Origin of the sequence: Olsenella uli DSM 7084 (assembly GCF_000143845.1) — a bacterium.
Lineage (GTDB): Bacteria > Actinomycetota > Coriobacteriia > Coriobacteriales > Atopobiaceae > Olsenella > Olsenella uli.
In genome coordinates, this window is sequence record NC_014363.1 from 288,358 (window position 1) to 399,478 (window position 111,121).

Sequence of the window (111,121 nt, forward strand, 5' to 3'; positions counted from 1 at the left end):
TTTGGGAACGACCGATGAGGTCCGTGGGGACGAGAGCCTCGAGCAGGTGTTCCTCGAGCTCGCGAGGGAGGCGCGCAATGGCTAGCTTCGCGCCTCTGCTCAGGGTCCAGGCGCTCGGTGCGTTCGGTGTGGGCCGTCTGATGAACGAGCGCGATCCCAAGGCACGGAGGAGGCTCGTGCTCGCCGCCGTGGGCATCGGCCTGCTCGTCGTGTATACCGTGGTATACATGTGGATGGTCGGGCAGACGCTCGTCTTGATTGGTGCTGCGGGGGCGCTGCCCTGCCTCGCCGTTACGACGGTAGGTGTGGGTTGCGTGTTCTCCACGTTCGTCAAGGCGAACGGGCTCCTGTTCAGGTTCAGGGACTTCGACCTTGTCGTCTCTATGCCCACGCCCCTGTGGGCCGTGGTCGTCTCGCGTGTCGCCCCGCTCTACAGCATGGGCCTTGCGTGCTCTCTCGTCCTGGGTGCGCCGCTCGTGTCTGCGTACCTGCTTGCGGTTGGCGTCACACCTGCAGGCCTCGTCGTCTCCGTCCTGGCCCTGCTATTGGCTCCGGCAGTCCCCATGGCGCTCGCCCTCGTCGTCTCGTTCTGTGTGGCCTGGGCGGCGTCGCGCACGCCCTTTGCCGACCGTGCGCTCGGCATCGTCGGTGTGCTTGCCATGGTCGCCATCGTGGTGGGGGTCATGCTCGTCACGGGAGGCGCGGGCACGTCCGGCCAAGGGGGCCTCGATGCCCTTGCCGTGATGGGCGGGCAGATGAGAGGGGCCGTGTCGGCGTTGTGGCCACCCTCCGCATGGGCGGCGGACGCGATAGGGGGGAGCATGCCCGCGCTCGCGCTGTACGTGGGCGTCTCGACGGCGTCCGGCGTTGCCGTGGTCGCGGTGCTTTCGCGCTTTCTGGTACCCATGAACTCCTTGCTCTGTGCCGGGGGCCTGCGTAAGGCGGGGAGTGCGCCCACGAGGGCGGGCGCCCCCCGAGGCCCCCTGGTCGCGCTGGTCCGCAAGGAGTTCAGGCTGTGGCTTGGGACTCCGATATACCTCATGAACACCGCACCCGGTCCCATTCTCGCCCTTGTCATCGCCATCGCGACGACCGCGGTCGGACCCGATGCCATCGCGTCTGCGATGAACATTCCGGGGGCGGGCCGAGACACGGTCGCCACCCTGATGGCGGAGGTGCTCTCCTGGGCTCTGGCGTTCTGCATGGCGATGACGTCGCTCACCGCCGCATCGACCTCGCTCGAGGGGAGCGCACGTTGGATCGCGCAGACCGCGCCGGTGCCCTCCTCCACGATAGTCGGTGCCAAGCTGGCACTGAGCCTGCTCGTCACGGGACCTGTTTCCGTGATTGCCGGGGCGATTGCCGCCGTGGGGGTCGCGAGGACACCGCTCGATGCCATCCTGTGCGTCATCGCCCCGCTGGCGATGGGGGCCCTGTCCTCGTGCCTGGGCGCCCTCCTGGACGCGCGGCGTCCCAACTACGACTGGACGAGCGAATACGAGCCGGTCAAGCGCTCGGCGAGCGTTGGCATCTGCGTCGGCGTGGGCTTCCTTGCGACGTTCGCCGGGTTTGCGGCGACGTCGCTCACAGGTGGTGTAGGCACTGCGGCGGGCGTGGCCGTCGCACTGGTGGTCCTCACGGCGTCCGCGCTTGTCGCGAGGGCCGCGGTGCACATCCCGCTCCAGGACCGGTGAGGGGCGGGCGCGAGCGGTATAGTCATGCCAGGGCAGGTGGGACCTAACACGTAGGGGGCCAGCGGTGATCCTCCGCATTGACCAGACGGACCAGACACCCGTCTACCAGCAGATCCGCGACCAGATCGTGGCGGCCATCGCACGGGGGGAGCTCTCTGTCGCCGATCGGCTCCCCAGCGTGCGTACGCTCGCGGGCGACCTCGGCGTGAACCTCCATACCGTGAACAAGGCGTATGCCGTGCTGAGGGACGAGGGGTACCTCCTCATGCGCGGCCGCTCAGGGGCGGTCGTGGCGGACTTCGGACAGACCGCGACGCCCGAACGCATGGCGGCAAACTCGGAGCGGCTCGCGACAGGTCTCCGCCAGCTTGCCTTGGAGCACCGTGCCCAGGGCGGGGCCGAGGAGACGTTCCTGGAGGCCGCGCGCACCCAGGCCAGTCGCGTGTTCGCAGAGTTTGCCACAGAGTCTTCGCCTGAGGAGGCATGATCGTGATCGCTGTCGCCACTATTGGCATGCTGGCGTTGCTGACGCTCGTCGTCGGCCTCCTGCTCGCCTTCACCCCGTATCTCATGCGCCGCAACGAGTGCTTTGCCGTGACGGTGCCCGCCTCCGCCCAGAGGGACCCACGCCTCGTCGCCCTCAAGAGGCGCTATGCCATGGTGATGCTCGCCCTGGCGGCGGCGGCGACCGTCGCTTCCCTGGCGGCCGGTGTGCTGATGGTCTCTGGCCAGGATGTGATCGGTACGGTGCTCATGTGTGCCGCCCTGTTCGTCCCTGTGGTCATGTCGTTCGTGCTCATGCTGCGTAACCGTTGCAAGGTGAGCGCGCTCAAGCTCTCCGAGGGCTGGGGGGTGAGGAGCCATCAGGCGGTCGCCAGCGTCGCCGAGAAGGATTTGCCGGGTGCGATTCCCCTCGCATGGGATCTCGTCTACGTCCCTGTCATCCTGGGGACGGCCTGCCTGGGGCTCGTGCTCTATCCCGGCATGCCCGAGCAGTTGCCGATGCATGCCGACTTCGCGGGGAACGTCAGTCGCTACGTGCCGAAGACGCTCGGCAGCGCCATCGGGTTTCCCATCGCCTTCGAGGCGTTCATGGCGGCGTGCCTCGTCTTTGCCCACTGGACGATCCTGCGTTCGAAGCGTCCGGCCGACCCTGGCGCGCCCGCCACGTCCGCCCTGGCATACGGGCTCTTCGCCCGCGCGCAGAGCGCGCTCCTGCTTGTCACGGGGGTGCTCCTGAGTGGGGGCTCCGGACTCCTGTTCCTGCTCTCATCGGCGGGGCTCATCGGGCTTGGGCAGGCGGGGCTTGTCATCATGATGCTCTGCGTCCCCCTTGTCATAGGTGGCGTGGTGCTCTCGGTCGTCTATGGCCAGGCGGGCTCGCGCGTGTTCGGGAGGATGCGGGACGACGACGGGCTCCTGGCAGATGACGACGAGCACTGGAAGCTCGGCGTGCTCTACTTCAACCCAGGGGACGCGAGCGTCTTCCTGCCCAAGCGCTTCGGCGTCGGCTGGACCCTGAACCTCGCACGACCGAGTGCCTGGGCGATTGTCGTGGGAGCTGTCGTCCTCACCGTGGCCTTCGTCGTGCTCGTGGCCAACCTGGCAGGGTAACCAAAGGGAACCATGGCTGGTCTTCGTAGGGCAAGCTCCCACTCCGGGCGTAACGATCGTGCTCCAGCCATCCATCGCCAGCTGGCTCCCTCGTCCTTGTCTATGTAAGCAGCTTTCGATAGGCGGTCTCGTCCACGTCGGTGAATACGTTGAAGACGACGGCCATTTCGGCACCATGCCTGTCGAGCCATGCTTGCACGGTTTGCACGGCGATCTCGGCGGCCCCTTGCTGCGGGAAGGCGAACTCGCCGGTGCTGATGCAGCAGAGGGCGATGGACCTCAGGCCATGCCCGGCGGCAAGGTCGAGGCAGCTGCGATAGCACGAGGCGAGCTGCCTGCGCTGCAGATCGCTAGGGTGGCCGTTCGCGATGGGACCGACGGTGTGGATGACGCGTGCGGCCGGTAGGTTGTAGGCGCCCGTGAGCTTCGCCTGGCCGGTGGGCTCCTCATGGCCCTGCTCTGCCATGATGCGTGCGCACTCCAGGCGCAGCTGCACGCCCGCGAAGGTGTGGATGGCGTTGTCGATGCAGTGGTGGCCCGGGATCCAGCAGCCGAGCATCTGGCTGTTGGCAGCGTTGACGATGGCATCGGCGGCAAGCGTGGTGATGTCGCCGCGCCACAGCCGCATGCGAGGATCGACGGAGCTCGTCCTGGCGTCATCGATCGAGGCTATGCCTGTCTCGGATATCAGCCCTTCGAGCAGCTCGTCCTGCAGGGCAAGCCACCCGTCCCCGGCGGGAATGGGAGGCCTGGTGTTCACCAGCGCGCGAAACTCGTTCCAGAGCTCCTCGGACGTCTGCAGGCTCGTGACCCTTCTCCTGGCGGAGGCAGGTTCGGTGCCACCCTCGGCGTACAGGCCGAAGACCAGCTCTTTCAGCAGATGGCGCTTGTGTTCCCGCTCCATGTCAAACCTCCTTGCCGCGTTGTGCCTCAAGGGCTGCGCTCAATGTGGCATCGATGTCCGCGTCTAGCAGTATAGAGCGGCCGCGGATTTCATCAGGGGCGTACGTCTCCCCGTAGTTTGCGCAGACGTACGTCGCATCCGGGTTTGCGTACGTACGCCTCCAGAACGGGTATTTGACGATGACAGGCGTGTTCATCCCCACACCGAGCTCGAGATAGACCACCCTGCCCCGTTCGTGGGCGTGCAGGAACTCCCGGTATCGTGTGGCGGCGGCATGCCAGCCGGTATCTTCCACGAACGTGGAGTCGGCGCGCAGGTTCATGGCCATGGGCCTGCCGCACACGGGGCAGTGGGGCACGAGTTCGCTCGGTACCCTCATGCCCTGCTGTTCGACGACCATGCGCCTGACCGTCCCGAAGTTGTCATAGGTCTTGTCGTGGCAGGGCACGCTGCACTGCCAGAGGCCAAAGTCGCCCTGCGTGTAGAACAGGCGCTCCTTGGGGATGCCGGCGAGCTGGAACTGGTGGTCGACGTTGGTGGTGAGCACGAAGAGGTCCTTGCCCCCGAGCAGGCGCAGGAGCTTGCCGTATGTGTCCTTGGGTGCGGCCTCGTAGCGGTTGCACCAGACGTAGCGGCTCCAGTACGCCCAGTGCTCCTCGGGTGTGGGGTAGGGATAGAAGCCCGCCGAGTACATGTCGGCGAAACCGTACCTTTCGATGAAATCAGGGAAGAGTCGCTCGAAGCGCTCGCCGGAGTACGTGAGGCCTGCGGCGGTCGACATCCCCGCTCCCGCTCCCACTACGACCGCATCGGCGCTCGCGATGGCCTCGACGAGTCGGGTGACGTTCCTTGAAGGCGTCTTTTCTGTCATAGGGTCCTCCTTAGGGGAGCGAGATGCCGTCGCGTGCAGGCAGACGTGGCCCCGCAGTTGGCCTCGACAATCCCAGACCCCTTGGATGCTGCGGTTTCCTCCACCGCTGTGGTGGATTCCGGCACTTGTGTGTTGACGGGACATACGATAAGCTGACTGATGTTTTTAGGAAAGTAGGCACTACGAAGTGCAGTAGGTACCTTACGGAAACTAATGTGTTCAACTGCGATTCATGATTTGGATGCCTCATGGGAACAAGACTCGAGGACCTGCCAGCATGCCCGGTGGAAACCACCCTCACCCTCATCGGGAGCAAGTGGCAAGTCCTGATCCTGCGCGACCTCACCGTGAACGGCACCATGCGCTTCAAGGAGCTACAACGCTCCATCGGCAGGATCTCGCAGAAGGTCCTCACCTCGAACCTCCGCGCGATGGAAGGATCGGGCCTCGTTCATCGGGAGGTCTTTGCGGAGGTGCCACCGCGCGTGGAGTATTCCCTCACCGAACTTGGTCAGACGCTCGCGCCCGTGCTTGACGCCCTGAGGCAATGGGGCGAAAGCTACAGGGAGCGGCTGCGGAAAGAGTAGCTGTTGCAACGTAGGGCTGGGCTTTAGGCAGCAGGAGGAGACGCACCTCATGGAGAACGTCATCTACAACGAGCTCGTGACGCGTGGCTAGGCGGTCGACGTCGGCGTCTCCGAGAAGGACGGTGACGGGAAGGCCCGCCGGAAGAGGGCGGAGATAGACTTCGTCGCCACGAGGGCGCCGGACCAGATCTACGTTCAGTCGGCCCTCTCGATGGAAAGCCCCGAGAAGGCTGTCGCCGAGCTGCGCCCGCTTCTGGCCGTGCGTGATTTCTTCCGCATGGCGGTCATCAGCGAGACCACCATGCCACCCTGGATTAACGAATCCGGGGTGATCAGCATGGGGATATACGACTTCCTGCTGGACGAGACTCTGCTCTCATAGGATGCCGATTGCACGGCGTGCCCGTTTCCCGGAACCCGAGCGCCGACGCCTACGGACCTCGCGGCTACCGTCAATGCTTCTCGACCGCAACTCGACTTACAATTCGTTCGAGTTGCGGCTGCCCAGATACCTTTGGCGAGCCCAGCTCGCGTCGTCCACGAAGGGACGGCGCGTGAAGCTCGCCGCGTCGCCGGCCTTCGCGATCGTAGGCGTCGCCGGGGGCATCGGGGCCATCGAGACCTTCAACCAGGCCGGCAAAACGGCTGCGTCGCGGAGCGCGGCACGCATGCGGAGCTCGTCTCGCACGACGGCCCCTACCGGAATTTCGTCGAAACCCGGTCGCGCATCGAGGGTTGGCGGATTGCGAAGTGGCGAGGGAGGGGAGAGCTGTACGGGCCTGCCCTGCGCGCATGGTTGACCCCCCTTGTGCGCGCCGTTGTCTTTCCCGTGAACTTAAAATAAAATGAAAAACTGCTTTGGTAAAAGACGGGGAGGGGTCTCATGCCACAACGCTCAAGGTGCAGTTCACATGATTGTCGTGCGTCGCACGGCGCACGGCTGGGCACCCGCGCACTCGCAAGCGCCGTCGCCGCGCTCGTACTTGCGCTCTCGTCGATTGCCGCTGTGCCGGCGCAGGCCGAGGAGCCCATTCCAGATGAGTACAAGGCCCAGGTCGAGGGTAACTACTGGTCGGAGCTCTGCTGGTATACCGATGAGTCCGGACTGCATCGCGTCATGCCCACCTACCTTGTCGACTACTTCCAGAACAGCAGGCTCAAGTGGTCGGATGACGTTGCGCATGAGTATTACGTACCCGGCTTCCCCGACGCGGGCATCATCGCGGACAAGACGGCGGAAGATGAGCTTAGGGAGCTTGTAACGCAATACTGGGCGGTCTATTCGATGGACCTCCCCCATGCGGAGCCGAGCGATCCGGCGCTCAACCACTGGCAGGGCGGCAAGCAGTGGAATCCCTATGACTTCAACTACGAGACGGACGTGCTGACCGTCGATTCAACGGACTACAACGTCCGCGGCGACATCCAAGAGCGTGGGGAATCGAGCACCGCCGTCGTGAAGCACGAGGTGGGCGATACCGTGAACCTCGACCTTCAGCTCGACCTCGACGTGTTCAAGCGGGTGCGCAACACCGCGCTTCTGGCGGTCATCAACTCGGAGTTCCCGGCATATTACACGATGCTCAACGACCTGCCCGAGAACGGCCTTGCGAGCTCGGACGGCGCGTTTGCCTTCGTGCTCGACCTGCCCGAGGGCCTCGAGGCCACCGATTCGACCACCTACAAGCTTACGGGCATCGACGGTTTCGATTTGAGCGTCTCGAAAGAGAAGGGCGGCAAGAGGCTCGTGGTGAAGGCGCGCCTCAAGCCTCACGGGGAATACGAGCCCCTGAAGGACCTATACGCACGCATCCAGGGCGTGCGGTCCGCGACCCTGAGCATCGATGGCCTCAAGGTGACCGACCAGGTGGCGCGCAATCAGGACAGCACGGTGGTCGCCTACGCGTACGGCGCGCACGAGGTCGTGAGCTCCTCGAGCAACGATGCGATCATCAACAAGGATACGTCCGCGCAATACGATAACAAGCATTGGTACGCCCGCATCCCCATGCTCTTCGCCGCGAAGCAGAACGATGCCGGGCGCGACGTGGCCGCTCCGGCCGACAAGCCCAATCTCATGACCTACAGCTTCAGGGTGGATGCTCCCGGAACCTGCACCGTGACCTTCGTGAACGATGGCGATACCTACGCCTCCGTCAAGGCCGAGCGAGGCAAGACGATCGACGGCGATGCCCTGACGGACGAATCCATGCCCGCGAACCCCTCCAAGGACGGATGCGTCTTCAAAGGTTGGAACACCGCGCAGGACGGCACGGGCGATGCGTTCGACGGCTCGACCGTGGTCAACGGTGACATGACGGTCTATGCCGACTACGTCAAGAAGCCGGTGCCGCAGCCGGGACCTCCGTCGCAGCCGAAGGCACCGGCAGCTACGCCAAAGGCGAAGGTGCGCCGTGCTCTGCCGCAGACCGGAGATCCCGCTCTTCCCGTTGCTCCCGTCGCCGTGGGAGTCGCAGCTGTTGGCACTCTGCTTGTCGGTGCAGCGCTGCGGTGTCGCGCACATTAGCGTGCGGCGTCTCGCGGCGCCCTCGCACAGACCCAAGTCGGGTGCGGCTGGCAGGATGCCAGCCGCACCTTTTGCATGTCATGAGACGACATGCCTGCGTCAGCGCTTCAGCGTCTTGAGGTAGGCCTTCTGCTCGTCGGTGACCCTACGGCTTTCGCGCGCCTTCTGGATCGTCTTGTTGTGGACCCAGGGTGCGAGGCTGCCACGCTGCAGGTAGGGGACAGTCGCGTCCCACTGCTTCGCGAGCGCCGTCGCGAAGAACCAGGCGATCATCATGTTGACGTAGTACTCCTCCGAGTGGACGGATGCGGGAACCTCCAGGAGATCGGCCTCGAAGTTGTCGTCCAGGAAGTGCGTCATCAGCATCTCCAGGCCAAAGCGACAGGTGTAGGTCTCCCTCGAGGAGGACCAGCCCCGTATCTTGTCGAGAAGGTCCGCCTTGTGCCCCTTGAATGCCTTCGGGGACATGACATCGCAGACGGCCCAGTTGTCCACGTGGGGAAGGAACAAGTCCACTGCGGCAATGCAGGTCTCGTAGTCCCTCATCTCGGAGACCAGCAGGGCATGAAGGACGTCCTCGTCGTAGTAGTCGTGCGGCAGCCTGGTCAGGAACTCGGTCGCCTCCAAACCATCGGAAAGCGACTTGGCAAGCCTTCGCGCATCGGGCACGCGGACGCCGATGAACCTCTCGGTCGGCACGTTCGGGGTCAGCTTCGCCTGGAAGGCGGCGTACTTGGGATCCCGCAGCTCGAAGAGCCTGTCTCGTATGGGCATGGCGCGTCTCCCTTCGGCGTTATGGCAGGGTGGCTACAGTAGCACTCCCGCCGCCACCAGCGCCACGCAGAGCGCAAGCGCGGCGGCGTCTCGCGCCGCCATGGGGTAGCGCTTGAAGCTGCTCTCGCGCGTGCGCAGGTAGAAGCCTCGCTGCTCGGCTGCGAGTGCCGTGGCGTCCGTCTTCCCCACGGAGCCCACCAACAGGGGCACGCACAGCGGCAGCATCAGCCTGAGCTTGCCGATGGGGTTCTTGGTGTCGTACTCGACCCCGCGTGCCGTCTGCGCCTCCACGATCGCGTTCATCTCCTGGCCGAACACGGGCACGAAGCGCAGTGCCGTGGTGAACGTGAACGCGTAGCGGTAGGGGACGTGCAGCACCTCCACGCACGCGTTCGCGAGATCGTTCAGCCTCGTCACGCCCAGCATGAGGATGAGCGGCAGAGCCACACCCAGGAGGCGCAGGCAGGCCTTGCCTCCCGTGACGAACCCCTCCGTGGTCGCCCACGCGAAGACCGTCCCACCGCCGCGCACGAAGACGGTCTGCAGCAGCAGCATCACCACGGCGAGCGGGACCACCAGCTTGAGCAGCGAGACGAGCTTGCCCATGGAGCGGGAGTAGGCGCCCAGCGCGAACGTGAGGGCGAGAAGCCCCACGAGCATGGGGTAGGTGTCCGCCAAGAACGTCGCGACGATGATGGCCGCGGCGATGCCCAGCTTGGTCACGGGGTTCAGCCGGTGCAGAAGCGTGTCTCCGGGGACGTAGTCGATGACGTTGACCACGGCGGACCATCTCCTTGGTTCCTTGGTGGGGTCGGCGATGCCGAGGGCCTGCCCGATCCGACGGGACGGTGACCGGACGGGACAGGCCGAACGGGACAGTCGAGGAGGGCGGACTATCTCTTGAGAGCCTTGCGGACGGGGGCGTAGAGTGCCTGGACGAGGATGGCATTGAAGACGCCGGTGGCAAGGATCACAGGGAGCATGGCCGCAGCGAGTTCCTGGGCGGCTCCGATCATCGCGATCTTGATGATCATGAAGATGACGCCGGAGACCACCGTGGTGACAAGGGTCCCAAGCGCGGGGACGAACTTCTCGGCGCTGCCGCGCATGCCGGCGCTCACGATGAGGGCCATGAGCATCGCGGCTGCGCCCTCGGCCGCGAAGTCGACGAAGGGCGATGTGGTGGTGATCTGGATCACTGCCGCAGAGATGAGGCCAATGACCAGGGCCTGGGTGACGTTGGGACGGATGACCAGAATGGTGAGGCAGAAGGCCGAGATGATGAACTCGGGGCTGATCATGCCACCGGAGATGCTCGAGATGGCCTTGCCTACCGTGAAGTTGAGGATGAACCCGGCCGCGAGGAGGACGGCGAGGAGGACGAGGGCGCGGACGTCGAGCTTGCCGCGGTCGGGGGAGGTGACGGTGCGGGCCTGCTGGGAGCTGGTGTTCTCGGACATGGTCTGGTTCCTTTCGTCTGGCTCACTGTGCCGTATGTGATGGGATGCGCACTGCCTGCTTGGGATGGGGCGCACGAGCACAAAGAAGAGGCTCCCGGCCAAACCGGGAGCCTCTTTACCTCGCGAAGATATGGCGCGAGAGACTCACGATCGACCGACCGCTTGCGAATCGCGCCACCACCAGTTCATGGACGTGCCTGCGTTGGCTGTGACGATGCGGTTCATCTCTGGCGCTCCTCTCGAATGATTTGTCGTGTGACGGTCTACACTTGTGTTGTGGAGGACTATACGTCCGCTGCCGCCCTCGCCGCAAGGCTCGTTGTGTAAACGCTTGGTAACGAGGGCCTGAAGGCATGGGGCAAGATCGACCATGAGGGGGTCGCGTGTGGCAACGAGGCGCGTCACCGCCTGCGGCAGCTGGTAGGGGGTGACGCCCGCGTCCACCACCGCGACGCCAAGTCGCCCGCAAGAAAGGACCCGCCATGCGCATTACTCATATCTACCACAGTGGCTTTGCCGTCGAGCTCGCCTGCTGCACACTGCTCTTCGACTGGTACACAGGCGAGCTCCCCAGGCTCCGCTACGACCTGCCGCTCGTCACGCTCGTCTCGCACGAGCACTCCGACCACTACGGACGCTGCATCTGGTCGCTGCGCGAGCAGTTCCCCAACGTGCGCTACGTGCTGGACGAGGACGTTGCGGCAGACGCCCCGGCCGATGCCCGCGTGACCGCCGTCGAGCCGCACGAGTCCTACGAGCTGCAGCTCGATGGCATGGGCAGCCTGCCCGACGCTGCCGGCGCTACCGTCCCGCTCTCCGTCGAGACCCTGGAGTCCAACGACGAGGGTGTGGCATTTCTCGTCCGTGCCTGTGGCACCTCGGCCTTCTTCTCGGGCGACCTCAACTCGTGGCAGTGGGCACGCCCGGCCGAGCAGAACGCGGCGTCCGAGAAGTTCTTCCGCACGGAGCTCTCGCGCATCGTCCCTGGCCCCGTTGACCTTGCCTTTGTCCCGCTCGACCCACGCCTTGAGGACCCGGCCGCTGGCATTGCCGCCCTTATGGACGTGGTTGGCGCCCGCGCGCTCTTCCCCATGCACTACTGGGATGCCAGCGCGGCCGCTCGCGCCCTCATGTCAGACGCTCGCCTTGCACCGTACTTGGGCATAACGCACTTTGAGGACGTCTGCGAGCTGCCAGACCCGGTCACACCCTCGGCCTGACGCCGCCCTAGGGGGCCGTCCCTCAAATCCTCCGGACACCCTCCCAGACCCACATGATGAGCGGAGCGGGAATGACCTTGCCGGCGATCCGCATGAGAAGGCCGGTGACGCAGCAGGTGGCAACGGGGTAGTTTGCGGCGTTCACGAGCATCGACCAGCGCACCACACGACGTGCTCCCAGCATGGGGAAGGGGTGGCGCACGGTCTGGCCGTTGGCCGTCCGGCGCGCGACGTCGATGAACTCGGTCTTCACCCAAAGCGGGCACACGGCGGTCACGTGGATGCCCCGCCCCCGCAGCTCAAAGCGGAGCGCTCGCGTGTAGCTTCTCACGAACGCCTTGCTTGCCGCGTACACGTTGAGCCCCGGAAGCGGCTGGAACGAGGCGCTGGACGCAACCTGGACGATGCGCCCGCCGTCTCGCATGTGCGCAAGCGCTACCTGCGTCACGTCCACCAGCGCACGGCAGTTGAGGTCGACCATGGAGTCGGCCTCGGCAAGCGTCATGTCCGCATACGTGCCAAACTTGCCAAAGCCTGCCGCGTTCACAAGGAGCCCCACCTCGAGGGAGGGGTCGTCGCACGCCTCCTCGTCGAGAATCGCCTGGAGCGTCGTTGCCGCAGACCCCTCCGTGAGGTCCAGGGGTAGCGCGCGCACGGGGGTCGAGAGCTCCTTGGCAAGCGCGTGGAGCCGCTCCTCTCGGCGCGCGATGGCCCAGATCTGGTCGAAGCTGCCATGGGCGTCCGCCCAGCGTGCGTACTCGCGGCCCAGCCCGCTCGAGGCCCCGGTTATGAGAGCTATGCGCATGCGACCTCCTTCCAATGGATCCAGCAAGCCACGTGCGCCATGATAGCGCCCACGCGCGCAGGGTTTGCTCCCATCCTGCCCTGCGTCCCAAATCCCCCCACGATGCTTGCCGCGTGCCTGGTCATCGGGTGACCCCACACGGCATCTGCATGAGGCGACCCCCGGCCGAGTCGCGGTTGGCCGGGGGTCGGGGGTGGGTGGTCCCCAAGGAGAGATGGAAGGAACGGGAGAGCTGGGGCCAGGGGGAGCGGCACCGAGAAGGGATGCGCTAGCCCACCTGGCTGGTGTTGCCCTGGATGGTCTTGATGGCGTCGACGGCCTCGGAGACCTCGCACTTGGCGAGGATGGCCTTGCCGAGCTCGCTGCCCATGTCGATGGTGATGGTGCCGTCATCGTTGACGGTCACGCCAAAGGTGATGGAGTTGCCGGAGAGCTCGTCGGTGATGGTGATGAGCCTCTCGCCGTTCTGGTCGGTCGCGGTTGCTGCGCCCATGAAGCTCACGTGGGCCATCTTCTCGGCGTTGAGGAAGAAGATGCCTGTCTTGGACCCGTCGCCGTTGCCCACGTAGTAGACGGTCTCGCCGCTTTCGGCGACGCCCATGTAGGCCTCGGTGATCTCTGAGGTGGCGATGGAGTAGGTCTTGCCGGAGCTGCCGCTCGTCGAGTTGTCGGAGGTGGTCGAATTCTGGCTCGTGGTGGTGTCGTCGGTCCTCTGCTCGGTGGAGGTCGACTCGGTGGCGACGGCGTCGGAGTCCTCGTCGGCGCCGGAGCCGCCACAGGCCGTGAGGGCGACAGGGGAGGCGAGGAGGACGAGGGCGAGGCCGACGGTGACGATGCGGTTCCTGTTGAGCATGGTGGTTCCTCTCTGCGTGCCATGGTTTCCTGTGGAGCTGTCGTGCTGCTGAAAGGAATCCTATGGGACCGCTGGTGCCCGTACATCATCCCAAAGTATTAGGGGCCGAGCCGAGAAGCGAGGGGCACACCAGGGTAGCGGGCCCTCAGGGCTGCCCCCATCTCGCATTGTCACACCAGGTGGAGACGGCGGGCTTCACTGGCAGCCTGGGCGCGCCTGCTCACGCCGAGCTTGGTGAGGATGTGGCTCACATGGGTCTTCACCGTAGGCAGCTTGATGCCCAGAAGCTCGCCGATCTCAGCGTTGCTCTTGTCCTGGCAGATGAGACGCAGCACCTGGCCCTCCGTCTTGGTGAGGGGCTCTGCCGGTCCCGAGGGCGACGACATGAAGTTGGGGTAGTGCGACGCCTGGGCGCGGGCACCCCTCACAAGACGCGCCAGCTGGTCTTCGTCCACGCCCATCTCCTTGGCGTGCCTTCGGGCCTCAGTGAGCAGCGGCAGCACGGCTGCGCCGTACAGCGTGATGGTGCGCACGTACCCATAGCGCTTTGCCTGGTCAAGCGCATCGGCAATCCATCGTCTCCAGTCGTCCTTGCCGCTGCGCCATGCGGCAATGGCCGCGAGCACGTCGTAGTGGATGCAGTCGATGACCCTGTCGCGGGACTTCACGTACTCGCTGAGCGTGGACATGAGCCGAAGCGCCTCGTCGTAGCGCGATTCCGAGATGTACACCTGGCTTACGGTCTTGTAGATGTAGCGGTTCAGGAAGTCGAGCGGCTTGGAGAAGTCCGGTGCGCTCTCCTCGAGCCACGCATGAGCGCGCTCGGTCTGCCCCAGGCGCAGCCAGGCGTGGCAGCGCAGCGCATCGAGGTTCGCAACGATCCTTTTGCGCTCGGGAATCTCGCTCTGGGCGAAGTGGCGCCTGTGGAGGTCGAGAAGCGCCAGCGCCTGACGCGCATCCCCGCAGTACATGAGGTTCCTGCACTGGATGCCAATGGCAGCAAACTCGATGGAGGGGTCACCGTTGCGCCTGATCTTGGGGAGGACGGCGTTCACCCGCGCAACGTAGGGGGTAACGTCCTCGCCCTTTTCGAACTTGCTCTCGCAGAGGGCGACCTCGATGCAGCCCACGGCGAGCCTCCCCAAGGCGCGCTCGACGAGCTTGCCGATGAGGACGCAGGTCTTCTCGTCTGTGGGGACCCAAGGGCTGAGATCGCGTCCGCCGTTGATGATGCTGGGCATGGCGCTCGTCATGGAGGGCGTGAGTTCTGGGTCGTCGCTGGCGTTCACCTTCGCGAGGGCCCCCACGGCATCCGTGAGGCTTATCAGGCGACGATGGGGGAGCGCCAGGTCGAGATAGGCGAGGTTGGCGTTGGCAACATGCCTTTCGTCTCGCGTGCGCTCCGGTGCGCTTGCGTAGTCCTTAAGCTCGGTGTACCAGCGCTCCGACCCAACGGCGTCCATGAGCATTGAGTCGAGCAAGCTCATGGTGCGCATGAGCCTGGGAGAGGCGCATATCATGCCTTCGGGAAGGTCGTGGTAGTAGTGCTCGAGCTCGCAATAGGTTCCGCTGCCGGGGTTAAGCCGTGCGTGCTCGTCTAGGATCGCAAGCATGCGCGCACCGTTCTTGGCGCGCGAGCACAGATCGAGCGCGTTTATGTAGTTGCCCTGGGCTACGTAGTAGTCTACGGCACGCTCGACCATGGGCGAGCGTGCGGCATCCTCGTAACGGCGCATGAGCTCCCACTGACAGAAGGCGCGCATGCCTGGGTTCACGTTCCAGCCTTGGCTGTCGCGCGTGACAAAGCATGTGGTGTGTTGGAGCGCGTCGAGGAGCATCTCGCCGTCGGCTTCGCCGAGCACGCTTGTGAGAAGGGACTCGTCAATCCTGTCGAAGAGCGGTATGAGCAGCATGAGCCCCTGGACCTTTGGGTCGAAGCGTCGGTTGAACTCGGACTCGAAGTAGCGCATGGCCTCGTCGGTGAGGTCCTCCTCCCACGCGTCCTCGCCGTGCAGGATGTGCGCGAGGGCGAGCGAGACCGCCAGGGGATAACGGGACGTGACGGCGGCGATGCGCTCGACCAGCCGGGGTGTGGGAGCAAGGCCGTTGGCCACCAGGAGGCGCGCTATGTCCGTGTCGGTGAAGTAGAGGTCATCGTTCGTGACGATGAGCAGGTCACCCTTGGCGAAGAAGGGCGTAAGCCATCCGGGCATGGGCGCGCGAGAGATGAAGACGAAGCGCGTGTCGCCGCATTGCGCGACCACGGACGCGAGCGCCGCGCCCTGGGAGACGGAGACGGCATCGTGGATGTTGTCCACGAGGACGGCGTCATGCCCCCGTGCCGTCTCGACGGTGACGGCAACGCCGACGTCGGTCGTCTCGGCGTTGACCTCCAGCACGTCAAGGCCTTGGAGCACGCGGTGGGCAAACTCGGTCTTGCCAAAGCCGAGGGGGGCGCAGATGAACGCGAGGCGGGTGCAGCTCCATTGCGCCCAGAGGTACTCGTCAAGCTCTAGGGGAATCTTGTTCAGCATGGGCGCTCACCGTTCCTGGAGGGCATGCGACGCGGTGACCGGCAGTGTTGGTGACGCCATCTGGACCCTCCGAATCTCCCAAGACGCATGAGACGCCCGGCCACGGATAGCTATCATGGTAGTCGTAAAGACGACTGAGCGCAGACGCAAAGCGCCCTGTGGGCGCCCCCAAGCGGGGGCACCCGGAAGGGGCGCTTCTACAGGTTAAGTGCCTCTAGCTCGGAGGCCGTGGCCTCGACGAGCTTCTCGATCTTCTTGACGTTGCCGCCAAGGACGGAGCCAAAGGAGAAGAGCCCGCCGGTCACGGTATCGAAGGCGGCATTGACGAGCTGGTCGCCGACGCCCACCATCTGGTTCTTCTGGATCAAGATCTTGTTCTTGCCCTGAACCATCACCCACACCTGGTTCTGGCGGTCGAGCGGCGGGAACACGATTACGTCCGCAAAGCCGTTCTTCACGAGCTCGGGCTTGCCTGCGGTGAACTTCTCGTCCTTGATGCGGTCGAACAGCTCCTTCTCGTTCGCGAAGCTCTGGCTGGTCCTAACGGTCTTGAGCTTGAATCCAAATGCCATGTTGGGACTCCTGTTCGTGCGAGATCTTTAGGCGCACACGGTGCCGCCCCGATTGAGCGCAGTGTGCGGGCTTGTTCGGCGAATGTCCTCATGCCAAAGTATGAGCCTCCTTTTGCCGTGGGTGTCTATCCGCTGGCAGGCGGTCTCATACCTTGGAATGAGGTTGCCATTGCGGGGTCTTCCTAGAATCTGCGCAACGTACCAAACAGCCCCGTTCCAGCGCGTGAAAGGATGTCCCATGGAAGCGATCTCGATGAGGTGCCCCAACTGCATGGGCGACGTCATCCCCTTTGACAACGGCGCCTTTGGCCGCTGCGCCAGCTGCGACAGCGTCTTCAGGCTCAGGGATGGCGAGACTGCGGGCGCCGCCACGGCTGACTTCGAGGACGGCGCTGACGACACTGACGACGCCTTCGACTTCGAGTCCTTCTTCCAGAACGCCTACGACGAGTACGTAGACGACGAGTCCGACCTCTCCGACGCCTACTTTGGCGACCGTCTGGACAGCAACCGCTCCAAGATCGACGCCGCAGTGAGGCGCTTTGACATCGATGACGACGATGCCGAGGAGGTCTACTGCGTGGTCGACACGACGATCTTTGGCAGCTGCAAGGTGGGCTTCGCCGTTACCGTATCTGGCCTCTACATGGTTGACGAGGACGGCGATTCCGCCTTCCTCGACTGGGACGACTTCGATGACTGCCGCATCGAGCGCGACGGCGGCAAGCTCATCATTGGTGGACACCCCTTCATCATGTCCACCGACGAGGCCAGGATCGTCGCCCGCGTGATGCGCGACCTCCAGGATTAGCACGGACGCCGGCAGGAAGGGAGAGGTATCACATGGCACTCATCAAGGCGGCACTTGGGGCCCTCACCGGCAACCTCGCCGACCAGTGGAAAGAGATGATCTACTGCGAGGCCCTTGACGCCGATGTCCTGTGCGTCAGGGGCCAGAAGCGTACGGGTGCACGCAGCACCAACACCAAGGGCGACGACAGCATCATCTCCAACGGATCGATCGTGGTCGTGAACTCCGGCCAGTGCATGGTCATCGTCGAGCAGGGCAAGGTCGTGGACTTCTGCGCCGAGCCGGGCGAGTACACCTACGACTCAAAGGCGGCGCCCTCCGTCTTCACGGGAGGCCTTGGCGCAGGGCTTCTCGACACGTTCAAAAACATTGGCAGGCGCTTCACGTTTGGCGGAGACACCGGACTTGACCAGCGCGTCTATTACTTCAACACCAAAGAGGTCATGGGCAATCGCTATGGCACCCCCACGCCCGTGCCCTTCCGCGTGGTCGACAACAACATAGGCCTCGACATGGACGTCTCCGTGCGCTGCAACGGCGAGTTCTCCTTCAAGGTCGCAGATCCCCTGCTCTTCTACAAGAACGTCTGCGGCAACGTGGAGGAGCCCTTCACGCGCAACATGATTGCCCCCCAGCTCCGAAGCGAGCTTCTCACGGCCCTACAGCCAGCCTTCGCGCGCATCTCCGCGATGGGCGTGCGCTATTCTGCCATCCCGGCGCACACCGAGGAGGTCTCGGCCGCGCTCTCGGACATCCTCTCCAAGAAGTGGCGCGAGGTCCGCGGCATCCAGATCGTGGCCTTTGGCGTGAACGCCATGGCAGCAGACCCGGAAGACGAGAAGGCCATCAAGGAGCTCCAGCGCACGGCGGTCATGCGAGACCCCCGCATGGCGGCGGCGAACCTCGCCTCTGCGCAGGGCGACGCCATGCGCGCTGCCGCCGGAAACGCTGCCGGTGCCTTCGTGGGCCTTGCCGGCATGAACATGGCCCAGATGGCAGGCGGCGTGAACGCCCAGGACCTCTTCCAGATGGGCGGACAGGGCGGATACCCCGATGGGCGTCCGGGCGGCCACCCGCAGGGCGGTTGGGGCACGCTGGGTGGAGGCTGCCCTGGAGCCCCCGACGGCTATCCCGGCGCATCGCAGCCCGGCGCGGAGCCGGCTGGTGCCGCAGCGCTTGAGGCGGACTCCGCCATGGCGCACGCGGCCGCTGTCCCAACGGCCGATGCCTCCGTCCCGCCGACCGAGCCTGCGCCAGAGCCTCCAGAGGCAGCTGCCGGCGGCACCTGGGCCTGCCCTACCTGCGGGACAGCCAACCGGGGCAAGTTCTGCCCCGAGTGCGGCACGCCCAAGCCCAAGCCCCGCTATCGCTGCGACAAGTGCGGCTGGGTGCCCGAGGACCAGACGCGTCCACCCAAGTTCTGCCCCGAGTGCGGCGACCGCTTTGACGAGGGCGACGTCGAGCGGTAGTGCCCGGGTTCTTCTCGGCCCATGCGGGTCGTGGGGGGCGCCCTTGCCTGGCGTGCGTCTTGTCACGGCAGGATACCGCTCATACTTCGGGATGACGCCAGTGGGGGTGGGCCGGGAGAGAATCGCCAAGGAGAGGAACTCTTTCGTCGGAACCCCTTGGATTGGAGCGGTCATGAAAGGTCATACGCCTGGGCCGCGCTGGCGAGCGACCCTCGTTGGTGCGGCACTCGCACTTGCGCTGGCGGCTATCCCCGGCACCGCCTGGGCAGTCACCACGTACTCTCCGGACAACCAGCTCACGAAGGAGGACTACGCGGCCCTGGGCCTCGCGATAGACGACTCGGTGCCCGACAACGCGGTTGGCATGGCTCCCTACGATGCGTCGTCTGAGGGCGCAACCACCACGCTCTTCTCCCATAGCGGCGTCTACGTGGCGGCCAACGGGGCAAACGCCAACAACTACACGCTGCGCAGCAAGCTCAACACCATGAGACAGTTCTACACCAAGGAAGTGAAGCCCGTATCGCCCTTCTCGCCCAAGGTCGTGCCGGCAGATCCCAAGACCTTTACGAACGTGTACGACAAATACGGAGGCATGCACGGTGCATACCCCTTCTATAAGCTCTCCAACAAGAAGCCGGACACCTACTACGGCGGCATTAAGACGTCCCCGCTGAGCGACAACACGAACGACGTCCTCAAGGATGCCACCAACAATGGCTTTGACGGCATCTATGCCACCAGCGTCGCATACGACCAGGGAAGCGGTTACAAGGACCACATCGCTGAGCTGCGCGTCTATGGGGACAATGCTTCGATGACGACGGAAGGGGGCGTCAAGATAGCGGGCGGCTTTGCCGTCAAGCTCTACGAGCTCGACGCCTCGGGCAGGCGCAGTGAGGTGGCAAGCCTCTCCCCCTCCATCGACTCGGCGGCCATAGACGAGGTCGTCGCCAAGTTCCCCCGCCTCAAGGACGCCTATCGCTCGTTCACCTACCTCGACAACGGCTATCTGCAGGAGAACGATGCGATGTTCGAGGTCCAGGCGGGAGATGTCGACAACGATGGGGTGGACGAGATCTTCGCCTATGTTGGCATTCATCACGATGTCGACGGCGTGCGGCAGGCCTGCATAGACATGTGGGACCTTCAGGGCGGCGAGTGGGTCCATAGCGAGGTGTGGGTGGACTGCGGCCAGGCGTCCCACTACGTCACCCCGTCAGGTGCCGGCCATGGAGACTGCAGCTGGCATGCCCCTGTAGTGACGATGGTCACAGGCAACTTGGACCGTGCGGGCGGAGACGAGCTTGCCGTCACCACCTCCGCGCCGTCGAACCACCAGAAGCCGAGCGACGTGGCGCGCTGCCACATCTACACCTGGGATTCCGAGAACGGCACGCTCACAGGAGTACCCGCCCTGGACGAGGAGGTGGGTGTCCCCTACATCCCCCTCTCCACGCCAGATGGCAGCGCCGCCATGGTCTCTGCGGGCTGTGCCTTTGGGACCTTTGCGACGGGCAATGGCACGACCGCCGACGCCTTCGTGATTGCGGGCTGGGACTGCGACGGCGCCTCGACGGGAAGCTACCACAACTTCAGCTATGCGTTCGTGTACTTCGACCAGCCTTCCGGCAGGTACGTGGTCAGGGGCTACGATGCGGACAGCAGGCGTCGCGCCCTTGGCCGGGACGCAAAGCGCATCATGGACTCCGCCATGGAGCATCTTGGCGATGATGAGCGCTACTTCCCCACGCTGGCTCCCTTTGCCGTTGCCTGCGCCCGCCTGCAGGGCCTTGACCAGATCTCCAGCGGGGGCATCGAGAACGACGCCGTGCTTCTGGGCGGGGACGTGTACGACTTCATGCTCTTCTCTCCCTCTGCCGCCTCCACCGAGCCCATTGGCAGCATGAGCCTCACGTCCGCCCAAGCAAACCAGAGGGGACACAAAAAGGGCAAGGACCAGGTCTGGATCGGAGACGTGCGCGTGGGTGCCGTCACGGGCGACAGCAACTACAAGGAGAGCTTCCTTGCGGTCACCGGTGTGCGCAGGGACGACGACCCAGGTGACGACGACGACTACTACTGGATGGACATCTCGCACTTCACGGCGCAGTTCTCCAAGAGCAAGTTCACGGGATACCAGACCGGCGAGGAGGGCGTCATCTGCGAGGGCGTCCGCGTGAACGACACCTACGGCACCTGGGTGAGCCTGTGCCTTCCCAACGTTGACCACAAGGGTGTACAGGTGCGCTTCAAGGCCATGGACAAGTTCTATACGGCTCCGCAGCTCCTTGCCGTAATCGAGGACTCCCCCTACTTCCAGGACCTCCAGGACGCCTACGGCTACCTCAACTACGGGGGAACCAACTTTGGCCAGGACAGCAGCAGCACCACTGGCACGGGCGTATCGGTGGAGGGTGCCGCGGGCGGCTTCATGGAGGGCACGGCCAACTTCCTCTTCGCAGCGAAGATGCGCGGCGAGCTGCAGGCCACGGTCAGCTACGACCACGAGAGCGCGAGCACGCTCTCATACGGCGCCACCTTCGAGGCGCACGCCGGCGAGGGCAACAAGGCAGTGGTCTACACCGTCCCCTTGATCTACTACCACTACGAGTACAGAGACCCGTCGGTGGACGACGACTGGCACGATACGGTGTCGTCCGTGTACCTGAAGCCCACGATCGCCATGGTGGGCGAGGAGATCTGGGATGCATCCTGCAAGAAGCTCGGCATGCCGAGACTGACAAGAACGCAGACCGAGAAGGGAATCCTGGGCAACGTCACGGGAGACCCCTCAAGCTATACCCTCGACGCGCTCACGGTGCTGCCTGGCAGCACGACAGCGTTTAGCAGCAACACGACGACAACCGTCACGAACAGCTCGGGCAGCACCGTCTCGCAGAAGATCTCGGTCGAGGAGGAGAAAAGCTCGTCGATCGGTGGTGGCGTTGCTCTGGCGTACGAGAGCGGCTGGGGCGTGGGCTTCCTGGGTAACGAGGGCCTTGCGGGCGTGTGCTTCGACGCCTCGGCGGGAGGGTCGCACATAACGTCCAATGCCACGGGCTTCGATTTCGAGGGCCTCGTGGACAACGTTCCCGAAAAGGCGGAGGGGCGTTCCTTCGATTGGCAGCTCCGGGTATGCAAGAGCGACGAGAAGATGCCGGATGACGGGACGAAGCCCTCGGACAACCAGTACTGGATCGTGGGCTATGCGGTGAGCAACGTGACCACGGACGGGGTGGGTGCCGTAAGCGGGCTTGCCGTGACGGGCACCACCGACCACTCCGTGACGCTCTCCTGGAACCCCACGCTCAAGGATGACAGCCCATACCAGTATGGAGTCGTCATGGTCGCCCAGGACGGCACGGGCGGCACCATGCACCTCGTGGACCAGGGAGCCACAAGCTATACGTGGGAAGGCCTTGTCGCCAACACGACGTACCAGTTCTACGTCGTGCCCGCCTCGGGCACCGATGAGCAAAGCGCGACGGAGGAGGGCGTGAAGTCGCCCACCGTAAGCGCCAAGGTGCTTCCGTCCGGGCATACCTTCGAGCTTGACGGCGCGAACGTCGTTGGCGCGGCGGACGCATCCTCGCGCAAGGCCACCGTTGCCGTAGGCGGGGAGCTCAAGCTTCAGGAAACGGCCCTCTACCAGCAGCCCAGTACCGACCCCAACAACACGGACGGATATGAATCGGTTGAGCCCACCTTCCATTGGTATCGCCTGAGCCCCTACAACAACACCGGCAAGGACGGTCAGGAATGGACCTTCGTGGGCAAGGGGCTAGACGTCACCTACAGGAGGGATAGGGAGACTGCCTTGTCCGAAGACAGCTTCGAGGAAGGCCCGACGCTCGCGCCGGCAGGCACGTCCTACACCTCCACGCTCACCATCCCCTCCGTTTCGGCAGAGGATGATGGCTCGATGTGGCGCTGCGACGTCTACGTGTCCGACGTGGTGGTCTACTCGCAGGTGGTCACCTTGGACGTCACGCACACGATCGTGAACTCCACGAGCAGCAGCTTCGAGGAAAAGGGCTCCGCGAGAATCCTCCCGGGACTGCTCTCCATCTTCAGGAGAGCCAACCACTCGGAGATCGTCACCATACCTGATGCCAAGCCGGATCCCGATGACGCAGGAGGCGAGGGGCAGGACGCCTCGCAGGACGACGCAAAGCAAGAGAGGGATGGAACGGGAGGTGGCAGCGAATCCGCTTCGAGGCAGCCTTCTGCTGGGGCGTCTGGCACGCCCAACACGGGCGACGCTATGCCGAGCCCAACCTCCCTCGCCCTCCTTGGCGCAGCCGGTGTGACGTCCCTTTTGTGCGCTCTGCTCCTCACAAGGCGCCGAAGCGGGTGACGGCCTTCTCCGCCACTCATGCGGCCCCTGGCTTTCGCTGGGGCCGCATCCGTTTGCGGAGCCTCGCGTTTGCAGCGACTCATACTTCGGCATGACGCAGCGAGCGGTGCCGCCCCTTAGCATGTCATGCCAGATGGGGGCTCGACGCCTTGAGCCCGGGGACACAGACCAAGGGAGCTTCAATGGATCGGAACAGCACCAACAAACCCGCTGGCAGCAGCATCCTTCGCGTGGCATCGATCATCTTGATCGTCTACGCCGTCATCACCCTCGTCTCGGGCCTGTTCATGATGATGGGCGTCTACATGGTTGCCGCTGACGCAGACGTCAACATTGCAACCGGCATTGCGGCCATCGTGGGCATCGTGGCCTTCCTTGGCGGTCTCCTCAACCTCTTCGTGGGCGTGGTGGGCTTCAGGGCCTCCAAGCGCAACGACAGGAACACACTGGCCCTTGTGCTGGGCGTCATCAGCGTGGTCTTTGGCATCTACGGCATCACCACCGCCATCGGCACCGGTGACGCGGGCTCCATCGCAAACGCCGTGGCAGGCATCATCCTGCCGGCGCTGTACCTCTATGGTGTCATCGAGACCAGAAGGCGCGTCGCCTAGCGTCGATGCCCAGTTGCGCACCCGCGGGGTCGCTCGCCTACGGTTACCCTCCGCTCCCGCATGGGGGCTAGCCGTTCCATCGTCCGTGCGGCGATAATCGGGGGAGTAAGGTCAGGACGGGGGAGAAGGGCCGGTTCCAAGGGGGAGTGTCCGATGGAGACGAGGCCGTACGTTTCGTGGGAGCTCATGAACTCGTTCCTCACCGATGCGTTCAAGGGGTATGGCGTGCCCGAAAGGGATGCTGCCATCTGTGCGGACGTGTTGCTCGAGAGCGACCGTCGCGGCATCGAGAGCCATGGCTGCAACCGCTTCAAGCCCATCTACATCGACCGCATCAAGCGCGGCACGCTCCTGCCCAAGACCAACCTCGAGGTCGTGAGGGAGACCCCCACCACCGTGGTGGCGGACGCACACGACGGCATGGGCATGGTCGCCTCGCACCGCGTGATGGAGATGCTCATCGGGAAGGCCAAGGACAGCGGCATGGCGGGCGGTGCCATCCGCAACTCCACGCACTATGGCATCGCGGGCTACTGGGCGACGATGGCGAGCAAGGAGGGAATGATCGGGCTCACGGGCACCAACGCACGTCCCTCGATAGCCCCGACCTTCGGCGTGGAGAACATGATGGGCACCAACCCGCTCACGTTCGCGCTCCCCACCGACGAGGAGTTCCCGTTCTGCATCGACTGTGCCACATCCATCGTGCAGCGTGGCAAGATCGAGTACTATGCACGAGAGGGAAGGCCCACGCCGGCAGGCATGGTCGTGGCCGAGGACGGCTCCACCGTCACGGACTCCCAGCAGATCTTGGGAATGCTGGTGGATGGCACGGCGGCGCTCGCGCCTCTGGGCGGCGGTCCCGGTGACGAGATGTGCGGCTACAAGGGCTATGGCTACGCCGCGACGGTCGAGATCCTCTCGGCCGCGCTTGCGGGCGGCCAGTTCATGAAGGCGCTCACGGGCGTGGCGCCCGACGGCTCGTCGCAGATGTACCACCTCGGGCACTTCTTCTTCGTGGTGGACCCGGACGCGTTCTGCGGGCGGGAGACCTTCCGCAAGATCGCGGGCGACATCTGCCGTGAGCTGCGTGCCTCGAACAGGGCTCCCGGTTACGAGCGTATCTTTACGGCAGGCGAGAAGGAATACCTTGCGTGGCTGGACCGCAAGGACAGGGGCGTGCCTGTCGGTGAGGCGGTGCAGAGGGAGTTCGTCCAGGTGCGAGACGAGCTGGGACTTCCGTATCGCTTCCCGTTCGAGAAGTAGGCGGCAAACCGAGGGGCAGCCAGCATGTGGCCCCCAGGCGTTCTGCGGACGCCTGGGGGCCGAGGCCCCAAGCCCAGGATCGGGCACCACGACGATCTAGCGCAGCCTGCCAGGCTCATTCCCGCAGTTCCAGCCCTTCTCCGGCGTGAACGACGTATGTCTCGAACTCCACGTCCGGCATGCATGTCACCAGGTCGTCTCGGATCCGTCCGAGCGCCTCCAGGCGATACCCGACGGACGTGTTGGCGTTGCCTTGGATGATGAAGATCGCGTTCCCCGTCTCGTCGTCGAACTTGTAGCGCTCGCCGTCGCGGACGTCGAGCCAGGCCATGATCCCCTCTGCGTCACGGTAGACGTAGTCCGTCTTGGCCACGTGCTTCTCCGTGGAGAGAATCGGGAGGAAGACGCCCTCCTCCTTGCTGACGGTGAACTCTATCCGCTCGTGAACCTTGTCGAGGTCGTGCCCGCCTATCGCCAGCAGAGAGCGCAGCGACTCCACGTTGTAGATGTCGATGATGCTGTTGATGTGCGGGATGGAACCGCGATGCTGGATGTTGCGTATGAGCGCGGGGACGGTGGGCGGGTTTCTCTTGGCGCTGCGCCCCACGCTCTGCAGCAGATCCCTGTAGCCCTGGACTACCGGGTGGTCGAGGACCTCGCTCATGTCGCAGCCCAGCGCCCAGTCCTCCATCTCCCTCTGCTTCTTCAGGAACGCATCGGGCAGGGGGGCCTTCGGGTCCACGTTTCTTGCCGTCCCGACCACAATGCTTTTGATTCCGAGCCCCGCAATGCTCTCGTTGGCTAACAGTCTCACGGCAGCTCCCTTCGCCGACGCTTCTCAATGAGCGCCATTCGGTCTTGGGACGGCGGATGTGAGGTAATGGTATCCCAAAATACTTCGAGGCTCAGGACTGTCAGGACCTGGATGGACTGGCAGACGTTTGGTCTTGTGGTCGAGAACAGCTAACCTGCCTGATCCTGGGTCGTCTGTTGGGCTGGGAGGCCCTTGCGGAGCATGGCGGCGTAGGCATCCGGATCGCCCATTATCCGCTCGCAGTGTCCGAAGCCGGTCCATACCCTGAGGGTCGCGTTGGGGTATAGCCGGGGGATCACCTTCCGAGCACGGCTGAGGTCGAAGTCCCTCTCGCCATATGCGAAGGTGCACCGGCGTTGGACGTCAGGCGAGAGGGCGGGTGGTTCCACGTTGCCACAGTCATGCACGATGTTGCGAATGCTCAGCTCGCTCATGGCGATGAGGCTCTCGGCCATGGGTCGTGCCGCCTGGGGGCCATAGAGCTCGCCCATCTTGCGGATGGCGAGCTGGGGGTTGGCGGCTGCCCTTCTGTGCTTGCTCAGGAACATTCGTCTCACCACGGCTTCCTTCGCGCGTGCCCCGACGAACATGCTCGTGCCCTCAAAGAAGAGGCGGTCGAATGTGAGGTCCGGGTACTTGAGGAGCTCGAGGAGGACGATGCCGCCAAGTGAGGCGCCAAAGCCGAGGGAGAGGTGCGTCTGCCCGTGCCCAATGAGCCAATCGCGGATCTGGTTGGCCTCCATGGCGGCCGAACGATATTCCGTGGAGGTTGCCTCTCCATGGGAGGAGAGGTCGGGAATCAGATAGTGGAGGTTGTTGCCCATCCTATCGGCTACGATGAGTCGCATGCCCTCCGCCGAGGAGAGCATGGGATGGATGAGCAGCGCCGTGGGAGCCTCGCTGCTGCTAGAAGGCGCGTATTCGTGCATCTTCATGGCGTCTCCGACCTCGTTTCCGTAGGGGTTTCTGTTTGGCTTGCCGTCATGTCCCCCACCGCCTGCAGACCTCATTCCAGTTGCCCATCCGAGCGAGGAGAGCGTCCCAAGCGGGCATGGGGAAGTCTGGGGCGAGCCCTCGTATCCGCTCGAATCCCACCTCGAGGTCACGCATCTCGTCCGGGGCATGCCTGCAGTGGTCGTCCACGCAGAGCGTCCCTATCTTTGTGCGAGCCACGATCCATACGACGGCAAGCCACATGCGGGTCTTGAGCCCTCCGTCGAGGAGCCCCTCGTTGCCTTCGGGTGCGACGGGGTGGCCGAGCCGTGCGAGGAGCGCATAGCCCTCACCCTGGGCGGCTACCATTTGGCGGAGCAGCTCGTGCGATGCCGCGCGTAGGTCGCAACCGCAGAGGTAGGAGACAAAGCACATTGGCAGCACTGCAGCGGCGTGATAGAGGAGCCAATCCTCGAAATCATGGGTCCAGTTGGGTCGATACCCGCCCGTGAACACACGGGCAAGAAGGTTCTTGTCGGAAGCCGTGGGCTCGCCATGGAGCGGTGCAACGTCGAGCCCCGTGGCACCCCATCGTACGCATTCGACATGGTCCGCCTTGCGGATGCCGGCGGTGCTTTGGAAGCCAAAGAGCACGCGCCTGGCATGTCCGTGCGACCTGAGCCGGTCGGCAAGCTCCTGGGCGCGCAGGTTGTTGCCGACAAGCACGAGCAGGTCCGCATCGATGCCCTCGAGCTGGTCGAGGGCGGCTATCTGCTGGTCCTGCCGCATGACGGAGAAGGCCACATCGAAGCGCTCGCCCTGGGGGATGCCATCGACCACATATGGGTGGTCGATGGTGGTCTTGTGCTGCACATGGTGGTGGATTACGAGTCCCCTGTCGCGGATGGTGTCACCCCACCGTCCCCGTGCGACCACGGTGACGGCGTTTCCCGCATCGCAGGCCGCGTGCGCCAGGTAACTCCCTATGACACCGATGCCGACAACGAGGACGTCCATGGGCACGCTCTCCCCAGCGAGGCGTATGCTTAATGCAGTAACATAAGGTTAACACTGATGGGATTGAAGGGGGAAGGTCATGGCGAGGGGCGAGTCCAGTCACCTTCCCTATGCGGGCGTCGGACCCCTCTACGTTGCCGCCATCATTGTGTTGACGGCAATGGGCGTGGCACTGAGCCAGCTTGGCCTCATCCCCCATACGGGCTGGCCGGTCCCGGTCGTTTTGCGTGTCGCTCTGGGCATCGTGCTGATTGCGCTTGGAATCGTGGTATGGCTCGCGGCGGTCCTCGGTGCGGGCATAGACGAAGGGATCCGCGAGAACCGCCTGGTGACCACGGGCATCTACGCGTGGGTGCGAAACCCGATCTACGTGGCCTTTGGCATGGCGTGTACGGGAGCGATCGTGATGGCGGGCAACGTCTGGCTGCTCGTCCTGCCCCTCCTGTTCTGGGCGCTCCTCACGGCGCTCATGCGGCATACCGAGGAACGTTGGCTCCTGGACCTCCATGGCAGCGAGTATCGTGCGTACTGCAAGTGCGTCAACCGCTGCATCCCCTGGCCACCATGCTGGCGCTAGGCCTGTCTGCCAAAGGTGCGCGTGAGGCTCCGTCAGCTCGGTCGCTTGGCCTATGCTGTGCCTCCCGCCTCCACCGCCCCTCTTCTCGCAGGCGATTCCGTCGGGGCGGGGTGATGGGCCATCGCCCCGCCCCGGTTACGCGTGCCTTGCGCTACAGGTTGGCCTCCAACGCCCTCACGAGGAACTCCGTCCCGCCATCCCCGGCTGCGGCGTCGTAGTAGTCTCTGAAGCGTGGGTCATCCAGGTATCCACGCACCAGCGCCAGGTGCGTCTCGCGGTCGTAGGCCTCGCCCCAGTGGATGCGTATCCAGCGCTCGTGCATGCGAGCGAGCTCCGCGGCCTCATCCCCCTTGGGGTCGTCCGACGCCATGGCAAGGCGCAGCTGCACCTTGATGGCCTCCTCGAGCAGGTCCTTCGCGTCCCATTCGTCGCGCGTGAGCGACATGATGCGCTCGTTGGTCGCATCGATGGCCGCGTTACCGTAGCGCTCGCGCGCTTCGATTCCGTACGTGCCCTCGAACTCCTTTAGGCTTTGGGCCTTGATGGCCCCGAATCTCTTCTCGTCGTCCATGTTCTCGATCCCTTCGATTGCCGCGATGGCTGTTTCCGTGCGGGCTATCGCGTCCGTCAGCGACTTCTCCTGCGCGCGCAGGGTCTTGAGGTGCGACTCGAGGGTATCCCGCAGGTTTGCCTGCGAGTCCTTGAGCAGGCGACGGATGGTCGTGAGGGGAAGGCTGCAGGCGCGCATCGCGAGTATCTGCGACAGGCGCCTGACGTCGCGGGGGCCATAGGTGCGGTACCCGTTCTCCGCTCGAGTGGGCTCAAGGAGCCCCATGTCCTCGTAATGGCGGAGCGTGCGTGCACTCACGCCCGCCATCCGGGCCAACTGCCCCACGCTGTAGTGCCTTCCCGCTGGCCTCGACTCGTCCATGTCACACCCCCAAGGACATCATGGGGCTTTGCGTAACGAGAAGGTCAACGAGGCTTTACGCGACGAGAAGGCCAAGGGGACGTCTGGACGTTGCTATGGGCGAGTGGTATAGGCGTGACCATGCGACCTCTACTGACAGCCTTAGGTTTTCTGATCTCCACCCCGAAGGCGTCTTGGGATGGGGCCGACGTGCTGCTTGGCCGAGGGGCCTGCCTGCCAGAGGTCTCTCACGCCTCCCAGATGTCCCGCTCCTCTCGGCTGGGAACCTGTCCCTTGGTGGCCTTCCTCCCTGCCCTGAACCCAAGGGCCAGGAAGACGATCCCGGACACCACGAAGAGGAAGCCAAACACGGCTGGGATCCAGAACGAGACGGGGCCCTCATGCCTGAGGAACGCCTGCATCAGGAACATGATGCCGAGCATGATCTGCGAGAAACCGATCGCATAGAGGTGGGAGCTCCTCTTCTTGGCCTGCCGCTCGACGTCCTGTCGGTCGGTGTAGAGCGCGAAGGGCTCGCCCGACGCCTTCTTTCGCAGGTACACCCTGTCGGCGTACTCGGCGACTACGGAGGCGCCGGTCTGCTCGAGGAAGTCGAGGTAATCGCGCCTCCTCTCCTTCTCGGAGTATTGCGGGATGTCGACCTTGTATTGGAACGCCGCGGGGGACACGTCCTCGAACTCGTAGGTCCCGTTGCTGTAGGAGAGTAGCATCATGCCCTGTGCGCCCTGCTCGTTCAGCCACTTCTCCTCTTCGTTGATGTCGAGGAAGGCCTTCTTGACCCTAGTCTTCATGACAACTCCCCCTTCAGCTTGCGTGCGTTTTCCAGCAGCTCTTCCAGTCTCTTGACGTCGCGCTCGAAGACCCGCCGTCCCTCGTCGGTGATGACGTACTCCTTCTTCCTGCCGTCCATCCGCCCTTCGAGCGGCGTGACCCAGCCCTTCTTCTGCAGGGTCTCCAGCGCTCCGTACAGCGTTCCGGCCCCAGGGCTCACACGATGGTCGGTCATCTCGCCTATGTCCTTCATCAGGGCGTATCCGTGGGCTGGATGGTGAAGCCTCAGCAGGATGTAGAAGACCGTCTCCGTTAGCGCTCCCTGGTTTGCCGAACCTCCCATGCCGACCTCCTTTCCGAGCGTGCGTTTCTCCCTACTCCGTACGTGCCGTCACTACTACTTTCTCCGATATATCGTTAAACGTAATATAACGACATCCGTAATAGTCGTCAAGGACCTTTTTGAAAAAAATAGCCAGCGTTCTCAGGTTGCGCACCGTTTTACTTGCTCAAGAGGTAGGTGAGAGAAGGAGCTCGGGCGCTTTGTGGGGAACATCGATGCGGTCGCTGCGGTGTGTGGGTCATCTCGTGGTGAGGAGGGCGATCTCCCGCATGTGCGTTAGCAAGTCCACCATTGCCGTCACCGTCGTGCTGCTGATCCTGGGTGCCATTGCCTGGATACCAATCGTGCTTGGGCTTGGGGCCTTGGCCGCGGTGGCGTGTCTCACCATATGGGTGCTCGTCGCGAGCCTCTGGCTGGCAGATGTCTCTCCGATGGGTTAGGCACTTCTTCTCGAAGGCTCGCGCAGACGGAGCAACGTCTGGGGGTTGCGGTCACCCCTTGGGATATGGACAAGGGGGTGGAAGTCGTTTGCCGTTCTCGGCGGTGCGATCATTGGGGTAGGCCTTGTGGCGGTTGCCACATCCGACAGCTTCCCGCGGAAAGCCGTCGGTTTCCGAGAAGTTCCAGGTAGGCGTGTTGCAGGTCTAGCAGCTTTCTGCGGGGAGTCGTTGGCTTCCCTGCCTGCTGTAGGGTGACGCGGTGAGCGTCGGACCCGTCGCTCCTGGCGGGTTCGGCCCTGTTGCTGACGGCTTGCCTACAACTCTCGACGAGCATACAGCTGCACCGTAATCAGCATGCTGACGAGGTGCAGCACGAGCGCAATCACGACCACTCCCACAACGAGCGGAAGGACGGATCCGCCACCTTCGATCATCGCGACGATATCGGCCATGGCGGCGGACAGCGGACCGTCGTTGCCGACGAGCGTGCCACCGCCCACAAACAAGAGGCATAGCACCACGGGGACCAGGCGCACCGCGCGGGTGAGTCCGGACCTCATGCCCAGGGGGAACATCACGTCCACCATGACAAGGACCGCCGCGACACTGAGTGCCGGTACGGCCCATATGGTCTTGTGGGTCTCCTCCGTGAGGACGAGCGGGGCAAGGTACGAGTCTGCTCCCAGCGTGGAGGCGACGGCAGAGAGAGCGCATGCGACGGCGGCACCGAGTAGGGCTGACAGGATGGCGACGGCGAGCGATGCCAGGTAGCGTCCCACCACCACGTTCTGGCGGCTTATGGGTAAGGTGAGGCGAAAGCCCTGCCATCCGTTCGCCTCATCGTAGGCAAGCGTCGAGAAGACGTAGGACATGAGGGTCATTGCCGGGACCGCTCCTCCTGTGGCGACGGATTGGGTCGCAACGGAGACAAAGACGCTCACCAGGGTCGAGACTGCCAAGAGCTGGGCGAGAAGGCGTCCCGTTGCCGTCAGCTCCGCTTGGATCGTGGTCCTCATAGAGCCTCTCCCTTCAGGGTGAGTAACATGTACTCGTCGAGAGATGCGCGTTCGCAAGTGACGGTGGGAAGGGCGTCGTGCAATAGCTTGCGGTCGGGCACCAGCACGTCAGAGCTATATCCGTTTCTGAGGATTCGCAAGACTCCCTGCCCGAACAGGCCGGCCCGCATGATCCTCTCGACGTCTTCCGACTTGCAGCGGGCGATGCCAGACGTGTCGCAGATGTCTTCCAGGGTCTTCTCGAACACCTTGCGCCCGCCGTCGATGCATACCACAATGTCGGCCAGCTTCTCCAGGTCGGTCGTGATGTGGCTGGACATGAGGATGCCCCGTCCCTCGTGGGACATGTGGTCGCGCAAGAGGTCAAGCACTTCGTCGCGGGCCAGGGGGTCCAGACCGGACGTGGCTTCGTCGAGTAGCAGCAGGTCAGGTTCGTGGGCGAGGGCGAATGCCAGTTGCAGCCTCATCCCCATGCCGCGGGAGAGCCTCCTGACCTTCTTCGTCGCCGAGATGCCAGCGTCTCTCAGCAACGTGTCGAAGCGACCCTGTCGCCAGCTGCCAAACGCGCGACGCCCCAGCCTGCCGACGTCTGCAGCCGTCATCTCCGCAGGAAACGGACAGCTGTCCAGGACGACCCCGATGCGTCGCTTGACTTCCACGCAGGGCCCGTCGTCGTCGGCCCTCCCAAACAGCTCGATGTGTCCGGCATCAGGGAAGATCAGGCCGAGAACGGCCTTCATCGTGGTGCTCTTGCCCGCGCCGTTTTTGCCGATAAGGCCGACCACGTGACCGTCTGGTACGCTGAGCTCCATCTTTTGAAGGGAGAAGTCCCCATAGGACTTCGTGAGTCCCTGTATCTTGAGCAGATCTGGCATGAGTCGCTCCTTACGCTCCGTGGACGGATTTACGGGCAGGCGTCGCTACATATCGGCTTCGGCAAGCGTGTCGAGCATCTCGTGCAGATCGGTCACGGTGATCCCTGCCGCACTCGCATCTGCCAGGGCCTGTTCGAGCAGGCCCTCCACCTCACGAAGCCTCTCCTCGCGCAGCAGCTCGAGGTTGCCGCGCGCGACGAAGCTGCCCCGACCCTGGACCGTCTCGATGAAGCCGAGGGACTCGAGGTCAGAGTAGGCGCGTTTGGTGGTGATGACGCTCACGTGGAGGTCTCCCGCAAGCGCCCTGATCGAAGGCAACTGCTGGCCCGCGGCAAGGTCGCCCGAGAGGATGGCTTCCTTCACCTGGGAAGATATCTGCTCGTAGATGGGTCGTTCGCTTGTGTTCGATATGACGATGTCCACCCGTCGCCCCTCTCCCGCGACCTGTGACTGGCATCCCAGCCATTACCATGGTGCAGCTTGGCAGCCGTACCTTTCCTGTATAATTGTATATATATGATAGATACAGTATATATACACTAAGCACGGTCGTCAACGGTGAACGCCACGCGTCACTCACTTCTGCCATATGTCCAGTCCTTGCGCAATCATGTGTCCCATTCGATGTGGCCGCCAGTCCTGTTCGGCGTGAGCATGGGTCTTTCCCGGTGTAATCACGGACCCCGTGTGTAACAAAATCGGCGGTTATGTGTGGTTTCCAAGGCCTTGAACCGGACGCCTTTCCCTATGGGCAGATTCTTCATAAAATGATATATAGATATAACTGCGTATATATGTTTTGATTCGGACGAGTAGCATGCTCTGTCGGTCCGTCTCGAGTGTGTGGCGACAAAAAGTAGAGAGAAAACCACACATAACCGCCGATTTTGTTACATGCAGTGATTCTGGGTCCGCTTGGGCCCAGAATCACGACCCGCCTAGCCCAGACCCACGTCAAGGGCCATCATCACGGTGAAGCCGAGCGCAAAGGCTATGACGCCCCAGTTGGAGTGCTCCCCCTCGCTCATCTCGGGGATGAGTTCCTCCACGACAACGTACATCATGGCACCGGCAGCGAAGCTCAGCAGGTGGGGGAGGGCGGCCGTCACCTGGCTGGCAGCGGCGATGGTGATGACGGCCCCGATGGGCTCGACGATGCCCGACGCAAAGCCGCCTAGGAACGCCCGCGACTTGCTGTCACCCCCGGCGCGCAGCGGCATCGAGATGATGGCTCCCTCGGGGAAGTTCTGGATTGCGATGCCCAGCGAGAGAGCGAAGGCACCCGCTGCGGTGAGAGCCCGGCTTCCCGCCAGGAGGCCCGCATACGCCACGCCCACGGCCATCCCCTCGGGGATGTTGTGGAGCGTGACGGCCAGTACCATGAGGGAGTTGCGGGTAAGCCCGCTGCGTGGCCCCTCCGCCTTGGAGGCGCCCAGGTGCAGGTGGGGGATGACGCTGTCGAGCACCAGCAAGAACGCGATCCCCACCCAGAATCCCACGAACGCCGGGACCCAGGCCATGCGTCCCATGCCCCCGCTGCTCTCTATGGCAGGAATGATGAGCGACCAGATGGATGCTGCGACCATGACGCCGGCGGCAAAGCCCGTGAGGATGCGGCTGACCGTCCTGCTGAGATTGCCTCGCATGAGGAAGACCATCGCCGCGCCTGCCGTGGTACCAAAGAGCGGCAGGCCCAGACCCACGAAGAGGTTCGAGAGGGAATCCGAGACGTCCATGTAACGCTCCTTGTATCCAAGCCGTGGCGGCCTCTGGGGGAATGCTTGGGGGCCGGCGTCTCAACCCCCTCAGAATCGCCCGAGGCTATGAGCCACACTAATCTAGCCATCGCACAGGTTCCTGATACCCGCTGGATGCCTTTCGAGCCGTGCGGCATTACGACAGCGAGAAAAGGCAAAAGAAGCGAGAAGAAAGAGGCGGCCATCCCGTAGGGCGACTGCCCGGATGGCCGCTCGTCGTTGCACGGGGGCATATGGGTACGCTCATGGCACCCGTTGCCCCTGTGCGACGCGTGACGCCATGCGCTACTTGTGGTAGTCGAAGAAGCCCTTGCCGGCGTTGACGCCCGTCTCGCCTGCGTCGATCTTGGCCTTGAGCTTGGATGCGATCTTGCCCTGGACGGTCTCGGGGTCCTTGGAGCGCGGGTCCATGATTACGATGTTGTAGGCGGTGGTCAGCCCGACGACGTCGAGGATGCGGAACGGACCGGCAGGTGCGCCTGTGCCCAGCTGCCAGGTCTTGTCGATGGTCTCGGGGTCGGCGACGCCGTTTGCCCAGAGTGCCTCGGCGGCGTTCAGGAAGGGCACGAGCATGGAGTTGAGGATGTAGCCCGGCTGCTCCTTGTGCAGGCACAGGGGCACCATGCCGATGGCCTCGGCGAACTCGACGACCTGGTCGTAGTACGCCTGTCCGGTGCCGGCGTGGCCCATGACCTCGCCGGTGTTGTTGCGCCAGATCTCGTTGGCGAAGTGGAGGGCCAGGTACTTCTCGGGACGGCCGGTGGCCTCGGCGAAGGCGCTGGGAAGCATGGTGGAGGAGTTGGTGGCGATGACGGTCCTCTCGGGGAGGTGCTTGGCGAGCTCCTGGTAGAAGGCGATCTTCTGTGCCGGGTCCTCGGCGATGGACTCGATCACCAGATCGGCGTCTGCGGCCTCGTCGTAGCTGGTGGTGAGCTTGAGGCTGGCGTAGGCGCGCTCGACCTGCTCCTTGAGGGCGTCGATGCCGGCGTCGTCGGGACGCTCCGGCCCGAAGCCGCGTGCCCAGGCCGCTGGGTTGGTCTTCGCGGCCTCAAGGGTCTGCAGGTAGATGGTGCGCAAGCGCTCGAACTTGGGCTTGGCTCGTCCGATGGAGGCGTCGCTTCTCAGCCAGACGGTGACGTCGAAGCCCCGAAACGCGCTCTGGAACGCGATCTGGCTGCCGAGCACGCCACCGCCCGCAACGGTTACCTTCTTGAAGTCCATGGACCAATCCCTTCTCGTCGCGACGCCCTACGCCCCGATGGGCGAAGGGCGCCTTTTCGTATACGCACGCTTGTGAGGGGAGTGTTCCCATATTTCCCATGGGCAATCGGTGGTTGCGACAAATTTCAGGCCATGGGCCAAGGTGGCGCTTCGACGGGGTCGCGCTGGGTACAAGGGGAGGGTCATCGACGATCTGGATGGGGATCCGTCACGTGATTCCCGAAGGGGGAGAGCAGCATGGATCTTGTGACGATCGTTCTGGCCACGCTTGTGGCCGTGGAGTTCCTCTACATCATGTACCTTGAGGCCTTTGCAACCACATCCGAGAAGACCGCGCAGGTCTTTGGCATGCCCGTCGAGGAGCTGGGCCGTGACTCCGTCAGGACGCTCTTCAAGAACCAGGGTATCTACAATGGCCTTGTGGCGGTCATGGTGCTGGTGTCCGTCTACCTGTTTGCCAGCCTTCCCGTCATCATCATGCTCATGTGCTTCATCATCCTGGTGGCGCTCTATGGAAGCCTGACCAGCAACCCCCGTATCATCCTCATGCAAGGTGGCCTCGCCATCCTGACGCTCCTGAGCGCCATCTGGACCTTGTTGGTGTAGGTGCCCACCGACCAGTGGGAGGCCTGGTCGGGAAAGGCGTACTGCCTTTGCCGTCGTGTGCCCGCCATGGACCGCCCGTGGAGGGCCTGGCGTCCGATGCCCGTCGGTTGACACCCGTGGGTCCCTCCCTATACTGATAAAACGAAATTTGAATTCAATTTCATTCTGATGGGAGATTCTCGTCCTGGCGAGTGGCTTTTGTTGCGGTGAGTGATCTCGGGACGATTTCGTTTCGGCGGGCGGTCCCGTCCTGCCGGGTATGTGCATGGGAAGGAGCGACGTGGTGGCAAGAGGGAGCTACAACACGCGCCAGCGCAAGGCCGTCCAGGCCTTCCTGCAGGATCATGCCAGTCGCTACCTCAGCGTCGATGATATCTATGCCATGTTGCGCGAGCAGGGCGTCGAGGTGGGTCGCACGACGGTCTACCGCACGCTCGAGGCCTTCGTCGGCGAAGGCCTCGTCTCCAAGGCGACCATGCCGGACGGGGGCGAGTCGCGCTATCGCCTGGTCGAGCCGGGCCACGAGGAGGCCGGTCGGCTCGTCTGCCTGGACTGTGGGCGTGTCATATCCATCGATTGCGCCGCTTTTCAGGAGTTCTCCCGTCACGTGCGCTCCGACCACGACTTCGACGTCGACCTTGCGCGTACGGTGCTCTACGGCCGCTGCTCCGCATGTCGTACGGGGGTCGCCCGATGATGGCCCCCTTTCATGTCGCAACGGATTGCACCGAAACGGCCCGTATCGCCGCGTCTCGCTCTACCGCAGGCCGTGCCGCCATGTCCGTGCGCTCCGCCACAACGCGTACGGCTGCCGTTCGGGGTGCCTTGCTGGCGGTGCTCTCGCCCGTGGCGCTGGGGGTACGTCTGGACATCTAGGCCATCCTGCTCCGGCCGACGACCAGGCGATCACGACCCGTCAGACATATTCACGTCACTTTAGGAGGACCTATGCGCTCCAGCATTCTCGGCAACATCAACCTTTCCTGCACCAGGCGCGGCATGCTGGGCCTTTCCGCTCTCGCCGCGGGCTCCATCCTGGCAGGCTGTTCCGCCGCTGGTATGAAGGGCGGTTCGTCAGATGCTTCCGGCGACGCCAAGCTGAAGGTCTCCGCAAGCTTCTATCCCATGTACGACTTCGCCCAGAAGGTGGGCGGGGACCGCGTGGACGTGACCTGCCTCGTGCCGGCGGGAACCGAGCCCCATGACTGGGAGCCCTCGACGTCCGACATCCGTGCGATCTCCGAGACGGACGTGCTCGTCTACAGCGGTGCAGGCATGGAGCATTGGGTGAGCGACGTCCTCGACGGCATCTCCAACGACAAGCTCGTGACCGTCGAGGCCAGTGACGGTGTCAAGCTGCGGGAGCTTTCCGCGGAGGCCCAGGCCGAGGAGGCGGAGGAGCACGCTCACGAGGGCCATGACCACGATCACGGCCACGGCGAGGATGCCTCGGCCACCGACCCGCACGTGTGGCTCGCCCCCCTCAACGCCAAGACCCAGCTTGGCAACATCCGTGACGCCCTCGTGAAGGCCGACCCGGATGGCAAGGAGACCTACGACGCCAACTTCGAGAAGTGGGCGGCGGAGCTCGAGACCCTGGACTCCGAGTTCTCGAACGGCCTTACCGACCTGCCCAACAAGACCATTGTCGTCTCGCACGAGGCCTTTGGCTACCTCTGCGACGCCTATGGCCTCACGCAGATGCCCATCGAGGGCATCGAGGCCGACAGCGAGCCTGATGCCCAGCAGATGGCAAAGATCGTCGAGTTCGTGCAGGCGAACAACGTCAAGACGATCTTCAGCGAGGAGCTGGTGAGCCCTAAGGTCGCCCAGGCCATCGCCGACGCCTCCGGCGCGTCCGTCGAGGAGCTCAACCCCCTCGAGGGGCTCTCCGACGAGGAGCTTGCCGCAGGCGAGGACTATCTCTCCGTCATGCGTTCCAACCTCGATGCGTTGAAGAAGGCACTCTCCTAATGACCGTTGGCACCTCTCAGGGAACCCACGCACCCATGTCCGGCACGTCTGTCACAGACGTGCCCGCATCCGACGTGTCCCCATCCCGCGTCCCTCCCGTCACGCTCGAGGGCGTCCACTTCTCCTATCGAGGCGAAGAGGTGCTGAGAGGTGCGGACCTTACGGTGGGCGCGGGTGAGATCTGCGCCCTCGTGGGCGATAACGGTGCCGGTAAGTCCACGATCGCGCGTCTCGTCGTGGGGGAGCTTCGGCCCTCCCGTGGCGGGGTGCGCCTCTTTGGCCGAGACCCGCTGCATTTCCGGGACTGGAAGAGGGTCGGCTATGTTCCACAGCTCCCGTCCGAGGCGGTCTCCCGCTTCCCGGCCAGCGTGTTCGAGCTGGTCGATGCCAGCCAGTGCCGGTCGCCTCGTGTGGGCTTGGCGTCGCGGCGCACGCGCAGGCGGCGCAGCATCGAGATGCTGGGTCGCGTGGGCATGGCAGACTTCGGCAGGCGGCTCATCCGCGAGCTCTCGGGTGGTCAGCTGCAGCGCGTTCGCCTGGCATGCGCACTCGTGAATGACCCACGGCTGCTCATCTTGGACGAACCCACCACGGGCCTGGACAGCGTGAGCCGCTCCGCGTTCTATAGCCTCGTCGCCGAGGCACATGTCTCGCACGGCCTTGCCATCCTGCTCGTCACCCACGACCTTGATGCGCTCCCAGAGCTTGACTGCAGCGTGGTCGAGGTCGTGGACGGGCTCGCGCGCAAGAGGGGGGAGTAGGCGGATGCTGGAGTACGTGTTCATGCAGAGGGGACTGCTGGTGGGATCCCTTTTGGGCATCGCTGTCCCCCTGGTGGGCGTCACCATCGTCCTCAAGCGCCTCTCGATGATCGGGGACGCGCTCTCGCATACCTCGCTCGCCGGCGTGGCCGGGGGCCTCGTGGCAGGGGCGAGTCCCGTGGCGGGTGCCATCGTGGCCTGCGTGGGCGGCGCCCTCTGCATCGAGGGCATACGGCGCAAGTTCAAGGATCAGTCCGAGCTTGCCGTCGCCGTGGTCATGGCGACGGGCATCGGTCTGGCGGGCGTGCTCTCGGGCTTCGTCCCCAACGCCTCGAGCTTCAACAGCTTCATGTTCGGTAGCATCCTCACCGTGACGGAGGGCGAGGTCCTCTCCATTGTGGTGGTCAGCGTGGTCTCCGTTGCCCTGTGCGTCACCCTGCGTCGCGAGCTCTTCCTCATGTCCTTCGACGAGAGGCACGCACGTGTGGTCGGGGTGCCGGTGGGCGCCGCGAACTTCGTCTTTGTCATGGTCGTGGCGCTGGTGGTTGCCGTCGCGTCGCGCACCGTGGGCTCGCTCATCGTGTCGTCCATGATGGTGGTTCCGGTGGCCTGTGCCCTTCAGCTCGCGCGCAGCTGGCGCCAGACCTGCATCATTGCGTGCTCCATCGGGGTCCTCACCACCGTCTCGGGCCTGGTGGTCTCGTACTACCTTGGTCTCAAGCCAGGCGGCACCATCGTTCTCGCGGCCGTCGCCCTGCTCCTTCTGGTGCTTTCCGCCAAGAAGCTGGCCGCGACCTTGCGACGCTGATGCCGGCGGCACCGCTTGTCCCACATAACGCTACCATAGGTGCTTTCGCGTACATCGCCTCCCCCAATATATGTAACGTGTAGGCCGGTCGGGGCTTGCATATCTATTGAGATTAGAGATAATGTCTCATACAAGGAGAGTCTCGTGGTTCGCATGGGCTGCGGCCATTGATGATCACAGAGGTGAAGACCAGGTCGTATAGGCATACTTGCGTTCGTTTGTCTGCCCCATGGCCAATGGGGTTCGGAGGAATCGGCAGGGTATCCAGATGAGGGTCACCAGTAATAAAAAGAAGCTTGGTTTTGAAATCCTTCGGGGGGGGGCGCTCTCTGTCCTCCTGACCGTCGCTATGCTCGCGGTTGCCACCGTTGCGTGGGCTGCAGGTAGTTCAACAGATCTGAAGGACTTCATAACTGCGGTCGACGTCACGGGTGGCACGCTTAACCAGGACGGGAGCATTACGGTCAAGCCCGGCACGGAGCTGACTTTGGGACTCTCGTTTGAGGAGACGTCTGGTCTGCAGTTCGACAACGGATCCCTCACGTACGACCTGCCGAGCGGCTTCGACTTTGCTGCGCAAAGCGGGACGTTCCCCATGTCCATCACCGATGGCGGTGGCACCACGACCATGAACGTGCCCTATGCCATCTCTGACGGCAGGCTTACGGTCACGTGGCCGACGGACGATCCGACTGCCTACCAGAAGCTTGTCGATGCGGCGAACGCCAAGTTCAACATCTCCATAAAAGGCACGGTGACGGATGCGAACGGAGACGTTCACTTCGGCGGCGACGTGACCAAGAAGTTCAACCTCGACGATTCCCATGATGTGTCCATAGCCAAGTCGGGCTACGTGGGCGATGACGGCAAGATCCACTACACCGTCACGGTGCATTCGACGGGAGTGAACAAGAACGTCCACGTGACGGATTCGATTTCGGGCACGGCGCTCACTTACGACAGCGACTCGCTCGCCATCTCGGGCATCAGCTCCTCGTATACGGGCGGCACGTCGGGCAACGGCTTCGACATCACGATTCCCATCATGAGGAATGGTGAGACGGCGACCATCACCTATACCGCCACCATCGACTATTCCAAGATCACGGACAACGGGACCGCCGGTCAGACGGGGAACAAGGTTACGGTCGAGACGCCCGACACTCCGGGCAAGACGGAATCGAAGGATTTCGCCAACCAGATCTCGATCTCGACCATCAGCAAGACCGGAACGGCTGCGACCTCGCCGACGACCTCCAACGGCAGGACGTATCGCAGCGTCACATGGAACATCGACGCCAACAAGGAACGTCGCGTGTCACTGGCAGGCAAGAGCATCAGCGACCAGATTGCCCCTGAGTCCCAGGGCATCATGAGGTACTCGGGCGCGGGCATCAGGATCGACGTGTACGACGAGAGCGGCAGCTTCAAGGAGACGCGCACCCTCACCTGGGCGCAGCTCGGTGTGGGCGACCTGTCCTCCGCGACCTCGTGGAGGTACGACGTCCCCTCGACCGACGGCAAGTACGAGTACAAGGTCTCCTACACCACCGACGTCGACATCACGGACACCTTGCAGTCTCAGACGGTCAAGAACAACGCGACCGAAGTCACGCCCAACGGCGACAAAAGCACGGACGGTCAGGCGACGGTCAATCCCGCCTTCAACGTTGACGTCAAGAAGAAGGCCACCAAGGTCTCTGGGACCGAGGTGACGTGGCAGTTCCACGTCACCGTCCCAAAGGACGGCTACACGAAGCTCGAAGCCACCGACATCCTGCCGAACACCTACCTGAACGGCCAGACCGTCTATGACTCGCTGGTTGACGGTTCCATTCAGGTCGACGGGCTGGCAAGTGGTGAGTCGTACAGCGTCGATGCCAGCGAGACCGGCAAGGTCAGGTTCGTCTTCTACAAAGACGCCGCGAAGACGCAGCCGGGGGCCATTGGCACGGGCTCCGAGCGCACGATAACGGTCACTCTCAAGACAAGGTTCAACGAGGACTGGATCGACGCCGTCAACAACGGTACGGCGCAGGACTATCAGAAGACGCACACCAACAACGTCAGGGTCACGGCAAATGACGTGTCCAAGGACGCATCGGCCAGCGTGAACCCGGGCTTGAGCCATGGAATAACGAAGGGCGGCGATCAATCGGGGACGCGCCATGTCGGCGAATGGGACAGCGGCATCGACCTGCCGGTGTACAGGTACGAGGTCGTGCTCACCGGGGTCTCAAGCGACAGCTTCACGATCACCGACAGCTTCGATACCTCCATCCTGGAGTACTACGCGTCCGACGCACACGACGCAGCCCATATCTATGGGGGCACGCAATACGGGTAGTATGACGGCAACGTCACCTTCACCACCACGCCCACGAGCACGGGGATGACCATCAACGTATCTTCGCTGCCCAAGACCAGTAGTGGAAGCTACTACAGCCACTACAAGCTGGTCTACTACCTGACGGTAAAGGATGCAGACGCCCTGAAGGCGCTCAGGCAGAGGGCCACGGACAACAACGGCAAGACCACCATCGACAACACGGTCAACTGGGATGGCAACGAGGGCAAGAGGAGCATCGACTACAGCTACGACTTCCTGGGCAAGAACCTGACCAAGTGGCCCAACCCCAGCAGCAACGACCGTACGGCGAGCTATACCATCACGCTCAACCCCGCGGGCACGGACATCAACCCCGACGGTGACACGCTCACCCTGAAGGACACGATGACCAACCAGGTCCTCGACGTGAGCTCGATCAAGGCCACTCCCAGCGAAGGCGTGACCTACGATTACGACGTCGCCACCAAGACGCTCACGGTCACGTTCCCCGATGCCACTCCGGTGACGCTCACCTACAACGCGACGGTCATCGGCACGGGCAACGTCCAGTACTCCAACACGGCGTCGCTTTCCGGCCAGAGCAAGACGACTACCCAGACGGGGAACTTCAGCTCGAGCGGCAGCGGCAGCGCCTCCATCCCCTCGATCAAGCTGCTCAAGTATGCCAAGGGCGATCTGACCAAGAAGCTCGAGGGTGCCACCTTCGCGCTGTACAACGCAGACGCCAACGGAGATATCGACAGGAACAACCCAGTGAGGGACAAGGACGGCAGCAACGTCACCTTCACCTCCAACAGCCAGGGCATCGTGGACATCAAAGGCGGTCAGACCACGGTCGGATGGACGATCGAGGAGGGCAAGACCTACTACCTCGTCGAGACGCAATCTCCTGACGGCTACAAGCTCGATCCCACGCCCATCAAATTCACCGTCACCGACAGTCCGACGGAGGACGACCAGTACATAAGCGGCTTTACCTTGCAGGTGGCGAACGAAGAGGGCAGCAACGGCTTCGTCCTCCCCGACACGGGCGGTACGGGCACGGTCCTCTCTCGTATGGCATCACTCGTGTTGCTGGCAGGCGCGGCATTTGGGCTCAGGAGGCTTCGCAGGGGCATGTGAGCGCGGACGCATACGGCCGATGGGCCCATGACGAGGATGCCGCCCAAGGATGTCACTGCTGGACAGGTGGTCAAGCCGGTACAGGACAAGCACGACGTACCAAGAAAGGAAAGGCAATGGTAAGAAAAAGCGGGCTTTTGAAGGGGGCACTTGCCCTGCTTGCAGTTTTCCTGCTGGCAGTCGCACTGGTTCCCGCGGCAGCGTTCGCCGACACGACGACTCCCCACACCATCACGGTAAGCGAGCCCTCGGGCCAGGTCGATACGCACTCCTACGAGGCCTACCAGGTCTTCACGGGCACATATGACAGCGCCAGCAAGCAGCTTCAGGGCATCACCTGGGGCTCCGGCGTCGATGGCGACGCCCTGCTCGCCGCGCTGAAGGCCGACGCCATCATCGGCTCCAAGTTCGCCAGCGCGACCGACGCCGTGACCGCGGCTGCAGCCATGAGCGGCATCATCGACAAGTCGGTTGATGCCGAGGCCCTGGCCAAGGTCGTCGCGGCCCACCTGTCCTCGACGAAGGTCACCTCCGCCAACGGCAAGATCGACGTCGTCGGCGACGGCTACTACCTCATCAAGGATGCCTCTGCATCGCTGACCAGCGACACCTACTCCAAGTACATCCTGCAGGTCGTGGGAGACACCGAGGTGACCGCCAAGGACACCACCACGACCTCCAAGAAGGAGGTCAAGGACACCAACGACACCACCGGGGTGACCTCCGATTGGCAGAACACCGCCGACTACGACATCGGTGACGCCGTGCCCTTCAAGCTGACCGGCACCGTGGCCTCCGACTACGCCGACTATCCCGCACCGTACTACTTCGCGTTCCACGACAAGTACGTGAAGACCCAGCTCGGCGATCCCCAGAACGTGGTCGTGAAGATTGACGGTACCGAGGTCGACTCCAGCAAGTACACGGTCTCCACCACATCCGAGGGCTTCGACGTGGTATTCAGCGACCTCAAGCAGACCGCCGCTCAGGCTGGCTCCACCATCACGGTCGAGTACACCTCCGAGCTGCTCACCGGTGCCAACGTCGGCTCTGCGGGCAACGTCAACGCCAGCAACATCGAGTTCTCTAACGACTCCAACAACGACCAGCACCATGGCAGGACGCCCGACGACACCGTTATCGTCTTCACCTACAAGGTGGTTGTGAACAAGGCCAACGAGGCCAGCCAGCCACTGGCGGGCGCCGAGTTCACGCTGACCAAGACGATGAAGGACGGCTCCACCAAGACCATCGCCGTCACCACGGCACAGGCGGGCACCCAGTTCAACTTCACTGGTCTCGATGACGGCGAGTACACCCTCACGGAGACCAAGACCCCTGAGGGCTACAACACCCTCGACCCGATCAAGTTCACCGTCACCTCCGTCAAGGATGACGCGGGCAAGACGCTGGTCAGCATCAATGGCGTCACCACTACGGGAGAGATCGATCTGGGCACTGCCACCCAGAAGGCGAGCGTAGACACGACCGCTGGCACTATCACCACCACCGTGGTCAACAAGTCCGGCTCCACGCTTCCCTCCACAGGCGGCATGGGCACCACCGTTCTCTACGGCCTTGGTGCGCTGCTGGTCGTCGGCGCGGGTGTTGGCCTGTACATCAGCCGTCGCAAGGGTCACGAGGAGGCCTAGCCTCAGCACAGGCCGATAACTCTTCTTGTCACGTATGAAACGGCGCTCCCCTCGGCGCATCAGCCGAGGGGAGCGATGAGGTAAAGCACCCGATGAAGAGGCATCTCTCCACAATCCTGCTGGCCTTCGCTCTTTTGGTTGGCATGGGACTTCTGGTTTATCCGAGTGCCAGCGACTGGTGGAACTCCTTTCATCAGTCCCAGGCGATTGCGGGCTACATACGTCAGGTGGAGAGCAACCCCGACGAGGAGAACCAGGCAATCTGGGACGCCGCCGTGGCATACAACCAGGGCTTGGATACGAGCGACGGGCGCTTTGTCCTGAGCAGCGAAGAAAAGGAGGTGTACGAGGGGATGCTGGACGTCACCGGCACGGGGATTATGGGCTATGTCTCGATTCCCAAGATCAGCGTCAGCCTGCCTATCTATCACGGGACTGACGATACGGTGCTCCAGATCGCCATAGGGCACATACCGGGTTCTTCGTTGCCGGTCGGTGGTGAGGGCACACATACGGTCATCTCGGGTCATCGCGGACTCCCTTCGGCACGCCTCTTCACGGACATAGATCAGCTGGCCGAGGGAGACCATTTCGTCCTCCACGTCCTTGGCAGAACCCTCACCTACGAGATCGACCAGATCCTCACGGTTCCCCCTGATGATCTGGACGCCCTCGGCATCGAGGGGAGACAGGACCTATGCACCTTGGTGACCTGTACCCCCTATGGGGTGAACACGCATCGGCTTCTGGTGCGCGGCCACAGGGTCCCCAATGACCCCGAGCCCAGCGATGGGGACGTACGTACGATCGGCTGCCTGCCGTTCGTAGGAGCATTCGCGGGCGCGGGACTCGTGATCCTCGTGACCACGGGCCTGGCCCGCCGCAAGAGAGGGAAGCCGCATGATGGACCGCGACACGCACGCAGGATGGGTCGGAGGTAAGAACATGTTCACTTCCAGGCGCAAGGTTGGGCCGGGCGGTCACGTCGCCCACGCCGTCGTCGCCGTCCTGTGCGCGATGGCGATCGTGCTGACGTTGGGCATGCCCGCCCGTGCCGCAGCGGCCGAGGCTTCCATAGTGGTGGAGAACTGCCCTGTGGACGGTCGGACGGTCACGGCATACCGTGTCGCGGACATGGACTCGTCGTACAGCTCGTGGAGTGCCGTCGCGGCGCTCTCCGGCCTTGCCGGGGAGACGGGCATCGACCTTTCGGCGCTTGGCGAGGGAACGACCGCCGCAGAGCTGCAGTCCGTTGCCCAGACCCTCGTGGGATACGTATCGGCCAACCCAAATGGCTTCGGCTCGGCGACTGCCACCGTCCGCGACGGGAAGGCAGCACTGACGAAGCTCGAGCCGGGACTCTATCTGGTGACCATCGAGAACGTGACCTCGGGTGGCGTCAGCTATGTCTTCGAGCCCCACCTGGTTGCGGCTCCCGGCTGGGACGGGGGAACCTTCAGCTTTGACCGCATCGTGCAGGCAAAGTACATCAAGGAACCCGCAAAGGAGTTTGCCAACCACGTCACGAAGGTCTGGTCTGGGGACTCGGGGTCCGTCAGACCCAAGTCAGTCATCGTGGACATCTATGACGGGAGCCAGCTCTACAGGACCGTCGAGCTTCATGAGGGCAATGGTTGGTCCTTCTCGTGGGATGGCGAGGGTGACTGGTCGGTCAAGGAGCGTATGGATGGTATGGGCCCCTACACCAGTCGCATCGCGTCGTCAGTCAAGACGGATGGCGCACGCATGGACACCTCGATCACGGTCACCAACTCTTACGTGGGCCCCCCGGCTCCCGGCAGGCTTGCCCAGACAGGCGATGGCACCGATCCCCTTCCCGCCCTGGGGCTGCTTGTGGCAGCAGGCGTGCTCGTTGCCGTCGGCGTTCGCGTCAGGCGCTAGCACCCCGCCAAGCCTCGCCCTGTCTCGAAACTGTATCCGATGGTAAACTTTCCCTGACCATCCCCGCCTCTGGACGAGGGTGGGATGGTCGTGCAGGGACGGTAAGGCAGGCAAGCAGCAGAGAGAGGGTGTTGTCCCATGAAGGGCTATGCAATGCTCAAGATTGGCGAGTCTGGTTGGATCGAGAAGGACGTGCCCAAGTGTGGTCCGCTCGATGCCATCGTCAAGCCGCTCGCAGTCGCCATCTGCACCTCGGATGTCCACACGCTGTGGGAGGGTGCAATCGGTGATCGCCACGACATGATCCTCGGCCACGAGGCCTCCGGCGAGGTCGTCGAGGTCGGCTCCGAGGTCAAGGACTTCAAGCCCGGCGACCGCGTCCTCGTCCCCGCCATCACACCCGACTGGAACTCCCTCGAGGCCCAGGCTGGCTACTCCATGCACTCCGGCGGAATGTTGGCCGGCTGGAAGTTCTCCAACTTCAAGGACGGCGTCTTCTCCGAGTTCTTCCATGTCAACGACGCGGACGGCAACCTCGCGCACATGCCCGAGGGCATGGATCCCGCCGACGCCTGCATCCTGTCCGACATGGTCCCCACCGGATTCCATGCCGTCGAGCTCGCTGACGTCCAGTTCGGCGACACCGTCCTCGTCGTGGGCATCGGTCCCGTGGGCCTCATGAGCGTCGCCGGCGCGGCCCTGCGCGGCGCCTCGCGCATCATCGCCGTCGGCACCCGTCCCGTCTGCGTCGAGGCGGCCAAGGGCTACGGTGCCACGGACTTCATCTCCTACAAGGACGGCCCCATCGACGAGCAGGTCATGGAGCTCACCGGTGGCAAGGGCGTGGACCGGGTCTGCATGGCCGGTGGCGGGGTGGAGACCTTCGAGCCCGCCGTCAAGTGCCTCAAGCCCGGCGGCAAGATCGGCAACGTCAACTACCTGGGTTCGGGTGACTACGTCAACATCCCGCGTGTCGAGTGGGGCGTCGGCATGGGTCACAAGGACATCCGCGGCGGCCTCATGCCGGGAGGGCGTCTGCGCATGGAGAAGCTCTCCAGCCTGGTCACGGCTGGCAAGCTCGACCTGCATCCCGAGGTCACGCATCTCTTCCACGGGTGGGATCGTATCGAGGAGGCGCTGTTCCTCATGAGGGACAAGCCCGCCGACCTCATCAAACCGGTCGTTGCCATCGACTAGCATCGCGCACTGGTTGGTGGTGCATGCCGTTTGGCTCCGCACCCCGTCTGGCGCATGCACGACTGCTCGGGGCCGCCGTCTCTGGACGGCGGCTCCTCTGGATGTCCATGTGTTGCGCGAGGCCAATCGGGGCCGGCGGGTCGCAAGGGGCTGTGGATACGCGATCCGGTAGGGGGCAGCATGAAGGTTCTTGTCGTCTCGGGGTTTCTGGGCGCGGGCAAGACGACGTTCATACAGGAGCTCATCCGCAGGACGGGCCAGGATGCCGTCATATACGAGAACGAGTACGGCGAGGCGGACGTCGACGCCCGGCGCCTGCGCTCGGGCTCCGACCTCAAGGTGTGGGAGTCCGTCGAGAACTGCATCTGCTGCTCTGGCAAGCAGGACTTCGCCACGTCGGTCCTCACGATCTCCAACATGCTCGATCCCGAGTATCTCATCGTGGAGCCCACGGGCGTGGCACGTCTCAGCCGCGTCATGGAGAACCTCGCACAGGTCGCCTGGGAGCGCATCGAGCTTCTGGCGCCCGTCACCATCGTGGACGCCGGCGCCTGGGAGGCGCAGCGCAGGAACGCCCCCGAGGTCTTTGACGATCAGGCGAGAAGCGCTGCGACCATCGTGGCCTCGAAGGCCGGGGCCGTAGGCGCAGCCGAGGCTGTGGCGCGGCTTGCGGCGGAGCTCAATCCGGGCGCGGAGCTCGTGACCGGCGCCTGGCGCAAGCTGCCAGACGAGTGGTGGTCGTCCCTCCTGGCGCGCGCCATCGGCGGCGGTACGGCTATGGATGGCGTGGCGGAGGATGGCCTTAGCCGCGATGCCGGGGCGAACGCGTCGGACGAGCTCGAGACCATGGCGCTGGACCATGTGAGTCTCCCCACCCCAGGGCATCTGCTGTGGATTTTGGACGCGCTCTCGGCGGGCGTGTTCGGCCGGCTCGACCGGGCGAAGGGCGCCCTGTCCTGCGGAGGCCAGTGGGTCCGCTTCGACCTGGTGGAGCGGGCCTGGGCGGTTACGGGCGCCGAGGAGGCCGAGGGGGCCCGCTGCGTCTTCATCGGGCGTGACCTCTATCGCAATGGCCTGCGCGAGGTGTTTGTCCCCGCGCTCTGGCGCGACGAAGCCGAGACTTTTCATCATCACGACCATGGCTACGACCATCATGACCACGCCTGCGATCACACCATGGAACGCCGTCGGTGACACGGGGCTGCCTCCGAGCCTGGCCTTGACTGCTGTGGGGGAGACACCTCCACAGGCTACTTTTGTGGGCAACGAGCGCGGGTAGGCCCGTCTCCGAGGTGCTGCATACCTCCCTGTAGCCTTCAAGACGGCGTCAGGACATGTCGCTTACCAGAAGAGAAGCGTGGAAGAGCCGGATCTTGGGAAAGTTCGGGTCACCAAGGGATGTGCCGCGAGGTGACGAAGGACGCTGGCGAGGGCTTTGTTGGGTACACCATGTCTCGAGCGACACGCTGCCCCTCGAGCAAAAAACTGGATGTAACAAAACTGACAGGTATGTGTGGTTTGACCGACGCTTGCGGCGCTCTCAGCAATAGAAAACAACTCTTTTTGTTGTAAATGCAACGAAAAGACCGCTCTTATAACTTCGTAGGGGCCCATTCGTCTCCGTGAGGCCATCGCAAGAGTGTCCGAACTACACATACCTGTCAGTTTTGTTACATCCAGCTTCCAACGCGGCGCTATGGTGCCTTCTCCCCCATGCCGCAACGACGGCATCCCCTGGCACGTGGGCAAATAAGCGCGCAAAGAGGGGTTGCAGCGCAATCGTGCTGCAACCCCCGTTTCGGCCGGCCCCTCTCCTTGGTTGACCTGCGGCTACATGCCCTGTAACTACATGCCAACCATTGGTCTGACCTGACCGACACGTCGGCCAACGCGTGCGTGGACCAACGGGCCCACCAGCATCCGGACCAGCAGCTCGACCAGCGGGCCTGCCGGCCGGGCTGCTCGCTTACATCCTGTCGTGGCAGGTGCGGGCGATGACGTCGAGCTGCTGCTCGCGCGTGAGGTCGATGAACTTCACGGCATAGCCGGAGACGCGGATGGTGAAGTTGGCGTACTCGGGCTTCTCGGGGTGCTCCATGGCGTCCTTGAGCTTCTCGACGCCAAATACGTTGACGTTGAGGTGGTGGGCACCGGCGGCAAAGTAGCCGTCCATGACGTTGACCAGGTTGGCCTTGCGCTGGTCGAGGTCGTTGCCCAGGGCGCTGGGGTTGATGGTCTGGGTGTTGGAGATGCCGTCGAGCGCATACTCGTAGGGGAGCTTGGCCACGGAGTTGAGGCTGGCGAGAAGGCCGTTCTGCTCGGCCCCGTAGGCGGGGTTGGCACCTGGTGCGAAGGGGGTGTACGCCTTGCGGCCGTCGGGCGTGGCAGCGGTGGCCTTGCCATAGACCACGTTGGAGGTGATCGTCAGGATCGAGGTGGTGGGCTCGGAGTCGCGATAGGTGTGGTGCTTCCTGATCTTGCCCATGAAGGTCTTGAGCAGCCACACGGCGATGTCGTCGGCGCGGTCGTCATCGTTGCCGTAGCGCGGGAAGTCGCCCTCGGTCTCGAAGTCCACGATCATGCCGTCCTCGTCGCGCACGCACCTGACCGTGGCGTACTTGATTGCGGAGAGCGAGTCGACGACGTGGGAGAAGCCGGCGATGCCCGTGGCGAAGGTGCGGCGGACGTCGGTGTCGATCAGGGCCATCTCGGCGGCCTCGTAGTAGTACTTGTCGTGCATGTACTGGATGAGGTTGAGGATGTTGACGTAGAGGCCCGCCAGCCAGTCCATCATGAGGTCGAACTTGTGCATGACCTCGCCATAGTCCAAGAGCTCTGAGGTGATGGGCGCGATCTCGGGGCCGACCTGCATGTTCTTGCCGGTCTTCTTGTCGCGGAACTTGACGTCCTTGCCGCCGTTCATCGAGTACAGCAGGCACTTCGCGAGGTTGGCACGAGCCCCGAAGAACTGCATCTCCTTGCCGGTCTGCGTTGCGGAGACGCAGCAGCAGATGCTGTAGTCGTCGCCCCAGACGGGTCGCATGACGTCGTCGTTCTCGTACTGGACGGACGAGGTGTTGATGGAGACCTTGGCCGCGTACTGACGGAAGGCCACGGGCAGGCGATTGGAGTAGAGGACGGTCAGGTTGGGTTCGGGTGCCGGTCCCATGTTCTCGAGGGTGTGCAGGAATCGGAAGTCGTTCTTGGTCACCATGTGACGCCCGTCCATGCCAAGGCCGGCCATCTCGAGGGTCGCCCAGACGGGGTCTCCGGAGAACAGCTCGTTGTAGCTGGGGATGCGGGCGAACTTGACCATGCGGAACTTGAGGACGATGTGGTCGACGAGCTCCTGGGCCTCCTGCTCGCTGAGGATGCCGGCGGCAAGGTCGCGCTCGATGTAGATGTCCAGGAACGTGGAGATGCGCCCTACGGACATGGCGGCACCGTTTTGGGTCTTGATGGCCGCGAGGTAGCCGAAGTAGAGCCACTGGAAGGCCTCGCGGGCGTTGGTGGCCGGTCGGGAGATGTCGTAGCCGTAGATCTGGGCCATGTCCTTGATGCCACGGAGCGCACGGATCTGCTCTGCAATCTCCTCGCGCAGACGGATGATGTCATCGGTCATGGTGCCATCGCCGCAGTCGAGAAGGTCCTGCTGCTTCTTGGCGATCAGGAAGTCGATGCCGTAGAGCGCGACGCGACGGTAGTCGCCGACGATGCGGCCGCGGCCGTAGGTGTCGGGCAGGCCCGTCACGATGTGGGAGTGGCGGGCGGCGCGCATCTCGGGGGTGTAAGCGTCGAAGACGGCCTGGTTGTGGGTCTTGTGATACTCGTTGAAGATCTTGTCGTACTTGTCATCGACGTGGTAGCCGTAGTTCTCGGCCGCCTGCTGTGCCATCTTGATGCCACCGTAGGGCATGAAGGCACGCTTGAGGGGCTTGTCGGTCTGGAGGCCCACGACCCTCTCGAGGTCCTTGAGTTCGGGGTCGATGTAGCCGGGACCATAGGCGGTCAGGCCGCTCACGACCTCGGTCTCGCAGTCGAGGACGCCCCCCTTGGCGCGCTCTTCGGCCTGGAGCTGCTGGACCTTGCCCCATAGCCGATCAGTCGCGTCGGTTGGGCCGGCGAGGAAGGACTCGTCGCCGTCGTAGGCGCTGTAGTTCCTCTGGATGAAGTCGCGGACGTTGACGTCATCCACCCAGTGGCCACCAGTAAAGCCGCCCCACTCTTCACGCAGTTGCATCTAAGCCTCCTTGGCCTCGTTGTCGAGCGGAACGTCCTGCTCTCCTCGCAGGATGCGCTCCGCATTGATCACTCTCTCGTGGCTGGGGGGTTGCACTCCCCCCAGCGTGTAGGGGATGTTCAGCTGCTCCCACTTGTAGGCGCCCAGGCTGTGGTAGGGCAGCACCTCGATTCGCTCGACGTTGTCGAGCGTCTCTATGAACCCTCGGGTCCGGCGCAGGTACCCGTCGTTGTCGGTGATGCCGGGAACGAGCACGTGCCTGATCCAGACGGGGACCCTGGCCTCCGAGAGGTAGCGCAGGCAATCCAGGATGTTCTCGTTGCCATGGCCGGTGAGGGATCGGTGCTCCTGGGCGTCGATGTGCTTGATGTCCGCCAGGACGAGATCCGTGACCCCCATGAGCTGGACAAAGGTGTCGAAGAAGGGCGACGTGCGGGTGAAGGGGGCAAGCGAGCTGTCCAGGCAGGTGTTGACGTGGCGCTCGTGCGCCTTGGTGAAGAGCTCCAGCACGAACTCGGCCTGCAGCAGCGCCTCGCCACCGCTCACGGTGATGCCGCCCTGGGGGCCCCAGTAGCCGCGGTAGCGCTCCGCCTTGTCGAGAAGGTCGTCCGCGCTCGTCTCGCTGCCCTTGTCCAGGGGCCAGGTGTCGACGTTGTGGCAGTAGCGGCAGCGCATGGGACAGCCCTGCAGGAAGATGAGGAAGCGCACGCCAGGGCCGTCGGCCGAGCCAAACGATTCTGTCGAGTGAACTCTGCCCAGCATCTGCAACGCCCCCTCGCCAGCGAGAAACTGCAGTACAGGAGGAAATCTACCTGCTGGTCGTGGGACGTTCCTTGATTACAGTCAAGTAAAAAGGGAATCGTGAAAATTGACGGGACCAAAAGGGCGCATGCGATGACGTCGTGGGCCATACCGCGTGGGCCATACCGGGCCATGGCTCCCTGCGAGCGCGGGCGCTGGGGCTACTCCGGGTGCTCCGAGATCTCCTTGAGGGCGACGCGGTCGACCACCTGCAGGCGGCCGCGCCCCAGACGGCGGACGACGCCCTCGTGCTCGAAGGCGCTGATGTTGCGCGAGACGGTCTCGGGCCTGAGGCCGACGGAGCTGGCGATGTCCTCGAGCTTGAGGTTGATCTCGGAGCCGATGCAGCGTGCGTCGCGATGCAGCAGGTACTCGGCCAGGCGACGCCGCGGGTCCCTGATGCCCAGTATCATGACCTTCTCCTCCGCATCGACCAGCTCGGTTCCGATCATGCGGATGATGCCCATGGCGACGTCGGGGTGGCTGGCAAGCAGCGCCTCGAAGTCGGTCCGGTGGATGCTGCATAGGTCTACCTTGCTGAGGCAGCCCACGGAGTAGTGGTAGACGTTGTCCTCTATGAACATGCCATGCCAGATCGCCTGCCCGTCGTGCAGGACGTCCAGGACGTACTCCTCGCCGTCCGAGTCCGTGCGGAAGGTCTTTATCCTGCCCGAGCGGACGATGAGGATGGACTCGATGGGGTCGCCCTCGTGCACCAGTATGCTTCCCCGGGGGTGCGACGAGTGGCGTGCGCTTGCGAGAAGCTCACGCTTCGCCTCGGCCGGCAGGCCCGCGAACATGCGAATGTTATCCATGCAGGCCGCACCCTTGTCGTGCCGGGCGCATGGAGTTCCCTTGGACTGGGCAGTTCCCCTGGACGTCATGGGCATCGTTCCTCCCGGACGACGTGTCGCGCGACTCGCGTGCCTCCCGGCCCCCTGTGACTGGCAACACCGCGCTTTGGTGACGCTGCGTCTGATTCTATCCGTTTGGCCGTGCAGGGGTCGGCGCATGTGCGCCGCCTGCGGGGGCGGGCAGCCCAGGGGGGCGTGACCCCATGCGTCCCCCGTATAATCAGGACGGCTTTCTTCCGACGGGGGTGCTTCCATGGGAAAGAGGGGCGTAGACGCCGTCCTTGCCAAGAGGGCTTCGGACCGGCAACGTGCCAGCTCACTGGCGTGTGGGCTCGGGGTGCCGGTCTGTCTGGATCCGGACGAGCTGGGACCAGAGACGACCCTGCTCGTCGTCGGTGCCGAGGGCCTCTCCCTGGAGTGGGATGGCATGGTGCTGAGGGGTGACTTCTCTCGCATGGCGCGTCGGCTGAGGCCATCTGGGCTCTCCCACGAGCTTCTGGTGAGGGCCGCCCGCGTAAGAGGGCACAGGCAAGTCGCCCCCTCGCGGGGGGAGACGCCCGAGCCGAGTTCGCGCATCGGTGCCGGCTCCAGGGTGCCATGGGCGATTGACGCCACCGCCGGCATGGGCGAGGACTCCCTGCTGCTTGCTGCGGCGGGCTTCAGCGTCGACCTCTACGAGCGCGATCCCGTGATAGCCGCGCTGTTGCGCGACGCCCTCGAACGGGCGGCAGAAGACCCGCTCCTTGCGGGCGCGATAGGTCGCATGAGGCTGCACGAGGAGGACAGCGTTCCCGTTCTGGAAGGGCTCGCGTGTACGGGCCCCTCGGTCGGGCGCGGGCCGGGCGGACCGACCCTTTCCCCACCGGACGTCGTGTTCTTGGACCCCATGTTCCCCACGCGGCAGAAGAGCGCCTCGGCCAAGAAGAAGCTCCGGATGATCCAGCGGCTGGAGGAGCCGTGCGATGCGGAGGGACGCCTGGTAGGCGCCGCACTTGCCGCCGGTCCGCGCAAGGTGGTCGTCAAGCGGCCGCTCAAGGGCCCCTGCCTGGGTGGCGTCAAGCCGGCGTACGCCCTTGCCGGCAAGGCGGTCAGGTACGACTGCCTAATACCTGCATCTATGAGATACGATTTGCATAATATATAATCAAAATAGAAAATATGAACATAACGTCAGACTTTGCGCCATATGCGAGAAAGGCCTCTGGAAGGGGTTTGGGAGCTTGGTCACCCTGCTTTCCAGGGTCGTGCCCAAAGCAATGCTGTCAAAGTTAAAAGTTGGTACGGCACATCTCCTCCCCCGATGTCGGGATGTTGGTGGGAAGACGGCCACCGGATCGGTCCAGCTGTCTCGAAGCACTCCCTCTATATATCCTAGAGAAATACCATATTCAATATACTGAATTATATACTCGTTCTTTGCGATCCCTGAAAGAAATTGTGACCTACAAGACGAGCGAAGGGGCGGAAAAACGACGCTCGCGCACCGGAACCCTACCGTTCGCCAGAACGGGCGCTGCCCGACACTCGGCCCTGTTGCCCTCACATAACGAGAGCCTTTCACCATTCCATCTCAGTGGTGCGCAGTGTACAGATGCTGTTCGGAGTGGAGGGTGACGAAATGGAAGAAGCGTCGGCGATTGGCGTTGCGAGGCGGAAGAAGAGGGAGCTCGACGCGAGCTTCTTCAAGAAGGGCATCCTGGTCGCCCTGTTCTCCAGCCTGATGTATGGCTTCTACACGGCCTTCATCACCGCAGGGGAGAGCTCCTCCCTATGGCTCGGCTGGCTCCAGGCCATCAGCCCCACCGCCTTCCTGGCGGTGTTCATCCTCCCGACGGTCGCCAGTGCCATCAACGACTCCTGCAGTGCGCTCTGGGCCCTTGGCATCACCGCCAAGCAGGGGAAGCTTGCCGACTTCGGTCGCACCGTCAACACCAAGCCGGGGGTGATCCTCATCCTCAGCGCCCTCGTCGGCGGCCCCATCGCGACGGTCGCCTACATCATCGCGCTCTCCCAGGCAGGCACCATCGTCGTTCCCATTGCGGCCCTCAATCCCGCCATCGGTTCGATTCTCTCGCGCATCCTCTACAAGCAGGAGCTCGGTCCCCGCAAGATCGCCGGTATCGCGATCTGCGTGGTTGCGGGCCTCATGATCGGCTCGGCGAGCCTCACGGGGGACTCCTCCTCCAACATCGTCCTGGGTCTCGTGCTCGCGTTCGTCGCGGCCCTCGGCTGGGGGGCGGAGGGCTGCATCGCCGGCTACGCCTCCTGCATGATCGACACCCAGATCGGGATCACCATCCGCCAGTGCGTCTCGGGCATCGTGGAGCTCCTCGTGGTCCTGCCCGTCCTCTCCCTCGTGGGTGGCGTCTCCCTGCAGCAGACCTTTGGCTACGTGGGCGCTGCGATCACCGACCTGCCCACCATCGTCTGCTTCGCCGTCGCGGGCTTCTCTGCCTACAAGTCCTTCGCAAGCTGGTACCGCGGCAACTCGATGTGCGGCACCGCCCTCGGCATGGCCTGCAACGGCACCTACACCTTCGTTGCGCCGCTCGTGACCTGGATCATCGTCGGCCTGGTCATGGGTGTGGACGGCTATGCGCTCGCGCCCATCGCCTGGGTGGCCGCGATCGTGATGATCGTCGGCATCCTCGTCATAGCGGTTGACCCCAAGGAGCTCTTCGGAAAGAAGGAGGCCGAGAATGCGTCCGCTTAACTACGCAATGCTCAAGTACTTCACCACCGCAGGCGAGGCCTGCGTGGATGACGTCATGACGGCCCTCAAGGGCGACTACTCCTCGTTCTCGGCCTTCAAGCGCGACAAGATGCAGGAGGCGCTCATGACGGCCGAGAAGAACGGTCTCATCGCAGAGTCGCGAGTCGACCTTGACTCCAACGGGGACCTGCGCGTGTTCTACAGCGCCACCCCCGAGCAGCGAGACACCATCAATTCGTACATCCAGTAGGAGGCGGGCCATGCGCTATAGGGGTGAGGAGGCCATCGGCCTCATCGAGACGATCGGGATGGTTCCGGCGATCTATGCGGCGGACGCGATGCTCAAGGCTGGTGACACGGAACTCGTCAGCTACGAGAACGTTGGCTCCACCTTGGTCACGATCGTCGTCAAGGGCGACGTCGCGGCATGCGAGGCCGCAGTCAAGGCCGGCAGGGAGGCTGCCTCGAGCATCGGGAAGCTCACGGCCTCGAACGTCATGAAGCGCCCGGTTCCGCCCATCGGCGACGTCGTCTCCGTCCATGACGTCGACTTCAACTAGGAGGTTGTCCTATGGCAAGCGAGGGTATGAACGCGCTTGGCGCAATCGAGACCTTTGGGCTCGTCTGGGTGCTTGAGGCGGGCGACGCCATGTGCAAGGCAGGTGACGTCGAGCTGATCGGCTACGAGAACACCGCCTCCGGCTACATCTCGATCCTCGTCCAGGGCGACGTCGCGGCATGCGAGGCCGCAGTCAAGGCCGGCGTCAAGGCAGTCGAGGAGCTTGGGGCCGAGGTGTACAGCTCGGTCGTCATTCCCAGGCCCCACCCAAGTCTCAAGAAGATCACCGAGAAGTACACCGTCGAGAAGCTCCTGCCCTACTAGGGAGGCATCCGATGTCTCTCATCGATAACGACCTCCTCTCGATTCAGGAGGCACGGATCCTTCTGGAGCATGCTGCCGAGTCCGTGGAGGTCCTCGAGGGGCTGCCGGCGGCGCTGGTCGATGACTTCCTCTGCCACCTGGGCGAGCGACTTGTTCCCATGGTCGGGGAGTACGCGCAGGAGGCCTATGCCGAGAGCGACTACTGCTCGCCCGAGGACGAGGCAACGCTCACCAGGTGGGTCCTCACGGACCTGTTGGATGACGTTCGCGCCCAGACCCCGGTGCAGAGGATCATCCGCTCGCGCAACGGCTCGGCGGAGGTCTGCCTGCCCAAGGGGGTCGTCGTGTCGCTGCTCCCGGACTGGCTTGCGGTTCCCACGATGCTGAGCCAGCTCTTCATGGCGGCGCATTCCAAGAGCCCGATCGTCTTCTCCGCGAGCGCCCGCATCCATGCCACGTGCGAGAGGGTCATGGCGGACGTGCTCGAGGTGGCCGAGTTCTGCCACTACCCCTGCGAGGCGCTGGGGTTCCTCAGCATCTTCTGTCCCGAGGGGGAGGAGTGGGTCTGCTCGCAGCCATGCGTGCGCGTGGTGATCGACTCCCGCGAGGAGTCCGGTGGCCACGACTTCGATGCCGCCGGCAGAGACGTGTACCACGCCACGCTCGGCAACAACCCCGTGTTCGTAGAGTCCTCGGCGGACCTGGCGGCCTGTGCGGACGAAATCGTTCGCGGCAAGTCGTTCTGCTACGGCATGCTTCCCGGGGCGGAGCAGAGCATCGTGGTCGAGAGGGACGTGGACGAGGACTTCCAGTCCGAGCTTCGCCGCCGTGGGTGCTACTTCCTCTCCGACGAGCAGGCGGACCGACTGGTCGACGCGCTCTTCATGCCGGATGGCACCCCCTACCGCGAGCTGATTGCGAAGAGCGCCTTCGACCTTGCCAGGCGCGCGGACATCACGGTGCCCGAGAGCACCAAGGTGCTCGTGGTCGAGAAGCCCTACGTGAGCGAGTACAGCTTCTTCTCGAAGGCCAAGTTTGGCCCCGTGCTCTCGTATTACGTGGAGGACAGCTGGCGTACGGCATGCGAGAAGTGCATCGAGCTGATCCTGAACAGCGGCCACGGCAACGCGCTCTCGATCTTCTCGAAGGACCCCGAGGTGATACGGCAGTTCATCCTCAAGAAGCCCGTGGGAAGGGTGCTCGTGAACGTGAGCACCGGACTCGGCTGCATAGGTTGCCACAGCGACCTCCCCAAGACCCTGACGGTGACCGGCTGGGACTGTGCCACCACCTCTGAGCTGGGTGTCACCTATGGGGACTTCGTGCGCAGGCGTCAGGTGGGAGTCGGGACGGGGCCTCTCTCGCACGAGCTTCTCGAGAGGGCGAGCTCGTGCGATCACACGCCGGTCACGGTGAGGATACGCATCCCAGACCCGGGAGGACCGCATGACGAGGGTCTGATGGGATCCGCGGAAGCAGGCAAGGAACCGGAGAGTTCGGAGAGTTGGTTCTCCGGTGTAGTCAAGGCAATGCGCAACGATTCTGAAGAGGAGTGAGAATGGATATCAAGGAGTTTGCGAAGGAGTTGTCCGAGGCGACCAAGGACATGTCCGACGAGCAGCGCGCCACTGTCCGCCAGATGTTCGAGAAGGTGGCCAACCAGCTCGACGCCCCTCTTGGCGAGGCTCCCGCGCACGGAGCTGGCAGCGAGCCCTACGACGTCCCCGAAGGCCCGACCGACCGTCAGGTCCGTCTGAAGGAGAACTTCCTCAAGCAGGTGCCGAGCATCACCATGTACCGGGCCCGTGCGGTCACCGAGATCATGAAGGCCAACCCCGGCATGCCGCGGATCGAGCTGCGCGCGAAGGCGTTCCGTCGCTGCTGCGAGACGGCGCCGCTGGTCATCCAGGACGACGAGCTCGTCGTCGGCGCCCCCTGCGGCGCCCCCCGCGCCGGCGCGTTCTCGCCCGACCTCGCTTGGCGCTGGCTGCGCGACGAGCTCGACACCATCGGCGAGCGCCCGCAGGATCCCTTCTACATCTCCGAGGAGGACAAGCAGTACTGCCGCGACGTGCTGTTCCCGTTCTGGGAGGGCAAGTCCCAGGACGAGGTCTGCGAGGACCAGTACCGCGAGGCAGGCGTCTGGACGCTCTCGGGCGAGTCGTTCGTCTCCGACTGCTCCTACCACGCCATGAGCGGCGGCGGCGACTCCAACCCCGGCTACGACGTCATCCTCATGAGGAAGGGCATGCTCGACATCCAGGAGGAGGCCAAGCAGCACCTGGCCCAGCTCGACTACGCGAACCCGGACGACCTCGATAGGATCTACTTCTACAAGAGCGTGCTCGATACCACCGAGGGCGTCATGATCTACGCGAAGCGCATGAGCGACTACGCCGCCAAGCTCGCTGGGGAGTGCCACGACGCCAGGCGCAAGGCCGAGCTCGAGCAGATCTCCAAGATCCTCGCGTACGTCCCCGCCCACAGGCCCCGCACGTTCTGGGAGGCCGTGCAGTCCGTCTTCGTCATCGAGAGCCTCCTCCCGGTCGAGGAGAACCAGACGGGCATGTCGATCGGTCGCGTCGACCAGTACATGTACCCCTTCTACAAGGCCGACATCGAGGCCGGTCGCATCACGCCGTACCAGGCCTTCGACATCGCAGGCTGCATGCTCATCAAGATGAGCGAGATGATGTGGGTCACCTCACGTGGCCAGTCCGAGTTCTTCGCCGGGTACCAGCCCTTCGTCAACATGACGCTCGGCGGTGTCACCCGTCAGGGCCACGATGCGACCAACGAGCTCACCTACCTGCTCATGGATGCAGTTCGTCACGTCAAGGTCTACCAGCCCTCCGTCGCCTGCCGCATCAACAACAAGTCTCCCGAGAAGTACATGCGCAAGATCGTGGACATCGTCCGCTCGGGCATGGGCTTCCCCGCCTGCCACTTCGACGACTCGCACATCAAGATGATGCTTGCCAAGGGCGTGAGCGTCGAGGACTCCCGCGACTACTGCATGATGGGCTGCGTCGAGCCGCAGAAGTCCGGCCGCCTGTACCAGTGGACCTCGACCTCCTACACCCAGTGGCCGATCTGCATCGAGCTCACGCTCAACCACGGCGTCCCCCTGTGGTTCGGCAAGCAGGTCACTCCCGATCTGGGCGATCCCTCGCAGTACAAGACCTACGAGGAGTTCGATGAGGCCGTCAAGAAGACCATCTACTACGTGACCAAGTGGACCGACGTCGCCACCGTCATCTCCCAGCGCGTCGCCCGCGACGTCGCCCCCAAGCCCCTTATGTCCATCATGTTCGAGGGATGCATGGAGAGCGGCAAGGACGTCTCTGCTGGCGGCGCGATGTACAACTACGGCCCCGGCGTCGTCTGGACTGGCCTGGCAACCTATGCCGACTCGATGGCTGCCATCAAGAAGCTCGTCTTCGAGGACCACAAGTACACGCTCACCCAGCTCTTCGATGCGATGAAGGCCGATTTCGAGGGCTTCGAGCAGCTGCGGAAGGACTGCCTCGACGCCCCGAAGTACGGCAACGACGACGACTTCGCCGACAGCATCGCTGCTGACATCGTCGACTACACGGAGCACATCCACCTGGACTTCAAGACCCTGTATTCGCACATGTCCACCGGCACCCTCTCGATCTCGAACAACACTCCGTTCGGCGAGATGACCGGCGCAAGCGCGAACGGGCGCAAGGCCTGGACCCCGCTCTCCGATGGCATCAGCCCCACCCAGGGCGCCGACTTCCGAGGTCCCACCGCCATCATCAAGTCGGTCTCCAAGCTGTCCAACGACTCCATGAACATCGGCATGGTCCACAACTTCAAGCTCATGAGCGGCCTGCTCGACACGCCCGAGGGCGAGAACGGCCTCGTCACGCTCCTGCGCACCGCCTCGATGTTCGGCAACGGCGAGATGCAGTTCAACTATCTCGACAACAAGACGCTCATCGATGCCCAGGAGCATCCCGAGAGGCATCGCGACCTCGTCGTCCGCGTCGCAGGGTACTCGGCGTTCTTCAACGAGCTCTGCAAGGACGTCCAGGACGAGATCATCAGCCGCACGATGCTCGAGAAGTTCTAGGTAGGGTTCACAAGGCCATCGGGGTGCCACGTCGTGGCAGGTCACAGGAAGGGAGAGGTTGCAATGAGCCACGAGCAGAGCAGCGTGGAACGCAAGGTACGCATCTTCAACCTTCAGAAGTACAACATGTACGACGGCCCCGGCGTGCGCTCCATGGCCTTCCTCAAGGGATGTCCCCTGCGTTGCAAGTGGTGCTCGAACCCCGAGAGCCAGCAGCGCGGGCATGAGGTCATGTTCAAGCGTGCCAACTGCGTCGACTGCGGGGCTTGCGTGGCGGCGTGTCCCGTCAACGTCCACAAGATGATCGATGGCAGGCATGTCGTTGACCGCAGCATCCCGTGCATCGGGTGTCGCAAGTGCGAGAAGGCCTGCATGTACCACGCCCTGGAGGTGATGGGGGACGACCGTACGATCGATGACGTCATTGCCTTCTTTGACGAGGACGCGGACTTCTACCGCATGTCTGGCGGAGGCATCACCCTCTCTGGGGGAGAGGTGCTCGCCCAGCCGGAGGCGGCCCTGTCCATCCTTATGGCCGCGAAGGCACGCGGCTACCACACCGCGATAGAGACCTGCGGCTATGCGAGTGCGCCGACGATCATGAAGGTCGCCCGCTACGTCGACCTGTTCCTGTTTGACATCAAGCAGATGGACCCTGTGAAGCACAAGTACTGGACGGGCGTGAACAACGAGCAGATTCTCTCCAACGTGCGGGAGCTCCTTGAGAACGGATACAACGTCCGCGTCCGCATGCCCCTGCTCAAGGGGGTGAACGACTCCAAGGAGGAGATCGACGCGGTGATCGCGTTCTTCAAGCCCTACCGCTACCAGAAGAACTTCGACGGGGTTGACCTGCTCCCGTACCACAAGCTGGGCGTCGGCAAGTATGCGTCGCTCGACCTCGACTACGAGATCAAGGATGACCCGTCGCTGGACGACGGCGAACTCAACCGCATCGAGGGATGGATCAAGGGTGCCGACTTCAAGGTCAATCTCGTCAGGCACTAGCCAGTACCAGCCGAAGCGCCCCCTTCGGGGGCAAGGAAGGATAGGGAGGAGGATGGCATGCACTACGTTACCGAGGACGAGCTGCGCGAGGCCTATGCCCGGGAGGCGTTTGGCTCCTACGAGCTCCCTGAGGATGCACGGCTCACTCCGGGCGCCAGGCAGTTCCTGATCGACTTCAGGGTGAGATTCGAGGCCGATGCGTCGCGAGCGGGCTCGCGCGTACGGCCGCACGAGGGCCCAGGGGCAACGCATCGCGAGGACGGCGTGGGGCTGGATGCGCTCGTGTACGACGCTAACCTCCTTGGCGCCCGGCTTCGGCTCCTCGCCCGCAGGACGCTTGGGGTCGACAATACGGTCGCCCGCGAGGCCGAGGGAATCGGGCGCAAGTGGCAGGAGGCATGCGTCGCGGGTGACCTTGCCGATGGCGAACAGGAGCCGGGGCAGTGCGAAAGTCCCCTCGGGCCAGCGCCGGTCCCCGCCCTTGACGCGGGCATCCACCCCGTCTTCTTCGAGATGGCGTGCGTCCATGCCCAGATAGGCCGGTATGCACGTTCGTGGGCAGGGGCTCAGGAGGGGATGGGCCCGACGGAGGCCAGGGTCGTCCGGTGTTGGCTCGCCGACGCGGCGTGCGCGTGCGCGTTGCTCGAAGGGGCGATCGCCCGTGCGGAAGGGGAGGTGTAGCGGATGGTAGACCTTGAGAGGGCAAATCGCAGGCTCGAGGAGCTGCTCGACTGCGTCGACCATCCCAGGACGGTGCGAGAGGGACAGCGGCTCTACTGCGGGCTCGACCTCGGCACCGCCTTCATCGTCCTCGTCGTGCTTGACGAGGACGGCAACCCCGTCGACTGCAAGTACCGATTCGCGAGCGTCGTGAAGGACGGCATGGTCGTGGACTACGTGGGTGCCTGTGACATCGCGCGGGCGCTCAAGGAGGAGGCCGAGAAGGAGCTGGGCGCCGAACTCGTGGAGTGTGCGGTGGCCATCCCGCCCGAGACCGAGGCGCTCGACGGTGGGGTCGTGCGCAACGTCGCGGAGAGCACGGGACTCGAGTGCACCGCGGTCTTCGACGAGCCCACTGCGGCAAACCTGCTCATCGGCACCACGGACGGCGCCGTGGTCGACATCGGCGGAGGCACGACGGGAATCTCCGTCTTCAAGGATGGCAAGGTCGTGGAATGCGTCGACGAGTCGACCGGGGGGACGCACTTCTCGCTCGTGCTTGCGGGGGCGAAGGGGCTGAGCTTCGACGAGGCCGAAGTCTACAAGAGGGACCCCGGACATCACGCGGAGGTCCTGCCCATCGTCTCGCCGACCATAGATAAGGTGACGACGATCATCCAGCGCGCGTGTCGTAGCCACGACGTGCCAGAGGTGATTCTCGTCGGAGGGACCGCGGAGCTGACGGGCATCGAGGACAGGGTCCAGAGGCACCTCGGGATCGACGTTCACAAGCCGAGCCACCCCATGTTCGTCACGCCCATGGGCATCGCGCTTGGGTGCGTGCTCAAGGCGAGGGGGCGCGAGGATGGTTGACGTGAGGGTCATCAAGGCTCCGGCGCCCGGAACCATGCAGATCATCCGGCAGAGGAGCGGGGCGCGCTGGGGCGAGGACTTTAGGCCCGCCGCAGTCGGCCTCGTCCAGGGCAAGCTGATCGAGATGGTGGTCGCAAGCGACATCGCAGAGAAGACCGCCGGCGTGGTGGTGACCGACATCCGCGGCTCGTGCCCCCAGAACATGGTGATGCTTGCCATTGCCGGGGAGACCGCGGAAGTCATGGAGTGCCTGGGGAAGATCCGGGACGGAAAGGACGCAACCCATGATTGTCGGTAGGCTCATCGGCTCCATCTGGGCCACCCGTAAGTACGACGAGCTCAGCGGGATGAAACTCATGCGCGTCGAGGTCATCGCGGGCGACGAGGCGGGAAAGCAGCTCATCTGCGTCGACACCATCAGCGCGGGGGTCGGGGACAGGGTGATAGTCACCACGGGTGCCTCGGCCTACCTCTTCGTTCGGGACGAGTTCCAGAAGAACGTTCCCGTCGATGCGGTAATCGTGGGAATCATCGACGAAGACGTGAATCTCTAGGAAGAAAGGAGGAAGGGATGAAGAAACTCGTAAGCGCGCAGGACGTCGTCTCCGCAGCGGAGAGGCACGAGTCCATCTACGTGGACGGAAACACCATCGTGACTCCCCAGGCGCGTGACGTCGCAAAGGAGCGCGGCGTGTGCATCCAGGGCGGTCCGGCGGCGGTCCGCCCGACGCACGGCTCTCCCGAGACCTGCCACGAGGCCGGGCTTCCACACGAGGAGGAGGGCGGTGAGCCCGTCCTCTCTGCCGACGAGCTCGAGCGCGTCATCACCGCCGCCCTCGAGAGGGGCATATGGACGAAGGATGACATCGAGGGCCTGTTCGGAAGGGAGGGTCACTCCGCTGATCCCGACGTTGTCCCAGTGGGGGTCTCCGGGCGTCACATCCATCTGTCCCAGGGGGACCTCGAGCGGCTCTTTGGCACTGGCCACCAGCTCACGCCGATCAAGGACCTGAGCCAGCCCGGGCAGTTCGCCGCCAAGGAGTGCGTGACCCTTGCGGGTCCCAAGGGGGTCATCCAGAAGGTGCGCGTACTTGGTCCCGTCCGTCCCCAGACGCAGGTCGAGATCCTGGCGGGCGATACGTTCAAGCTGGGGGTTCCCCAGGCGATCCGCCTCTCCGGGCACCTCGAGGGGACGCCGGGCGTGACCGTGGTCGGTCCTGAGGGCTCCGTGGTCCTCGACGAGGGCGTCATCGTGGCAGCGCGCCACATCCACATGAACCCGGCGCAGGCGGCCGAGCGTGGCTTCCATGACGGCCAGGTGGTGTCCCTCAAGATCGACGGCGAGCGCGGGGGCCTGCTCGACAACGTCATCGTCCGTGTGACCGAGGGCGGGAACCTCGACTGTCACATCGACACGGAAGAGGCGAACGCGTTCCACGTCAAGTGCGGTTCGACGGTTCGGGTAGTTCGGTAGGCGGAGCATACAGGCTCAAAAACTAGACCCAGGGAGGAAACAGCATGGCAAGCACGACTGAGGCGCTCGGAATGATCGAGACCAAGGGCATGGTCGGTGCCGTCGAGGCGGCGGACGCCATGGTCAAGGCGGCGAACGTCAGGCTCGTCGGCAAGGAGCGCGTCGGGGGCGGCCTGGTCACCGTCTTCGTCCGCGGCGACGTGGGGGCCGTCAAGGCCGCGACCGACGCGGGCGCCGCGGCGGCGCAGCGCGTGGGCGAGCTCCTGAGCGTCCACGTGATCCCGCGCCCGGACGGCATGGTCGAGTCCATCCTGCCCCACGCCGAGTAGCGACACCAGTGGCAAAACTTCGAGAGGGAACCATGAGACGGGCTTGGAAGCCCACTGACCCAGGGAGGAAACAGCATGGCAAGCACGACTGAGGCGCTCGGAATGATCGAGACCAAGGGCATGGTCGGTGCCGTCGAGGCGGCGGACGCCATGGTCAAGGCGGCGAACGTCAGGCTCGTCGGCAAGGAGCGCGTCGGGGGCGGCCTGGTCACCGTCTTCGTCCGCGGCGACGTGGGGGCCGTCAAGGCCGCGACCGACGCGGGCGCCGCGGCGGCGCAGCGCGTGGGCGAGCTCCTGAGCGTCCACGTGATCCCGCGCCCGGACGGCATGGTCGAGTCCATCCTGCCCCAGGCCGAGGCCTAGTCAGATGACGACGAGGAAGCCCGGGCAGGAGGGGGACGCCGGGCGTGCGGCGTCCCCCCGCCCCGCGGGGGATGAGGGAGGGCGCGAGGTCGACAAGGCCCCCGCGAAGCCTGCGAAGTCAACGGCGAAACAGGGAAGCGGCAGCCGCACCTCCGCGTCCCGCACGGACCAGTCGGCAGCAGCCGCCAAGGTGGCGCAGCCGGCCCCTGGCGATGCGGATGCTCCCACAACCAAGAACGAACCAGCGTCTGGGGCCGAGGGCCTCGAGACGACCCAGAAGGCGGCCCGGCCCAAGGAGGCCGTGCCCCACCACAACAAGGAGGTAGCACCAATGGCCAACATCATCGAGGCGCTCGGAATGATCGAGACCAAGGGCATGGTCGGTGCCGTCGAGGCGGCGGACGCCATGGTCAAGGCGGCGAACGTCAGGCTCGTCGGCAAGGAGCGCGTCGGGGGCGGCCTGGTCACCGTCTTCGTCCGCGGCGACGTGGGGGCCGTCAAGGCCGCGACCGACGCGGGCGCCGCGGCGGCGCAGCGCGTGGGCGAGCTCCTGAGCGTCCACGTGATCCCGCGCCCGGACGGCATGGTCGAGTCCATCCTGCCCCACGCCGAGTAGCGACACGTCCCACCACGATACGTCTGCTAATCGGAAAGAGGCAACATGCAGGAATACGACTACGACCTCCAAAGCGTCCAGGCGGCGCGCGACCTGGCGCGCAAGGGCCAGGTCGCGGCAAACCAGATCGCGAACTACAGCGCCGAGCAGATCGACCGTATCCTTTGCGCGATGGTCGAGGTGGCGGAGAAGAACGCGGTGGAGCTTGCCGAGATGGCCGTCGAGGAGACGACCTTCGGCAACGTCCACGACAAGATCTACAAGAACCACATGGCGTCCGGCCTGCTCTACGAGCAGATCAAGGACCAGAAGACCATCGGCGTCATCGACGTGGACGAGAAGAGGCAGGTCATCACGATCGCGGAGCCGGTTGGCCTGGTGATGGGCATCGTCCCCTCCACCAATCCGACCTCGACGGTCCTCTACAAGTCGATGATCGCCATCAAGGCGCGCAACGCCATCGTCTTCTCGCCGCATCCCAAGGCCGCCAAGTGCACCAACCTCGCCATCAGGCTCATGAACGACGCGGCCGTCGCCGCAGGCGCCCCCGAGAACGTGATCCAGGGCGTGAGCATGGCCACCATCGCCGCGACGGACGAGCTCATGCACGCCCCCGAGGTCAAGATGATCATCGCGACCGGTGGCCCCGGCATGGTCAAGGCCGCCTATAGTTCCGGCAAGCCCGCCCTTGGCGTGGGCGCCGGCAACTCCCCTTCCTACATCGAGCGCACCGCCAACGTGCATGATGCGGTCCGCCAGATCATGGCGTCCAAGACCTTCGACAACGGTACCATCTGCGCTTCCGAGCAGAGCGTCATCTGCGAGACCTGCAACCGCGACGAGGTCGTCGCGGAGTTCAGGAAGCAGGGTGGCTACTTCATGTCCGAGGGGGAGTGCGACAAGGTCTGCAGGATCCTGTTCCGCAACGGGCACTCCATGAGTCCCAACTTCGTGGGTCATGCGGCTGCGGACATCGCAAAGGCGGCGGGCATCGTCGTCCCCGCCGACACGAGGGTCCTCATCGGCGAACAGCACGGCGTTGGCGACAGGTGGCCCCTCTCGTACGAGAAGCTCACGACCGTCCTTGGGTTCTATGTCGTCTCGGACTGGCACGAGGCCTGCGACCTCTCCATCGCGCTGCTGCAGAACGGCATCGGCCATACCATGAACATCCATACCGAGGACAAGGAGATCGTTCGCAAGTTCTCCATCAAGCCCGCGTCGCGCATCCTCATCAACACGGGCGGCACCCAGGGCGGCACGGGCCTCTCCACCGGCCTCGACGTCGCGCTGACGCTTGGCTGCGGGACCTGGGGCGGCAGCTCGGTCTCCGAGAACGTCGGGCCGCAGCACCTGATCAACATCAAGAGGGTGGCGAACGGCACCGTCGAGCCCGACCAGGTCGCCGCTGCGGACGAGACCTTTGCCAAGTGGCATCCCGAGCTGGCCGCCGAGTACGGCTGCGTTTCACGCGCACAGGGTTGTGACCACGCCACGTCTCCCTGTGGCGTCCCGACCAAGGAGGCCGAAGTCGGGATCGAGACGCCTGTGGGCCACGGCACGAGCGGCATCAGCTACTCTGTCGGTTGCAATTCCTGCAGTGGAAAGGCCACACAGGAGCCGACACAGAGGACGGACGACACCATTGACGCAGCAGAGCTCAAGAGGATGGTCGACGAGCTCGTCGCGGCGTTCCGCGGAGAGTAGGGCGTGTGGGGCCTTGGACCTCTCGGCCTTCTATAGCGATCTCGACCGCCTCTACGGCGAGCCGGGCACGGACGTCAAGGGCTTCCTTCGCGAGGCGCTGAGACGTGCCCGGCTTGCCGGGGACAGGAGTGCGGAGGCCTCGGTCTCGAACGAGCTGGGGAGCGTCCTCAGGCTACGTGGTGACCTCCACGAGTCGGAGGAGCTCTACGTCGAGGTCCTCCGCATGCTCGACGAGCTCTCGGCCGAAGGCGCCGAGGTGGCCCGTGCGCTTGTCAACCTTGGGGACGTCTACGTTGCGCAAGGGCGCAACGTCGCTGCGATAGACGCGTTCGACCGCGCCGAGGCACTGCTGGGGGAGGGGCATCCCTACGAGGTGAGCGCGATCTGCAACAACCGGAGCAGCGCGTACCGGGCCCGAGGGCGCTTCCGCGAGGCACGGGCCGACCTCAGGAGGGCGAGGCACCTTCTGGAGCGCGTGCCGAACTCCGAGGGGAGGCGGGCGACCAACGCCGTCAACCTCGCCCAGGTCCTGACGGACGAGGGCAGGCTCGAGGAGGCACAGGAGGTCATCGCGGGGGCGCTTGAGACGTACGAGACGCTGGGCGCCGGCCGCGACGTCCACCGACCGCATGCGCTCTCCACCGCCGCGCGCATCGCCTACCTGAGGGGTGGCTACGCCGCTGCGGCCGCCCTCTACCGCAAGGCCGCCGAGGTCCTGCGGGACAAGCTGGGGGATGCGCCGAACGTGAGGCTCCTCGAGCGGAGGGCGGGGCAAATGGACGCGCTGGACGCGTCCGCCAAGTAGGGGAGGCCCCTTGCGGGGGCTCAAGACCGGTCGCCCCCCGAGGGCGGCACGGCATAGGGGAAAGCAAGACGTGTGATGAAGGGCATGGAGCTTGCGAGTCGATATTACGGGACGTTCGGTCCCGCGCTCGTGTCCGGGCTCCCGTACTCCGTCGAGTCCCAGCTTGCCTTCGGCCTCGTCGGTCCCGGATCGGAATGCCTGGGCTTCGACGACGAGCTCTCCCGTGACCACGACTTTGGGCCGGGGTTCTGCGTCTGGGTTCCGCGTGACCTCTATGCGAGCCTGGGTGACGAACTCTCGCGGCGCTACGCATCCCTTCCGAGGGAGTTCATGGGCGAGAGGCGCGTGGACACCGCCCTTGCGGGCCAGCGCGTGGGCGTGTTCGAGACGGAGTCCTTCTATCGGACGTTCACAGGCCTGGAGCGGGAGCCGCAGGGGGTCGCGGAGTGGCTGAGGATCCCCGAGCAGCTCCTCGCCATCGTCACGGGCGGAGAGGTCTTCAGGGACCCGAGCGGTCGTTTCTCGCATATCCGTCATGTCTACCAGGGGTTCTATCCCGAGGAGGTCATCCGCAAGAAGCTGGCTGCAAACATGGCGGTCATGGCGCAGTCCGGCCAGTACAACCTCGGACGTTGCCTGCGCCGCCAGGACCTCGTGGCCGCAGGCTGCGCCCGCACGGAGTTCCTGTGTGCGGCCATGGCCTCGCTGCACCTGCTCGCGCGCACCTACATGCCGTTCTACAAGTGGTCCTTCCGCTCGCTGTCCGAACGCGCGCACGTGGGCGGACCCATCTGTGCGCTGGTGCGCAGGATCGCCTCCGCTCCCGTGGCAGAGGTCTCGCAGGCCGACGTCGAGCTCCTCTCCGGCGTCATCCTACGCTGCGTCCTCGCGCTCGGCTGGGCGACGGGGGGCTCGGACTTCCTGCTCGATGCGGCCACGTCGGTGTGGCAGGGCATCCCCAACGACTACCTTCGCGACAGGCCACTGAACGAGGGGGCTTATTCCAATGGCATGTGAGAGATGCGACAACGCCGCCCGCAGCTCTTACGGGCGCCGGCTCGAGCGACGCGCGGATGCGGAGCGGCTCCTCTCCCGGCCCGCCGTCGTGCGGGTGATGGGGGACCGAGGGCTCGATGGCGCCCTGCAGAGGGACCTCTGCCGCGTCGTGTCGCTTGAGTGGGAGCAGTTCGGCATGGTGAGGGGCATGGACGGCCGCGCGGGATGCCAGGACGACCCCAGGCGTTTCCTCGCCTATCGCTGTGCGCAGTACCTGGCCTTCCCGCACCAGATGATCCCACGGGTCCTGGCGGAGCTGGAGCGGGCGGAGCTCGAGGGCAGGAACCTCGTGGAGGAGAAGTACGCGCGCATGATGGCCGTGACGGATCCGGACGCCTACAGGGAGAGCTGCGCCCAAAGGATCCCGGAGGCATCGCCCGTGAAGCGGGCTGCCCTTGCCCAGCTGCGCGACCTCCTCCTGCCTGCGCTTGCGGATGCGGCGAGGGACCTTCCGGAATCGCATCTGCATGCCAGGCCCGACGTCTCCTCTGCCGGTCGGGTGTCCTCCATGGACTATTTTCTTGCGGAGGTCGAGGGCTATTCGTTGGGTTCGATATTCGCCCTGCGTGACGCACTGGCTCACCAGCTAGGGCACGAGAACCCGATCGAGTCGAGCTGGGAGCTTGCGGTTGGGCTTCTGGGGGCAATGGGGAAAGGGGCGTGAGCGGGATGGAGCGAGACGATCGCTGTGACCTCTACCAGATTGGCGAGGTCAGCAAGATGGGTGGCCTCTCACAGCGCACGCTGAGGCATTATGACGAGCTTGGTCTCATGGAGCCGGACGTGGTGGGCGACAACGGCTACCGCTACTACAGCCTGCAGACCATGCTCAAGATGCCCGTCATAAACTACCTGAAGATGATGGGCTTCTCGCTCGAGGAGATAGCGTCGATGCTGCAGCACTCAAGCCTCACGGAGGCGAAGAGGCTGCTCTCGAAGCACCTGGCCTCATGCGACAAGGAGGCCCGCCTGCTTGCGGAGAGGCGCGAGTCGATCGTGGAATGGGTCGAGCTGGTGGACGAGGCGAACATGGTCCTGAGGCTGCGGCCCACCACCGTGAGTATCAGGTACCTGCCGAGTCGCGAGCTGCTGTGCCTCAGGGGGCGGTTCTCGGGCAACTTTGCCGAGTCCATCGTGAGCCTGGACTTCGCCTCGTACGTCCAGGGGCTCGACAACGCGATCTGTGGACCGGTCATCCTGGGCTTCGACACGGTCGAGGATGCCATGCTCTCTGCCTCGGGGGGCAGGGAGTGCGACATGAGGATGCTCCAGAAGCCCATCCGCCCCATAGAGCCCCAGAACAACTGGGTCCAGCCCGAGGGCATGTACCTCTCCACCTACCACGTGGGAGCCTTCGAGAACATGGGTGATGCCTACCAGCGCCTGCTCGGCTTTGCCCGCGAAAACGGCTACAAGGTCGTGGGGCCGGCCATAGAGCGCTTTGTCTCGGACTTCTGGACGACGTATAACCCCGATCTCTTCGTGGTCGAGATCCTGCTGCTAACAGAAACGGAGTAACGATGAGCGAGTTCTGTCTCAAGGCGAGGCTCTTCTTCGGAGCCCAGGCCGTGGAGCACCTGCAGTCCCTTTCCTGCTCGAACGTCCTCGTGATCACTGACGGCTTCCTTCAGGAGTCCGGAATGGTGAGCAAGATGACGCAGCACCTGCCCGCCCGGGCACATGTGAGCGTGTATTCCAACATCAAGCCCGACCCCAGCCAGGAGCTGGTCGACGCGGGCGTCGAGATGATATGCGACGCCAGGCCGGACCTCGTGATCGCGTTCGGAGGGGGGTCGTGCATCGATGCCACCAAGGCGATCCTGTACTTCGCGGGCGAGAGGGGCATGGAGCGTCCCTACTTCCTGGCCATCCCCACCACGGCAGGGACGGGGTCCGAGGTCACCAACTTCGCGGTCATCACCCGCGGGAACACCAAGGTCGCCCTGATCGACGACGTCCTCGTCCCCGACGGCGCCCTGCTCGACGCGAGCTTCACGCGTTCCGTCCCACCCAAGATCACCGCCGATACCGGTCTGGACGTCCTCACCCATGCGCTCGAGGCGTACGTGAGCAACAATGCCTCGACCTTCACCGATGCCCTCGCCGTCAAGGCCCTGCGCATCGTGTTCGAGGACCTGCCGGTTGTCTTCAGGGACGGCGACGCCATGAGGGCGCGCGGACGCATGGCAGAGGCGTCCTGCGTTGCCGGCATTGCCTTCACCAATGCCGGCCTGGGTATAAACCATAGCCTCGCCCATGCCCTGGGTGGGCGCTTCCACGTTGCCCACGGACGCCTGAACGCCGTCCTCCTGCCCTATGTCATGCGCTTCCACATGGCCGAAGCAAAGTATCGCGGCCCCTACGAGAGGCTGGCGCACGAGCTTGGCATGGACGGTGCCGATGAGCTCCTCCGGCGAGTGATCGACCTGCGCCACGAGCTGGACATCGAGGAGCGGCTTGCGGATCTCGGGAGCATCGAGGCAGGGAGCTTCGAGGAGCACGTGGGGGAGATGGCCGAGGCCGCGATCCATGACCGCTGCACCCCCACCAACCCGCGTCCAGTGTCGAAGCAGGACCTCGTCAACCTCTATCGCGACGCCTACAGCGGCTAGTCGGCGCGCCGTCCCCGCAGGCGTGCCTCGGGGTTACGCAAGCGCACGGCCAAGGTGGCCGCCCCTCTCGTCGCATGAGCGCCCATGGCGCCCCTGGCGATGAAGGATGGCCGTCCGTCGGGCGAGGTCTTGACACTGACAGGACGTAATCATCTAGAAAGGGCAGTGTGGGTGAGGCCGCCGGCCGTTCGGAGGTTGTGAGAGTGGATAGCGGACAAGAGCAGATACGCGTCGTCCAAGAGACCGTCTCGGGCAAGGAGATCACCCTTGCCCACGTGATCGGTGGCCCCGAGCCGGTCATCTACACCAAGCTCGGCCTCGATCCCTCGGTGGACTACGGATCGAGCGCGCTTGGGATCATGAACATCACGCCTCCCGAGTCCGCCGTGATCGCGTCGGACATCGCCATCAAGAGCGCTGACGTGTACCTCGGCTTTGCAGACCGCTTCACCGGGACCATGATCATCAGCGGGGAGATCGCGGACGTCACGACAGCCATCACTCAGGTGGTGGAGTTCTTCCGTGACACGCTGGGATACGTCAGCTGCAAGGTCACGAAGCGCTAGGGGCGCATGGTGGTGGAGAGGGTCACGAGGGAGCAGCTCTTCGAACAGGTCTTTCGCGGGGATTTGCCCTGCGGTGCGAATGGCGAGATGCGCATCACGAGGGTGCGCGTCCCGGGTCGCGAAGTGGATCTCGCGCACGTGATGGGCGTCTCGAGACGCCGGGTGTGCGAGATGCTGGGACTCGACATCGGCGTGCACGAGGGCGAGGATCACACGGGCGAGGCCCTGGGCCTCATGCGGTTCACGCCGTGGGAGGCCGTGGTCGTGGCTGCCGACATGGCGGTCAAGTGCGGTTCCATCGAGATCGGCTTCATGGACCGGTTCAATGGGTCCCTCATCCTGACCGGCGGCATCGCGGAGGTAGAGAGTGCGGAGCAGGAGGTTCTCGACTACTTCGGCAACGTGCTCGGATTCCACGTGTGCCAGATGACGCGCAGGTAGGAGGGGAGATGAAGCGACTTTTCCTGATGGGTCGCAGCGAGGCTGGCAAGACCTCCCTGACCCAGGCCCTGCGCGGCGAGAAGCTGCACTACCACAAGACGCAGTACACCTACGCTGACGGAGACGCCATCGACACGCCGGGCGAGTACTCGGAGTCCAAGCAGGTGGGCGTGGGGCTGGTGTGCTTCTCGTTTGAGTCGGACGTCGTTGCGATCCTCGTCGCCGCCAACGAGCCGTTCTGCGTCTTCGCACCAAACTGCAACGCGTTTCTCAACCGTCCGCTGATCGGGATCATTACTAAGATAAACGCGCCCAATGCGAACGTGCCCATGGCGCGCCAATGGCTGCAGAACTGCTGCTGCGAGCGTATCTTCCTGGTAGACAACAGTACGGGCGAGGGAATCTCCGAGCTTCGGGACTACCTTGCGGAGGACGTGCCCACGATATCGCTAGAAGAGGCCAAGGCGCGCCAACGCGTGGGACGTCGTGACTGGGCGTGACAGAATCCTGGATGTAACAAAATCGACAGGTATGTGTGCTTTGGAGACGTGGCACGGGAAGGCATCCGCATGCGTCGTGCACTTAAAAGAAATTGATGTGGTCCCCGACCAGCACATATACGTTTCTTTTCTATTTGGTGGAAGACCTGCGACCATCGGACTGCCACGAAGTGCCCAAAAAGCTCCCCGTAGGGGGGGGTTCGGTGCAGTCCGAACCACACATAACCCCCAAAAATGTTGCATCGGGCTCCCAGGTGCGGGACCACGAGCGAAATCGAACCCCCTGACAGGTGGGAAACCCTCCGCTCGACAGGCGAGGGCGCCCATCGGGAGAGGTCCCGATGGGCGCCCAGGGTCTTGGCGCCATTTGCTTGCGTGCCGATCCGACGTGCCGCTGGTGCTAACTGGTGCCGACTTCTGCCCCTAGACTAGCCAAAGTAGCGCTTGAGCAGGCCAGCGAAGGCCTTGCCGTGACGGGCCTCGTCGCGGGCCATCTCGTGGACGGTGTCGTGGATGGCATCGAGGTTTGCGGCCTTGGCGCGCTTGGCCAGGTCGAACTTGCCAGCGGTGGCACCGTTTTCGGCCTCGACGCGCAGCTCGAGGTTCTTCTTGGTGGAGTCGGTCACGACCTCGCCGAGAAGTTCGGCAAAGCGGGATGCGTGATCGGCCTCCTCGAAGGCGGCCTGACGATAGTACATGCCTACCTCGGGGTAGCCCTCGCGCATGGCGACACGAGACATGGCCAGGTACATGCCCACCTCAGAGCACTCGCCGTTGAAGTTGGCGCGCAGGTCCTCGATGATGTCCTCGGAGACGCCCTCGGCCTTGCCCACGCCCACGACGTGCTCGGCGGCCCAGCTCAGCTCACCCTCCTGCTTGGTGAAGCGCTCGCCTGCGCATCCGCAGGTGGGACATTTGTAGTCGGCGGGCAGCTCGTCGCCGTCGAACTCCTCGACGTAGCCACAAACGGGACAGACAAACTTCATGGCACTTCCTCCCTCTTGTCCGGGTGGGGATGCCACCCGGACCCCTCTCCATTCCCTTTCCTGATGTCACTGGTTAGCTTCCCTGGCATCTGCTTCCCCTCCGGAGAGATCCCTTGGAGAGCTAATTAGTAACGATTACTATTATGTAGACGATGCTAGTGCTGTCAAGCAATAATTGCGATAATCTTAGTAACAGAGTGTAAGCACAGGGGAACTTGGCTTGCGACAGGCTTGCGACAGGCAAGCGACAGGCAACGATGCAAGGGATGGCGACGAATGGCAGACAGGAGAAACACGCGACAGCGTCAGCTGGTGCTGGACGCCGTGCGGTCCCGGTGCGACCATCCTACGGCTGATCAGGTCTACCAGGTGGTACGTGCGCAGGACTGTCATGTGAGCCGCGCGACCGTCTATCGCAACCTGCATCTCCTCGCAGACGCCGGTGACATCCTCTCGATCAAGGTCCCCGGAGGCGAGCGCTTCGACCTTCGGGCTGACGCTCACCCCCATATCATCTGCTCCAGCTGTGGCAGGGTGGCAGACGTCCCCTTCGAGAGGGGCGGCGCATACGAAGACACTTTGGACGAGCGTGCCTCGTTGGTCACATCGTGGCAGGTCAGCACTCACTCGCTCGTCTTCACGGGGCTCTGCCCCCACTGCGTCGCCGAGATGCGGCGTCAGCAGCTGTCCCAGCCACAGGCACGCCAGCCACAGCTGTCCCGGCGATAGGCATGCCAGCTGCAGGGATACGGCCGCAGGCATGGTGACTGCCGGCACTCTCGGCCATGGGCGTGGTTCAGTGACCGGGCGTCCAGAGCCAGGCGTGCAGCGCCGGGCGTGCAGGCGTCACGGGCGTTACGGCGTCGTGTTCCTCTCGGCAGCGAGGGCTTCGCGCAGGCGCCCGTAGTGGAGAAAGATGCCCGCCTCGTCGAGCGAGGCGATTTCGTCCCAGGTGGCAATCCTGAAGTCCGTGGCCTCGCTCGTCCGCAGGCGGATGTCGGCAGGTGCGAGATCGAGCGTGAAGTGGTAGACGTCCACGAAGTAGTTGTCCCCATGCGCAAGGTCAACGTTGCGGTAGCTGTAGACAGGGGGCCGTGCCTGGGCCTGCGCGGCCACGTCGAGGCCAACCTCCTCGCGTACCTCGCGTGCGACGGCCTGGGCAGACGACTCGCCCGCCACAGCTCCACCACCGGTGACCTCCCACCACCCGGCCGCCCACCCCTTGTCCGGCGTCCGCCGTGTGATCAGGACGCGACCATGGGCGTCCTCGATGAGGGCGAGGACATAGAGCATGAACTGTCCCTCGCGCAGGAAGCTGCCCTTGCGGGGGACGACCTCTCCCGTGGGCCTGCGTTGCTCGTCGTAGATATCGATCAGCTCTGCCATGCATGCTCCGTGCCGTGATGCGTGCCCGATGCGGGCTCGGCGCTTCGCGCTATGCCTCGATGAGGTAGGCGTTTACGATCTCGCCGAAGTACATGATGTGCTCGTCCTTGTTCGAGCCGGTCGCGCGACCGTCGACGTCCTGCGGGTAGTAGCTGGCCTGGATCTCGGGCGGGTAGAGCGCAAGCTCCTGTTCCTGGCGGTAGACGACCTTGCACTCCAGCGTCAGCGGAAGCTCTGCGATGCCGGGAACGGACACCACATCGGAGTCCACGAGCGTGAGGCCTGCCAGTGCGACCTTGTCGACCTCGTCCCCACGCATGCTTCCACAGATGCCCAGGGCCTTGCGCGCAGCCTCGCGCGTGCGTGCGGCCCGGTTCTCCCCGCTGGCACCCGCGGCCGCGCCTGCATCCGCGATCGCAGGCACGTTGATGGTGAACTCGGGGTTCTCGTCCAGCAGCGTGACGGTCGAGCGGTGCTTGCGCACGTAGGCGACAAAGACGGGCCGTCCCCAGTTGGTGCCCAGCGTGCCCCACGCGATGGTCATGGAGTTGACCTTCTCGCCGGCCTTCGAGGTGAGCAGGACCCCCTTGGGAATGGCCTTGACGATCTCGTCGGCGTAGTCGCTGATGTCGTCGATGTGGCGCTTGCCTGCCATGATGGTGCCCCTTTCGTGTGACGTGCGCGCCGCGCCTGCCGACCCTTTCCCGCAGACGCCTCGGGAACGTGGTCATGTGCCAGATGGCATAGGCGTAGACGAGGTTGCTGAACAGCTCGATGGATGCGGCGTGCCTCTCCCTCGACTGCATGCGACCTTTTCTGCGATTGGTGACATTGTCAACCCAAACCTTGGTTCGGAGTCAAGCGTCGCGAAAAAACAGGCTTATGGCAGCGAGACGGGCGTGGGTGGATGCAAACATCGAGCCGGGACGCTCCTTCGCGGATGACATGGGGGCCTGTGCTGTGTTTATACGATATTGCATATTTTAATAATTAACATAATTTGAGAAAATTGAATACAATGTGAGGAGAATAGAGGGGAACGTCTATGACCGGGAGGAGCTGCATGTTCTCGAACCCCTTCACGCCCATCTTCGGAGGCCGACCGGACTTCTTCTTCGGTCGCAAGGCCGTCCTCACACGCTTTGACGCCGCGATGGTTGACCAGGGCAGCGAGGATCGTGTGCTCTTCGTCACGGGGAACAGGGGGTGCGGAAAGACCGCCCTTCTCGAACAGATCTCGATGCGAGCCCAGGCAAGCGGGCGCAAGGTGGTGGACCTTGGTGCCGAGCATACCGTCGAGCTGCTCATGCGTCATCTGGTGCGTGATGACGAGCTGACTCGTGGCATCAATCCCGCGGCGAGCGTCAGTCTCATGGGCGCCGGCGTCTCGCTCAGCGGTGTGTCGTCCAGCAAGACGACGCACCTTGGCGTGCAGGACTTGGGGCTGGTCTTCCTCGAGGCATGCGCAGGGCAGAAGAAAGGCGTCCTGGTCACCATCGATGAGGTGCAGAAGGTCTCCCTCGAGGACATGTCTGCGATCTGCGGCGCGTTCCAGATGGCGTCACGCAAGGGCTACGACGTCATGCTCGTCGTGGCCGGGCTGCCCTACTCCTTCGACCGCGTGATTCAGTACGAGGGGTGCACCTACATGAGGAGGTGCTCTCACGAGGAGCTGGGACTGCTCAGCCACGACGAGGTCGCGGAGGCGTTTGACGAGTCCGTTGGCCTCATCGACGGTATCTCGATGGATGGCGAGGCAAGGGGGCTCCTGGTTGACGCGAGCATGGGGCACCCCTACATCGTGCAGCTCCTTGGGTACTACCTCGTCTCGGACATCAATGGCCGCAACCCGCCAAGCAGCCATCGCGTCGTTGCCGATGACGTGAGGCGTGCCGTCCCCATGGCGTTGGGCACCTATGAGCGCCGCGCGCTCAAGCCGCTTGTCGAAGAGCTGGCGCCTAGCGAGCGGGACTACCTCAGGGGCATGACACACGCCATGGGCGATGGCAACATCGCCTCGACGTCCGAGGTCGCCAAGTCGGCCGGACGCAGCCAGAGCCAGCTCAGCCGCGCGCGCGAGAGCCTTATCCGCTCGGGCACCATACTGGCCCCCGCGCGCGGAAAGGTGATGTTCAACGTGCCGTATCTGCGCGGGTACATCCTGCGGGAACCCTATGCGGACCCCGATGTCTCGCGAGCCCTGGAGTGGAACGTCTAGAGTCGAGGTGCGTTGTGGTGCTATAAGGCCACAGAGAGGAGCGCCGCCATGCCTATAGCCGTCCCCATCCGTGACCTCAAGAACACCGCAGCCTTCGCCCGTCTGGTCGATGAGTCACCTGAGCCGATAACCGTCACGAAGAATGGCTACGACAAGTTCGTCGCGATGCGCAGCCAGGACTACATGTCCCTTCAGGAGGAGGTTGCCGAGGCTCGGCTCGTTCGCATCGTGACGGAGGGGGACCGGTCCTATGGGGCGGGTGACTATGCGGACGGTGGGCGGTTCCTGTCTGACTTGAGGGAGCGCTATGGCCTTTGATGCAGGATTACGCATGCTGCGCATGAGTGTCTCTGAAGGCCTTGCCCATGACCCCTTTGCCCATGACCCCTTCACGATGCGTTCACCCATTACGCAGGCGTGCGGTAATGCAGTAAGTAACCTGTAGTAAACTCACTGTGTCATGACGGCGGACCCGAGGGGTCGTCGCTCGCCACTCCGGCGACCTGTCCGATGGGCAGTCTCCATGGGCGAGTCGGCTTCCATCGGGCCCATGCAGACGAGGGGAGCGGGGCGATGAGGCTTGCAGAGGCAGGCGCCGGTGACAGCGTGAGGGTCATCAAGATAGGTGGTGGGATGCGGCAGGTCTGCCGTTTCGCCTCCGTTGGCATCATTCCCGGCAGCGTCGTGCGAGTCGTCCGCAACGACCCGCATCGCCCCCTACTTGCCTTCAACCGGGACACGCTTCTGGCGCTTGGCAAGGACGAGTGCGGAGACATCCAGGTGGGGGAGGTGAGCGCATGACGGGGTCAACGCTCTCGCTTGCCCTGCTCGGGCAGCCGAACTCGGGCAAGTCCACCCTCTTTAACAGGCTGACGGGATCGCACCAGCATGTGGGCAACTGGCCAGGGAAGACCGTGGAGCAAAAGACGGGCAGCTTTACGCGCAATGGCACGCGCTACGAGGTCTGCGACCTTCCCGGAAGCTACAGCCTGTCCGCCCAGTCGCAGGAGGAGCGCGTCACGCAGGACTACATAGAGTCCGGTGGGGTAGACGTCATCGTGGTCATGGCCGATGCGTCGCAGCTTTCGCGAAGCCTCTACATGCTGGCCGACGTCGCTGGTATCGAGGTCCCCTGCGTGCTCGTGCTCAACATGATGGACGTGGCCCGCAGTCAGGGAAAGAGCATCGATGTGCCCCTGCTGGAGAGCCGTCTGGGGGTCCCCGTCGTGCCACTGGTCGCAAATGGCAAGGAGGGGTACGACCAACTGACGGATGCGATCGACAGCGCCGCCCAAAGGCGGTCGCTGCTCGACGAGTCGTCCATGGGCGACCTATACCGCCGGCACTCGCCCGAGTGGGTGCGCTCATTCGAGGGTAACGCAGGTGCGCCTGGCAATGCGCCCTCCTCCGGCGCGGGCGGCGCTCGGGGCTTTGGCTCCATGTGGCTCGCGGCGCGCGATGCCTCGGCGAGCGAGGCGGGGGCCGTGTCCTGCGCCGAGGCCCGCTTCGCCTGGGTGGACCGGATGCTCGAGGGCGTGCAGGTCGCGGATCACGGCCCCACGCATCGGCTGGCAAGGCTCGACGGGGCGCTCCTCTCGCGCCGCTGGGGCAAGCTCGTGTCAACGGGCATCATCCTCCTGGGGCTCATAGCTGCGATGCTGGTCGCGTCTCCCGTCATGATGGCAGGGATGGGCGTGGTGGGCTCGCTCGAGATGCCCATCTATGACGGGTTGTCGCAGGTAGGCACCAGCGAGTTTCTGGCTGCCTACGTCTCGCAGGGCCTCGTCACCGCAGTGGGGTACTCCCTTGCCATGGCGGGATTCTGCTTCGGCGCAACCTTCGTCTTTGGGCTCTTGGAGGAGACGGGCGTCGTCGCGCGCATCAGCTATGCCTTTGACGACTGGATGAGCGCCCTCGGCCTGCAGGGCAAGGTCATCATGCCGTTCATGATGAGCCTCGGCTGCACCATGGCGGGCGTCACGGGTACGCGCGTGGTGGACTCCTGGGGCCAGCGTCTCCTGGCCACGATGCTCAGCTGGGCCGTGCCCTGCGGGGCGACCTTTGCGATCATCCCCACCATCGCCATCGTGTTCTTTGGACCTGGGGGCATGGCCCTTGTCATCCTGGGCATCTTTGCCGTAATGACGCTGGTCATGTTCGTGATATCGCGGCTCTTTGGCAGGCGTCTCAACCCCGAGGACGAACGCTCGGGCCTGGTCATGGAGCTGCCTCCCTATCACAGGCCCAAGTTCCTTGCGCTTCTCTCCACGTCCGCACGGCACGGCGTGGGGGTCTTCAGACGTGCGCTCGCCATCGTGATCGTCTCGTCCACCCTGTTCTGGGTGCTCTCATGGTCGCCCTCGGGTGGGGTCGAAGGCTCGATGCTCTATGCCATGGGGCATGCCATCGAGCCGGTCACGCGCGTGTTCGGCATGGGATGGAAGACCTTCGTCGCCTTCCTGGCGTCGATGTTCGCCAAGGAGGCCTCGCTGGGTGTGCTCTCCGCCCTCTGCCAGGCCGATGCCTCGCAGGGCCTCTACGCGGCCGCGTCCGCTGCCAAGTCGACCGGTGCCGCCAGCACCGCTGGCCTTGCGGCGGGCATCCCACCGGCGGAGGCATTGGCCTACATGTTTGCGGTGACCTTCAACGTCCCCTGCGCCATGGCCCTCTCCACGACGTATTCCGAGACGCACTCGGGCAAGTGGACGGCCATCATCGGCCTGACCTACTTCGTGCTCGCGCTGCTGATAGCGTTCGTGGTCTATCATGTGGCCGTGCTGTTCATGTAGGCGGCGATACGACTTTCTGTAAGTGGTGGCGCGACGCCCCCGTCTGACGGGCCGTGTGACGGGGGCGTCGCGGGCCGTGTCGCGATTCGCTGGGGTCGAGCTGGCCGACAGCCCCCAGCTCAGACTCGACGGAGAGTAGGCTACCAGGGAGGAAGGCGCCATGCGCATGTTCGTTGCCCTCGAACTCCCCGATGGCCTCAAGGCCGAGATCGCGGACCTGTCACGAACCCTCTCCCGCGGCTGCGGGGGACGCTTCGTGGATCACGAGGGCTATCACCTGACGCTGGCCTTCTTGGGTGTGATCGACGAGATGGGGGTGGCATTGGCTGCCGATGCGCTTGACGAGGCCTGCATCGGGATGGCGCCCGTGCGCCTCGTCCCCAATGGCCTCGGCAAGTTTGGCAGTTCGCGAGACGCAACGCTCTGGCTGGGGTTTGCCCCCGAACCAGAGCTGGTGGGGCTTTTCGGGCGCGTGCGCGACGGCTTGCGCGTCCGAGGGCTCCCTTTCGACGAGAAGCCCTTCAGTCCGCACGTCACCCTTGCACGACACGCCTGTCTGTCCGAAGGAACCTTGTCGGTCACCTCTCTTCCGGCCGAGACGGATGCCGCATGCGTCACGCTCTTCAGAAGCACGCTCAGCCCCGACGGCCCCATCTACACACCCCTTCATACGGTTGGGTGGGAGTGACCCGTCGGTTCAATGCCATCCGCCCGCATGTAGCTGCGGGATCGGCAGGTGTTAACGTGTGAGCCACTCGCGGATGCCGAACACCGACCCGCCCAGCAAGGGATTGCTTGATGGAGCGAAGGAGAAGGAAGCATTGAGACTGTCAAAGCGAAAGGGGCACAACCTTTTGGTCAGAGAGCTTTGCGACAGCGATCTCCCCGCGTTGCTCAAACTCTGCCTCGGGAACCCGCAGTATTACGCCTATCTCGGTGAGGGGCCGACCATCGAGTCGCTTGCCGCGGAGATGGGCGAGCTGCCGCCCGGATGCGCGCCGGATCGAAAGTCCTGCCTCGGCTTCTTCGATGTTGAGGGGGCGCTCATTGCCGTGCTCGACCTCGTGCGCGGCTATCCTGTCGAGAGATGTGCGTTCATCGGGTTCTTCATGGTCGACGCCTCCAGGCAGGGGGTGGGTCTCGGCAGTCGGCTCATCACTCGGCTCCTCGAGCGCCTCCACAGCGAGGGCTTCGTCCGCGTACGCCTTGCCTACGTCGAGGGCAACGAGCAGTCCCGTCGCTTTTGGGAGAGGTGCGGGTTCACGGTCGCCGGCATCCCCACGGAGCAAGGGGCTTTCGCTGTCGTGCCCATGGAGCGCGCGCTGCCGTAGCAGGCATCTCCTCGGATCAGGATATGCCTGGGAGGTACGAGGTGCATCGCCTGGCACTTTAGGTGCGGACGCGCGCTGCCCATGTCCCGCATCGCCGGCGTCAACAACCCATTGGCACTCGACAGCTAGTCCTTCCTGTTGACCCAGGTGCCGATGATGCCGCAGGCAACGCCACCAATGGGCCAGGGTGCCCAGAACCAGTAGACCTTGGTCACAAAGAGCAGTGGCAGCGCGATGATGGTTGCACCAAGCATAACGAGCGCGCAGGATGTTCCGGTTGCCTTGCTCTTCTGGCGCTCCCTCACCATGCGTCGGCGCTCGCCCTCGTCCAGATCCTCCATGGCAGACTCGAACTCCTTCTGGCTGAGCGAGCAGAGCGCCTCGGTGTTGTACTTCTCGATGTTGGTCATATCCCATAGGGCGCCTGCGTGTACGATGACGCCCACGCCTATGGCTATGAGGATCATCATCAGGCTCATGACCAGCGATTCCTGCCACGATCCGTTGTCAAATGAATCGCCCAGCACCATCGCCACAATCGCACCCAATAGGACGTTGCTGATGCCCGCCGCAAGCTCCCTGGCGCGCAGCCTCTCGTTCTTGCCGCGTTCCTTGGCAGAGTAGAAGTCGATGACGTAGGGATGCTCGCGCCTGAACGCGTTGTGGCCCGTTGTCGTTGGGATGAGGAGTGCTAGGCCTGCGGCCACGAAGATAAGGACCCCAACGCCGATGGCGATGCTGCTTGCCTCGTCGTTTGTCGACGCCGCCATTGCCTGCATGAGCGCTCCCACGAGCATGCCCGCGCCGCTTCCGCCCACGAACAGACCTACGCTCACGGCCAGGCGCAGTGCGTGGCTGCGGCAGTGCTCCTCGTAGCCTATGCTGTCGCCGGCCTCCTGCGGCATGGCACGCTTCGGCTCGCCTGCACGCGTGGTGAGGTCCCCTTGCACCAGGTCATCGATCGTGCAGTCGAAGACCTGGCAGATCTTGAGCAGCTTGTCCATCTCGGGGTAGGCACGCTCCGACTCCCACTTGGTGACGGACTGGCGGCTCACGCCCACCATCATGGCAAGCTGCTCCTGGGTCATGCCCCGCGTCGCGCGGAGGTGCTGGAGGTTGTCACGAAAGCTCATGGTAACGTCCCTTCTCTTCTCGATGGCCTTGATCGTAGCGTCTCCATCTTGTTGCCTGCATCTCGCATCTGGCTACCATCGTGCGGTTGCCGAGGGGCCCCAAGCCACCAACCTACGGTTTCTTTCACCGAGAGGAGCGTGCAACCAGTGGTTGCCACGCATTCTTCCATGCTCGGCATGGGCGTCTTTCGACCGTTCCCCATATATCTCGTCCCCGAGGTGCTCGAGCTTATGGGCTCGCCCGAAAGCGGCATGTCAGGGTTTGCGGCGCATGGGCCCGTAAGGTCGGTGCCAGGTCCGATTGCCGAAAACGCGCTGGTCCTTTCGCTTCGACTCCCATTTGCCTTGAGGAAGTCAGGCGCGTCGGAGTGCTCTGCGGCATCCCAAGCCTTGCGCCCTAGTGGTGGCGTTGGCGCTATGGCCAGTGTTCATCGGGGATTGGCCGCGGCCGAATCCGACATGGATGAGCATGGCACGGCCGAATCCGACATGGTCATACAGATTGCGAAGGCGTTCATTCAGACTGCCGCAAATAGATTAATTTTTTGATTCACAATAGTTCCCTTGCCATCCAAGCTCGGAAGGGCTGTGGACGTGTAGCGAGCTTTTGTGAGTGGCCGTGGTGGCGCGGCTCACAATAGCTTCCCTGTCATCCACCCAGCCTATGAAAATGGACGGCAGGGGAACTATTGTGAGTGATAGCATGCAGCCCGCTCACAGAAATTCCTCTCCCGTCCACGAGGACTCCGAATTTGGACGGCTGGGTAGGTAGTGTGAAAAGCCCGTCCGTCGGCCCACCCGAGTCCGTCCGAAACGATGCCCGCCCATCGGTCCGTCGGCCCGCCCGAGTCCGTCCGAAACGAAGAGAAGCTCGCTTGCGTTCGGCGCGCGCTCGAGATGTATGTGTCCCGCCAGGCCCCGGCGCACCCAGGCCGCCCCCGGAGCGCCCGCTGGCCCTTGGTGACTCCGGGCGTCCCCCAGCATGCCTGTCGCCCTCTTGCCGCCCCCTGACGTAGCCGCCTGCGCCCTAGTGGTGGAACAGCCTCATCCCCGTGAAGCACATGGCCATGCCGTACTTGTCGGCCGTTGCGATGACGTTGTCGTCGCGGATGGAGCCGCCGGGTTCTGCGATGTAGCTCACACCGCTCTTGTGGGCGCGCTCGACGTTGTCGCCAAACGGGAAGAACGCGTCAGAACCCAGGGTCACGCCCGCCTGCGTGGCAAGCCATGCGGCCTTCTCCTCGCGCGTCAGAACCTCGGGCCTCTCGGCGAACCACTTCTGCCATTCACCGTCGCGCAGCACGTCGTCATGCTCGTCGCCGATGTAGACGTCGATGGCGTTGTCACGGTTGGCTCGGCGGATGCCCTCGACGAAGCGCAGGCCCAGCACCTTGGGATGCTGCCGCAGATACCAGGTGTCGGCCTTGTCGCCGGCAAGGCGGGTGCAGTGCACGCGACTCTGCTGGCCAGCGCCCACGCCGATGGCCTGGCCATCCTTGACGTAGCATACGGAGTTCGACTGCGTGTACTTGAGCGTTATGAGGCTCACGAGCATGTCGCGCTGGGCGGGTTCGGGAATCTCCCTGTTGGCAGTGACCACATTGGCAAGCAGTGCGCGGTCGATCTTGAAGAAGTTGTGCCCCTGCTCGAAGCTGATGCCGAAGACATCCTTCGTCTCGACGGGGGCGCACCGGTAGTCGGGGTCGATCTGGACCACGTTGTAGCGACCGCCCTTCTTGGCACGCAGGATCTCCAGGGCCTCATCGGTATAGCCGGGGGCGATGATGCCGTCGGAGACCTCGTGCTTGAGATAGCGTGCCGTACGGGCGTCGCAGGGGTCCGAGAGGGCCGCCCAGTCACCGTAGGAGCTCATGCGGTCGGCACCACGGGCGCGGATGTAGGCGCACGCGATGGGGGAGAGCTCGCCCTCGTCGTCCACGAAGCAGATCCGGCGGTCGACGTCGGAGAGGGGCAGGCCCACGGCGGCCCCGGCCGGCGAGACGTGCTTGAAGCTCGCTGCGGCGGGCAGTCCCGTTGCCCCCCTGAGCTCGCGCACCAGCTGCCAGGAGTTGAGGGCGTCCAGGAAGTTGATGTAGCCCGGCGTGCCCGAGAGCACGGTCACGGGCAGGTCGGAACCGTCCTTCATGTAGATGCGCGACGGCCTTTGGTTGGGGTTGCAGCCGTACTTGAGCTCGAGCTCGTTCACGGTGACCTCCTAGTCGCCCAGGTTCTTGTTGTAGAGCCTGACCTTGCCGCCCACGTTGGCGTAGAGGGAGACCTTGTTGTCGGCGTCGAGCGCGCCCCAGATCTTGTCTGCTGCGGGCAGTGCGACCTCGACGGGCTCGCCGGAAAAGCTCGGCAGCGGGTTGCCGTCTCCCTGGTAGGTGCTGATGAAGTAGCCCGTTCTCGCATCTGCTCCCTCGTAGGCGAAGAACTCCCGCACGCAGCGGTCGCTCGCTGCGGGGTCGTTGCCCCCCTGGCGCTTGAGGAGGGAGAGCTCGAAGCTGCCGTCGGCCTGGACGATGGCGCTGATGCGCGGCGTAAAGTTGGGCGAATCCGGCTCGTAGCTACGCTCCATGCAGCCGGCGTGCAAGCTGCCCCGCTCGACGATGGTGTCCGTCTGGTCGCCGTTGGTCACCACGAGGGCGTCGCCCATGGCGCGCACAGGGTGGTAGATGATGAGGCTTGGGTCCTCGAGCCGGGATGGGTCGTGGGCCTCGGTGCGGATGCCGTCCTCGGTGGCCACGAACACGCGGTTCCTGCTGTTGGAGCTGCGTCCCATGATCCAGTAGTACACCGCAGGCCTGCCGCTGCGGTCGGTGCCCACCACGATGCCGCGGCCGGGATAGGGGTTGGTGCGGAGGAGCTCGAGCAGGTCCTGCATGGCCTTCCTCTCTCGTGCGGCGCACTCGCGCGGGGCCTGCCACAAAGGGGCGAGGCAGCCCGCGAGAGACGCGCATGCCCAGACGGTCGGCATATCGTTTGCTCGCGCCGCTCCCCCGTGGTAGCCCACGATCATCCGTCAGTAGCAGCGCGCCCTTGTCGGCCCCAGTGTAGCGTGCGCGTCTGTCCTGGTAGCCTGCCGCCGCCTGCGATACAGGAAGCACACACCCCGCCCTTCTTGCGATACGTGATGGGCGGGACCTTGGCAGGTGCTGGCGAAGATGGGGCGACAATCACGCGCAAAGGAATGGCGCAGCCCGTGCCGTCCCTCCACAGCCGAGCTCCCCCCATCTGTTAGGTGACGGCAAGATGGGATACTGGCTGGGTCTGTTGTCATCGAATGCTTCGTCAGCTTTTATGGAATCCAAGGATATCCCTGGATGGTGACGAGGACCTTGCGACCATCCGCCTCGCTGCGATTGGCGCATCTTTTGCACCATCGGTCGACGACTGCGGAGAGCTCGTCGCCCATGCTCCTTGCCTCTTCGGGAGTCATGCGCAGAACGGAGTCGAAACCGACCTCGCAGCGCATCCATTCCTCACCAATCTCCGCACAGGCGCTCAGGTAGCGTGAATATGCCTCTGCATACGAGCGGGCCGTCGCTTGTCGTAGGCCAACCTGCACATCGCGAGAGGTGTCGTCCTTGGCCCCGCCGTCAATCAGGGTTGCTGCGCTCGTCGCCTGCCACCAGCTCTGTCGCTTGTCGGCGTGCTTCTCGTCTAGCTTCTCCGCCAGGCCCACTTCGGCAAGGCGTCGCAGGTGATAGCTCGCGCTCCCGGGGGCGAGGCCTATGGCCTCGCAGATTTCACCGACCGTCTGCTCTCCCTGGTTGCGCAAGAGGGCGAGGACTCTCATACGGTCGGGGTTAGAGAGTACTCTCAGCGAACTGAGGTCCGTGATTCGTTCTACGCCTTCTCTCATGCTGCCCCCACGTCTTCGTTTCACTGCATCCCGCGTCTGTTTAATTATGCAACCTAAGATTGTTGACTTTTTAACAACAAGTATTGTACAATAAATGTTAAATAAAAATCTCGCATAAAAGAGGTGCGATACTAATGGAAGTGGGCTGCGCTGATCCTTACGAACTTTTTTCTTCCGTATATGATTCCTTCAAAGCTGATGACAATTATTCAGAACTCTATTCAATCCTAAAGGGTATTCGAGCACAGTGCTCGTTTCCGTTAACATGCCCGTTGGCATGGGACGTTGGCACGGGAACTGGACTCTTCGCGGAGCTGCTCGCCAAAGATGGCTATGTGACAACGGCAACGGATATCTGCCCCACAATGATTGAACAGGCAAAAATGCGATGCTCTTCGGTAAGGTATTCCGTCGCTGATGCTAGAGAGGAGCATCCGGCTGAGAGCTACTTTGATTTGGTGACGGCGATAGATGATGTCTTCAATTGCATTGATAGCCTTTCCGGATTACGGGCAATTTTCAAGAACATCCATCTTGCCTTGAAGGGCGGCGGTCTCTTTCAATTCGACCTGGTTTGCAAGAAGGCTTTTTTGGAGTACATGGGTTCCGTGCAGTTTCGCGGAAATGAGTCCGTGAAGTTTCTCTCTTATCCGTCCTCGCCAGCGAGGGACGAGGAACATCAATTCAGCATGGGGGTTTTCACGCTCAGAAGAAGCGCCAGTAAGAATTCATGGTATCCGACCTTGGTGGAGTTCAAAGAGTATTACTACGAACCTCAGACGGTATATAGAGAGCTTCAACATGTGGGGTTTGAGTTCGTTCGCGTTGATGCTCTTGGGGACGAGGGACTGATTGAGAACTACTCACCTTGTCTTGGTGAGTCAGCGAATAAGATTCTTTTTTTATGCCGGAAGGGGGGTGCGCTATGACTATCGAGAAGGACGAGAAGAAGGTTCAGGCTTCCGAGATCATCAAGAACATCTAGTGGGTTGCGAGGGGGGCTTGCCCCCCTCGCATCGTTGATTGCTGAGGCTGCAATGAAGCGATTGAGGTCGGGCGTTGATTACTTTGAATCGTGTGATAAAACGCGACTTGTGATATTTCCGACCTTCGGAAAGCATTCATATTCAATCCCATCACCGTACGGTGAGGCGCTGCGGGTTCTTGATTGCCTGTCGGATAGGAGGCGTGGAGACGGTGGAGATGACGCTGACTTGCAAGGTCTTTTGGGCAACGTTGAGCTGTCTGACTTTGTAAATTACCTAGATGATGAAGGGTTGCTGATTGACGAATCCTGCGAGATGGGATTGAGCGATGAGGCAAGGACGCGCTTTTGTCGGCAGATGGCTTATTTCGAGCAATCGAGTGCTTTTCCGGATAACGTTGAAACTCTTCAGTTAAACCTTGGGAAAAGGAGCGTAGCTGTCGTTGGCTGTGGCGGAGTCGGCGCACCTGTTGCCGAGTTACTCTCTGCCACGGGCGTTGGACGAATCTTGCTAATTGACGATGATGTAGTTGAGCTAGGCAACTTGGGGCGCCAGATTGCCTATTCAGAGCAAGATATTGGTGTACCCAAGGTTTCTGCTCTGGCAAAGAGGATAGGCCTTATCAATCCACAGACCTCTGTGACCGTTATGCAGGAGCGGATAGACGTCGAGAACTATGCGAGGCTTTTGTTAGAGAGTGACTTTGTTGTAGTAGGTGCAGATACCCCTATGCCAGAACTGCTCTATTGGCTTGATGACCTTGTGGACAAGAGGGGCATTGCCTACATTTGCATGAGCAATTGTCCACCCGTGTTTCGTGTCGGTCCAGTCTTTGCCCAGCCTGGCGGCATGCGTTACAAGGCGTACCACGAACGGCTGGAGACTAAGTGGCGGGATGCCGCACGGTACGAGTGCTACTCGAATACCGCACAGGCGAGCAAGGTCACAACGGTTTGGGTGTGCTATGCCGCGGCCGCCATTTCGGTCGGGAACATCGTGCAGTATCTGTTGACCGGCAATTGTGCTCTACTTGGCCAAGCGTATCTATTCGATATGGAATCGCTCTCGGGCTGGTGGGGAACGGGATGATTCAGTCCTCGTTGAGAGGGAATGGCCCTCGCGGGGCGTTCCTCGTTTCCTACGGGATGGGAGTGGTTGCTGACCAGGTCTTCTATGTGGCGCTCTCCTGGTATGCCCTTGTGGCGACGGACTCGGACATCGCCACCGGGGCAATCGTGTCCCTAGGTGCGCTCCCTCGAGCTCTGTTGCTCCTGCCGGGAGGGATGCTCGCTGATCGGCTTGGTCACCGAGTCTCCTCTGTCATCTCGGGGCTTGTCCGTGCGGCGGTTCTCGCCGTCGCCGCGGCCTTGTGCGGCGCCTCGGGCCCCTCCGTGGCGGCGCTTTCGGCCATGGCCGTCGCCTTTGGGGCAATAGAGGCGCTCTACCTGCCGGGAACGCAAAGCATTGTCGCCGACGTGGCCGCCCCGGACGAGCTGGAGCGAACCCAGGGACTCTTCTCGGCCGTGCAGAAAGCCGGCACCGTTCTTGCGCCGGCCCTTGCTGGATGGGCAGTGCGTGTCCTCGAGCCACGAACGCTGCTGTGGTGCGTGTGCCTGATCGCCCTTGCGTCCAGCCTGACCCTCGCCGTCGGACCGCGCCGTGAGGAGGCCGTTGGCGGCCCTGTGCCGCAGGTTTCGACCCGAGCGGCTCTCGGTGGCATCCTGCGCGACCCGGTGATCGCGAGGTGCCTTGCCCTTATCTTGGTCGCCGAGTTCGCCGCTGCGGGCATCACGGGGACGGGCTATGCGCTCCTTTCGGCGCAGAAGGGGTGGGATGCCGCCCAGATGGGCTCCGTGCTCTCCTTGTACGGTGCCGGGGCGGCGGTGTCGGCGCTTGCCGTTGCGGCCGCGCGGCCGAGAAGGACGTCTGCCTGGATTGGCTCCTCAACCGCAGTGTGTGGCGTGGCCTTTGCCGTCTCGGGGGTGTCTGGCTTGCCTGCCGCCCGCTTCGCTGCGCTTGTGGCGGGGCTGGGCGGCGGCGTCTCCTCGACCCTGCTCTTGGCGACCTATCTGTCACGCATCAGAGACGGGCTGGTTGCGACCGCGCTCTCGGTCATGAGCCTGGCGGCCTTCGGAACTACATCGCTCTCATACGTGCTGTTTGGTGCAGTGTCGTCCAGCACGACGCCCTCGGTCGCGTTTGCCGTCTTTGGCTGCGCGCTCGCCGCAAGCGGCCTTGCATTCTGGAAGTCGACCGCGACCCTCGGTCGCGGCACCCACCGATAGGAGAGTGCAACTCCGTCGCCCATCCGCCGTGTGATGATGAGATGGGATATTCACTTCATTTATAGCCATATCGGGTATGCCCTTTTGGGCGACCAGCTCCATCTCGTCGCGCGTGAGGTGGTCGGCGCTGACATCAAGGAGGTCCGAGAGCTGGAGTAATGCCGCGGCCGGGATAGGGGTTGGTGCGGAGGAGCTCGAGCAGGTCCTGCATGGCCTTCCTCTCTCGTGCGGCGCACTCGCGCGGGGCCTGCCACAAAGGGGCGAGGCAGCCCGCGAGAGACGCGCATGCCCAGACGGTCGGCATATCGTTTGCTCGCGCCGCTCCCCCGTGGTAGCCCACGATCATCCGTCAGTAGCAGCGCGCCCTTGTCGGCCCCAGTGTAGCGTGCGAGCCATGCCGGCGTCCTGCTCGCTGATGGAGACGAGCAGGTTCATAAGAACTTCCTGCCCTCGGTGGGTGTCATCACGGTGGCCGCCTAGATAGTCCTGTCCACGAAGCCGGCAAGTCGTTCGAGCGCGGGCTTGCGCTGGGAGCGGCTGAAGAAGATCTCCGAGCCGTCCACCATCACGACTGCCCCTTGGCGTATGTGCACGACCTGGGCCATGTTGACGATGTGGCTGGCAGACGTCTTGACGAAGCCCTTGTCGCCCAGCTCGGCCGCAGTCCTGCTCAGGGTTCCCCGCAAGCGCAGGGGCTCGTCCTCGCCGAGCAGGTGGTAGTGGAGGTCATGCTTGGAGATGTCTACGTAGACAACGTCCGCAGCTCCTCGGCTGCCTCCGTCCCGTTGATGCCGGGGAGCGCTATGTCCATGAAGATGAGGTCGGCCGTGCGCTGCGAGTTCATGAACTCCACGGCGGTGGACAGCACCTCGACCGAGAAGGACGTGCCCTTCTCGGTCGCATAGCGTGCCAGATGGGCGCGCAGCCTGTCAGCCTCCGCGGGGGGAGTCCTCGACCATGAGAATGCGATATGCCATGCGACTTCCTTGGCCCCATGGTAGCTCAGGCCGAGCGGCGGCACGGGCCGCCGAATATGCCTATGCCTGGGGTGCCAGGAGGCTACCTCAGCGTGGGGTCATAGGCGCGGGCGTATTGCGTGAACAGGCGGTCGAAGAAGTAGGTGACGCCGAAGGTGGCGTATATCCGATGGAGCGCGCCGCCCTCCTCCGCCCCATCGCCGATGCGCAGGACGTCACCGAAGAGGGCGTGCAGCTCATCGTCACGACTGGCGGTGAGGACGACCTTCTGGGCGCCGGAGCGCCCGATGAGCTCGCGCTGCCGACGTGCGAAGCCGTTGGAGGTCGTGACCACGATCAGGAGGTCGGAGGGACCAAGCGCACGGATGCCGTTGACCTCGGTGCTGTTTTCGGAGACCAAGCGGACGACCTTGCCCTCTGAGAGCATGGCCTGCTGGAACTCGCGCAGTGCGAGGACGGACGACTCCGTCGCGAAGATGACGATGTGGGAGCTCTCTCCCATGCGGGAGATGAGGTCTGCCATGTCGAGCCCGTCGGCTAGCTTGTCGATGATGGCGTATATCTCCCCCAGATCAGCCCTGAGCTGGCGACCCTCGTCGCGCTCCGCCCTCACGTAAGTGAGGTAGTGCTGTCGCAGCGCCGCGCGCTCGCCCTCGGTCAGCGTGCTCTTGGGAGTGATGTCGAAGCCAATCTCGCTCATGGGCACCTCGCTTTGGTTGCTGGGACCTGCTGCAAGTCTACTACTGCCTCGCCCTCCAGGCCTCCAAGGGAAGCCCGCTGCGTGGGGGCCCTGTGGTTGGCTCGTCGGAAGGCATCGGCAGCATCGTTTTGGGCATAAACTAGCGCGGATGGCTCCAGCCCGTTCACCCAAGGAGGACCCGTGTCCCATTCTGCCGAAAAGCCGGTCAAGATCGTTCTTCTCACCGGTTATCTGGGCGCTGGCAAGACCACCCTGCTCAATCACATCCTCGCTAACGACGAGGGCATCCGCGCCGCCGTCATCGTCAACGACATCGGCGAGGTGAACGTCGACGCCAGCCTCATACGGGACGGTGGCCTCTCCGAGACCGACGACCTCATCCCCATGACCAACGGCTGCATCTGCTGCACCCTCTCCGATGACCTGTCGCGCCAGCTGGCCGGCATCGCGCGGTCCGGCCACTTCGACTACATCGTCATCGAGGCCTCGGGCATCTGCGAGCCCATCCCCATCGCCTACACCATCAGCTCGTTCTGCGACCAGGGCGAGAGCGGTGGCAGGGCACCGCTTGCCCTGGACAACATCGTTGCCGTGGTCGACGCCAAACGCATGTTCGACGAGTTCGATGGGGGTCGGGACCTGCTGAGGGACGACATCGGCGAGGACGACATCGAGTCCCTCCTCATCCAGCAGATAGAGTTCTGCTCCACGCTCGTCCTGAACAAGTGCGACCTCGTGACCCCTCCACAGCTCGCCGAGCTACACGCCCTGGCCCGCAGCCTGCAGAGGGACGCCGTGATCGTGGAGGCCGCCAAGGGTGACGTCCCCATGGCAGAGCTTCTGGACACCGGTCGCTTCGACTTCGAGCGCGCCTACGGCTCGGCCGCTTGGCTCGACGCCATGGAGCACCCCGAGGAGCACGAGGATCCCGAGGTCCTGGAGTATGACATCACGACCTTCGTCTACAAGCGCCGCAGGCCCTTCGACGCCAATGCGCTCTCGGACTACGTCAGCACCTGGGGCAGCGACGTCATCCGCTCGAAGGGCTGCGTCTGGGCCGACCGAGACCCCGACATGTGCTACCTCTTCGAGCAGGCGGGCAGGCAGGTCCGCCTGACGGAGAACGGCCTCTTCGTGGACTCCGCGCCCGAGGCCGAGAAGCGGCGCATCCTGAGGGACAACCCACAGCTTTTGGACGACTGGGACGATTCCTGCGGCGACCGCATGACCAAGATCTGCTTCATCGGGCGCCACATGGACAGGGGCGCCCTTACGGCGGGCCTCGACGCCTGCCTCACCGACTGGGAGGACCTGGACGCGAGGTGCGGGGAGTAGGTCCCTCCCGCACGCTTTCTGCCAAGTCGGGAACGGAACGGGGGAGGGCACAAAGTCAGGGAGAGACGCATGGCACTGCGCAGCACGACAGATCGCAACGACCGTTCGACCATACGGAGGACGCTCCACTACTTCTGGGGCGTGACTCGGCAGAAGCCGGGGGCGTTCGCGCTCTCGATCGTGAGCTCGGTGGGCTACACCGCCCTGCTCACCTTCGCCAACACCTACGTGATGGGCCTCATAGTGGACAGGGTCCAGGCCGCTCCCGTGGCACCCGGCCAAGTCTTTTCCGTGTTCGGTCCCTACGTCGTGGCGTTGCTCCTGGTGAACGCCCTGGGGCAGACGCTCTCCAAGCTTCAGGACTACTCGGTCTACAAGTTGGAGATAAACGGTGACTACCAGCTGAGCCGCCTGTGCTTCGACACGCTGTCCAACCAGTCGATGACCTTCCACAACAGCCGCTTCGGCGGCTCGCTCGTCAGCCAGACCTCGCGCTTCGTGTCGGGCTACTCGGGCCTGGTGGACGTTGTGACCTACTCGCTCTATCCCACGCTCGCCTCCATCGTGCTGACGGTGGGCATGCTCCTTCCCATCGCACCGACCTTCGTCGCGATCCTGATGGCCATGCTCGTGCTCTACGTGGCGCTGGCCTATGGCATGTACAAGCGCATCCTCCCGCTCTCCGCCCAGGCCTCCGCAGCCCAGAACAGGCTCTCGGGCGTGCTGTCCGACGCCGTCACCAACATCCTCGCCGTCAAGACCTATGGGCGCGAGGACTACGAGCGCAGCCTGTTCACGGATGCCGACTGCAAGGCCATGACCGCAGCGAACGCAAACATGCGCGCGACCATGAGGCGCGGCTTCACGACGTCCTTCCTGATCACGGTGATCATGCTCGTGGCCTCGATCTTCGTGTCGGGCGGCAACGCCTGGTTTGGCATCAGCGCCGGCTCGCTGGTCATGATGTTCACCTACACGTACAACCTGACCATGCGCTTCAACTACTTCAACTCCATGATGCAGCGCATCAACCGCTCCCTGGGCGACGCCGCCGAGATGACGCGCGTCCTGGACGAGCCCACCCTCGTGGCTGACGACGCGGGCGCGCGACCGCTTGAGGTGCGCGAGGGCCGCATCGACTTCGAGCACCTGGGCTTCCGCTACGCCGACGCGCAGAAGGACGACAAGGTCTTCGAGGACCTCAGCCTCCACATCCCCGCCGGCCAGCGCGTCGGCCTGGTGGGACGCTCGGGGTCGGGCAAGACCACGCTCACCAAGCTGCTGCTGCGCCTGGATGACGTCCAGGAGGGCCGCGTGCTGGTGGACGGCCAGGACGTGAGCCGCTGCACCCAGCAGTCGCTGCGTCGGCAGGTGGCCTACGTGCCGCAGGAGGCGCTCCTGTTCCATCGCAGCATCCGCGAGAACATCTCCTACGGTAGGCCCGGTGCCACGGAGGAGGAGATCCGCGCGGCCGCAGCCGAGGCCAACGCCCTCGAGTTCATAGACCGCCTTCCCCAGGGCTTCGACACCATGGTGGGCGAGAGGGGCGTCAAGCTCTCGGGTGGCCAGCGCCAGCGCGTTGCCATAGCCCGTGCCATCCTGGTGGACGCACCGATCCTGGTCTTGGACGAGGCGACCTCGGCCCTCGACTCCGAGTCCGAGGCACTGGTGCAGGGCGCGCTCGAGAACCTCATGCGTGGTCGCACCTCCATCGTGGTGGCACACCGCCTGTCGACCGTTGCCTCGCTCGACCGCATCGTCGTGCTGTCCGACGGTCGTATCGTCGAGGATGGGACGCACCACGACCTGGTCGAAGCTGGCGGCGAGTACGCAGGGCTCTGGGACCGCCAGACCGGCGGCTTCCTGGAGGGAGACGTGGAATAGCGCCTCGTGGCGCCTGGTCGAGAGGGACGCTCCCTTCATGGTAGGTAGGACGCACATAGCCGCAGGCGTGGCAGCCTCGCTGGCGCTGGTGCCGCTTTCGGGTGGTCCGGTCGCCTGCCTGCCCGCCGTCATCGGAGGTGCGCTGGGTGGCCTCGCCTGCGACACGGACGTCGGCTCGAGTGAGGGCAGCCGGCAGCTCCGTCGCGCGTGGGTCGCGCTGGCAGCCATCGTGGCGGCGTCCCTCGTCGCCGACCGGGCGCTCGACGCGGGCGTCTGCGCATATGCGCTGCGGCACCTGGGGATGGAGCAGCTCGCCGGCATGGCCCTGCTCGTCGCGGTGCTTGCCTGCGGTCGCGCCTCCGGGCACCGGGGCTTCTCGCACTCCCTGCTTGGCCTGGTGGTTGCGGTGGCTGCCGTAAGGCTGGCCTATCCGCCACTTGTGACCTACTTTGCCATGGGCTACGTCTCGCATGTCCTGCTCGACCTGCTCAACAAGAGGCCCGTGCGGCTGTTCTGGCCTGTGGGGCGTGGCGTGTCCCTGGGTGCCTGCAAGGCGGGTGGCGTGCTCGACAATGTCCTCTGCGCCCTGGGAGTCCTTGTGGCCGTCGGTCTGATCGCCTGGCATGCGGGCGTACGGCTGCCGATGGGGCTGCCTCTGCCACCGTCACTCCCGTTCGCGTTGCCGTTCCCTATGCCATGAGGGCTTGGAGGGCGTGGGCGGCGCCATCGTGGTCGTTGTCCTCGGTGACGAACCCTGCTGCCCGACGGACCTCTGCTGACGCGTTGCCCATGGCGACGCCCAGGCCCGCCGCCCTGAGCATCTCGAGGTCGTTGTCACCATCGCCCAGGGCCAGCGTGTCCTCGGTCCCTATGCCCCAGTGGGCGCAGAGCGCCCTGAGGGCGTCCGCCTTGCTGACGCCCATGGCGTTGACCTCGACGAGGATGGGGCTTGACGTGCAGACCGAGAGCTGCGGGAAGGCAGCGGAGAGCTGTCTTGCCAGGGGCTGCGACTGGCCCGCCTCGCACATGAGCAGGACCTTGCCGACGCAGGCGTCGTCTGCCAGCTCGGCCGTTGTCCCCTCCTGGGCCGTCACCTTGACCACCTCCTCCTCATGGGCGATGCGCGGGTCTCGTCGGCTGGCGACGATCCAGCGTGCGGGCGTGAAGACGTTCCAGCTTGCGTCAAGGTGGCTCTGCTCCAGGTAGCTCACGACAGCCGTCGCCTGGGCCACGCTGAGACCGCGCTCGAGCACCTTGTCCCCCTGCTCGTCGAAGGCGAGTGCGCCGCCAAAGGCGATGACTGCCGTCCTGAGGCCGCAGGAGCCTCGAACCGTCTCGATGCCTTGGGGACTGCGAGAGGATGCGAGCGTGACATGGATGCCCGCGTGGATGCAGGCCTCGAGCGTCTCTCGTGTCGTTTGGGACATGGTGTGGTCGGAGCATAGGAGCGTGCCGTCGATGTCGCTGAAGACGGCCTTCCACCGATGGGACCGTTCGAACATGAGATACCCCCTTGCCGCCTCGCTTGGTAGGCCACCGTCGTATCCGCTTCCTTTGTCTGCTATAGCGTACAGGCCTGCGGTCGCACCGGCTGCGTTGGCACTCGTATTGGTATCTAGGTATGATACCTTTACTACCAAATGGGATACCTTTCGGGGCGTCCCTGCCCGGATCGTCCGGGATCAGCCTGGAGTGCCTGAGATCATGACGTTCCGTCGTCGGCAGATGAGGGGAGCATGGACATACTTGTGCTGATCGCACGCGACCCCCTGGACCCTTCGTCGAAGGTCCCGCTCTGGCGGCAGCTCAAGCACAGGCTGCAGCAGCTCATGGCCTCGGGGGTCGCGGGTGAAGGTGACGCCCTGCCGCCCGAGCGTAACATGGCGGATGCCTTGGGCCTCTCGCGTACCACGGTGCGTCGATGCCTCGACGCGCTTGCCGACGAGGGACGCATCGTCCGCACGCGGGGACGGGGGACCTTTGTGGCACGTCCCTTGGGCTTGGGGGCCGCACGGGACCGCTATGCCTACAGCTTCACGGCCGAGGCAGAGGCCTCGGGGCGGGAGCCGTCGACCAGGGTCCTCAGCTTCGGCCAGTCACCGGCGACCGTCGCCCTTGCGGAACGGCTCGAGCTGGAGGAGGGCGAGGGGCTGTGGGAGATCCGTCGTCTGCGGCTGGCCGATGGCGAGCCGCTGGCCTATCACAGGGTCTATGTCCCCGTTAGGTGCTGCCCGGAACTCACGCGCGGGGATGCCGAACACTCGATCCTGTCGGCCTTGGCCGCGAAGGGTGGGATCTACCCAAGCTCTATGGACGGAAGCTACGAAGCCATCGCACTCGACTCCAGCGAGGCACGGCTGCTGCGGCAGCGTGCCGGATCTCCCGCCCTTCGCCTTGTTCGCACCAACTTTGCGACCAACGGCATGCCCTATGAGGTCGCCCTTACCATATTCCGCGCTGACCGCTACCAGTTGCGCGTTCGCTCGGACGACGGCGTCGACAGCTTCCGCAAGGTCATGCTGTAGGGTCCGGACGTGGCGTCCGCGCCTTCGTTCTCCTCAGAAACCCGAGCCTTCATGCATGAGGCAGCACGCTCTGGACGTTTGGGGGGCGGCGCGTCGGCGGCAGCGCGCAGGTCAGGGGCGTCGCACACGGCGCTGTCGTACGAGCCTTTGGCCAGATCGGAGCGGGACCGAAGTAGGGCTGGGATGGACGGGGCCGGAGCCGAGGCGCTGCGCCCTTCTCGTCTATACTGGCGGGGCGCCCTACCGTGACAGTGGTCGCACATGGCGGCCGCGCGAAAGGAAGACCCATGATCAAGGAGCTTTGTAAGGACGAGGCCGTCCTCTCCCAGAGGTGCGAGCGTGCCACGGCCGAGGATGCCGTCGTTGCCTGGGATCTTATCGACACGATGGACTCCCTGGAAGACGTCGGTTGCCTTGCGGCCAACCAGATCGGCGTGGCCAAGCAGGTGATCGCCTATCGCGATGACGACCAGGTGGTACACGTCATGTACAACCCACGCATCATGATGGGGCTGGGTGCCTCCAAGCTCGAGGAAGGTTGCCTCACGCGCGAGGGCACAGTCAGGGTCACGCGCTACGCCAAGGTCAAGGTGTCGTTTGACGAGCTGGTCGAGGGCTCCCTCAAGGCGCGCAGGCGTGACTACACCGGTTGGGTCGCCGAGATGATCCAGCACATGTGCGACCACTGCAACGGCAAGCTGGTCTAGCCGCAGGGACCCTACTCACAGATGTGGCTCATGCCCTGGGACAGCATGGTGTGGACATGGTCGTCCGAGAGAGAGTAGATGGCCTGCTTCCCGTCGCGGCGGAACTTGACCAGCCGACCCTGCTTGAGGATGCGGAGCTGGTGCGAGACGGCGCTCTGTGACATGGAGACCTCGTCGGCGATGTCGCTGACGGAGAGGTCGCGCTCAAGCAGGGCGAACAGGATCTTTATGCGCGTGGTGTCCGAGAAGATCTTGAATAGGTCGGCCAGGTCATAGAGGATCTCCTCGTCCGGCATCTCGAAGGGGGCGTGGTCCGTGCCTTCGATATCCGCACACGCGTTCGCGCTTGTGCCCATGCCCGCATGCGAGCGCGCTGCCATCCCCATGCTCCTGCCAGCGCTCTCGCTGGTGCCGTCTTTGCCCTCTGCCAACGTCCTCACTCCCTTGCAACAGCCATCCGATGCCTACTGTACCCCGCATCATGCCTGTGGACGCTCGGCGTGCTCGCATGGGCTCCTCCTGCCGTGTCCGGGCGAGCGCCTTTTTGCTAGCGCCTCCCAAGCTCCGTGCGGATCCGGTCGCGGAAGTCGTTCAGGAGTTCGCGGTAGCCGGTCGGGCGCAGGGTCGGGAACGCGCGCATGATGCGACGCTCCTGGGAGGTGAGCCTGCCGGCGAAGGACTCGGCCAGCTCGGAGAGCGAGGAGACGGGTGGCATGGACGGCATGGCGTCGCGCAGCTCGTGTAGGCGCGTTCGGGTACCGCCCAGACGGCCCCAGACGCGGACGTCACCCAGAAGCCTCTCGAGTCCCGCGCGTGCCTGGACGTCCGGAAGGCTCTCGCGCAGTGCGCCCAGACGCTCGAGCGTGCCCGTGCGCAGATCGTCCATCTTGGAGCTGAATGACGTGAGACCCAAGTTGGTGACGACGAAGTCCGCTAGGAACACGGCGAGCGTGACGAGGGTGATGAGCGTGCGGTTGCGAGGACCCAGTGACGCGACCCAGGCCCCGAGGACGGGCTGCACCACGAACACGATGAGCACACAGCAGAGGCCAAACTCGGCAAAGCCTCCCGCCCAGACACGCCCCTGCAGGTTGAGGGGTTTGTCGGAGTAGTCCCACCACCGCGCGTGGTAGGCGCGCTCCATTGCGACGGAGGTCACGAACTCGAGCAGGCAGCTCACGGCTCCTCCTACCAGGAACACGGCAAGCGCACCCCGTGCCGAGGGCGTCGAAAACAAGGGACAGAGCGGTGCGCACGCAACGCCCCCCGCCCCGTAGATGGGACAGTAGGGGCCGTTGAGGAACCCGCGGTTGACCAAGCGCCGCTCGCCTATCGAGCAGTACGTCGACTCCATGGCCCAGCCGCCGACGCTGTAGGCGACGAAGTAGATCCACCAGGTAAAGAGTAGGTCGAGGGGGGACGGCATGCCTAATCCCTGCCCGGCGTGCGGACGGGGCGGAAAAGTCGGAGGGCGATGCCCGACACGGTCTCCCGCGTGGCGACGACCTTGTCGGCGATGCAGAGGATCGCGCCCTCGCGGCAGGTGGGTGGCACGGGGGTGAGGGGGAACATGTGATGGCGAATCATGTCCCTCTCGATGTCGTTGATGCCAAAGTCTCGCTCCGCGTTGGCGCAGGCAAAGCCGGGATGCCGAAAGCCGTGCAAACGGTGGCTGGGGTCTCCTACGTGCCAATCGTACAGGAAGTAGTCGTGCAGCAGCGAGCCGCGCACCAGCTCGCGCTCGGCTACGGGAATGCGCAGGGCTTGGGCGATGAGCGTCGCCTGGGCGGTCACCGCGAGGGAGTGCTCGAAGACGCTCGTGGTGCCGTGCTGCATGCAGCCCCGCTCTATCTCCATGCCGTCCGAGGCGAGGATGTCGGCGCCGTGACGCCCGATGAGCTCGCGGGGCGTGGTGCCACTCGGAATGGGCAGGCGGGTGGGGCTCTCGGCCAGCTGAGGAGGACGCTCAGTTGGCCGTGAGGGACGCTTGGGCGGTCGCTGGGATCGTTCGGGCATGTGCTTCCTTGTCTCGCGTGTCTACATCAGGTAGCGTCGCACGGCTTCGGCGACCCCGCCCTTGTCATGGGCCGAGACGAGCGCGTCGGCTGCGCCGAGGGCGCGCTCGCTGGCGTTGGCGACGGCAACGCCCATGCCGGCGTCGCGGAAGGCGGCCAGGTCGTTGTCCGAGTCGCCTATGGCAAGCGCACGGGACGCGTCGATGTCCAGCAGCTCGCAGAGGGCGCGGATGCCGCTGCCCTTGTCGATACCCAAAGGCGTCACCTCTAGGGACGTCACCTCGGAGTAGCTCTCGACGGCAGGAAGGCCTCCCAGGCGCTCGCGGGTGCGCTCGCGCGCCTGCGTGCTGCGATGGAACAGGTTGAGCTTCTCCCACGTTCGGGTAGGGTCCTCGAGGAGGTCCGTCATGCGGGGGGCCAGCGTCGCCGTCTGCTCATAGAGGGGGATGTAGGGCGCCATGTTGTAGGCGGCCATCCGGGGGACCATCGACGCCGTGGCGTAGGCCTGGCCCGCGCTTACGCCCTGGACCATGACGTCCTCGCTGCACACGAACGAGACGACTGCGTCGATGACCTCGCGAGGCAGCGCGTGCCGCGCGACCACGCGCTTTTCGCGCAGATCGTACAGGAGCGCGCCGACTTCGGCGATGGCGTAGCGCACCATGGGGAGCTGGGGCAGGTATGGCCTGATCTCGCTGACGCAGCGCCCGGTGCACAGGGCGACGGTCCTACCGGCGCCGACGGCCTCGGCGAGGGCGGATGGCGCTGCGGAGTCCAGGGTCTTGTCGTCGTGCAGCAGGGTGCCATCCATGTCGACGGCGGCAAGGTCGAAGGCGCTCGTGGGGGCGCTCACGGCAATCCCTCGGCTTTCCTAGGCCAGAAGCGCGCGCAGGCGCTCTGCGACGGCGTGGATGAAGTCCTCGGTGTCGAGCGTGGTGACGTTCTCGAGGGTCGTGATGCGTGCCAGGTCGCCCGTCATCTGCCCGCCCTCGATGGTGGAGACGGTTGCCTCCTCCAACCTGTCGGCGAAGTTGGCCAGATGGGGTAGGGAGTCCAGCTCGCCGCGCTTGCGGAGGGCCCCCGACCACGCGAAGATGGTCGCGACCGAGTTCGTCGAGGTCCTCTCGCCCCGTAGGTGCTTGTAGTAGTGGCGCTGCACGGTGCCGTGGGCGGCCTCGTACTCGAAGTAGCCATGGGGGCTCACCAGCACGGAGGTCATCATGGCCAGGCTGCCGAAGGCCGAGGAGAGCATGTCGCTCATCACGTCGCCGTCGTAGTTCTTGCAGGCCCAGATGAAGCCGCCCTCCGCCTTCATCACGCGGGCCACGGCGTCGTCGATCAGGGTGTAGAAGTACTTGATGCCTGCCGCCTCGAAGCGGCCGCGGTACTCTTTGTCGTAGAGTTCGGCGAAGACGTCCTTGAAACGGTGGTCATAGGTCTTGCTGATGGTGTCCTTGGTGGCGAACCACAGGTCCTGCCTGGTGGAGAGCGCGTACTCGAAGCATGATCGAGCGAAGCTCTCGATGGAGGAGTCCAGGTTGTGTATGCCCTGGATCACGCCCGCGCCCGTGAACTCGTGGATGGGCTCTCGCGTCTCGCTGCCGTCCGCAGACGTGAAGACCAGCTCGGCCCTGCCGGCGCCAGGTACGCGGATCTCGGCGTTCTTGTATACGTCGCCGTATGCGTGGCGCGCGATGGTGATGGGCCTCTTCCAGCTGCGTACGACGGGCTCGACGCCCTTGACCACGATGGGGGCGCGGAACACGGTGCCGTCGAGCATGGCGCGGATGGTGCCGTTGGGGCTCTTCCACATCTGGCGCAGGCCGTACTCCTCCACGCGAGCTGCGTTGGGGGTGATGGTGGCGCACTTCACGGCCACGCCGTAGCGCTTGGTCGCCTCTGCGGAGTCGACGGTCACCTGGTCACCCGTCTCGTCACGCATCTCGAGGCCCAGGTCGAAGTACTCGCTCCTGAGGTCGACGAACGGGCAGATCAGGTCGTCCTTGATCATCCGCCATATGATGCGGGTCATCTCATCGCCGTCCATCTCGACAAGCGGCGTCTTCATCTTGATCCTGCTCATGGGGCCTCCGAGCGGTCGTCGCGGGTGGGTCTTCGGTCTGGTCATTTGGGCGCATGCCCTGGTTGTGCGCTTCGGACGTGCACTGACACCCTACCCAGTTTAGTCGCAGCCGAGAGGGGCACGCCACCTCGACCGCGAGGCGCTGCCGAATGAACACGCAGCCCTGCGGCCATGTTGGTTTGTTGGCGGCTGTACGCGCGGCCGTTGGTCGGCCGCTGGGTCGGCTGCTCCCGTGCAGGTGGCCTCAAGGTTGGCTCGGGTGGCGGCTTGGGTCAGGGTGGTGGGCCCCTCTCAGCGAGCGTCACCGACGAGCCAGGAGGGAAGCTCCCCGGAGACGACGCGCGCGAGCGTACGGGCGCGAGGCAGCGTCAGGATGACGGAAGCGAGGCAGCTCCCTGACGCCTGGCGGGACAGCACGAGCGCACGGTCCGCATGCCGCTTGTCAGCGAGGCAGAGCGGCACCAGAAGCTTGGTCGCGTCAGCCGTGGGGTCGTAGATTGGCGTGCAGGCGCGCCAGCTTGCCCGCACGCGCCTGAGGGAGTGTGCGCAGGCGTCGTCCAGCGCACGGCCGATGCGGTCGAAGCGCCCGGGGTCGGCGCTGACGGCTCGCTCGAGGTCGGCGAGCGTGCCGTCAGACGCATCGGCGCCGATTTGGCTGTCCAGGAACGCGCGAGGCAGGCGCCCCAACTGGTGCCCGACGATCTCGTCGGCGTCAAGGGTGATCGGGCGTCCCTCCTCGGGAGGCAGGGCGTCCGAGGGGTCCTCGATGTAGCTGGCACGGGCGGGAGGGGATGCGAGCAGCGCCAGGGCGCGCACGCCAAGGTCGCCCGACCCTGCGACGCAGACCCCGGCAAGGCGCCATGCGATGACGGCGTCTCCGCTGGGGACAAGGCAGGCGAGGATGCTTTGCGCGTCTGCATCCACGAGGCCCGTGTCGAATGCCGCGAGCGATCCGTCGTCTGCGACGGCGAGCTTGCCTTGCCCCATGATGCGGTGGAAGGTCAGTGCGACGTATTCGCGCAGCACCCCGTAGGGGTCTCCCTCGTCCGTCCCCTGATTTCCCGAAGCTCCCCCTGCCGGATAGTCCCAGCACTCGGGCTCTGCCATGGCGGCGAGTGGGCCCAGGAAGTCCTCCCAGGCTCCCAGGATGGCAAAGCTCGCCAGCTCGCGCACGGGGTCTGGTGACGCGTCGGGTGTCACCGTCCTCCCCGTCACCAGGTCGCTCCAGGCGCCCTGGTCGGCAAGGGACGTCCCCTCCGCTTCCGGGTCTTCATGCGCATGGCCCATGGCGGCGTTCCCGTCCATGCAGTCCAGGCTCCATCGCTTGCCCGAGACTGACCTCGGCTGGCGCAGCAGCGTGACCGTCAGGGGTAGGCCGGTGCCATCGCGGTAGCGCAGCGGGAAGGTGATGCGCCCACGCGTTCCCGCGGCAGTCCCCGTCGAGCGCGCGAGGGTCCAGTCCTCGTCGAGGACCCCCATCACATCGGTCCCGTAGGGGAGAAGCTGATACAGGGTCCGCAGCGCCTCGTCCCTGCAGTGGACGTCTGTCGAGAAGCGTTTGGGCAGGTCGGGTTGCGGGGAGGTGCCGGCACCCTCGTGGGGGTCGTAGGTTATGGTGAGGCTGATGGGGGGCCTGCGCTCGGTGGAGGTGGCCGGGGAGATCGCCGCCGCTCCGGGCGATGTCTCCACGGTCGTGGCCGCATCCGTCGCCTCGTCCTGGATGGCTGGCACGGTTGGTGCGGCAGGTTCGTCTGTCGGCATGGGCCTCTTGTCGACGTTGGCTGCCCGCTCGGTTGTGGCCGTCGCCCCTGCCGTGAGGGGCTCGTCGGTGGGCTGGGCCTTCGATCGCCTGTGATGCGGTTTGGTGGGCTTGGGATCCCCCTTGCCCTTCTTGTGCCTCCAAGACCTCGCCCCGCCCGCGGCACCCGCGCCCTTCTCGGCTGCCTGTGCGTCGCGCGCCAGTATCTCGTCCAGCTCTGGTCGCTGCAGGAGGGTCGCGTAGACACGGCCCTTCCTGAAGATCCTAAGCTTGATGAGATCGGGAAGCTCTCCCAGGAGCTGCGTCACATCGGTGCAGTCAAGGTCCTCGGGCAGTATGCCGTCTCTTGTCAGGACCTCTCCGAAGCGACCTATGAGCTCTTGTCTCCCACAGCCGATTTCACGTGAGAAGAGCCGGTAGAGGTACAGTCGGTTGCCTGGCGTGATCTTTGGCATGGGGAGCCCCTCCTGCGGATATCCACGCGAGCGCCCATGGCGTGCGCGCTCGTTGGAGCGCGCCTGGACACGGCGCGTCTGATGCGGTGCTTCTGGACACAGCCCATCCGGACACGGCTCGTCCGGCATCCTCTGGGCGACTAGACGTGCTGGGGAGTTCCCAGTACGATGCCGGCGATGTCGCGTACCGCCCTACGTGCCTCGGGGATGGGATAGAGCGGCCAGACGTGGTTGAGGTTCTGGCCCACCACGAGACTGTGGCTGACTCCGGCCTGGGCAAGCCTCTGGTCGAACTTGATGCAGTCGGGGTAGAAGATCTCCCGTGTGCCGACATAGATGGTGACGTTGTGCAGGGGGGTGACGTCTCCGTTGACGGGCGAGAGGCGGAACCCCGACGGGTCGTCGCCGTCGGCCCAGAGGTCACCCGCCTGGGCCAGTCCCCAGGGTGCCAGCATGGGGTCTACATCGAAGTAGTCCGATATGTCCGGGTTGCGCATGGTGATGTCGAGCTCGGGCGAGATGAGCACCAGCCGTCCTGGCTGTGGGAGGTCGTAGTGCTCGAACGACTCCGCGAGGCCTGCGGCCAAGCCGCCGCCTGCGGAATCACCCATAAGGGTGATGGAGTCCGCACCATAGCGGTTGCAGAGGGCCTCGTAGAGGTCTGTCAGGAGGGAGTAGGCCTCGTCGTAGTCGTGAGCCGGGGCAAGTGGGTAGATGGGGACGACGACCTCGGCGCCCGTCGCCTGGCAGAGCTTGTCCAGAAACAGCCAGTGCCACACGGAGATCTGGCTTATGTAGGAACCACCGTGCAGGTAGAGGATGGCACGACTGTTCATGCCCGTGGTGCCCAGGTGGAAGGTCTTCATGCCGTCGCAAGTCTCCTCGAAGACCAGGGACTTGAGGCGGAGCCAGCTCGGGAGGCTGTACTCCCTCTCGTTCTCCTCGCGGCGGTGCTCGACGGCATCCTCGAAGAGGCCAAGGTCCCTGCCCAGGAAGGGTTTCCTCGCACCGCTTGCACGGATGAGGCCCTCCGCTGCGGTCGCAGTGCCCGAGCGTCCGAAGCGCATCCTGGACCATGCCGAAAAGCCGGCACCGATCGCGGCGATGCCGGCAAGCGTACCTGCGGCGGTGAGGACCCTCTTGCCTGTCTTGCCCATGGTATGACTCTCCCTTCGGAGATGACGAAGAGCGTGGCGCTGTGCGACGACCCGTCTTAGTCTACCCAGTTGCCCTTGGCGGAAACCGTGCCCACTGGCCGAAACGGCCTTTCGACGGAGGTGCCGTCAGTTTCTCCCTTGACACGCTGGGCCCCAGGTGGGAGGGGCGGCGGTCTGGAAGCACGGTAGGACGTCGGTCGCACGGGCGTCGGTCTGTGCATGGACCGGAGGTGCTGTGGGGATCGGGCGCGCGAGGCGGACCGGAGGTGCTGTGGGGATCGGGCGCTAGAAGTGAGTACTTTTTGGGCCTTCGGTGGGGATGTAGCGTCTGGCGAACTTGCGTCTCTCGACATACCTGCAGGTACACGTATTGTTAGGATTATCAGAAGTGAGCACTGGTACTCACTTCTGGCGAACTGCACTCACTTTTGATGTACAGACACTCACTTCGACAGCCCCTCGACAAAAACAGGGCACCCACACAACGTAGCGTGGGCGCCCTGAGCTCGGGCTACAATGCCGCCAGTCGCCAGCCACCAGACCACGGCCTGCGGCACGTGGACGAGGCTGCGTCAGGCGAGGCTACGCCAGATTGTAGAAGGCGGCCTTCCCCAGGTACTCGGCGGAGTCGCCCAGCGCATCCTCTATGCGCAGGAGCTGGTTGTACTTGGCGACACGATCGGTGCGGGCGGGGGCTCCGGTCTTGATCTGACCGGCGTTGGTCGCGACGGCAAGGTCTGCGATCGTGGTGTCCTCGGTCTCACCGGAGCGGTGGCTGACGACGGCCGTGTAGCCGGCACGCTTGGCACACTCAATGGCATCGAGGGTCTCGGTCAGGGTGCCGATCTGGTTGACCTTGATGAGGATGGCGTTGGCCGCGCCGGTCTCGATACCCTTCTTCAGGCGGGCGGTGTTGGTGACGAAGAGGTCGTCGCCGACGAGCTGGACCTTCTTGCCCAGACGCTCGGTGAGCTTCTTCCAGCCTTCCCAGTCCTCCTCGTCCAGGCCATCCTCTATGGAGATGATGGGGTACTTTTCGACGAGCTCTGCCCAGTAGTCCACCATCTGGTCGCTGGTGAGCTCGCGGCCCTCGCCCTTGAGTTCGTACTTGCCGGTCTCCTTGTTATAGACCTCCGAGGTGGCGGGGTCCATCGCGAACATGAAGTCGCGGCCTGGCTCGAAGCCGGCCTTCTGCACGGCGTCCATCAGATACTCGAAGGGCTCGGCGTTGGTCTTGAGGTCCGGTGCAAAGCCACCCTCGTCGCCTACGCCGGTTGAGAGGCCGGCGGACTTCAGCACTCCCTTGAGGGTATGGTAGACCTGAGCGCACCAGCGCAGGGCGGTCTTGAAGTCGGGCGCGCCGACCGGCATGATCATGAACTCCTGGAAGTCGACGTTGTTGTCTGCGTGCACACCGCCGTTGAGGACGTTCATCATCGGGACGGGCAGGGTGTGGGCGTTGGCTCCGCCCAGATAAGCATAGAGCGGCTGGCCTGCGGAGGCGGCTGCGGCACGGGCGATGGCGAGCGACGCGCCGAGGATGGCGTTGGCGCCCAGACGACCCTTGTTGGGGGTGCCGTCGAGGTCGATCATGGCCAGGTCGGCACCGCGCTGGTCGCCCGCCTCGCGGCCGATGAGGAGATCCTTGATCTCGCCGTTAACGTGGGCGACGGCGTCGAGGACGCCCTTGCCGAGATAGCGCTCGCCGTCACCGTCGCGAAGCTCGACGGCCTCGAACTCGCCGGTCGAGGCACCGGAGGGAACGATGGCGCGGCCGAAGGAACCGTCTTCGAGGGTGACCTCGACCTCGACGGTGGGGTTGCCGCGGGAGTCAAGGACCTCGCGACCATACACGCGTGCGATCTTGCTCATGATGCGTTCCTTTCTCGGATGCCTTCACTGGTTGCCGCCATGGCAACCAGTATAAGTCAACTTATGTAAACATTGTCGCTCATTACGGGTCTACCCATTACGTGCGCCCCTATTCCGCATCCGTGCCTTCTTGCGAAGGTTACGCAGGTTGGTGACCGTCCCCTCCATGCCATGGGGGACGTATGCCATCTGGTCAAGCTCCGGGGGCAGGTAGTCCACGAGCGAGAGCGACGCGGTCTGCTCGACGCGTTTTGGTGCTGGGCCGGGGGTGGCCTCCAGGGCGAAGACGGTGGCCCCCTGGCGGCCCAGGCGCTCCTCGTACCAGCTCATGGGGTCGTCGGGTCTCTCGGAGCGCGCGTCGTCGGACTCCCAGAGCAGGTCGTAGCCGGCAAGCTCGAACTGCGTCCGCGAGAAGCCGCGCAGGGGATAGCTGTCCGTCTTCAGGATCACGCTTCCGCCCGACGCCAGCACCGTGCGGTAGCGCATCAGCTGGTCGAGGTGGGTCAGGCGCTGGGTCGCCTCCTTCTTGCGTGGGAAGGGGGTGGGGAAGTTGAGGTAGATCCGGGAGAGCTCCCCCGCCGAGAAGAACCTGCACACGTCCTTGCCCAGGCCCGGCGCAAAGACCACGTTGTCCAGCCCAGACTCCACGGCCCTCTGGGCTGCGTAGGCGATGCAGATGGGCTCGGAGTCGACGCCCACGAAGAGCACGTTCCTCTCGGCGGCGGCAGCCTGCACGGTGAAGGCGCCTTTGCCGCAACCCATGTCGAGCCGAACCTCGTCGAAGCGCGTCCGCGTCCCATGGGCCCCCTCCGCGCCCTGCGCCTCGCCTACGGGGAAGCAGGCCTCGGCCCAGCGCCCCGCATACGAGGCGGGCGAGGCCTCGATGCCGTCGGCGTAGCGCTCGAGGCGTTCCTCCAGGACGAAGTTCTTGGGAAGACGTGCGTGCAGTGCGTGCATGGGGCCCCTTCCGGTGGCGCTCTCTCTCGCGGCGGCCGGCGCCGCCGCGGACGGGCGGTCGCCGTAAGGCGACCCTGCCGCAGGAAAGACGATAGCCCTTCGCGTGGCAACGCGCTCGCTCGCTGGTAGAATCAGGGAAGGCGCCCGGGTCGTCCGCAGGCGCCGCATACCGGCACAAGCGAGGGGGGCAGAGCCCATGATCCACACCGTCACCCTGAATCCCGCCTTGGACAAGACCGCCCAGGCGCCCAACTTCAAACTCGATGCGGTGACGCGCATCACCGAGCTGCGCCAGGATCCCGGCGGCAAGGGCATCAACGTCTCCAAGGTCATCCGTCAGCTGGGCGGCACGTCGACCGCCTGGGCCGTCCTGGGTGGCAACACCGGTCGCTACATCAGGGAGACCCTGGCCGAGCAGGGCATCGAGTGCCGCGCCTTCGAGGTGGAGGGCGAGACGCGCACCAACCTCAAGGTCATCGACCCCGAGGGGGGCACCCACACCGACATCAACGAGCCGGGTCCCCAGGTCAGCGATGACATGCTCGACGCGATGCTCGCCCGCCTGGTCGCCGAGCTCGACGCGGGCGACATAGTGGTCCTCGCCGGCAGCGTCGCGCGCGGGGCCAGCGACGACACCTACTTCGGCTGGGTCGAGGCCTGCAGGGGGGCTGGCGCCAAGGTCTTCCTGGACGCGGACGGCGAGAAGCTGGTGGCGGGCATCAGGGCTTGCCCCTTCCTGATCAAGCCCAACGAGATCGAGCTGGGCAGCATACTGGGGCGCACGCTCGACACGGACGAGAAGGTCGCGAATGCCGCCCGCGAGCTCGTCTCGCGGGGCCTGGACAACGTGGTCGTCTCCATGGGGGGTGCGGGAGCCCTGTTCGTGAGTGCCGACCATGTGGTCAAAGGCGGCTCCGTGAGGGTTCCCGTCGGTTCGACCGTGGGCGCGGGAGACTCCGTCGTGGCTGCCCTTGCCTACGCCGAACAGCAAGGCCTGCCCCTTGAGGACAAGGTCAGGCTCTCCATGGCGACCGGTGCCGCCAATGTCATGCAGTCCGGTACCCAGGCGGCCCCGCGCGAGCTGGTTGACTCACTCGTCGACAAGGTGAGCGTC

The 111,121-nt window shown here is 64.2% G+C and carries 112 protein-coding genes and 2 riboswitches (2 of these 114 running past the window's edge); of the genes, 68 read left to right on the forward strand and 44 right to left on the reverse strand.

Annotated features, from left to right (window positions below; all coding sequences use genetic code 11):
- From OLSU_RS01255 to OLSU_RS01270, 4 genes are all read left to right on the forward strand, one after another.
- Positions 1–85, forward strand: the 3' end of a protein-coding gene (locus tag OLSU_RS01255; protein WP_013251126.1) for an ABC transporter ATP-binding protein. The gene continues 671 nt to the left of window position 1, outside the view; 85 of the gene's 756 nt are visible here — the last part of the coding sequence; its start codon lies off the left edge, out of view; it ends in the stop codon at positions 83–85.
- On the forward strand, positions 78–1,694 hold the full coding sequence (locus OLSU_RS01260; RefSeq protein WP_013251127.1) for a hypothetical protein: 1,617 nt from the start codon (positions 78–80) through the stop codon (positions 1,692–1,694). Before OLSU_RS01255 ends, OLSU_RS01260 begins: the two co-directional genes overlap by 8 nt.
- A 64-nt stretch (positions 1,695–1,758) precedes the next feature.
- A complete protein-coding gene (locus OLSU_RS01265; RefSeq protein WP_013251128.1) occupies positions 1,759–2,181 on the forward strand; it encodes a GntR family transcriptional regulator in 423 nt (140 codons plus the stop codon).
- Positions 2,178–3,308: a DUF1648 domain-containing protein gene (locus OLSU_RS01270; protein WP_041548777.1), complete on the forward strand. Its 1,131-nt coding sequence runs from the start codon at positions 2,178–2,180 to the stop codon at positions 3,306–3,308. The genes OLSU_RS01265 and OLSU_RS01270 overlap by 4 nt, the downstream gene beginning before the upstream one ends.
- Before the next feature lie 100 nt (positions 3,309–3,408).
- Here the strand turns inward: OLSU_RS01270 and OLSU_RS01275 are convergent, their stop codons facing one another.
- On the reverse strand, positions 3,409–4,212 hold the full coding sequence (locus OLSU_RS01275) for a protein-ADP-ribose hydrolase (protein WP_013251130.1): 804 nt from the start codon (positions 4,210–4,212) through the stop codon (positions 3,409–3,411).
- A gap of 1 nt (position 4,213) precedes the next feature.
- The gene (locus tag OLSU_RS01280) at positions 4,214–5,083 is read right to left on the reverse strand and encodes an SIR2 family NAD-dependent protein deacylase (RefSeq protein ID WP_013251131.1); all 870 of its coding nucleotides are present in this window, start codon (positions 5,081–5,083) and stop codon (positions 4,214–4,216) included.
- 248 nt (positions 5,084–5,331) lie between these two features.
- On the opposite strand from OLSU_RS01280, the gene OLSU_RS01285 reads away from it, so the two are divergent.
- The gene (locus OLSU_RS01285; protein WP_013251132.1) at positions 5,332–5,670 is read left to right on the forward strand and encodes a winged helix-turn-helix transcriptional regulator; all 339 of its coding nucleotides are present in this window, start codon (positions 5,332–5,334) and stop codon (positions 5,668–5,670) included.
- 211 nt (positions 5,671–5,881) lie between these two features.
- Complete coding sequence (locus tag OLSU_RS09580; RefSeq protein WP_156407869.1) at positions 5,882–6,052, forward strand: hypothetical protein; 171 nt, start codon at positions 5,882–5,884, stop codon at positions 6,050–6,052.
- A gap of 96 nt (positions 6,053–6,148) precedes the next feature.
- On the opposite strand, the gene OLSU_RS09585 is transcribed toward OLSU_RS09580, so the two are convergent.
- Positions 6,149–6,358 carry a hypothetical protein gene (locus tag OLSU_RS09585; protein WP_041548780.1) on the reverse strand — a complete coding sequence of 70 codons (210 nt, stop codon included), beginning with the start codon at positions 6,356–6,358 and terminating at the stop codon, positions 6,149–6,151.
- A gap of 195 nt (positions 6,359–6,553) precedes the next feature.
- Between OLSU_RS09585 and OLSU_RS01295 the strand changes: the two genes are divergently transcribed.
- Positions 6,554–8,197: an InlB B-repeat-containing protein gene (locus OLSU_RS01295; protein WP_013251133.1), complete on the forward strand. Its 1,644-nt coding sequence runs from the start codon at positions 6,554–6,556 to the stop codon at positions 8,195–8,197.
- 99 nt (positions 8,198–8,296) lie between these two features.
- Here the strand turns inward: OLSU_RS01295 and OLSU_RS01300 are convergent, their stop codons facing one another.
- The 3 genes from OLSU_RS01300 to OLSU_RS01310 all read right to left on the reverse strand — a co-directional run bounded on the left by OLSU_RS01300 (position 8,297) and on the right by OLSU_RS01310 (position 10,431).
- On the reverse strand, positions 8,297–8,971 hold the full coding sequence (locus OLSU_RS01300; RefSeq protein WP_013251134.1) for a DNA alkylation repair protein: 675 nt from the start codon (positions 8,969–8,971) through the stop codon (positions 8,297–8,299).
- Between the two features lie 33 nt (positions 8,972–9,004).
- Positions 9,005–9,751: an energy-coupling factor transporter transmembrane component T family protein gene (locus OLSU_RS01305; RefSeq protein ID WP_013251135.1), complete on the reverse strand. Its 747-nt coding sequence runs from the start codon at positions 9,749–9,751 to the stop codon at positions 9,005–9,007.
- Between the two features lie 113 nt (positions 9,752–9,864).
- Positions 9,865–10,431 (reverse strand): hypothetical protein, encoded by a 567-nt coding sequence (locus OLSU_RS01310; RefSeq protein WP_013251136.1) that lies wholly within the window; start codon positions 10,429–10,431, stop codon positions 9,865–9,867.
- A gap of 482 nt (positions 10,432–10,913) precedes the next feature.
- Between OLSU_RS01310 and OLSU_RS01315 the strand changes: the two genes are divergently transcribed.
- On the forward strand, positions 10,914–11,651 hold the full coding sequence (locus OLSU_RS01315) for an MBL fold metallo-hydrolase (RefSeq protein WP_013251137.1): 738 nt from the start codon (positions 10,914–10,916) through the stop codon (positions 11,649–11,651).
- Positions 11,652–11,673: 22 nt separating this feature from the next.
- Here OLSU_RS01315 and OLSU_RS01320 read toward each other — a convergent pair whose 3' ends face one another.
- The 4 genes from OLSU_RS01320 to OLSU_RS01335 form a co-directional block, all read right to left on the reverse strand.
- Positions 11,674–12,456 (reverse strand): SDR family NAD(P)-dependent oxidoreductase, encoded by a 783-nt coding sequence (locus tag OLSU_RS01320; protein ID WP_013251138.1) that lies wholly within the window; start codon positions 12,454–12,456, stop codon positions 11,674–11,676.
- Positions 12,457–12,724: 268 nt separating this feature from the next.
- The gene (locus tag OLSU_RS01325) at positions 12,725–13,309 is read right to left on the reverse strand and encodes a hypothetical protein (RefSeq protein WP_013251139.1); all 585 of its coding nucleotides are present in this window, start codon (positions 13,307–13,309) and stop codon (positions 12,725–12,727) included.
- A gap of 170 nt (positions 13,310–13,479) precedes the next feature.
- Complete coding sequence (locus OLSU_RS01330; RefSeq protein ID WP_013251140.1) at positions 13,480–15,843, reverse strand: helix-turn-helix transcriptional regulator; 2,364 nt, start codon at positions 15,841–15,843, stop codon at positions 13,480–13,482.
- Between the two features lie 197 nt (positions 15,844–16,040).
- Positions 16,041–16,415 (reverse strand): hypothetical protein, encoded by a 375-nt coding sequence (locus OLSU_RS01335; RefSeq protein ID WP_013251141.1) that lies wholly within the window; start codon positions 16,413–16,415, stop codon positions 16,041–16,043.
- 238 nt (positions 16,416–16,653) lie between these two features.
- Here OLSU_RS01335 and OLSU_RS01340 point away from each other — a divergent pair, with 238 nt between their 5' ends.
- The 5 genes from OLSU_RS01340 (at position 16,654) to OLSU_RS01360 (ending at position 24,932) form a co-directional block, all read left to right on the forward strand.
- Positions 16,654–17,226, forward strand: a complete 573-nt coding sequence (locus OLSU_RS01340; RefSeq protein ID WP_013251142.1) for a hypothetical protein — start codon at positions 16,654–16,656, stop codon at positions 17,224–17,226.
- Positions 17,227–17,258: 32 nt separating this feature from the next.
- Complete coding sequence (locus tag OLSU_RS01345; RefSeq protein WP_013251143.1) at positions 17,259–18,695, forward strand: SPFH domain-containing protein; 1,437 nt, start codon at positions 17,259–17,261, stop codon at positions 18,693–18,695.
- A gap of 172 nt (positions 18,696–18,867) precedes the next feature.
- Positions 18,868–23,055, forward strand: coding sequence for a fibronectin type III domain-containing protein (locus OLSU_RS01350; RefSeq protein ID WP_013251144.1), 4,188 nt, complete (start codon positions 18,868–18,870; stop codon positions 23,053–23,055).
- A 182-nt stretch (positions 23,056–23,237) separates the two neighbouring features.
- Positions 23,238–23,666 carry a hypothetical protein gene (locus OLSU_RS01355; RefSeq protein ID WP_013251145.1) on the forward strand — a complete coding sequence of 143 codons (429 nt, stop codon included), beginning with the start codon at positions 23,238–23,240 and terminating at the stop codon, positions 23,664–23,666.
- 153 nt (positions 23,667–23,819) lie between these two features.
- Entirely contained in the window at positions 23,820–24,932 is a 1,113-nt protein-coding gene (locus OLSU_RS01360; RefSeq protein ID WP_013251146.1) for an Ldh family oxidoreductase, read from the forward strand.
- Between the two features lie 115 nt (positions 24,933–25,047).
- On the opposite strand, the gene OLSU_RS01365 is transcribed toward OLSU_RS01360, so the two are convergent.
- From OLSU_RS01365 to OLSU_RS01375, 3 genes are all read right to left on the reverse strand, one after another.
- On the reverse strand, positions 25,048–25,746 hold the full coding sequence (locus tag OLSU_RS01365) for a B3/B4 domain-containing protein (RefSeq protein WP_013251147.1): 699 nt from the start codon (positions 25,744–25,746) through the stop codon (positions 25,048–25,050).
- A 149-nt stretch (positions 25,747–25,895) separates the two neighbouring features.
- On the reverse strand, positions 25,896–26,681 hold the full coding sequence (locus OLSU_RS01370) for an alpha/beta hydrolase (RefSeq protein WP_013251148.1): 786 nt from the start codon (positions 26,679–26,681) through the stop codon (positions 25,896–25,898).
- Between the two features lie 46 nt (positions 26,682–26,727).
- Positions 26,728–27,696 carry a ketopantoate reductase family protein gene (locus tag OLSU_RS01375; RefSeq protein WP_013251149.1) on the reverse strand — a complete coding sequence of 323 codons (969 nt, stop codon included), beginning with the start codon at positions 27,694–27,696 and terminating at the stop codon, positions 26,728–26,730.
- 79 nt (positions 27,697–27,775) lie between these two features.
- Between OLSU_RS01375 and OLSU_RS01380 the strand changes: the two genes are divergently transcribed.
- The gene (locus OLSU_RS01380) at positions 27,776–28,273 is read left to right on the forward strand and encodes a methyltransferase family protein (RefSeq protein WP_013251150.1); all 498 of its coding nucleotides are present in this window, start codon (positions 27,776–27,778) and stop codon (positions 28,271–28,273) included.
- A 151-nt stretch (positions 28,274–28,424) separates the two neighbouring features.
- Here OLSU_RS01380 and OLSU_RS01385 read toward each other — a convergent pair whose 3' ends face one another.
- The 3 genes from OLSU_RS01385 to OLSU_RS01395 form a co-directional block, all read right to left on the reverse strand.
- Positions 28,425–29,204, reverse strand: a complete 780-nt coding sequence (locus OLSU_RS01385; RefSeq protein WP_013251151.1) for a MerR family transcriptional regulator — start codon at positions 29,202–29,204, stop codon at positions 28,425–28,427.
- A gap of 227 nt (positions 29,205–29,431) precedes the next feature.
- Positions 29,432–29,995, reverse strand: a complete 564-nt coding sequence (locus OLSU_RS01390; RefSeq protein WP_013251152.1) for a DUF2812 domain-containing protein — start codon at positions 29,993–29,995, stop codon at positions 29,432–29,434.
- Positions 29,992–30,318, reverse strand: a complete 327-nt coding sequence (locus tag OLSU_RS01395; protein WP_013251153.1) for a PadR family transcriptional regulator — start codon at positions 30,316–30,318, stop codon at positions 29,992–29,994. The genes OLSU_RS01390 and OLSU_RS01395 overlap by 4 nt, the downstream gene beginning before the upstream one ends.
- A gap of 269 nt (positions 30,319–30,587) precedes the next feature.
- Between OLSU_RS01395 and OLSU_RS09590 the strand changes: the two genes are divergently transcribed.
- On the forward strand, positions 30,588–30,758 hold the full coding sequence (locus OLSU_RS09590; protein ID WP_013251154.1) for a hypothetical protein: 171 nt from the start codon (positions 30,588–30,590) through the stop codon (positions 30,756–30,758).
- A gap of 314 nt (positions 30,759–31,072) precedes the next feature.
- On the opposite strand, the gene OLSU_RS01400 is transcribed toward OLSU_RS09590, so the two are convergent.
- From OLSU_RS01400 to OLSU_RS01420, 5 genes are all read right to left on the reverse strand, one after another.
- A complete protein-coding gene (locus OLSU_RS01400) occupies positions 31,073–31,774 on the reverse strand; it encodes an ABC-2 transporter permease (RefSeq protein WP_013251155.1) in 702 nt (233 codons plus the stop codon).
- Positions 31,771–32,649, reverse strand: a complete 879-nt coding sequence (locus OLSU_RS01405) for an ABC transporter ATP-binding protein (protein WP_013251156.1) — start codon at positions 32,647–32,649, stop codon at positions 31,771–31,773. Before OLSU_RS01405 ends, OLSU_RS01400 begins: the two co-directional genes overlap by 4 nt.
- A 45-nt stretch (positions 32,650–32,694) precedes the next feature.
- On the reverse strand, positions 32,695–33,072 hold the full coding sequence (locus OLSU_RS01410) for a GntR family transcriptional regulator (RefSeq protein ID WP_013251157.1): 378 nt from the start codon (positions 33,070–33,072) through the stop codon (positions 32,695–32,697).
- A 515-nt stretch (positions 33,073–33,587) separates the two neighbouring features.
- Positions 33,588–34,385: a ZIP family metal transporter gene (locus OLSU_RS01415; RefSeq protein WP_013251158.1), complete on the reverse strand. Its 798-nt coding sequence runs from the start codon at positions 34,383–34,385 to the stop codon at positions 33,588–33,590.
- Positions 34,386–34,691: 306 nt separating this feature from the next.
- Positions 34,692–35,627 (reverse strand): 3-hydroxyacyl-CoA dehydrogenase, encoded by a 936-nt coding sequence (locus tag OLSU_RS01420; RefSeq protein ID WP_013251159.1) that lies wholly within the window; start codon positions 35,625–35,627, stop codon positions 34,692–34,694.
- Between the two features lie 237 nt (positions 35,628–35,864).
- Here OLSU_RS01420 and OLSU_RS01425 point away from each other — a divergent pair, with 237 nt between their 5' ends.
- From OLSU_RS01425 to OLSU_RS01480, 12 genes are all read left to right on the forward strand, one after another.
- Positions 35,865–36,233, forward strand: coding sequence for a DUF1304 domain-containing protein (locus OLSU_RS01425; RefSeq protein ID WP_013251160.1), 369 nt, complete (start codon positions 35,865–35,867; stop codon positions 36,231–36,233).
- A gap of 283 nt (positions 36,234–36,516) precedes the next feature.
- The gene (locus OLSU_RS01430; protein ID WP_013251161.1) at positions 36,517–36,930 is read left to right on the forward strand and encodes a Fur family transcriptional regulator; all 414 of its coding nucleotides are present in this window, start codon (positions 36,517–36,519) and stop codon (positions 36,928–36,930) included.
- A 251-nt stretch (positions 36,931–37,181) separates the two neighbouring features.
- Positions 37,182–38,207 carry a metal ABC transporter substrate-binding protein gene (locus tag OLSU_RS01435; protein ID WP_013251163.1) on the forward strand — a complete coding sequence of 342 codons (1,026 nt, stop codon included), beginning with the start codon at positions 37,182–37,184 and terminating at the stop codon, positions 38,205–38,207.
- A 35-nt stretch (positions 38,208–38,242) separates the two neighbouring features.
- Positions 38,243–38,968, forward strand: coding sequence for a metal ABC transporter ATP-binding protein (locus OLSU_RS01440; protein WP_148219032.1), 726 nt, complete (start codon positions 38,243–38,245; stop codon positions 38,966–38,968).
- A 4-nt stretch (positions 38,969–38,972) separates the two neighbouring features.
- Complete coding sequence (locus OLSU_RS01445; RefSeq protein WP_013251165.1) at positions 38,973–39,776, forward strand: metal ABC transporter permease; 804 nt, start codon at positions 38,973–38,975, stop codon at positions 39,774–39,776.
- 268 nt (positions 39,777–40,044) lie between these two features.
- Complete coding sequence (locus tag OLSU_RS01450) at positions 40,045–42,123, forward strand: hypothetical protein (protein WP_013251166.1); 2,079 nt, start codon at positions 40,045–40,047, stop codon at positions 42,121–42,123.
- A 45-nt stretch (positions 42,124–42,168) separates the two neighbouring features.
- Positions 42,169–43,248 (forward strand): SpaH/EbpB family LPXTG-anchored major pilin, encoded by a 1,080-nt coding sequence (locus OLSU_RS01455; RefSeq protein WP_013251167.1) that lies wholly within the window; start codon positions 42,169–42,171, stop codon positions 43,246–43,248.
- A gap of 116 nt (positions 43,249–43,364) precedes the next feature.
- Positions 43,365–44,900 (forward strand): SpaA isopeptide-forming pilin-related protein, encoded by a 1,536-nt coding sequence (locus OLSU_RS01460; RefSeq protein ID WP_013251168.1) that lies wholly within the window; start codon positions 43,365–43,367, stop codon positions 44,898–44,900.
- A 92-nt stretch (positions 44,901–44,992) separates the two neighbouring features.
- Positions 44,993–45,841, forward strand: a complete 849-nt coding sequence (locus tag OLSU_RS01465) for a class C sortase (protein WP_013251169.1) — start codon at positions 44,993–44,995, stop codon at positions 45,839–45,841.
- A 4-nt stretch (positions 45,842–45,845) separates the two neighbouring features.
- Complete coding sequence (locus OLSU_RS01470; protein ID WP_013251170.1) at positions 45,846–46,802, forward strand: Cna B-type domain-containing protein; 957 nt, start codon at positions 45,846–45,848, stop codon at positions 46,800–46,802.
- 138 nt (positions 46,803–46,940) lie between these two features.
- Complete coding sequence (locus OLSU_RS01475) at positions 46,941–47,999, forward strand: NAD(P)-dependent alcohol dehydrogenase (protein WP_013251171.1); 1,059 nt, start codon at positions 46,941–46,943, stop codon at positions 47,997–47,999.
- A gap of 180 nt (positions 48,000–48,179) precedes the next feature.
- Positions 48,180–49,193 (forward strand): GTP-binding protein, encoded by a 1,014-nt coding sequence (locus tag OLSU_RS01480; RefSeq protein WP_013251172.1) that lies wholly within the window; start codon positions 48,180–48,182, stop codon positions 49,191–49,193.
- Positions 49,194–49,965: 772 nt separating this feature from the next.
- Here the strand turns inward: OLSU_RS01480 and pflB are convergent.
- The 3 genes from pflB to OLSU_RS01495 form a co-directional block, all read right to left on the reverse strand.
- Positions 49,966–52,239: a formate C-acetyltransferase gene (gene pflB / locus OLSU_RS01485; protein WP_013251173.1), complete on the reverse strand. Its 2,274-nt coding sequence runs from the start codon at positions 52,237–52,239 to the stop codon at positions 49,966–49,968.
- Positions 52,240–53,001, reverse strand: coding sequence for a pyruvate formate-lyase-activating protein (gene pflA / locus OLSU_RS01490; RefSeq protein WP_013251174.1), 762 nt, complete (start codon positions 52,999–53,001; stop codon positions 52,240–52,242). It abuts the gene before it with no gap.
- A gap of 200 nt (positions 53,002–53,201) precedes the next feature.
- Positions 53,202–53,855, reverse strand: a complete 654-nt coding sequence (locus OLSU_RS01495; RefSeq protein WP_162148299.1) for a Crp/Fnr family transcriptional regulator — start codon at positions 53,853–53,855, stop codon at positions 53,202–53,204.
- Positions 53,856–54,147: 292 nt separating this feature from the next.
- Between OLSU_RS01495 and OLSU_RS01500 the strand changes: the two genes are divergently transcribed.
- From OLSU_RS01500 to OLSU_RS01620, 25 genes are all read left to right on the forward strand, one after another.
- The gene (locus OLSU_RS01500; RefSeq protein WP_013251176.1) at positions 54,148–55,038 is read left to right on the forward strand and encodes a class I SAM-dependent methyltransferase; all 891 of its coding nucleotides are present in this window, start codon (positions 54,148–54,150) and stop codon (positions 55,036–55,038) included.
- A gap of 474 nt (positions 55,039–55,512) precedes the next feature.
- Positions 55,513–56,607, forward strand: coding sequence for a membrane protein (locus OLSU_RS01505; protein ID WP_013251177.1), 1,095 nt, complete (start codon positions 55,513–55,515; stop codon positions 56,605–56,607).
- Positions 56,594–56,857, forward strand: coding sequence for a hypothetical protein (locus OLSU_RS01510; protein WP_013251178.1), 264 nt, complete (start codon positions 56,594–56,596; stop codon positions 56,855–56,857). Before OLSU_RS01505 ends, OLSU_RS01510 begins: the two co-directional genes overlap by 14 nt.
- A 10-nt stretch (positions 56,858–56,867) precedes the next feature.
- Positions 56,868–57,167 (forward strand): BMC domain-containing protein, encoded by a 300-nt coding sequence (locus OLSU_RS01515; RefSeq protein ID WP_013251179.1) that lies wholly within the window; start codon positions 56,868–56,870, stop codon positions 57,165–57,167.
- A gap of 11 nt (positions 57,168–57,178) precedes the next feature.
- Positions 57,179–57,490 (forward strand): BMC domain-containing protein, encoded by a 312-nt coding sequence (locus OLSU_RS01520; protein WP_013251180.1) that lies wholly within the window; start codon positions 57,179–57,181, stop codon positions 57,488–57,490.
- 11 nt (positions 57,491–57,501) lie between these two features.
- The gene (locus OLSU_RS01525) at positions 57,502–59,046 is read left to right on the forward strand and encodes an aldehyde dehydrogenase family protein (RefSeq protein WP_013251181.1); all 1,545 of its coding nucleotides are present in this window, start codon (positions 57,502–57,504) and stop codon (positions 59,044–59,046) included.
- A gap of 2 nt (positions 59,047–59,048) precedes the next feature.
- Entirely contained in the window at positions 59,049–61,592 is a 2,544-nt protein-coding gene (cutC, locus tag OLSU_RS01530; protein WP_013251182.1) for a choline trimethylamine-lyase, read from the forward strand.
- Between the two features lie 63 nt (positions 61,593–61,655).
- The gene (cutD, locus tag OLSU_RS01535; protein WP_013251183.1) at positions 61,656–62,600 is read left to right on the forward strand and encodes a choline TMA-lyase-activating enzyme; all 945 of its coding nucleotides are present in this window, start codon (positions 61,656–61,658) and stop codon (positions 62,598–62,600) included.
- 57 nt (positions 62,601–62,657) lie between these two features.
- Complete coding sequence (locus tag OLSU_RS01540) at positions 62,658–63,281, forward strand: hypothetical protein (RefSeq protein ID WP_013251184.1); 624 nt, start codon at positions 62,658–62,660, stop codon at positions 63,279–63,281.
- A 3-nt stretch (positions 63,282–63,284) separates the two neighbouring features.
- Positions 63,285–64,133, forward strand: coding sequence for an ethanolamine utilization protein EutJ (gene eutJ, locus OLSU_RS01545; RefSeq protein WP_013251185.1), 849 nt, complete (start codon positions 63,285–63,287; stop codon positions 64,131–64,133).
- Positions 64,126–64,431, forward strand: coding sequence for a microcompartments protein (locus OLSU_RS01550; protein ID WP_013251186.1), 306 nt, complete (start codon positions 64,126–64,128; stop codon positions 64,429–64,431). Before eutJ ends, OLSU_RS01550 begins: the two co-directional genes overlap by 8 nt.
- Positions 64,418–64,687, forward strand: coding sequence for a EutN/CcmL family microcompartment protein (locus OLSU_RS01555; protein ID WP_013251187.1), 270 nt, complete (start codon positions 64,418–64,420; stop codon positions 64,685–64,687). The genes OLSU_RS01550 and OLSU_RS01555 overlap by 14 nt, the downstream gene beginning before the upstream one ends.
- Before the next feature lie 17 nt (positions 64,688–64,704).
- Entirely contained in the window at positions 64,705–65,607 is a 903-nt protein-coding gene (gene pduL, locus OLSU_RS01560; RefSeq protein WP_013251188.1) for a phosphate propanoyltransferase, read from the forward strand.
- 44 nt (positions 65,608–65,651) lie between these two features.
- A complete protein-coding gene (locus tag OLSU_RS01565) occupies positions 65,652–65,936 on the forward strand; it encodes a BMC domain-containing protein (RefSeq protein WP_013251189.1) in 285 nt (94 codons plus the stop codon).
- Between the two features lie 75 nt (positions 65,937–66,011).
- Positions 66,012–66,299 carry a BMC domain-containing protein gene (locus OLSU_RS01570; protein ID WP_013251190.1) on the forward strand — a complete coding sequence of 96 codons (288 nt, stop codon included), beginning with the start codon at positions 66,012–66,014 and terminating at the stop codon, positions 66,297–66,299.
- Positions 66,300–66,630: 331 nt separating this feature from the next.
- Positions 66,631–66,915: a BMC domain-containing protein gene (locus OLSU_RS01575; protein WP_013251191.1), complete on the forward strand. Its 285-nt coding sequence runs from the start codon at positions 66,631–66,633 to the stop codon at positions 66,913–66,915.
- A gap of 45 nt (positions 66,916–66,960) precedes the next feature.
- Positions 66,961–68,622 (forward strand): acetaldehyde dehydrogenase (acetylating), encoded by a 1,662-nt coding sequence (locus OLSU_RS01580; RefSeq protein ID WP_013251192.1) that lies wholly within the window; start codon positions 66,961–66,963, stop codon positions 68,620–68,622.
- Positions 68,623–68,635: 13 nt separating this feature from the next.
- Positions 68,636–69,427, forward strand: coding sequence for a tetratricopeptide repeat protein (locus OLSU_RS01585; RefSeq protein WP_013251193.1), 792 nt, complete (start codon positions 68,636–68,638; stop codon positions 69,425–69,427).
- A 75-nt stretch (positions 69,428–69,502) separates the two neighbouring features.
- Positions 69,503–70,444, forward strand: coding sequence for a DUF4037 domain-containing protein (locus OLSU_RS01590; RefSeq protein ID WP_013251194.1), 942 nt, complete (start codon positions 69,503–69,505; stop codon positions 70,442–70,444).
- On the forward strand, positions 70,434–71,147 hold the full coding sequence (locus OLSU_RS08995) for a DUF4125 family protein (RefSeq protein WP_013251195.1): 714 nt from the start codon (positions 70,434–70,436) through the stop codon (positions 71,145–71,147). The genes OLSU_RS01590 and OLSU_RS08995 overlap by 11 nt, the downstream gene beginning before the upstream one ends.
- Before the next feature lie 5 nt (positions 71,148–71,152).
- A complete protein-coding gene (locus OLSU_RS01600) occupies positions 71,153–72,001 on the forward strand; it encodes a MerR family transcriptional regulator (RefSeq protein ID WP_036575029.1) in 849 nt (282 codons plus the stop codon).
- A 2-nt stretch (positions 72,002–72,003) separates the two neighbouring features.
- A complete protein-coding gene (locus OLSU_RS01605; RefSeq protein WP_013251197.1) occupies positions 72,004–73,095 on the forward strand; it encodes a 1-propanol dehydrogenase PduQ in 1,092 nt (363 codons plus the stop codon).
- A 203-nt stretch (positions 73,096–73,298) separates the two neighbouring features.
- On the forward strand, positions 73,299–73,661 hold the full coding sequence (locus tag OLSU_RS01610) for a BMC domain-containing protein (protein ID WP_013251198.1): 363 nt from the start codon (positions 73,299–73,301) through the stop codon (positions 73,659–73,661).
- 6 nt (positions 73,662–73,667) lie between these two features.
- Positions 73,668–74,102, forward strand: a complete 435-nt coding sequence (locus tag OLSU_RS01615) for a BMC domain-containing protein (protein WP_013251199.1) — start codon at positions 73,668–73,670, stop codon at positions 74,100–74,102.
- Positions 74,103–74,110: 8 nt separating this feature from the next.
- The gene (locus tag OLSU_RS01620; RefSeq protein ID WP_013251200.1) at positions 74,111–74,602 is read left to right on the forward strand and encodes a EutP/PduV family microcompartment system protein; all 492 of its coding nucleotides are present in this window, start codon (positions 74,111–74,113) and stop codon (positions 74,600–74,602) included.
- A gap of 428 nt (positions 74,603–75,030) precedes the next feature.
- On the opposite strand, the gene OLSU_RS01625 is transcribed toward OLSU_RS01620, so the two are convergent.
- On the reverse strand, positions 75,031–75,588 hold the full coding sequence (locus OLSU_RS01625) for a ferritin family protein (protein WP_013251201.1): 558 nt from the start codon (positions 75,586–75,588) through the stop codon (positions 75,031–75,033).
- Positions 75,589–75,864: 276 nt separating this feature from the next.
- Between OLSU_RS01625 and OLSU_RS09000 the strand changes: the two genes are divergently transcribed.
- Positions 75,865–76,317: a Fur family transcriptional regulator gene (locus OLSU_RS09000; RefSeq protein ID WP_013251202.1), complete on the forward strand. Its 453-nt coding sequence runs from the start codon at positions 75,865–75,867 to the stop codon at positions 76,315–76,317.
- Positions 76,318–76,443: 126 nt separating this feature from the next.
- Here the strand turns inward: OLSU_RS09000 and OLSU_RS01635 are convergent, their stop codons facing one another.
- Entirely contained in the window at positions 76,444–76,974 is a 531-nt protein-coding gene (locus OLSU_RS01635; protein WP_013251203.1) for an NUDIX hydrolase, read from the reverse strand.
- A 49-nt stretch (positions 76,975–77,023) separates the two neighbouring features.
- On the reverse strand, positions 77,024–77,629 hold the full coding sequence (locus OLSU_RS01640; RefSeq protein WP_013251204.1) for a flavin reductase family protein: 606 nt from the start codon (positions 77,627–77,629) through the stop codon (positions 77,024–77,026).
- A 408-nt stretch (positions 77,630–78,037) separates the two neighbouring features.
- On the opposite strand from OLSU_RS01640, the gene OLSU_RS01645 reads away from it, so the two are divergent.
- The 6 genes from OLSU_RS01645 (at position 78,038) to OLSU_RS01670 (ending at position 83,312) form a co-directional block, all read left to right on the forward strand.
- A complete protein-coding gene (locus OLSU_RS01645) occupies positions 78,038–79,192 on the forward strand; it encodes an ATP-binding protein (protein WP_013251205.1) in 1,155 nt (384 codons plus the stop codon).
- A 48-nt stretch (positions 79,193–79,240) separates the two neighbouring features.
- A complete protein-coding gene (locus OLSU_RS01650) occupies positions 79,241–79,510 on the forward strand; it encodes a type II toxin-antitoxin system Phd/YefM family antitoxin (protein ID WP_013251206.1) in 270 nt (89 codons plus the stop codon).
- A gap of 255 nt (positions 79,511–79,765) precedes the next feature.
- Complete coding sequence (locus OLSU_RS01655; protein WP_013251208.1) at positions 79,766–79,993, forward strand: FeoA family protein; 228 nt, start codon at positions 79,766–79,768, stop codon at positions 79,991–79,993.
- Positions 79,990–81,981, forward strand: coding sequence for a ferrous iron transport protein B (gene feoB, locus OLSU_RS01660; RefSeq protein WP_013251209.1), 1,992 nt, complete (start codon positions 79,990–79,992; stop codon positions 81,979–81,981). The genes OLSU_RS01655 and feoB overlap by 4 nt, the downstream gene beginning before the upstream one ends.
- Before the next feature lie 160 nt (positions 81,982–82,141).
- A complete protein-coding gene (thpR, locus tag OLSU_RS01665) occupies positions 82,142–82,669 on the forward strand; it encodes an RNA 2',3'-cyclic phosphodiesterase (RefSeq protein ID WP_013251210.1) in 528 nt (175 codons plus the stop codon).
- 166 nt (positions 82,670–82,835) lie between these two features.
- Positions 82,836–83,312: a GNAT family N-acetyltransferase gene (locus OLSU_RS01670; protein ID WP_049765133.1), complete on the forward strand. Its 477-nt coding sequence runs from the start codon at positions 82,836–82,838 to the stop codon at positions 83,310–83,312.
- A gap of 125 nt (positions 83,313–83,437) precedes the next feature.
- Here the strand turns inward: OLSU_RS01670 and OLSU_RS01675 are convergent, their stop codons facing one another.
- From OLSU_RS01675 to OLSU_RS01695, 4 genes are all read right to left on the reverse strand, one after another.
- Positions 83,438–84,445 (reverse strand): helix-turn-helix transcriptional regulator, encoded by a 1,008-nt coding sequence (locus OLSU_RS01675; RefSeq protein WP_013251212.1) that lies wholly within the window; start codon positions 84,443–84,445, stop codon positions 83,438–83,440.
- Positions 84,446–85,472: 1,027 nt separating this feature from the next.
- The gene (locus OLSU_RS01685) at positions 85,473–86,651 is read right to left on the reverse strand and encodes a phosphoribosylaminoimidazolecarboxamide formyltransferase (protein ID WP_013251214.1); all 1,179 of its coding nucleotides are present in this window, start codon (positions 86,649–86,651) and stop codon (positions 85,473–85,475) included.
- 9 nt (positions 86,652–86,660) lie between these two features.
- Positions 86,661–87,329 (reverse strand): IMP cyclohydrolase, encoded by a 669-nt coding sequence (locus OLSU_RS01690; RefSeq protein ID WP_013251215.1) that lies wholly within the window; start codon positions 87,327–87,329, stop codon positions 86,661–86,663.
- Between the two features lie 69 nt (positions 87,330–87,398).
- Positions 87,399–87,485: riboswitch (ZMP/ZTP riboswitch) on the reverse strand.
- 258 nt (positions 87,486–87,743) lie between these two features.
- The gene (locus OLSU_RS01695) at positions 87,744–88,310 is read right to left on the reverse strand and encodes an ArsR/SmtB family transcription factor (RefSeq protein WP_013251216.1); all 567 of its coding nucleotides are present in this window, start codon (positions 88,308–88,310) and stop codon (positions 87,744–87,746) included.
- Positions 88,311–88,444: 134 nt separating this feature from the next.
- Between OLSU_RS01695 and OLSU_RS09270 the strand changes: the two genes are divergently transcribed.
- From OLSU_RS09270 to OLSU_RS01710, 3 genes are all read left to right on the forward strand, one after another.
- Positions 88,445–89,239, forward strand: coding sequence for a class I SAM-dependent DNA methyltransferase (locus OLSU_RS09270; protein ID WP_013251217.1), 795 nt, complete (start codon positions 88,445–88,447; stop codon positions 89,237–89,239).
- Positions 89,240–89,347: 108 nt separating this feature from the next.
- Complete coding sequence (locus OLSU_RS09005; RefSeq protein ID WP_013251218.1) at positions 89,348–90,385, forward strand: HesA/MoeB/ThiF family protein; 1,038 nt, start codon at positions 89,348–89,350, stop codon at positions 90,383–90,385.
- Positions 90,386–90,441: 56 nt separating this feature from the next.
- Positions 90,442–91,581, forward strand: coding sequence for an MFS transporter (locus tag OLSU_RS01710; protein WP_338048427.1), 1,140 nt, complete (start codon positions 90,442–90,444; stop codon positions 91,579–91,581).
- A gap of 280 nt (positions 91,582–91,861) precedes the next feature.
- Positions 91,862–91,948, reverse strand: a riboswitch (ZMP/ZTP riboswitch).
- 109 nt (positions 91,949–92,057) lie between these two features.
- On the opposite strand, the gene OLSU_RS01715 is transcribed toward OLSU_RS01710, so the two are convergent.
- The 3 genes from OLSU_RS01715 to OLSU_RS01725 are packed head-to-tail and all read right to left on the reverse strand — an operon-like array spanning position 92,058 to position 93,258.
- Entirely contained in the window at positions 92,058–92,321 is a 264-nt protein-coding gene (locus OLSU_RS01715) for a LytTR family DNA-binding domain-containing protein (RefSeq protein WP_081439218.1), read from the reverse strand.
- A gap of 2 nt (positions 92,322–92,323) precedes the next feature.
- Complete coding sequence (locus OLSU_RS01720; protein ID WP_013251222.1) at positions 92,324–92,602, reverse strand: response regulator; 279 nt, start codon at positions 92,600–92,602, stop codon at positions 92,324–92,326.
- Between the two features lie 38 nt (positions 92,603–92,640).
- Positions 92,641–93,258, reverse strand: a complete 618-nt coding sequence (locus tag OLSU_RS01725) for a phosphoheptose isomerase family protein (protein ID WP_013251223.1) — start codon at positions 93,256–93,258, stop codon at positions 92,641–92,643.
- A gap of 180 nt (positions 93,259–93,438) precedes the next feature.
- Between OLSU_RS01725 and OLSU_RS01730 the strand changes: the two genes are divergently transcribed.
- From OLSU_RS01730 to OLSU_RS01740, 3 genes are all read left to right on the forward strand, one after another.
- The gene (locus OLSU_RS01730) at positions 93,439–94,593 is read left to right on the forward strand and encodes a CobW family GTP-binding protein (protein ID WP_013251224.1); all 1,155 of its coding nucleotides are present in this window, start codon (positions 93,439–93,441) and stop codon (positions 94,591–94,593) included.
- Positions 94,594–94,662: 69 nt separating this feature from the next.
- Complete coding sequence (locus OLSU_RS01735; protein ID WP_013251225.1) at positions 94,663–96,477, forward strand: ABC transporter ATP-binding protein; 1,815 nt, start codon at positions 94,663–94,665, stop codon at positions 96,475–96,477.
- Between the two features lie 37 nt (positions 96,478–96,514).
- Positions 96,515–97,177 carry a metal-dependent hydrolase gene (locus OLSU_RS01740; protein WP_013251226.1) on the forward strand — a complete coding sequence of 221 codons (663 nt, stop codon included), beginning with the start codon at positions 96,515–96,517 and terminating at the stop codon, positions 97,175–97,177.
- Here OLSU_RS01740 and OLSU_RS09010 read toward each other — a convergent pair.
- Positions 97,167–97,979 (reverse strand): Cof-type HAD-IIB family hydrolase, encoded by an 813-nt coding sequence (locus OLSU_RS09010; RefSeq protein ID WP_013251227.1) that lies wholly within the window; start codon positions 97,977–97,979, stop codon positions 97,167–97,169. The two genes, OLSU_RS01740 and OLSU_RS09010, sit on opposite strands and share 11 nt — an antisense overlap.
- A gap of 234 nt (positions 97,980–98,213) precedes the next feature.
- On the opposite strand from OLSU_RS09010, the gene OLSU_RS01750 reads away from it, so the two are divergent.
- Both OLSU_RS01750 and OLSU_RS01755 read left to right on the forward strand, forming a co-directional pair.
- Positions 98,214–99,002 (forward strand): GntR family transcriptional regulator, encoded by a 789-nt coding sequence (locus OLSU_RS01750; protein ID WP_013251228.1) that lies wholly within the window; start codon positions 98,214–98,216, stop codon positions 99,000–99,002.
- 287 nt (positions 99,003–99,289) lie between these two features.
- Positions 99,290–99,709 (forward strand): peptide deformylase, encoded by a 420-nt coding sequence (locus OLSU_RS01755; protein ID WP_013251229.1) that lies wholly within the window; start codon positions 99,290–99,292, stop codon positions 99,707–99,709.
- Positions 99,710–99,720: 11 nt separating this feature from the next.
- Here OLSU_RS01755 and OLSU_RS01760 read toward each other — a convergent pair whose 3' ends face one another.
- From OLSU_RS01760 to trmB, 9 genes are all read right to left on the reverse strand, one after another.
- Positions 99,721–100,065: an ArsR/SmtB family transcription factor gene (locus tag OLSU_RS01760; protein WP_049765196.1), complete on the reverse strand. Its 345-nt coding sequence runs from the start codon at positions 100,063–100,065 to the stop codon at positions 99,721–99,723.
- Between the two features lie 191 nt (positions 100,066–100,256).
- Entirely contained in the window at positions 100,257–101,135 is an 879-nt protein-coding gene (locus OLSU_RS09015) for a putative ABC transporter permease (protein WP_013251231.1), read from the reverse strand.
- Between the two features lie 2 nt (positions 101,136–101,137).
- Complete coding sequence (locus OLSU_RS01770) at positions 101,138–101,725, reverse strand: HD domain-containing protein (protein WP_013251232.1); 588 nt, start codon at positions 101,723–101,725, stop codon at positions 101,138–101,140.
- A gap of 21 nt (positions 101,726–101,746) precedes the next feature.
- Complete coding sequence (locus OLSU_RS01775) at positions 101,747–102,577, reverse strand: HAD family hydrolase (protein ID WP_013251233.1); 831 nt, start codon at positions 102,575–102,577, stop codon at positions 101,747–101,749.
- Between the two features lie 18 nt (positions 102,578–102,595).
- Positions 102,596–103,807 carry an NADP-dependent isocitrate dehydrogenase gene (locus tag OLSU_RS01780; protein WP_013251234.1) on the reverse strand — a complete coding sequence of 404 codons (1,212 nt, stop codon included), beginning with the start codon at positions 103,805–103,807 and terminating at the stop codon, positions 102,596–102,598.
- A 291-nt stretch (positions 103,808–104,098) separates the two neighbouring features.
- On the reverse strand, positions 104,099–106,021 hold the full coding sequence (locus tag OLSU_RS01785) for a DUF3825 domain-containing protein (protein WP_013251235.1): 1,923 nt from the start codon (positions 106,019–106,021) through the stop codon (positions 104,099–104,101).
- Between the two features lie 140 nt (positions 106,022–106,161).
- A complete protein-coding gene (locus tag OLSU_RS01790; protein ID WP_013251236.1) occupies positions 106,162–107,178 on the reverse strand; it encodes an alpha/beta hydrolase in 1,017 nt (338 codons plus the stop codon).
- A 582-nt stretch (positions 107,179–107,760) separates the two neighbouring features.
- Positions 107,761–109,050, reverse strand: a complete 1,290-nt coding sequence (gene eno, locus OLSU_RS01795) for a phosphopyruvate hydratase (RefSeq protein ID WP_013251237.1) — start codon at positions 109,048–109,050, stop codon at positions 107,761–107,763.
- Positions 109,051–109,140: 90 nt separating this feature from the next.
- A complete protein-coding gene (trmB, locus tag OLSU_RS01800) occupies positions 109,141–110,007 on the reverse strand; it encodes a tRNA (guanine(46)-N(7))-methyltransferase TrmB (RefSeq protein WP_013251238.1) in 867 nt (288 codons plus the stop codon).
- Between the two features lie 196 nt (positions 110,008–110,203).
- Between trmB and pfkB the strand changes: the two genes are divergently transcribed.
- Positions 110,204–111,121, forward strand: partial view of a 1-phosphofructokinase gene (pfkB, locus tag OLSU_RS01805; protein WP_013251239.1) — the 5' portion only. Its footprint extends 12 nt past the window's final position; only the first 918 of its 930 coding nucleotides appear in the window; its start codon is at positions 110,204–110,206; its stop codon lies off the right edge, out of view.

Excerpts from the sequence above, each read along its gene's own strand:
- OLSU_RS01405 (WP_013251156.1), bottom strand. The coding sequence starts at position 32,649 with ATGCCAGATCTGCTCAAGATACAGGGACTCACGAAGTCCTATGGGGAC.
- OLSU_RS01375 (WP_013251149.1), bottom strand. The coding sequence starts at position 27,696 with ATGGACGTCCTCGTTGTCGGCATCGGTGTCATAGGGAGTTACCTGGCG.
- OLSU_RS01445 (WP_013251165.1), top strand. The coding sequence starts at position 38,973 with ATGCTGGAGTACGTGTTCATGCAGAGGGGACTGCTGGTGGGATCCCTT.
- OLSU_RS01755 (WP_013251229.1), top strand. The coding sequence starts at position 99,290 with ATGATCAAGGAGCTTTGTAAGGACGAGGCCGTCCTCTCCCAGAGGTGC.
- OLSU_RS01640 (WP_013251204.1), bottom strand. The coding sequence starts at position 77,629 with ATGGCAGGCAAGCGCCACATCGACGACATCAGCGACTACGCCGACGAG.
- OLSU_RS01770 (WP_013251232.1), bottom strand. The coding sequence starts at position 101,725 with ATGCCCGAACGATCCCAGCGACCGCCCAAGCGTCCCTCACGGCCAACT.
- OLSU_RS01270 (WP_041548777.1), top strand. The coding sequence starts at position 2,178 with ATGATCGTGATCGCTGTCGCCACTATTGGCATGCTGGCGTTGCTGACG.
- OLSU_RS01655 (WP_013251208.1), top strand. The coding sequence starts at position 79,766 with ATGAGGCTTGCAGAGGCAGGCGCCGGTGACAGCGTGAGGGTCATCAAG.
- OLSU_RS01735 (WP_013251225.1), top strand. The coding sequence starts at position 94,663 with ATGGCACTGCGCAGCACGACAGATCGCAACGACCGTTCGACCATACGG.
- pflB (WP_013251173.1), bottom strand. The coding sequence starts at position 52,239 with ATGCAACTGCGTGAAGAGTGGGGCGGCTTTACTGGTGGCCACTGGGTG.
- OLSU_RS01370 (WP_013251148.1), bottom strand. The coding sequence starts at position 26,681 with ATGAAGATGCACGAATACGCGCCTTCTAGCAGCAGCGAGGCTCCCACG.
- OLSU_RS01480 (WP_013251172.1), top strand. The coding sequence starts at position 48,180 with ATGAAGGTTCTTGTCGTCTCGGGGTTTCTGGGCGCGGGCAAGACGACG.
- OLSU_RS01295 (WP_013251133.1), top strand. The coding sequence starts at position 6,554 with ATGCCACAACGCTCAAGGTGCAGTTCACATGATTGTCGTGCGTCGCAC.
- OLSU_RS01645 (WP_013251205.1), top strand. The coding sequence starts at position 78,038 with ATGTTCTCGAACCCCTTCACGCCCATCTTCGGAGGCCGACCGGACTTC.
- OLSU_RS01590 (WP_013251194.1), top strand. The coding sequence starts at position 69,503 with ATGAAGGGCATGGAGCTTGCGAGTCGATATTACGGGACGTTCGGTCCC.
- OLSU_RS09000 (WP_013251202.1), top strand. The coding sequence starts at position 75,865 with ATGGCAGACAGGAGAAACACGCGACAGCGTCAGCTGGTGCTGGACGCC.
- OLSU_RS09270 (WP_013251217.1), top strand. The coding sequence starts at position 88,445 with ATGGAAGTGGGCTGCGCTGATCCTTACGAACTTTTTTCTTCCGTATAT.
- OLSU_RS01580 (WP_013251192.1), top strand. The coding sequence starts at position 66,961 with ATGCAGGAATACGACTACGACCTCCAAAGCGTCCAGGCGGCGCGCGAC.
- OLSU_RS01605 (WP_013251197.1), top strand. The coding sequence starts at position 72,004 with ATGAGCGAGTTCTGTCTCAAGGCGAGGCTCTTCTTCGGAGCCCAGGCC.
- OLSU_RS01450 (WP_013251166.1), top strand. The coding sequence starts at position 40,045 with ATGAGGGTCACCAGTAATAAAAAGAAGCTTGGTTTTGAAATCCTTCGG.
- OLSU_RS01555 (WP_013251187.1), top strand. The coding sequence starts at position 64,418 with ATGATTGTCGGTAGGCTCATCGGCTCCATCTGGGCCACCCGTAAGTAC.
- OLSU_RS01600 (WP_036575029.1), top strand. The coding sequence starts at position 71,153 with ATGGAGCGAGACGATCGCTGTGACCTCTACCAGATTGGCGAGGTCAGC.
- OLSU_RS01440 (WP_148219032.1), top strand. The coding sequence starts at position 38,243 with ATGTCCGGCACGTCTGTCACAGACGTGCCCGCATCCGACGTGTCCCCA.
- eutJ (WP_013251185.1), top strand. The coding sequence starts at position 63,285 with ATGGTAGACCTTGAGAGGGCAAATCGCAGGCTCGAGGAGCTGCTCGAC.
- OLSU_RS01780 (WP_013251234.1), bottom strand. The coding sequence starts at position 103,807 with ATGAGCAGGATCAAGATGAAGACGCCGCTTGTCGAGATGGACGGCGAT.
- OLSU_RS01460 (WP_013251168.1), top strand. The coding sequence starts at position 43,365 with ATGGTAAGAAAAAGCGGGCTTTTGAAGGGGGCACTTGCCCTGCTTGCA.
- OLSU_RS01355 (WP_013251145.1), top strand. The coding sequence starts at position 23,238 with ATGGATCGGAACAGCACCAACAAACCCGCTGGCAGCAGCATCCTTCGC.
- OLSU_RS01350 (WP_013251144.1), top strand. The coding sequence starts at position 18,868 with ATGAAAGGTCATACGCCTGGGCCGCGCTGGCGAGCGACCCTCGTTGGT.
- OLSU_RS09005 (WP_013251218.1), top strand. The coding sequence starts at position 89,348 with ATGAAGCGATTGAGGTCGGGCGTTGATTACTTTGAATCGTGTGATAAA.
- thpR (WP_013251210.1), top strand. The coding sequence starts at position 82,142 with ATGCGCATGTTCGTTGCCCTCGAACTCCCCGATGGCCTCAAGGCCGAG.
- OLSU_RS01455 (WP_013251167.1), top strand. The coding sequence starts at position 42,169 with ATGACCATCAACGTATCTTCGCTGCCCAAGACCAGTAGTGGAAGCTAC.
- OLSU_RS01710 (WP_338048427.1), top strand. The coding sequence starts at position 90,442 with ATGGGAGTGGTTGCTGACCAGGTCTTCTATGTGGCGCTCTCCTGGTAT.
- OLSU_RS01790 (WP_013251236.1), bottom strand. The coding sequence starts at position 107,178 with ATGGGCAAGACAGGCAAGAGGGTCCTCACCGCCGCAGGTACGCTTGCC.
- OLSU_RS09015 (WP_013251231.1), bottom strand. The coding sequence starts at position 101,135 with ATGCCGTCCCCCCTCGACCTACTCTTTACCTGGTGGATCTACTTCGTC.
- OLSU_RS01540 (WP_013251184.1), top strand. The coding sequence starts at position 62,658 with ATGCACTACGTTACCGAGGACGAGCTGCGCGAGGCCTATGCCCGGGAG.
- OLSU_RS01510 (WP_013251178.1), top strand. The coding sequence starts at position 56,594 with ATGCGTCCGCTTAACTACGCAATGCTCAAGTACTTCACCACCGCAGGC.
- pduL (WP_013251188.1), top strand. The coding sequence starts at position 64,705 with ATGAAGAAACTCGTAAGCGCGCAGGACGTCGTCTCCGCAGCGGAGAGG.
- OLSU_RS01760 (WP_049765196.1), bottom strand. The coding sequence starts at position 100,065 with ATGGGCACAAGCGCGAACGCGTGTGCGGATATCGAAGGCACGGACCAC.
- OLSU_RS01420 (WP_013251159.1), bottom strand. The coding sequence starts at position 35,627 with ATGGACTTCAAGAAGGTAACCGTTGCGGGCGGTGGCGTGCTCGGCAGC.
- OLSU_RS01500 (WP_013251176.1), top strand. The coding sequence starts at position 54,148 with ATGGGAAAGAGGGGCGTAGACGCCGTCCTTGCCAAGAGGGCTTCGGAC.
- OLSU_RS01625 (WP_013251201.1), bottom strand. The coding sequence starts at position 75,588 with ATGAAGTTTGTCTGTCCCGTTTGTGGCTACGTCGAGGAGTTCGACGGC.
- OLSU_RS01300 (WP_013251134.1), bottom strand. The coding sequence starts at position 8,971 with ATGCCCATACGAGACAGGCTCTTCGAGCTGCGGGATCCCAAGTACGCC.
- OLSU_RS01435 (WP_013251163.1), top strand. The coding sequence starts at position 37,182 with ATGCGCTCCAGCATTCTCGGCAACATCAACCTTTCCTGCACCAGGCGC.
- OLSU_RS01465 (WP_013251169.1), top strand. The coding sequence starts at position 44,993 with ATGAAGAGGCATCTCTCCACAATCCTGCTGGCCTTCGCTCTTTTGGTT.
- OLSU_RS01260 (WP_013251127.1), top strand. The coding sequence starts at position 78 with ATGGCTAGCTTCGCGCCTCTGCTCAGGGTCCAGGCGCTCGGTGCGTTC.
- OLSU_RS01520 (WP_013251180.1), top strand. The coding sequence starts at position 57,179 with ATGGCAAGCGAGGGTATGAACGCGCTTGGCGCAATCGAGACCTTTGGG.
- OLSU_RS01330 (WP_013251140.1), bottom strand. The coding sequence starts at position 15,843 with ATGCTGAACAAGATTCCCCTAGAGCTTGACGAGTACCTCTGGGCGCAA.
- OLSU_RS01635 (WP_013251203.1), bottom strand. The coding sequence starts at position 76,974 with ATGGCAGAGCTGATCGATATCTACGACGAGCAACGCAGGCCCACGGGA.
- OLSU_RS01315 (WP_013251137.1), top strand. The coding sequence starts at position 10,914 with ATGCGCATTACTCATATCTACCACAGTGGCTTTGCCGTCGAGCTCGCC.
- OLSU_RS01650 (WP_013251206.1), top strand. The coding sequence starts at position 79,241 with ATGCCTATAGCCGTCCCCATCCGTGACCTCAAGAACACCGCAGCCTTC.
- OLSU_RS01525 (WP_013251181.1), top strand. The coding sequence starts at position 57,502 with ATGTCTCTCATCGATAACGACCTCCTCTCGATTCAGGAGGCACGGATC.
- OLSU_RS01550 (WP_013251186.1), top strand. The coding sequence starts at position 64,126 with ATGGTTGACGTGAGGGTCATCAAGGCTCCGGCGCCCGGAACCATGCAG.
- OLSU_RS01615 (WP_013251199.1), top strand. The coding sequence starts at position 73,668 with ATGGTGGTGGAGAGGGTCACGAGGGAGCAGCTCTTCGAACAGGTCTTT.
- OLSU_RS01620 (WP_013251200.1), top strand. The coding sequence starts at position 74,111 with ATGAAGCGACTTTTCCTGATGGGTCGCAGCGAGGCTGGCAAGACCTCC.
- OLSU_RS01280 (WP_013251131.1), bottom strand. The coding sequence starts at position 5,083 with ATGACAGAAAAGACGCCTTCAAGGAACGTCACCCGACTCGTCGAGGCC.
- OLSU_RS01515 (WP_013251179.1), top strand. The coding sequence starts at position 56,868 with ATGCGCTATAGGGGTGAGGAGGCCATCGGCCTCATCGAGACGATCGGG.
- OLSU_RS01340 (WP_013251142.1), top strand. The coding sequence starts at position 16,654 with ATGGAAGCGATCTCGATGAGGTGCCCCAACTGCATGGGCGACGTCATC.
- OLSU_RS01395 (WP_013251153.1), bottom strand. The coding sequence starts at position 30,318 with ATGGGAGGTTCGGCAAACCAGGGAGCGCTAACGGAGACGGTCTTCTAC.
- OLSU_RS01285 (WP_013251132.1), top strand. The coding sequence starts at position 5,332 with ATGGGAACAAGACTCGAGGACCTGCCAGCATGCCCGGTGGAAACCACC.
- OLSU_RS01360 (WP_013251146.1), top strand. The coding sequence starts at position 23,820 with ATGGAGACGAGGCCGTACGTTTCGTGGGAGCTCATGAACTCGTTCCTC.
- feoB (WP_013251209.1), top strand. The coding sequence starts at position 79,990 with ATGACGGGGTCAACGCTCTCGCTTGCCCTGCTCGGGCAGCCGAACTCG.
- OLSU_RS01415 (WP_013251158.1), bottom strand. The coding sequence starts at position 34,385 with ATGGACGTCTCGGATTCCCTCTCGAACCTCTTCGTGGGTCTGGGCCTG.
- OLSU_RS09580 (WP_156407869.1), top strand. The coding sequence starts at position 5,882 with ATGGAAAGCCCCGAGAAGGCTGTCGCCGAGCTGCGCCCGCTTCTGGCC.
- OLSU_RS01690 (WP_013251215.1), bottom strand. The coding sequence starts at position 87,329 with ATGCAGGACCTGCTCGAGCTCCTCCGCACCAACCCCTATCCCGGCCGC.
- OLSU_RS01335 (WP_013251141.1), bottom strand. The coding sequence starts at position 16,415 with ATGGCATTTGGATTCAAGCTCAAGACCGTTAGGACCAGCCAGAGCTTC.
- pflA (WP_013251174.1), bottom strand. The coding sequence starts at position 53,001 with ATGCTGGGCAGAGTTCACTCGACAGAATCGTTTGGCTCGGCCGACGGC.
- OLSU_RS01695 (WP_013251216.1), bottom strand. The coding sequence starts at position 88,310 with ATGAGAGAAGGCGTAGAACGAATCACGGACCTCAGTTCGCTGAGAGTA.
- trmB (WP_013251238.1), bottom strand. The coding sequence starts at position 110,007 with ATGCACGCACTGCACGCACGTCTTCCCAAGAACTTCGTCCTGGAGGAA.
- OLSU_RS01400 (WP_013251155.1), bottom strand. The coding sequence starts at position 31,774 with ATGAGGACCACGATCCAAGCGGAGCTGACGGCAACGGGACGCCTTCTC.
- OLSU_RS01725 (WP_013251223.1), bottom strand. The coding sequence starts at position 93,258 with ATGAGCGAGATTGGCTTCGACATCACTCCCAAGAGCACGCTGACCGAG.
- OLSU_RS01275 (WP_013251130.1), bottom strand. The coding sequence starts at position 4,212 with ATGGAGCGGGAACACAAGCGCCATCTGCTGAAAGAGCTGGTCTTCGGC.
- OLSU_RS01565 (WP_013251189.1), top strand. The coding sequence starts at position 65,652 with ATGGCAAGCACGACTGAGGCGCTCGGAATGATCGAGACCAAGGGCATG.
- cutC (WP_013251182.1), top strand. The coding sequence starts at position 59,049 with ATGGATATCAAGGAGTTTGCGAAGGAGTTGTCCGAGGCGACCAAGGAC.
- OLSU_RS01380 (WP_013251150.1), top strand. The coding sequence starts at position 27,776 with ATGGCGAGGGGCGAGTCCAGTCACCTTCCCTATGCGGGCGTCGGACCC.
- OLSU_RS08995 (WP_013251195.1), top strand. The coding sequence starts at position 70,434 with ATGGCATGTGAGAGATGCGACAACGCCGCCCGCAGCTCTTACGGGCGC.
- cutD (WP_013251183.1), top strand. The coding sequence starts at position 61,656 with ATGAGCCACGAGCAGAGCAGCGTGGAACGCAAGGTACGCATCTTCAAC.
- OLSU_RS01785 (WP_013251235.1), bottom strand. The coding sequence starts at position 106,021 with ATGCCAAAGATCACGCCAGGCAACCGACTGTACCTCTACCGGCTCTTC.
- OLSU_RS01325 (WP_013251139.1), bottom strand. The coding sequence starts at position 13,309 with ATGCTCAACAGGAACCGCATCGTCACCGTCGGCCTCGCCCTCGTCCTC.
- OLSU_RS01390 (WP_013251152.1), bottom strand. The coding sequence starts at position 29,995 with ATGAAGACTAGGGTCAAGAAGGCCTTCCTCGACATCAACGAAGAGGAG.
- OLSU_RS01475 (WP_013251171.1), top strand. The coding sequence starts at position 46,941 with ATGAAGGGCTATGCAATGCTCAAGATTGGCGAGTCTGGTTGGATCGAG.
- OLSU_RS01310 (WP_013251136.1), bottom strand. The coding sequence starts at position 10,431 with ATGTCCGAGAACACCAGCTCCCAGCAGGCCCGCACCGTCACCTCCCCC.
- OLSU_RS09010 (WP_013251227.1), bottom strand. The coding sequence starts at position 97,979 with ATGTTCGAACGGTCCCATCGGTGGAAGGCCGTCTTCAGCGACATCGAC.
- OLSU_RS01675 (WP_013251212.1), bottom strand. The coding sequence starts at position 84,445 with ATGAGCTTTCGTGACAACCTCCAGCACCTCCGCGCGACGCGGGGCATG.
- OLSU_RS01495 (WP_162148299.1), bottom strand. The coding sequence starts at position 53,855 with ATGGATAACATTCGCATGTTCGCGGGCCTGCCGGCCGAGGCGAAGCGT.
- OLSU_RS01425 (WP_013251160.1), top strand. The coding sequence starts at position 35,865 with ATGGATCTTGTGACGATCGTTCTGGCCACGCTTGTGGCCGTGGAGTTC.
- eno (WP_013251237.1), bottom strand. The coding sequence starts at position 109,050 with ATGAGCAAGATCGCACGCGTGTATGGTCGCGAGGTCCTTGACTCCCGC.
- OLSU_RS01575 (WP_013251191.1), top strand. The coding sequence starts at position 66,631 with ATGGCCAACATCATCGAGGCGCTCGGAATGATCGAGACCAAGGGCATG.
- OLSU_RS01570 (WP_013251190.1), top strand. The coding sequence starts at position 66,012 with ATGGCAAGCACGACTGAGGCGCTCGGAATGATCGAGACCAAGGGCATG.
- OLSU_RS01740 (WP_013251226.1), top strand. The coding sequence starts at position 96,515 with ATGGTAGGTAGGACGCACATAGCCGCAGGCGTGGCAGCCTCGCTGGCG.
- OLSU_RS09590 (WP_013251154.1), top strand. The coding sequence starts at position 30,588 with ATGTGCGTTAGCAAGTCCACCATTGCCGTCACCGTCGTGCTGCTGATC.
- OLSU_RS01470 (WP_013251170.1), top strand. The coding sequence starts at position 45,846 with ATGTTCACTTCCAGGCGCAAGGTTGGGCCGGGCGGTCACGTCGCCCAC.
- OLSU_RS01320 (WP_013251138.1), bottom strand. The coding sequence starts at position 12,456 with ATGCGCATAGCTCTCATAACCGGGGCCTCGAGCGGGCTGGGCCGCGAG.
- OLSU_RS01385 (WP_013251151.1), bottom strand. The coding sequence starts at position 29,204 with ATGGACGAGTCGAGGCCAGCGGGAAGGCACTACAGCGTGGGGCAGTTG.
- OLSU_RS01750 (WP_013251228.1), top strand. The coding sequence starts at position 98,214 with ATGGACATACTTGTGCTGATCGCACGCGACCCCCTGGACCCTTCGTCG.
- OLSU_RS01505 (WP_013251177.1), top strand. The coding sequence starts at position 55,513 with ATGGAAGAAGCGTCGGCGATTGGCGTTGCGAGGCGGAAGAAGAGGGAG.
- OLSU_RS01345 (WP_013251143.1), top strand. The coding sequence starts at position 17,259 with ATGGCACTCATCAAGGCGGCACTTGGGGCCCTCACCGGCAACCTCGCC.